The sequence below is a fragment of the Acinetobacter sp. neg1 genome (assembly GCF_000788125.1).
GTDB lineage: Bacteria > Pseudomonadota > Gammaproteobacteria > Pseudomonadales > Moraxellaceae > Acinetobacter > Acinetobacter vivianii.
The window spans coordinates 115,343-230,685 of record NZ_JSZD01000020.1 but is presented as its reverse complement, the minus strand read 5'-3'; the positions used below and the strand labels follow the sequence as shown (position 1 = coordinate 230,685).

The 115,343-nt window shown below is 41.9% G+C and carries 95 protein-coding genes and 1 pseudogene (2 of these 96 running past the window's edge); 31 read left to right on the top strand and 65 right to left on the bottom strand.

Going from position 1 to position 115,343, the window contains the following annotated elements; all coding sequences use genetic code 11:
- Positions 1–752: the start of an inorganic phosphate transporter gene (locus PJ15_RS15325; RefSeq protein WP_004771272.1), read on the bottom strand. The gene continues 877 nt to the left of window position 1, outside the view; the window shows 752 of its 1,629 coding nt (coding positions 1–752); the start codon lies at positions 750–752; its stop codon lies beyond the left edge, outside the window.
- A 437-nt stretch (positions 753–1,189) separates the two neighbouring features.
- On the opposite strand from PJ15_RS15325, the gene metH reads away from it, so the two are divergent.
- Positions 1,190–4,876: a methionine synthase gene (gene metH, locus PJ15_RS15320; protein WP_047432285.1), complete on the top strand. Its 3,687-nt coding sequence runs from the start codon at positions 1,190–1,192 to the stop codon at positions 4,874–4,876.
- 81 nt (positions 4,877–4,957) lie between these two features.
- Here the strand turns inward: metH and PJ15_RS15315 are convergent, their stop codons facing one another.
- From PJ15_RS15315 to PJ15_RS15300, 4 genes are all read right to left on the bottom strand, one after another.
- Positions 4,958–5,962: a transketolase family protein gene (locus PJ15_RS15315; RefSeq protein ID WP_047432282.1), complete on the bottom strand. Its 1,005-nt coding sequence runs from the start codon at positions 5,960–5,962 to the stop codon at positions 4,958–4,960.
- A 10-nt stretch (positions 5,963–5,972) separates the two neighbouring features.
- Positions 5,973–6,818 (bottom strand): transketolase, encoded by an 846-nt coding sequence (locus PJ15_RS15310; RefSeq protein WP_155766467.1) that lies wholly within the window; start codon positions 6,816–6,818, stop codon positions 5,973–5,975.
- A gap of 19 nt (positions 6,819–6,837) precedes the next feature.
- Complete coding sequence (locus PJ15_RS15305) at positions 6,838–8,139, bottom strand: MFS transporter (RefSeq protein WP_047432278.1); 1,302 nt, start codon at positions 8,137–8,139, stop codon at positions 6,838–6,840.
- Between the two features lie 78 nt (positions 8,140–8,217).
- Positions 8,218–8,967, bottom strand: coding sequence for an SDR family NAD(P)-dependent oxidoreductase (locus tag PJ15_RS15300; RefSeq protein ID WP_047432275.1), 750 nt, complete (start codon positions 8,965–8,967; stop codon positions 8,218–8,220).
- A gap of 185 nt (positions 8,968–9,152) precedes the next feature.
- On the opposite strand from PJ15_RS15300, the gene PJ15_RS15295 reads away from it, so the two are divergent.
- Positions 9,153–10,028 carry a LysR substrate-binding domain-containing protein gene (locus PJ15_RS15295; protein WP_155766466.1) on the top strand — a complete coding sequence of 292 codons (876 nt, stop codon included), beginning with the start codon at positions 9,153–9,155 and terminating at the stop codon, positions 10,026–10,028.
- 151 nt (positions 10,029–10,179) lie between these two features.
- Here PJ15_RS15295 and PJ15_RS15290 read toward each other — a convergent pair whose 3' ends face one another.
- Both PJ15_RS15290 and def read right to left on the bottom strand, forming a co-directional pair.
- The gene (locus tag PJ15_RS15290) at positions 10,180–11,457 is read right to left on the bottom strand and encodes a glutaminase (protein ID WP_047432269.1); all 1,278 of its coding nucleotides are present in this window, start codon (positions 11,455–11,457) and stop codon (positions 10,180–10,182) included.
- Positions 11,458–11,604: 147 nt separating this feature from the next.
- Positions 11,605–12,087, bottom strand: coding sequence for a peptide deformylase (gene def / locus PJ15_RS15285; RefSeq protein ID WP_004771264.1), 483 nt, complete (start codon positions 12,085–12,087; stop codon positions 11,605–11,607).
- Between the two features lie 132 nt (positions 12,088–12,219).
- Between def and PJ15_RS15280 the strand changes: the two genes are divergently transcribed.
- Positions 12,220–12,423, top strand: coding sequence for a hypothetical protein (locus tag PJ15_RS15280; protein WP_047432266.1), 204 nt, complete (start codon positions 12,220–12,222; stop codon positions 12,421–12,423).
- Positions 12,424–12,469: 46 nt separating this feature from the next.
- On the opposite strand, the gene PJ15_RS15275 is transcribed toward PJ15_RS15280, so the two are convergent.
- Positions 12,470–12,961: a DUF2505 domain-containing protein gene (locus PJ15_RS15275; RefSeq protein ID WP_047432263.1), complete on the bottom strand. Its 492-nt coding sequence runs from the start codon at positions 12,959–12,961 to the stop codon at positions 12,470–12,472.
- Between the two features lie 107 nt (positions 12,962–13,068).
- A complete protein-coding gene (locus PJ15_RS15270) occupies positions 13,069–13,359 on the bottom strand; it encodes a hypothetical protein (protein ID WP_047432261.1) in 291 nt (96 codons plus the stop codon).
- A 247-nt stretch (positions 13,360–13,606) separates the two neighbouring features.
- On the opposite strand from PJ15_RS15270, the gene PJ15_RS15265 reads away from it, so the two are divergent.
- Both PJ15_RS15265 and PJ15_RS15260 read left to right on the top strand, forming a co-directional pair.
- The gene (locus tag PJ15_RS15265; protein ID WP_004771257.1) at positions 13,607–14,047 is read left to right on the top strand and encodes a universal stress protein; all 441 of its coding nucleotides are present in this window, start codon (positions 13,607–13,609) and stop codon (positions 14,045–14,047) included.
- Positions 14,048–14,309: 262 nt separating this feature from the next.
- The gene (locus PJ15_RS15260) at positions 14,310–15,551 is read left to right on the top strand and encodes an OmpP1/FadL family transporter (RefSeq protein WP_047432258.1); all 1,242 of its coding nucleotides are present in this window, start codon (positions 14,310–14,312) and stop codon (positions 15,549–15,551) included.
- Positions 15,552–15,851: 300 nt separating this feature from the next.
- Here the strand turns inward: PJ15_RS15260 and PJ15_RS15255 are convergent, their stop codons facing one another.
- The 3 genes from PJ15_RS15255 to PJ15_RS15245 form a co-directional block, all read right to left on the bottom strand.
- Positions 15,852–17,012, bottom strand: coding sequence for an alanine racemase (locus PJ15_RS15255; protein ID WP_047432256.1), 1,161 nt, complete (start codon positions 17,010–17,012; stop codon positions 15,852–15,854).
- 153 nt (positions 17,013–17,165) lie between these two features.
- Positions 17,166–18,452, bottom strand: a complete 1,287-nt coding sequence (locus PJ15_RS15250; protein ID WP_047432253.1) for a D-arabinono-1,4-lactone oxidase — start codon at positions 18,450–18,452, stop codon at positions 17,166–17,168.
- Positions 18,449–20,197: a neutral/alkaline non-lysosomal ceramidase N-terminal domain-containing protein gene (locus tag PJ15_RS15245; RefSeq protein WP_047432250.1), complete on the bottom strand. Its 1,749-nt coding sequence runs from the start codon at positions 20,195–20,197 to the stop codon at positions 18,449–18,451. The genes PJ15_RS15250 and PJ15_RS15245 overlap by 4 nt, the downstream gene beginning before the upstream one ends.
- A gap of 64 nt (positions 20,198–20,261) precedes the next feature.
- On the opposite strand from PJ15_RS15245, the pseudogene PJ15_RS15240 reads away from it, so the two are divergent.
- Positions 20,262–21,349: pseudogene (locus PJ15_RS15240) on the top strand (AraC family transcriptional regulator).
- 320 nt (positions 21,350–21,669) lie between these two features.
- On the opposite strand, the gene tauD reads toward PJ15_RS15240, so the two are convergent.
- Genes tauD through tauA form a run of 4 tightly spaced genes read right to left on the bottom strand, consistent with a single transcriptional unit; the run spans position 21,670 to position 25,262 of the window.
- Positions 21,670–22,515, bottom strand: a complete 846-nt coding sequence (gene tauD / locus PJ15_RS15235; protein WP_047432246.1) for a taurine dioxygenase — start codon at positions 22,513–22,515, stop codon at positions 21,670–21,672.
- 30 nt (positions 22,516–22,545) lie between these two features.
- Complete coding sequence (gene tauC / locus PJ15_RS15230; protein WP_047432244.1) at positions 22,546–23,424, bottom strand: taurine ABC transporter permease TauC; 879 nt, start codon at positions 23,422–23,424, stop codon at positions 22,546–22,548.
- On the bottom strand, positions 23,421–24,212 hold the full coding sequence (locus tag PJ15_RS15225; protein ID WP_047432242.1) for a taurine ABC transporter ATP-binding protein: 792 nt from the start codon (positions 24,210–24,212) through the stop codon (positions 23,421–23,423). Before PJ15_RS15225 ends, tauC begins: the two co-directional genes overlap by 4 nt.
- A 9-nt stretch (positions 24,213–24,221) precedes the next feature.
- Positions 24,222–25,262 (bottom strand): taurine ABC transporter substrate-binding protein, encoded by a 1,041-nt coding sequence (tauA, locus tag PJ15_RS15220; RefSeq protein WP_171248608.1) that lies wholly within the window; start codon positions 25,260–25,262, stop codon positions 24,222–24,224.
- 406 nt (positions 25,263–25,668) lie between these two features.
- On the opposite strand from tauA, the gene PJ15_RS15215 reads away from it, so the two are divergent.
- From PJ15_RS15215 to PJ15_RS15200, 4 genes are all read left to right on the top strand, one after another.
- Positions 25,669–26,178 carry a rhodanese-like domain-containing protein gene (locus PJ15_RS15215; RefSeq protein WP_047432236.1) on the top strand — a complete coding sequence of 170 codons (510 nt, stop codon included), beginning with the start codon at positions 25,669–25,671 and terminating at the stop codon, positions 26,176–26,178.
- A 55-nt stretch (positions 26,179–26,233) separates the two neighbouring features.
- Positions 26,234–27,172 carry a serine O-acetyltransferase EpsC gene (gene epsC, locus PJ15_RS15210; protein WP_047432234.1) on the top strand — a complete coding sequence of 313 codons (939 nt, stop codon included), beginning with the start codon at positions 26,234–26,236 and terminating at the stop codon, positions 27,170–27,172.
- A 200-nt stretch (positions 27,173–27,372) separates the two neighbouring features.
- Positions 27,373–28,305, top strand: a complete 933-nt coding sequence (locus tag PJ15_RS15205; RefSeq protein ID WP_005256665.1) for a family 2A encapsulin nanocompartment shell protein — start codon at positions 27,373–27,375, stop codon at positions 28,303–28,305.
- Positions 28,280–30,232, top strand: coding sequence for a family 2A encapsulin nanocompartment cargo protein cysteine desulfurase (locus tag PJ15_RS15200; protein ID WP_047432231.1), 1,953 nt, complete (start codon positions 28,280–28,282; stop codon positions 30,230–30,232). The genes PJ15_RS15205 and PJ15_RS15200 overlap by 26 nt, the downstream gene beginning before the upstream one ends.
- Positions 30,233–30,276: 44 nt before the next feature.
- Here PJ15_RS15200 and PJ15_RS15195 read toward each other — a convergent pair whose 3' ends face one another.
- A complete protein-coding gene (locus PJ15_RS15195; protein WP_047432228.1) occupies positions 30,277–30,918 on the bottom strand; it encodes a LysE family translocator in 642 nt (213 codons plus the stop codon).
- Between the two features lie 94 nt (positions 30,919–31,012).
- Between PJ15_RS15195 and PJ15_RS15190 the strand changes: the two genes are divergently transcribed.
- The 7 genes from PJ15_RS15190 to chrA all read left to right on the top strand — a co-directional run bounded on the left by PJ15_RS15190 (position 31,013) and on the right by chrA (position 37,816).
- Positions 31,013–31,957, top strand: a complete 945-nt coding sequence (locus tag PJ15_RS15190) for a LysR family transcriptional regulator (protein ID WP_047432225.1) — start codon at positions 31,013–31,015, stop codon at positions 31,955–31,957.
- A gap of 256 nt (positions 31,958–32,213) precedes the next feature.
- Positions 32,214–32,966 carry a GntR family transcriptional regulator gene (locus PJ15_RS15185; RefSeq protein ID WP_047432222.1) on the top strand — a complete coding sequence of 251 codons (753 nt, stop codon included), beginning with the start codon at positions 32,214–32,216 and terminating at the stop codon, positions 32,964–32,966.
- A 44-nt stretch (positions 32,967–33,010) separates the two neighbouring features.
- Positions 33,011–34,750: a fumarate reductase/succinate dehydrogenase flavoprotein subunit gene (locus tag PJ15_RS15180; protein WP_047432219.1), complete on the top strand. Its 1,740-nt coding sequence runs from the start codon at positions 33,011–33,013 to the stop codon at positions 34,748–34,750.
- A gap of 10 nt (positions 34,751–34,760) precedes the next feature.
- A complete protein-coding gene (locus tag PJ15_RS15175) occupies positions 34,761–35,006 on the top strand; it encodes a ferredoxin family protein (protein ID WP_004771227.1) in 246 nt (81 codons plus the stop codon).
- A 57-nt stretch (positions 35,007–35,063) separates the two neighbouring features.
- Positions 35,064–36,056, top strand: a complete 993-nt coding sequence (locus PJ15_RS15170) for a HEAT repeat domain-containing protein (protein ID WP_047432217.1) — start codon at positions 35,064–35,066, stop codon at positions 36,054–36,056.
- The gene (locus PJ15_RS15165) at positions 36,046–36,330 is read left to right on the top strand and encodes a DUF971 domain-containing protein (RefSeq protein ID WP_004771223.1); all 285 of its coding nucleotides are present in this window, start codon (positions 36,046–36,048) and stop codon (positions 36,328–36,330) included. The genes PJ15_RS15170 and PJ15_RS15165 overlap by 11 nt, the downstream gene beginning before the upstream one ends.
- Before the next feature lie 142 nt (positions 36,331–36,472).
- Complete coding sequence (gene chrA, locus PJ15_RS15160; protein ID WP_047432215.1) at positions 36,473–37,816, top strand: chromate efflux transporter; 1,344 nt, start codon at positions 36,473–36,475, stop codon at positions 37,814–37,816.
- Between the two features lie 42 nt (positions 37,817–37,858).
- Here the strand turns inward: chrA and dmeF are convergent, their stop codons facing one another.
- A complete protein-coding gene (gene dmeF, locus PJ15_RS15155; protein ID WP_047432213.1) occupies positions 37,859–38,812 on the bottom strand; it encodes a CDF family Co(II)/Ni(II) efflux transporter DmeF in 954 nt (317 codons plus the stop codon).
- A 56-nt stretch (positions 38,813–38,868) separates the two neighbouring features.
- On the opposite strand from dmeF, the gene PJ15_RS15150 reads away from it, so the two are divergent.
- On the top strand, positions 38,869–39,135 hold the full coding sequence (locus PJ15_RS15150; protein WP_005256644.1) for a metal/formaldehyde-sensitive transcriptional repressor: 267 nt from the start codon (positions 38,869–38,871) through the stop codon (positions 39,133–39,135).
- Here PJ15_RS15150 and PJ15_RS15145 read toward each other — a convergent pair.
- From PJ15_RS15145 to PJ15_RS15065, 17 genes are all read right to left on the bottom strand, one after another.
- Positions 39,130–39,747: an ATP-binding cassette domain-containing protein gene (locus tag PJ15_RS15145; RefSeq protein ID WP_047432211.1), complete on the bottom strand. Its 618-nt coding sequence runs from the start codon at positions 39,745–39,747 to the stop codon at positions 39,130–39,132. The genes PJ15_RS15150 and PJ15_RS15145 overlap by 6 nt on opposite strands.
- The gene (gene modB, locus PJ15_RS15140) at positions 39,744–40,439 is read right to left on the bottom strand and encodes a molybdate ABC transporter permease subunit (RefSeq protein ID WP_047432209.1); all 696 of its coding nucleotides are present in this window, start codon (positions 40,437–40,439) and stop codon (positions 39,744–39,746) included. Before modB ends, PJ15_RS15145 begins: the two co-directional genes overlap by 4 nt.
- A 4-nt stretch (positions 40,440–40,443) precedes the next feature.
- Entirely contained in the window at positions 40,444–41,214 is a 771-nt protein-coding gene (gene modA, locus PJ15_RS15135; RefSeq protein WP_047432207.1) for a molybdate ABC transporter substrate-binding protein, read from the bottom strand.
- A gap of 1,193 nt (positions 41,215–42,407) precedes the next feature.
- Positions 42,408–42,812, bottom strand: a complete 405-nt coding sequence (locus tag PJ15_RS15130) for an NF045616 family extracytoplasmic (lipo)protein (RefSeq protein ID WP_047432204.1) — start codon at positions 42,810–42,812, stop codon at positions 42,408–42,410.
- A gap of 54 nt (positions 42,813–42,866) precedes the next feature.
- Positions 42,867–43,232, bottom strand: coding sequence for a hypothetical protein (locus tag PJ15_RS15125; protein WP_227504701.1), 366 nt, complete (start codon positions 43,230–43,232; stop codon positions 42,867–42,869).
- A gap of 228 nt (positions 43,233–43,460) precedes the next feature.
- Positions 43,461–43,724, bottom strand: a complete 264-nt coding sequence (locus PJ15_RS15120) for a PAAR domain-containing protein (protein ID WP_004771208.1) — start codon at positions 43,722–43,724, stop codon at positions 43,461–43,463.
- Positions 43,725–43,757: 33 nt separating this feature from the next.
- On the bottom strand, positions 43,758–44,525 hold the full coding sequence (locus PJ15_RS15115; RefSeq protein ID WP_047432199.1) for an OmpA family protein: 768 nt from the start codon (positions 44,523–44,525) through the stop codon (positions 43,758–43,760).
- A gap of 2 nt (positions 44,526–44,527) precedes the next feature.
- The gene (gene tagF, locus PJ15_RS15110) at positions 44,528–45,487 is read right to left on the bottom strand and encodes a type VI secretion system-associated protein TagF (protein WP_005256630.1); all 960 of its coding nucleotides are present in this window, start codon (positions 45,485–45,487) and stop codon (positions 44,528–44,530) included.
- Positions 45,488–45,524: 37 nt separating this feature from the next.
- On the bottom strand, positions 45,525–49,334 hold the full coding sequence (tssM, locus tag PJ15_RS15105) for a type VI secretion system membrane subunit TssM (protein ID WP_047432195.1): 3,810 nt from the start codon (positions 49,332–49,334) through the stop codon (positions 45,525–45,527).
- 28 nt (positions 49,335–49,362) lie between these two features.
- Positions 49,363–50,787 (bottom strand): hypothetical protein, encoded by a 1,425-nt coding sequence (locus PJ15_RS15100; RefSeq protein WP_005256627.1) that lies wholly within the window; start codon positions 50,785–50,787, stop codon positions 49,363–49,365.
- On the bottom strand, positions 50,787–51,782 hold the full coding sequence (tssG, locus tag PJ15_RS15095) for a type VI secretion system baseplate subunit TssG (RefSeq protein WP_047432192.1): 996 nt from the start codon (positions 51,780–51,782) through the stop codon (positions 50,787–50,789). The genes PJ15_RS15100 and tssG overlap by 1 nt, the downstream gene beginning before the upstream one ends.
- The gene (gene tssF / locus PJ15_RS15090) at positions 51,746–53,554 is read right to left on the bottom strand and encodes a type VI secretion system baseplate subunit TssF (protein ID WP_047432189.1); all 1,809 of its coding nucleotides are present in this window, start codon (positions 53,552–53,554) and stop codon (positions 51,746–51,748) included. The genes tssG and tssF overlap by 37 nt, the downstream gene beginning before the upstream one ends.
- A gap of 12 nt (positions 53,555–53,566) precedes the next feature.
- Positions 53,567–54,043, bottom strand: coding sequence for a type VI secretion system baseplate subunit TssE (gene tssE / locus PJ15_RS15085; protein ID WP_004771197.1), 477 nt, complete (start codon positions 54,041–54,043; stop codon positions 53,567–53,569).
- A 76-nt stretch (positions 54,044–54,119) separates the two neighbouring features.
- Complete coding sequence (locus PJ15_RS15080) at positions 54,120–54,623, bottom strand: Hcp family type VI secretion system effector (RefSeq protein ID WP_004654761.1); 504 nt, start codon at positions 54,621–54,623, stop codon at positions 54,120–54,122.
- Between the two features lie 51 nt (positions 54,624–54,674).
- A complete protein-coding gene (gene tssC, locus PJ15_RS15075) occupies positions 54,675–56,159 on the bottom strand; it encodes a type VI secretion system contractile sheath large subunit (RefSeq protein ID WP_005256620.1) in 1,485 nt (494 codons plus the stop codon).
- The gene (gene tssB / locus PJ15_RS15070) at positions 56,152–56,655 is read right to left on the bottom strand and encodes a type VI secretion system contractile sheath small subunit (RefSeq protein ID WP_004771195.1); all 504 of its coding nucleotides are present in this window, start codon (positions 56,653–56,655) and stop codon (positions 56,152–56,154) included. Before tssB ends, tssC begins: the two co-directional genes overlap by 8 nt.
- Before the next feature lie 19 nt (positions 56,656–56,674).
- Positions 56,675–57,379 carry a hypothetical protein gene (locus PJ15_RS15065; RefSeq protein WP_005256612.1) on the bottom strand — a complete coding sequence of 235 codons (705 nt, stop codon included), beginning with the start codon at positions 57,377–57,379 and terminating at the stop codon, positions 56,675–56,677.
- Positions 57,380–57,756: 377 nt separating this feature from the next.
- Here PJ15_RS15065 and tssH point away from each other — a divergent pair, with 377 nt between their 5' ends.
- The 6 genes from tssH to PJ15_RS15035 are packed head-to-tail and all read left to right on the top strand — an operon-like array spanning position 57,757 to position 65,326.
- Positions 57,757–60,429: a type VI secretion system ATPase TssH gene (tssH, locus tag PJ15_RS15060; protein ID WP_047432185.1), complete on the top strand. Its 2,673-nt coding sequence runs from the start codon at positions 57,757–57,759 to the stop codon at positions 60,427–60,429.
- Between the two features lie 24 nt (positions 60,430–60,453).
- Positions 60,454–61,545 carry a type VI secretion system protein TssA gene (gene tssA / locus PJ15_RS15055; RefSeq protein ID WP_227610438.1) on the top strand — a complete coding sequence of 364 codons (1,092 nt, stop codon included), beginning with the start codon at positions 60,454–60,456 and terminating at the stop codon, positions 61,543–61,545.
- A 16-nt stretch (positions 61,546–61,561) separates the two neighbouring features.
- Positions 61,562–62,926, top strand: a complete 1,365-nt coding sequence (gene tssK, locus PJ15_RS15050; RefSeq protein WP_047432182.1) for a type VI secretion system baseplate subunit TssK — start codon at positions 61,562–61,564, stop codon at positions 62,924–62,926.
- 10 nt (positions 62,927–62,936) lie between these two features.
- A complete protein-coding gene (gene icmH / locus PJ15_RS15045) occupies positions 62,937–63,746 on the top strand; it encodes a type IVB secretion system protein IcmH/DotU (protein WP_004771190.1) in 810 nt (269 codons plus the stop codon).
- A gap of 11 nt (positions 63,747–63,757) precedes the next feature.
- On the top strand, positions 63,758–64,354 hold the full coding sequence (locus PJ15_RS15040) for a hypothetical protein (RefSeq protein ID WP_047432180.1): 597 nt from the start codon (positions 63,758–63,760) through the stop codon (positions 64,352–64,354).
- A gap of 3 nt (positions 64,355–64,357) precedes the next feature.
- Entirely contained in the window at positions 64,358–65,326 is a 969-nt protein-coding gene (locus tag PJ15_RS15035) for a M15 family metallopeptidase (protein ID WP_171248607.1), read from the top strand.
- An 87-nt stretch (positions 65,327–65,413) separates the two neighbouring features.
- On the opposite strand, the gene PJ15_RS15030 is transcribed toward PJ15_RS15035, so the two are convergent.
- The 12 genes from PJ15_RS15030 to PJ15_RS14975 all read right to left on the bottom strand — a co-directional run bounded on the left by PJ15_RS15030 (position 65,414) and on the right by PJ15_RS14975 (position 79,384).
- On the bottom strand, positions 65,414–65,986 hold the full coding sequence (locus PJ15_RS15030) for an undecaprenyl-diphosphatase (protein WP_047432177.1): 573 nt from the start codon (positions 65,984–65,986) through the stop codon (positions 65,414–65,416).
- A gap of 174 nt (positions 65,987–66,160) precedes the next feature.
- Entirely contained in the window at positions 66,161–66,859 is a 699-nt protein-coding gene (locus tag PJ15_RS15025; protein ID WP_047432175.1) for a membrane integrity-associated transporter subunit PqiC, read from the bottom strand.
- Positions 66,856–68,508 (bottom strand): intermembrane transport protein PqiB, encoded by a 1,653-nt coding sequence (locus PJ15_RS15020; protein ID WP_047432172.1) that lies wholly within the window; start codon positions 68,506–68,508, stop codon positions 66,856–66,858. The genes PJ15_RS15025 and PJ15_RS15020 overlap by 4 nt, the downstream gene beginning before the upstream one ends.
- A gap of 42 nt (positions 68,509–68,550) precedes the next feature.
- Positions 68,551–69,324 carry a paraquat-inducible protein A gene (locus PJ15_RS15015; protein ID WP_047432169.1) on the bottom strand — a complete coding sequence of 258 codons (774 nt, stop codon included), beginning with the start codon at positions 69,322–69,324 and terminating at the stop codon, positions 68,551–68,553.
- Positions 69,321–69,971, bottom strand: a complete 651-nt coding sequence (locus PJ15_RS15010; RefSeq protein WP_047432166.1) for a paraquat-inducible protein A — start codon at positions 69,969–69,971, stop codon at positions 69,321–69,323. The genes PJ15_RS15015 and PJ15_RS15010 overlap by 4 nt, the downstream gene beginning before the upstream one ends.
- Positions 69,972–70,243: 272 nt before the next feature.
- The gene (locus tag PJ15_RS15005; protein WP_004771177.1) at positions 70,244–71,734 is read right to left on the bottom strand and encodes an amino acid permease; all 1,491 of its coding nucleotides are present in this window, start codon (positions 71,732–71,734) and stop codon (positions 70,244–70,246) included.
- A gap of 172 nt (positions 71,735–71,906) precedes the next feature.
- Positions 71,907–72,881, bottom strand: coding sequence for a succinylglutamate desuccinylase (gene astE / locus PJ15_RS15000; RefSeq protein ID WP_047432161.1), 975 nt, complete (start codon positions 72,879–72,881; stop codon positions 71,907–71,909).
- Positions 72,882–72,914: 33 nt separating this feature from the next.
- Positions 72,915–74,255 carry an N-succinylarginine dihydrolase gene (astB, locus tag PJ15_RS14995; RefSeq protein WP_047432157.1) on the bottom strand — a complete coding sequence of 447 codons (1,341 nt, stop codon included), beginning with the start codon at positions 74,253–74,255 and terminating at the stop codon, positions 72,915–72,917.
- A gap of 32 nt (positions 74,256–74,287) precedes the next feature.
- Positions 74,288–75,757, bottom strand: a complete 1,470-nt coding sequence (astD, locus tag PJ15_RS14990) for a succinylglutamate-semialdehyde dehydrogenase (RefSeq protein ID WP_047432154.1) — start codon at positions 75,755–75,757, stop codon at positions 74,288–74,290.
- Positions 75,757–76,800 (bottom strand): arginine N-succinyltransferase, encoded by a 1,044-nt coding sequence (gene astA, locus PJ15_RS14985; protein WP_047432151.1) that lies wholly within the window; start codon positions 76,798–76,800, stop codon positions 75,757–75,759. Before astA ends, astD begins: the two co-directional genes overlap by 1 nt.
- Before the next feature lie 21 nt (positions 76,801–76,821).
- Positions 76,822–78,027, bottom strand: coding sequence for an aspartate aminotransferase family protein (locus PJ15_RS14980; RefSeq protein WP_005256580.1), 1,206 nt, complete (start codon positions 78,025–78,027; stop codon positions 76,822–76,824).
- An 82-nt stretch (positions 78,028–78,109) separates the two neighbouring features.
- A complete protein-coding gene (locus PJ15_RS14975) occupies positions 78,110–79,384 on the bottom strand; it encodes a Glu/Leu/Phe/Val family dehydrogenase (protein WP_123775033.1) in 1,275 nt (424 codons plus the stop codon).
- Between the two features lie 223 nt (positions 79,385–79,607).
- On the opposite strand from PJ15_RS14975, the gene PJ15_RS14970 reads away from it, so the two are divergent.
- Positions 79,608–80,030 carry an Lrp/AsnC family transcriptional regulator gene (locus PJ15_RS14970; protein WP_004771166.1) on the top strand — a complete coding sequence of 141 codons (423 nt, stop codon included), beginning with the start codon at positions 79,608–79,610 and terminating at the stop codon, positions 80,028–80,030.
- Positions 80,031–80,114: 84 nt separating this feature from the next.
- On the opposite strand, the gene PJ15_RS14965 is transcribed toward PJ15_RS14970, so the two are convergent.
- The 3 genes from PJ15_RS14965 to PJ15_RS14955 form a co-directional block, all read right to left on the bottom strand.
- Entirely contained in the window at positions 80,115–81,815 is a 1,701-nt protein-coding gene (locus PJ15_RS14965) for an NAD-dependent malic enzyme (protein WP_047432147.1), read from the bottom strand.
- Between the two features lie 384 nt (positions 81,816–82,199).
- Positions 82,200–83,042: an SDR family NAD(P)-dependent oxidoreductase gene (locus PJ15_RS14960; protein WP_047432145.1), complete on the bottom strand. Its 843-nt coding sequence runs from the start codon at positions 83,040–83,042 to the stop codon at positions 82,200–82,202.
- The gene (locus PJ15_RS14955) at positions 83,029–84,120 is read right to left on the bottom strand and encodes an amidohydrolase family protein (protein ID WP_047432143.1); all 1,092 of its coding nucleotides are present in this window, start codon (positions 84,118–84,120) and stop codon (positions 83,029–83,031) included. Before PJ15_RS14955 ends, PJ15_RS14960 begins: the two co-directional genes overlap by 14 nt.
- Positions 84,121–84,553: 433 nt before the next feature.
- Here PJ15_RS14955 and PJ15_RS14950 point away from each other — a divergent pair, with 433 nt between their 5' ends.
- Positions 84,554–86,722, top strand: coding sequence for a TonB-dependent siderophore receptor (locus tag PJ15_RS14950; protein ID WP_047432140.1), 2,169 nt, complete (start codon positions 84,554–84,556; stop codon positions 86,720–86,722).
- Positions 86,723–86,770: 48 nt separating this feature from the next.
- Positions 86,771–87,451, top strand: a complete 681-nt coding sequence (locus tag PJ15_RS14945; RefSeq protein ID WP_047432137.1) for a hypothetical protein — start codon at positions 86,771–86,773, stop codon at positions 87,449–87,451.
- A gap of 108 nt (positions 87,452–87,559) precedes the next feature.
- Here the strand turns inward: PJ15_RS14945 and PJ15_RS18670 are convergent, their stop codons facing one another.
- A complete protein-coding gene (locus PJ15_RS18670) occupies positions 87,560–87,670 on the bottom strand; it encodes a hypothetical protein (RefSeq protein ID WP_005229212.1) in 111 nt (36 codons plus the stop codon).
- Positions 87,671–87,887: 217 nt separating this feature from the next.
- Positions 87,888–90,347 (bottom strand): acyl-CoA dehydrogenase, encoded by a 2,460-nt coding sequence (locus PJ15_RS14940; RefSeq protein ID WP_047432134.1) that lies wholly within the window; start codon positions 90,345–90,347, stop codon positions 87,888–87,890.
- Positions 90,348–90,836: 489 nt separating this feature from the next.
- Here PJ15_RS14940 and PJ15_RS14935 point away from each other — a divergent pair, with 489 nt between their 5' ends.
- A complete protein-coding gene (locus tag PJ15_RS14935) occupies positions 90,837–91,862 on the top strand; it encodes an AraC family transcriptional regulator (RefSeq protein ID WP_047432131.1) in 1,026 nt (341 codons plus the stop codon).
- Positions 91,863–91,874: 12 nt separating this feature from the next.
- Here the strand turns inward: PJ15_RS14935 and PJ15_RS14930 are convergent, their stop codons facing one another.
- The 9 genes from PJ15_RS14930 to PJ15_RS14890 form a co-directional block, all read right to left on the bottom strand.
- Positions 91,875–92,621, bottom strand: a complete 747-nt coding sequence (locus PJ15_RS14930) for a molecular chaperone (RefSeq protein WP_047432129.1) — start codon at positions 92,619–92,621, stop codon at positions 91,875–91,877.
- Positions 92,618–94,189 carry a fimbrial protein gene (locus PJ15_RS14925; protein ID WP_227504700.1) on the bottom strand — a complete coding sequence of 524 codons (1,572 nt, stop codon included), beginning with the start codon at positions 94,187–94,189 and terminating at the stop codon, positions 92,618–92,620. The genes PJ15_RS14930 and PJ15_RS14925 overlap by 4 nt, the downstream gene beginning before the upstream one ends.
- 2 nt (positions 94,190–94,191) lie before the next feature.
- Positions 94,192–96,813: a fimbria/pilus outer membrane usher protein gene (locus tag PJ15_RS14920; protein ID WP_047432127.1), complete on the bottom strand. Its 2,622-nt coding sequence runs from the start codon at positions 96,811–96,813 to the stop codon at positions 94,192–94,194.
- 17 nt (positions 96,814–96,830) lie between these two features.
- Positions 96,831–97,589, bottom strand: coding sequence for a molecular chaperone (locus PJ15_RS14915; RefSeq protein WP_047432125.1), 759 nt, complete (start codon positions 97,587–97,589; stop codon positions 96,831–96,833).
- Between the two features lie 84 nt (positions 97,590–97,673).
- Positions 97,674–98,192, bottom strand: coding sequence for a fimbrial protein (locus tag PJ15_RS14910; RefSeq protein WP_047432122.1), 519 nt, complete (start codon positions 98,190–98,192; stop codon positions 97,674–97,676).
- A 468-nt stretch (positions 98,193–98,660) separates the two neighbouring features.
- Entirely contained in the window at positions 98,661–100,052 is a 1,392-nt protein-coding gene (locus tag PJ15_RS14905; RefSeq protein ID WP_047432119.1) for an efflux transporter outer membrane subunit, read from the bottom strand.
- Between the two features lie 9 nt (positions 100,053–100,061).
- The gene (locus tag PJ15_RS14900) at positions 100,062–103,169 is read right to left on the bottom strand and encodes an efflux RND transporter permease subunit (protein ID WP_047432116.1); all 3,108 of its coding nucleotides are present in this window, start codon (positions 103,167–103,169) and stop codon (positions 100,062–100,064) included.
- On the bottom strand, positions 103,166–106,255 hold the full coding sequence (locus tag PJ15_RS14895) for a multidrug efflux RND transporter permease subunit (RefSeq protein WP_047432113.1): 3,090 nt from the start codon (positions 106,253–106,255) through the stop codon (positions 103,166–103,168). Before PJ15_RS14895 ends, PJ15_RS14900 begins: the two co-directional genes overlap by 4 nt.
- A gap of 4 nt (positions 106,256–106,259) precedes the next feature.
- On the bottom strand, positions 106,260–107,471 hold the full coding sequence (locus tag PJ15_RS14890) for an efflux RND transporter periplasmic adaptor subunit (protein WP_047432110.1): 1,212 nt from the start codon (positions 107,469–107,471) through the stop codon (positions 106,260–106,262).
- Between the two features lie 231 nt (positions 107,472–107,702).
- Between PJ15_RS14890 and PJ15_RS14885 the strand changes: the two genes are divergently transcribed.
- From PJ15_RS14885 to PJ15_RS14875, 3 genes are all read left to right on the top strand, one after another.
- Positions 107,703–108,218: a sigma-70 family RNA polymerase sigma factor gene (locus PJ15_RS14885; RefSeq protein WP_047432107.1), complete on the top strand. Its 516-nt coding sequence runs from the start codon at positions 107,703–107,705 to the stop codon at positions 108,216–108,218.
- A gap of 23 nt (positions 108,219–108,241) precedes the next feature.
- Positions 108,242–109,198 carry a FecR family protein gene (locus PJ15_RS14880; protein WP_047432104.1) on the top strand — a complete coding sequence of 319 codons (957 nt, stop codon included), beginning with the start codon at positions 108,242–108,244 and terminating at the stop codon, positions 109,196–109,198.
- A 66-nt stretch (positions 109,199–109,264) separates the two neighbouring features.
- Positions 109,265–111,790, top strand: coding sequence for a TonB-dependent siderophore receptor (locus tag PJ15_RS14875; RefSeq protein WP_047432102.1), 2,526 nt, complete (start codon positions 109,265–109,267; stop codon positions 111,788–111,790).
- 85 nt (positions 111,791–111,875) lie between these two features.
- On the opposite strand, the gene PJ15_RS14870 is transcribed toward PJ15_RS14875, so the two are convergent.
- From PJ15_RS14870 to PJ15_RS14855, 4 genes are all read right to left on the bottom strand, one after another.
- Complete coding sequence (locus tag PJ15_RS14870; protein WP_047432099.1) at positions 111,876–112,211, bottom strand: DUF3325 domain-containing protein; 336 nt, start codon at positions 112,209–112,211, stop codon at positions 111,876–111,878.
- Positions 112,211–113,905: a PepSY-associated TM helix domain-containing protein gene (locus tag PJ15_RS14865; RefSeq protein ID WP_047432096.1), complete on the bottom strand. Its 1,695-nt coding sequence runs from the start codon at positions 113,903–113,905 to the stop codon at positions 112,211–112,213. The genes PJ15_RS14870 and PJ15_RS14865 overlap by 1 nt, the downstream gene beginning before the upstream one ends.
- A gap of 4 nt (positions 113,906–113,909) precedes the next feature.
- On the bottom strand, positions 113,910–114,257 hold the full coding sequence (locus PJ15_RS14860; protein ID WP_005256541.1) for a DUF3649 domain-containing protein: 348 nt from the start codon (positions 114,255–114,257) through the stop codon (positions 113,910–113,912).
- A 521-nt stretch (positions 114,258–114,778) separates the two neighbouring features.
- Positions 114,779–115,343, bottom strand: the 3' portion of a protein-coding gene (locus PJ15_RS14855) for a LysR family transcriptional regulator (protein WP_047432094.1). 323 nt of this gene lie beyond the right edge of the window; the window shows 565 of its 888 coding nt (coding positions 324–888); its start codon lies off the right edge, out of view; its stop codon occupies positions 114,779–114,781.

Genomic DNA, 115,343 nt, shown 5'->3' with positions numbered 1-115,343 from the left:
GGTGGCTTATTGCCTTCTGGTGGCTGAAACAGCTCCATTTGACGTTTAAAGACTTTCTTCACCAACAAGAATAGAACGGCTGCAAACGCAAAACCAATCAATGGCGAGAAGAGTAAAGCCTTACCAACCTTAATCACCTGATCAATATCGATGCCACTACTGGTCGCACCAGCAGACGCATTCAAGATATGATTCATGATGCCCACACCTAAAATCGAACCGATTAAAGTGTGTGAACTTGATGCAGGAATTCCTAAGAACCACGTGCCTAGATTCCAGAGAATCGCCGCGATTAACAATGCAAAAACCATCGCGAAGCCAGCGCCGCTGCCGACATTCATGATCATTTCTACAGGAAGTAATGCAATAATACCGTATGCAACCGCACCGCTCGCAACCATAACTCCAAGGAAGTTACAGAAGCCAGCCCACATGACTGCTGCTGGCGCAGGTAATGCATTGGTATAAATAACCGTCGCTACAGCATTTGCCGTATCGTGAAAACCATTTACAAATTCAAAGCCTAAAGCGATGAAAAGTGCCGTCGATAAAAGAATAACTGAATATAAACTTAACGGCGGTACATGTGCCAGATCAGCACTTAACTGAAAACCGATATAAATCAGTGTTGCAACAATAATTGTCAAAAACACCGGCATAAAAAATTTCGGTGTTGGTACATGTACATTCGTCGATTTTGCCTGAGAACTGGCAAGCGGTGAATCCGAAACAGGAGGAAGATTAGAATTCATGTAGACGGTGAGAGGATAATAAAATCCTCTGTATTGTTTAATTAAATTATGACAATTATATGACAAAGGACTGTCACATAAAGCCAAAATTTCATATTTTTACCCTGTTTTTTTGTGTTTTTTTACGATAATTTCACCACATTTTTAATTTTAATCAAGAAAAAACAATGCATTACAAACCTTAAAAGTACAACAAAACTGTTTGTCTGATTTTGCAACAAATGCTACGAAAGATGACATATTTTTGTCATATTTCGAATAAGTTGTTGGCTTTTTAAGCATTATTCCGTTCAATTATGACAACTTAATGAAGCTTTTATGACATTTTTCATGTGACCCCATAAATCATACTCTAGCTTGCTGAAAATAAGCGCATTAGCATCTCTTCTGTTACAATGCCCCTGCTTTTTATCTTCATCAGCTACTGGGGTTCCTTCATGTCCACGCTTGCCACCCTACAATCACTTCTTGCCCAACGTATCCTGATTATTGATGGTGCGATGGGAACGATGATTCAACGCCATAAATTAGAAGAAGAAGATTATCGTGGTGAACGTTTTGCAGATTGGGCATCAGACCTGAAAGGCAATAATGACCTATTGGTATTAACACAGCCGCAAATCATTCAAGGCATTCATGAAGCCTATCTCGATGCAGGCGCAGATATTATCGAAACCAACAGCTTTAACGGCACACGCGTTTCGATGTCAGACTATCACATGGAAGACCTCGTGCCAGAGATCAACCGTGAAGCAGCGCGTTTAGCTCGCGCCGCATGTGACAAGTATTCAACCCCAGATAAACCTCGTTTTGTTGCAGGTGTCCTTGGCCCAACATCGCGTACCTGTTCAATCTCGCCAAATGTCAACGATCCAGCATTCCGTAATATTACCTTTGATGAATTAAAAGAAAACTATATTGAGGCAGCGCATGCCCTGATCGAAGGTGGTGCAGACATTCTGTTGATCGAAACCGTATTCGATACCTTAAACTGTAAAGCAGCGATTTTTGCAGTGAAAGAAGTCTTCAAGCACATCGGTCATGAACTGCCATTGATGATTTCGGGCACTATTACCGATGCATCAGGCCGTACTTTAACGGGTCAAACCGCAGAAGCGTTCTGGAACTCGGTTCGTCACGGTGATTTACTGTCAATTGGTTTTAACTGTGCCCTTGGTGCAGATGCCATGCGTCCACACATCAAAACCATTGCTGATGTTGCAGATACCTTTATTTCAGCCCATCCGAACGCGGGCTTGCCGAACGCCTTCGGTGAATATGATGAAACTCCAGAACAAACCGCAGCATTCATTAAAGAATTTGCTGAAAGCGGTTTGATCAACATTACTGGTGGCTGCTGTGGTACTACACCCGACCACATCCGTGCGATTTATAATGCAGTCAAAGACATTCAGCCACGCCAAGTGCCTGAAACTATTCCTGCTTGCCGCTTAAGCGGTTTAGAACCCTTTAATATTGATGAAAATTCCTTATTCGTGAATGTTGGTGAACGTACCAACGTGACGGGTTCAAAAAAGTTCCTGCGTCTCATTCGTGAAGAAAACTTTGCTGAAGCTTTGGAAGTAGCTCAGCAACAAGTTGAAGCGGGTGCGCAAATTATCGACATTAACATGGATGAAGGGATGCTCGATTCGCAAAATGCGATGGTGCATTTCCTCAATCTGGTTGCTTCTGAACCTGATATCTCTCGCGTACCGATCATGATTGACTCATCAAAATGGGAAATCATTGAAGCAGGCTTAAAGTGTGTACAAGGTAAACCTGTCGTCAACTCGATTTCCTTAAAAGAAGGATATGACGAGTTTGTCGAAAAAGCACGCCTATGCCGCCAGTATGGTGCTGCGATTATTGTCATGGCTTTTGATGAAGCAGGTCAGGCCGATACCGCTGCACGTAAGCGTGAAATTTGTAAACGCTCTTATGATGTTTTAGTCAATGATGTCGGCTTCCCTGCTGAAGATATTATTTTTGACCCGAACGTATTTGCTGTCGCAACAGGGATCGAAGAACACAACAACTATGGCGTCGACTTTATTGAAGCTACGGGCTGGATCAAACAGAACTTGCCACATGCCATGATTTCAGGCGGTGTATCGAACGTTTCCTTCTCCTTCCGTGGTAATGAGCCTGTCCGTGAGGCGATTCACTCAGTATTCCTATACCATGCCATCAAGCAAGGCATGACTATGGGGATCGTGAACGCAGGTCAAATGGCGATTTATGATGATATTCCAAAAGAACTGAAAGAAGCGGTTGAAGATGTTGTTCTGAACCAGAACCAAGGTGAATCAGGTCAAAATGCCACAGAAAAACTGCTTGAAGTGGCTGAAAAATACCGTGGTCATAGTGGCGCACAACGCGAAGCTGAAAACCTTGAATGGCGTAATGAATCTGTTGAAAAGCGTCTTGAATATGCCCTAGTCAAAGGTATCACTACTTATATTGATGAAGATACCGAAGAAGCCCGTTTAAAGGCCAAGCGTCCACTCGATGTAATTGAAGGTGCATTGATGGATGGCATGAACGTAGTCGGTGACTTGTTCGGCTCAGGTAAAATGTTCTTGCCGCAAGTGGTGAAATCTGCGCGTGTGATGAAGCAAGCTGTCGCTTGGCTGAATCCGTACATCGAAGCTGAAAAAACAGGTAGCCAGTCCAAAGGTAAAGTGTTGATGGCAACTGTTAAAGGTGACGTACACGATATTGGTAAAAATATCGTGGGTGTGGTCTTGGGTTGTAATGGTTATGACATCGTTGACCTTGGCGTGATGGTACCTGCGGAAAAAATCCTGCAAACCGCGATTGATGAGAAATGTGACATCATCGGTTTATCTGGTTTGATCACCCCATCTTTAGATGAAATGGTGTTTGTTGCCAAAGAAATGCAACGTAAAGGCTTTGACATTCCACTGTTGATTGGTGGCGCAACCACATCGAAAGCACACACAGCAGTAAAAATTGATCCTCAGTATCAAAACGATGCGGTGATTTATGTGGCCGATGCTTCGCGTGCAGTCGGTGTGGCAACGACCCTGCTCTCTAAAGAAATGCGTGGCAACTTTATTGCAGAACATCGCGCTGAATATGCCAAGATTCGTGAACGCTTAGCCAATAAGCAACCGAAAGCAGCCAAACTCAGCTATGCCGAATCAATTGAAAATGGTTTCAAGGTGGATGACAACTATGTGCCACCAATTCCAAATACTTTAGGCACGCAAGTCATTACCAATTATCCATTGGCGACCTTGGTTGAGTACTTTGACTGGACACCATTCTTTATCTCTTGGAGCTTGGCAGGTAAATTCCCGAAAATCCTGACAGATGAAGTTGTGGGTGAAGCAGCCACTGATTTGTATAACCAAGCGCAAGCGATGTTGAAAGACATTATCGAGAATAACCGTTTCGATGCGCGTGCTGTATTTGGTTTATACCCTGCACAACGTACAGGTGCGGATACAGTGAGTGTGTTTGATGAAGCTGGTCAAAAGGTTACGCATACCTTTGAGCATATTCGTCAACAGTCAGACAAAGTCACAGGCAAACCAAATTTATCTTTAGCGGACTTTATTAGTACTTCTAAAGACAATACCGATTATCTTGGTGGTTTCACTGTATCGATCTTTGGTGCTGAAGAATTGGCAAATGAATATAAAGCCAAAGGTGATGATTACTCAGCGATTCTGGTTCAGTCTTTGGCCGACCGTTTTGCCGAAGCTTTTGCAGAACATTTGCATGAGCGTATCCGTAAAGAATTCTGGGGCTATAAGGCCGATGAGACTTTGGGCAATGAAGAATTGATCAAAGAGAAATATGTCGGTATTCGTCCTGCACCAGGTTACCCTGCTTGCCCAGAGCATTCTGAAAAAGCAGTATTATTTGACTGGTTAGGTTCGGAAGCGAAGATCGGCACCAAGTTAACTGAACACTTTGCGATGATGCCACCTTCTTCTGTCAGTGGTTTCTATTATTCGCATCCTGAAAGTGAATACTTTAATGTGGGCAAGATTTCTCAAGATCAGCTTGAGGATTATGCAAAGCGTAAAGGCTGGACACTGGATGAAGCGAAGCGTTGGTTAGCACCGAATTTAGATGATTCGATTGGTTAAGTTGATATAAATAAACCTGATTAAAAAATAGGGCGTGAAGGAAATCCATCACGCCCTTTTCAATTTGAAAATTTAATCTTTTTACTTCAAATGTGCCTTAATCTTCTCTTTAACTGCTTCAGTTGAAATACCATAGCGATCATGCAAAGTGGGTAATGCCCCTGCATCTAAAAATGCATCTGGCAAACCAATCATATCGAAGCGAGGATGTTGTCCATTTCTTAGAAGTAGTGAACCAACTGCTTCGCCTAACCCGCCAATGACTGAGTGATTTTCAGCAGTTAAGACAGGTCGGCTACCTTTTGAAACTTCATCCCAAATAGTTTGTTCATCTAAAGGTTTAATCGTAGGTACATGCAACACTGAAACCTCAATGCCCTCTTTTTCAAGCTCTTCGGCTGCCTCAAGTGCACGCATGGTCAATAAGCCAGTCGAAATGATGAGTAAGTCTTTACCCGGCTTAATCACCTGTGCCTTACCCAATTTAAACTGGTAATTGTATTTATCGAGTACTAATGGAACCTGCCCACGCAATAGACGCATATATACAGGACCATTATGAGCGGCAATTTGAGAAATCGCTTGTTCGATTTCCAAGGCATCACAAGGGTCAATGATCATGAGGTTCGGCATTGCACGAAAAATCGCAATATCATCCGTTGCCTGATGACTTGGGCCGTAACCTGTGGTTAATCCCGGAAGAGCTGCTACAATTTTGACATTCAGGTTATCTTCCGCAATTGCCATACAAATAAAATCGTAGGCACGGCGTGATGCAAATACGGCATAAGTTGTTGCAAAAGGAACAAATCCTTCACGAGCAAGTCCTGCTGCTGCACTCATCAAAAGTTGTTCTGCCATGCCCATTTGGAAAAACTTGTCTGGGTTTTCTTTAGCAAAAATATGCAGGTCAGTGTATTTAGATAAATCTGCTGACAAACCTACGATATCGTCACGTTCTTTTGCCAAGGCATTCAGTGCATGTCCAAATGGTGCGGGTTTGGTCGGTTGGCCCTCGGCAGCAATAGAAGCAATCATTGCCGAAGTGGTTAGTTTTTTCTTAGGAGGATTGGCTAACTGGCTCATGGTATATTCCTTACTGTCCGTAGTGGGTCAAAATATTTAAAGCGTCATCCCACTCATGTTCATCAACACGAATGAAGTGTGTTTTTTCGCGGCTTTCCAAGAACGACACGCCCTTACCCATCTTGGTGTCACAAATAATGACACGTGGGCATGTTCCCTCATGGTTTCGTGCTTGGTCGAATGCCGTAAGTAAAGCTTCCACGTCATTGCCATCTACGCGTTGGGTGTACCAACCAAATGACTGCCAACGGTCTACAATGGGCTCAAACGCTAAAATTTCGCTTGAGTGCCCATCTGCCTGCTGATTATTCACATCAATAATGGCAATCAAGTTATCTAGTTTCCAATGAGAAGCAGACATTACGGCTTCCCATGTTGAACCTTCATTTAGCTCTCCATCGGACAGTAAGTTATAGACAAAAGCATCCGTCTTTTTCTGTTTCAGTCCTAAACATGCGCCGACTGCAATTCCAAGACCATGACCCAATGAGCCACCTGTAATTTCCATGCCCGGTGTATATGAGGCCATGCCCGACATTGGTAACCGACTGTCATCGGCTCCGTAGGTTTCAAGTTCTTCAAACGGAATAATTTTTGCTTCAATTAAAGCTGCATAGAGTGCAATTGCATAGTGCCCAATAGAAAGATAAAAACGATCACGGCCTTCCCATTCTGGGTTTTCTGGCTGATATTTCATGGCATGGAAATAAGATACTGCAAGTAGATCTGCTGCACCTAATGCTTGTCCAACATAGCCTTGGCCTTGTACTTGCCCCATGCGTAAAGCATGTTGGCGAATGTGGTAGGCACGTTGTTGCAACTCGGCAATTTGGCCTGCTTTATCAACATTTAATATTGTCATTTTCTATTCCTTATTAACGATTGACCAGTTTTGCTGGAACACGCAGAACCAGACTGGCACCGAAAATTAATACTGCTGTGATTAAGAACATGCCGATTGCATTTGAACCTGTGTTGGTGGTGATCCAACCAATTAGATAAGGTGAGCAGAAGCCTGCGAGGTTGGCGAAGCTATTCACTGCTGCAATACCTGCCGCTGCGGAAACACCACCCAAAAAGTTGGTCGGTAACATCCAGAATAAAGAGGATGCCGTCAGCACACCTGAGGCTGCGATGCAAAGGCAAATTAAAGAGAGCGTTAGATTTGAAGCGAATAAAGTTGCAAATGTGAGTGCTATAGCGCCTGCACACATCGGGATAATTAAGTGCCAGCGGCGTTCTTGGAAATGGTCACCGCTACGCCCTGCCAAAATCATGACCACAATGGCACATATATAAGGCAGGCTTGTGAGCAAACCGATATGCCAGTTATCACTAATGCCCGAGTTACGAATGAGAGTTGGTAGCCAAAATGTAATGGCGTATTGCCCCATCACGACACAAAAATAAATACCTGCCAGTAGCCATAAGCGTTTATCTGCGATGAACTCTTTGACGCTAGAATGACCTTCTTTGTGCTGGTTATCCTGAGCAAGCTCTTGCTTCACCAAGTTTTTTTCGTCTTGGGTCAACCAGTTGGCGTCTTGAACTGAATCTTTTAAAACAGCGAGTACCAATAGGCCAACAAGCACAGTAGGAATAGCTTCGATCACAAACATCCACTGCCAACCAAACCAGCCATGTACACCGCTCATTCGGTCCATGATTAAGCCTGAAAGTGGTCCACCAATCATTCCCGAAATTGGAATCGCGATAAACCAAAGAACTGTCATCCGTGCACGGCGGTAAGACGGGAACCAGTAAGTGAGATAGAGCAACAACCCTGGGGCCAAACCTGCTTCGGCGACACCTAGTAAAAAACGTAAGGTGTAAAATTGCCATTCGGTTTGAACAAAGGCAAAACAACCTGACAAAATACCCCATGTAATCATGATACGGGCAATCCAACGTCTTGCACCTACCTTGTGTAGTACGATGTTACTTGGCACTTCACAAAGAAAATAACCAATAAAGAAAATCCCTGCGCCTAGCCCATATACAGCTTCACTAAACTGTAAGTCGCTCATCATCTGGAGCTTGGCAAAACCCACATTTACTCGATCTAAATAGGCACAAAAATAACAAAGCATTAAAAATGGCATGAGCCGAAATGCAATTTTTCGATACGCCGATTTACGAACCGTTGTATCTACTTCAGATGAAAATACTGTATCCATCATGCGAATCCCTTTACATTTAGCCACAGTATCCTCTTGTGACTATCATTCTATTTTTAGTTTTTAAATGGCGAGCGATTAATGAATCAGCATGCCACCATTTACATCGAGTGTTACACCAGTTAGGTAAGCTGACAGATCACTTGCCAAGAATAATGCCGCATTTGCAACATCTTGCGCTTTACCTAAGCGGCCGAGAGGAATACCTGCCAAAATGTCATGACGACGGTCATCATTCATTAAACCACCAGTAATATCAGTCTGGATTAGACCGGGAGTAAGAGAATTTACACGGATCTGGTCACCACCAAACTCACGTGCCATCGCTTTTGCCAGACCTAATACACCTGCTTTGGCAGCACTATAGTGTGGCCCGCCAAAAATACCACCACCGCGCTGCGCTGAAACTGAGGATAGGCATACAATGCTTCCACCACCATTTGCTTTCATGGATGGAATAACCGCTTGCGACATAATCAGTGTTCCGCGTAGGCTAACATCTAAAATGCGGTCATAGTCATTGCGCTGGATTTCGAGTGTTTTAACTGGCTGAGTAATACCAGCATTGTTAATTAAAATATCAATCTTGCCATAGTATTGTAGCGCTTGTTCAACAGCTGCTTTGACCTGCTCTTCATTCGCAACGTTTGCGGCAAGCCCCAAGTGCCCTTCGCCAAGTGCCTTTGCAGCGTTTTGGCTTTGAGCAAGATCTAGATCAACAATAATGACTTTAGCACCTTGTTGTGCAAAGATTTCTGCGGTTGCTCGCCCAATTCCACGTTCTGATGCTGCGCCAGTAATTAATGCCACTTTTCCTTGTAGTAACATGTTCAATCCTCTTTTTACGCTATATGTCCTGAGTTCTGACTTAGAATCTCTTTTTTCACAAAACCCAGCAATTAGCTCGAATTCAACAAGGCATGAAAAAAATTCATGCCTATGCTATTTTGAAATAAGTTTTAGGGATTAAAACGGATCATTTCATGGATAGTAGTGAAAACAATTTCAATCAGATGCCTTCAATTAAAACATTACAGGCTTTTGAACAAACCGCCCGTTTCGGCAATGTTGCCAAGGCAGCCGAGAATTTAAATCTCACGCCATCAGCAGTGAGTCATCAAATTGCTAAGCTTGAAGAAATGATTGGGCAGAGTTTATTTATTCGTGGTGCTCGTGGTGTGACGCTGACTCCTTCTGGCGAACGCTATTTTCAAGATGTCACCACCATTTTGCATAACCTAATGTTAGCGACTGAAAAAGCTGCCGATAAAAGCCCGAAAGACAGTTTATATATTCATTCATCACCAAGTTTTGGTTTGCTCTGGTTACTCCCCCGCCTTGAGTCATTTAAAGAAAAATTTCCAATGATTCAGGTCAACTTGTCATGTTCATATGAAAATTTGCACTTCACCCGTGACAAGATTGACATTGATATCCGTCATGGTTTGCCCAACTGGACAGGCGTAGAAATCAGAACCATTCGTAATGAAAAGCTAGAAGTGCTTGCATCTCCTAAGTTACTTGAACGTAGTCCTGTGCATAAACCTCAAGATTTATTAAAGAAAGAACTGATTTTATCGCGTTCAACCTTAGTTACTTGGCCCCAATGGTTTGCCCATCAGGGTTTAAGCATTCCTGAGTTTCCCTACACTTTGAGTTTTGACCGCTCTTATATGTCACTTGAGGCAGCCACACACGGACTAGGTTTTGTTTTAGAAAGTAATTTACTTACTCAAAATTATTTGGAATCTGGAAAGTTGGTTAGAGTTTTTGCCGATGAGCTATCGATTCCTATCTCTGCTCATCATTTGGTTTATCCACGAACCCACCAGTTTATTCCTAAAATTGAGCTGTTTTTAACCTGGATTCATGATGAGTTGGCAGATTAGGAACATAATTTCTTAATTGAGATTTTTATTATAAGGCTTCATCAATACCTACTTTTAAAACAGACAAATGCTCAATCTGATCCAAACATCTCTAGCACAATATATCAACTTGATTTAGAACCTACATCATTTCAATATAGGTTCTCTACTCCTACAGCTCTTTATGCTTCTCAATCAAATCCTCAAGATTCTGATAAACATGTAAGACACGATCTTTATGCGTTCGCGCGTTATCCAAACGCTGCTCAGGGTCAACCAACAGCAAACTATGACCATCATCAATCAAGCGATCAATGCCTTCCAAAAACATTCGTTTTCCAACATCATGAATTAAGGAAATCTGCGATAAATCAATCACGATGCTACTGTTATCGTCTGGCTCACATTGCAAGGTCCGTAACAACATTTCGGCTTCAGTAAATTTCAAAACGCCACGAAGCACATACACACTCAAAGATGCATCTTTTCCAGTGCGATAATGACTCTGTACAATGGTTTGTGCAGAAGGTGTGCCTTCCATCAAATGCAAGCCCATATCACGAGAGAGTCTTTCCATGATATCGATGCCGCGTACACTATTGCCATGTTCATCGAGTCGAGGAGAAAAAGCCGCTATGCTGACCTGACCCGGTAATACACCCAAGATTCCACCTGCCACGCCACTTTTAGCAGGAATGCCCACCGTTGTGAGCCAATCTCCCGCTGCATCGTACATACCACAGCTCATCATCACGCTCAGGACTTGACGTACCACCGCACGATTCAATAAGCGTTTTCCAGTTTTAGGATCAATCCCGCCATTGGCAAAAACACTGCCCATCCGTACCAGATCTTTAACCGTCACTAATATCGCGCATTGACGAATATAGCCATTCACAATATCGACAGGATCAGATTCTAAAATCCCTACGGTTCGCAACATATAACCAATCGAGAGATTGCGGTAAGCAGTTTTCACCTCAGATTCATATACCGCATCATCAAATTGCAGTTCACGACCAGCCAACTCGCTCATAAACTGACGTAAAATTTCTGCGCCAGATACATCTTCTTTTGGTGGGATCAAAGAATGTGTAGTGATGGCACCCGAATTAATCATCGGATTTTTAGGACGGCGATCTTTTCCCAATGAAATTTCATTAAATGCTTCGCCCGAAGGTTCAACGCCGACTTTTTCTAATACGGCATCAATACCAAGCTGTTGAAGCACATAGGCATACGTGAAGGGTTTAGACATCGACTGAATGGTGAATTCAATTTCATCATCGCCAACGGAATAGATTTCACCATCAACAGTAGACAATGCCAGCGCTAATCGGTTGGGATTGGCGTTGGCTAACTCAGGAATATAATCGGCGAGATTTCCTCTGTTATCAGTATCACAGGCATCGATCACATGTGCCAAATAATCAGGAAGAGGAGTTTTCATGGTCATCTAGCCTTTAAGCATTTCAAGTTTTATTCAGATAAATCTATAGTACAGAGTACCGATCATATAAAAATTATAGCTTTTGTAATGATTTAAGATCGCAATGCATGGCTGGAACTGAAACCAATTTGCCATTGGTTAGAGAAATTAATTCAATCGTTCGACAAATAGAATCCCATCCAGATGATCAACCTCATGCTGCACAATACGTGCAGGAAAGCCTTCAAAAGTGGTTTCAATGACTTCACCCTGTAAGGTGTAATAACGGACTTTAATCGCTTGCGCGCGTTCAACTTGTCCACGTTCATTTGGCACGCTGAGACAGCCTTCCTCACCCAAACAGGTCGTTTGAGAAAATTCTAAAATCTCAGGATTGACCATCACCACAGCATCCATTTCAGGTGCATCGGGATAACGTGGATTCGGTCGAGAGGCCACAATAATTAAGCGCTTTGAAATATAGACTTGTGGCGCTGCAATCCCGACGCCATTGCGCTCAAGCATGGTCGCATGCATGGCAGACGCCAGTTGCAATAACCATTCACTGTTAAATTCCCCGTTCGCGACCGCCGCCGCTTTAATTTTTAAAATCTCTTCACCACGTTGTGCTACAGGTAGAATTACACTCATCCCACGCCCTTATAATTGTTTTGACCAAATAGTGAAGAATATCGTATTGGATATTTTATCGAGTTACCATAATTTTCATTTAAGAATATTGTCATAATATATTTGCGAAAAAAATAACGATGGCAAATGACAATGAATGCAACCCAACTATTTCTAGGTGTCATCTTTAGCTCGATTGGCTTAGGCTATTTTCTATATGGAAAGAAGCAGAAAATGACGGTGCCGTTGGTCTGTGGCTTAGTCTTGATGCTGTTTACCTATTTTATTGATAGCACGGCGATGATCAGTGTGATTGGTATTATCCTTTCAATCCTTCCCTATTTCTTACGTTTCTAAAAACAAAAAAACTCCCCAATTGGAGAGTTTTCTAACTATTGAAAAATTAAAGATGTTTCTTTAATTCATCTGCAACAATTTCGATTTCAAGATTGCTGAATTTACGAATTTCACCTTCAGCATGCTTCTCTAACATCCCGCCAATCAACGGTACTTTTACTTTAACCGTCCACGTTAAAGAGATATTCACTTTTTCGCTGTCGCCTGTCACGCTACGCTCACCTTTCGCTTCCAAAGGCAAGTTCGCACCCAACTCAACCGTAGAAGTTAAATTTTTCAAATGTGTAATGTCAGAACGTTTTAAGCGAAATGCATTCTTTAATAATTTTTTTGCCACCTCTGGAATATTCACATCCAGATTGTATTCACGGCGTAAAGTATAAATATCACCATTGACCGCAGATTCAATAATTTCCAGATTTTCCCCAGGAATACGTTTGCACACTGCTTCATGCAATGAAGTATCCGCCACCAGCCGTGAAAAGTCCTCAATTGAAACACCATGAATTGTTTCATTCACCGTAAATTGATGTGCCATTTTTAAATTTCCATTTCGTTTTATTAGGATTTCATCATTGCGTAAAAGTATAGCATTCTCATTTACATCTCAAAATCTGATCTGGCAAAAATGGATGACTGCTCGGATTAGTTATTTTTATTGTAATGATGACGCATGCCTAATTTGACCGTAACGCGTTCTGTTCGGCTGATATACAGATAGTGATCTCCATATTCAATCACCGCATAAAATTGTTCAGCACCATCATCCAGTCCAGTGGCTGACCATATCGTGCCTTGCGGAAACTCATCTAACCACGCCGCTTTATAAAAATCTGAAACCGAATCAAAATCCAGATACATGTCTGGATCAGCCATGATTTTGGCTGCCATCTGGTCAAATTTTTGTTGCTTAAAGGCATCTAGATTGAGTAACACAACACTTCCTTATTCATTTAAATAACGCTCAAATTTTCTCGTTGAATCTCAAGTTCATCTTAAGCTGAATTACAAAAATACAGTGATTTTCTTATCGCTCTATTTTGCGGGGGGAATCCCCTGTTTTTCTAGATTATTTTCAGTTTTATCATCACTTTTCAAACGATGCTGATTTGCTCACCTAGACTCAATATGTTATCAACATCTTATGCTTTCATTTTTTATAACCATAAAGGAGTAATATAAGATGTCATATCAAAATATATTAGTACCTGTTGACGATTCTCCAATTTCCTATGCAGCGGTTGAGCATGCACTTTCTTTAGCAAAATTATCAGGAGCAAAGGTGACCATCCTCAGCGTGGTTGTGGTTGATCCTTTTGTTGGTGTTGATTTTTATCAATTTGCACCTGCGGTTACCGATTATTTTATGCAGGCCGAAGCGCATGCCAAAACCCAACTACAGGATATTTCCCAATCTTTTGTCCGTGATGGTATTGAGGTTAACACTAAAATTCATCATGGTTCAGCCAGTGAAGGCATTCTTTTCGTTGCCGATGAAGTCGGTGCAGATTTAATTGTGATGGGTTCACATGGACGTACTGGCGTGAAACGTCTATTGCTAGGAAGCGTAGCACGTGCCGTTTTGACTGAATCGCATATTCCAGTACTGATCATCAAACAATAAGCTGTAAATTTCCCAAAAAACCTTGTGTACTATCACAAGGTTTTTTTCTTGTCTGGATCAAAACCTTTTGACCGTTAATCCCCCCATCCTGAACATTTACAACCCTATTCGATGCCTTGAAAAGATGCTTCACTACCTGTATGGACATTGACTTTCTATTTAAAAATATTGAGTGAAATCAATTTACTGCTAATAGAAAAAATGATCGTTAATAAAAATATCAGCGCTAAAAATAAGACACGGTTTTCCAAGGATGATCAATATGAAACGCAATCCAATTTTAATCGGCCTGTATGCCCTTTTTGCCAGCACAGTGAATCATGCTGCTGCACTGGATCAGTCAGGCCAATCCATTCTAGCTTTTCTGGAAAATGGCAATTATGTTGAAGTGAGTGCGACCGCGGTAGATCCAGATATTTCAGGGAAAATCCGTAATCGCCCAGAGCTGGTCAATGATCCGCAGAATCTGAACTCAGGCAATATGGGCAATAGCTTTCAATATTATGCTGCCGCGCTCAAGCTACAACTCACCGACCGAATCAGCTTTGGCCTGCTCTATGACCAGCCTTTTGGCGCAGACATTACTTATCCGATGCAATCCAATAACACCTTTTCGGATAATGAATTTACCCAGCAAGGCACCTCAGTCAATGTCGACACCGAAAGCATCAGCATGATTTTTGGGGTTAGCCCGTTTAGCAATTTTCAACTGTATGGTGGGGCTGTTTATCAATCCGTCAAAGGCGATGTGGCACTACGGGGGAATTCTTATAGCGAAGCCTTTAATGGTTATGATGCCAAGTTTAAACAGGATCATGCTGTCGGCTGGTTGGCGGGTCTGAGTTATCAAATACCTGATATTGCTTTAAAAGCGGCAGTCACCTATCGCGCCAAGATCGACCACGACATGCAAGTCACCGAAACCATGTTTGGTCAGCCTTTAGAAGTGACAACACCAAGTAAAACCAAAATCAGTACGCCACAATCGGTGAGTCTTGATTTTCAAACAGGTGTGTATAAAGACACGCTCGCCTATGCCAATGTCCGCTGGGTCAACTGGAAAGATTTCCATATTCGCCCAACCCAGTTTGGCGCAGTGACAGAATATCTGACAGGCCTAATCAGTGAAGGTACATACACAGGTGGTTTTGATTTGGACAGCTATCAAAAAGATCAGTGGATGGCGAATGTGGGTATTGGACATCAGTTTAGCGAAAAATGGAGTGCATCTACGGAAGTGAGTTGGGACTCTGGCACAGGCGATCCTGCCTCCACTCTGAATCCAACGCAAGGATCATGGGGCTTGGGTGTTGGTGTTCAGTTTAATCCCGCACCCAACTACTTTATTGCAGGCGGGATTAAGTACTTCTGGCTTGGTGATGTCGTTGCCGAAGATGGCACTTATTACATTCCTGTAGCTGGCATTAAACCCATTGCTGAACAAGCCGACTTTAAAGATAACAGCGCGATCGGTTATGGTTTGAAAATTGGTTATCGCTTTTAATAATGGGGTAAATAAAAAATAAGATTTACTCCTAATCTTTGATACTCGGAGAAGTCATTCGCAACTGTTTGAGGCAGAACTACATCAATTATATAAGGTTTCTGCGATGTTTTTGATACTTGCTGGTAGCTGGCGAGTTTTGCGAATGACAATGGTTTTGCCTACTTTTCCCGAAAGAAAAGTAGGTCGAACCGAAGGTTTATCTAGGAACAGGATAAAGATCTGGTATGACTCCGTTAAGAAATTCTTTTTCTAAAGCGCTTTCAAGCTTAAAAAGTCTATACATCTCAATAAGTTTTCCTAATGAAAAGTTCGATAAGAGAAGAAGTTATGACTTTTATAGAGCATTAGTTCAGAAAACTGGGAAATAATTGCTTCACTCTGCGTCGGTCTTAAAAACACAAAATCATCGACCTGAATATCACAATTCTTCGGCACATTGACCAATTCCTGATTACTGCTTCGCCCATACAACGCATGCGTATGCGCTTGTGCAGGATAGACATAATCAGCCAACCAATAACCACCATAAATAAACAGCGCTTTGCATTTATGTGGCAATTTATCCAGTAAAGACATCGAAGGAAGCTTGGTAAATGGCAGGACTTTTAACACAGGTGCTGCGATCCATAAAGCAGGTTGTAATGCTCTTAAAAAATCACTGTCAAAATCACTAGGCTTGAGCAACATTGAACCAAAAGACAAATCATTGCAGACACTTTCAGTCGTATGAAAGCTAAAAGTCGGACTGCCGCCGCCATTAAAACAAAGCTCATCATTCCAGAGCATCGGAAAATGATTTTGGATTAACTTTTGGTAAGTGTCATAGGTCTGTTGCGAACTTTGATAAGCCAGTTCAGGTTTTTTAATGATGGCAGGGATTTTGCTGACATGCGCATCATAGCCCATCAAACCAGAAAGCTTTAAATACTGGGGATATTGTTGAATCAACTTTAATATTTCAGCCAGTTGCGCTGTCGATTGCACCCCACCACGATGCAAACCAACATCAATCTCAATATTCACATGCAAACATAGAGAATAGAGCTGGGCAATCTCAAGATATTGCTGTAAGCGTTGTTTAGTATCAATCAGCCACTGAATATTGGCATTCGACCATTCTGCATGCTGTTCAAAAAATTGACGAACGGCTTGGGCAGGCATTGGTTTACCCAACAGAATATCGGCCTCAGCAAAATTTTCTAAAATTGAAATGATATGCGGTTGATGGAACACCATAAAGCGTTGTGTATTCATCTGTTCAGATAACAATTTGAGTAAGTCTAGACTCGCTAAAGACTTCACCACCAAGCGTGCTTTTAAGTGTTTGGCGTGAGCCAGACGAATTTGAACATGCTGGATATTTTGTTTTAAAGCCGCTTCATCGACAATCAGTTGCGGTGTAGCAATCCCCTGTTTTTTTAAGTCGAGATTGAGTTGCTTAAAATAATGATCCAACATGGCGATACCTTTTTTCAATCCAAGAAAATTTATATACAATTTGATACGATTCTCAGGGCGGAACCAAAGTCAGTCCAGTTGAAAGCTTTACTCTTAATTGGATGAGAACTCGATATGACTCCGTTAAGCACTTTCAACGCATAAAAAATTCTTTTAACCTAAAAATAACCTTTCCAGATAGGGATTTAAAAACTTGGCTTCTGGGTCAAGCTGCTGACGTAAAGCCATAAAATCATCCCACTTTGGATATAAAGCACGAAGCTGTGTCGTGGTCATATGATGCATTTTACCCCAATGCGGACGACCCTGATATTTCTGCAATATCGGTTCAACCACATCAAAAATCAAACGCGGATCTTGTTTATGGTATTGATGCACCGAGATCGAAATCGAATCCTGCTGATAAAAAGGACTGAGCCAAATATCATCCCCCTTCACAAAGCGAAATTCGAGCGGAAAAAAAGTTGCAACCTTATTAACCCTTAATGCATGCAATACTTCATCCAAACATTCAATTCCACGATCAACAGGAATCTGATATTCCATTTCATTGAACTTGGTATTACGAGGCGTTGGGAAAATTGTGCTCGACCAATCCACATAGGTCGTCGGTTTAACAAAGATTCCCAACAGCTTCTGTAAATACGGATTTAATGAAGGAAAGTTTTTGGTCAGCTCAGAACATAAAGTGAGCAAGGTATCATCAGAAGGGAAATTCTCCTTGCGTGGCAAAATCTCTTCATCAGTCTCATCCAGAGTTTTCAGCATCAACTGCTTTTCATAGGAAAATACAAAACATTCAATATGCCGATGCTGATGCTTCCATTGCTGAATATGCCGCATCATGTCCTCTACAGGACAAAGTTCAATATGTTCTTTTAATTTATAACGCGGACGATTTTGCATGGTGATTTGAGTCAATATCCCCAAACTCCCCAAAGACACTCGTCCAGCCGCAAAAATTTCAGGATGTTCAGTACGACTGCATTTTAGGATTTCACCTGAAGCTGTCAGTAGCTCGAAAGCTTCAACATAGGCCGAAATACAATGCAAATCTGCCCCTGTACCATGAGTCCCCGTAGACACTGCACCCGCCAGACTTTGCTGATCAATATCGCCCTGATTCATCAGGGCTTGGTCAATTTGCTGCTGTTTTAAATGTTGATCTAAATCATACAATCGTGTGCCTGCATAGATACTGCTTTGACATCGATCAATATTAGTCGATGCAATCCCTGTAATATGATCTAGAGACAATAAGGTGGCATCGGTACAAACCAACGGCGTAAAAGAATGTCCTGCACCTACCACCCGTATTTTTTGATGTGCTTGAACGATGGTCTGTAGTTCTTGAATATGGGCAGGTCGAAGAATCTGTTGCGGCTTGGCTTTTTGAAAGCCAGACCAATTTGACCAAATCCCTTGTTTTAGATCACTCATACTGCCTCTCCTTGGCTAACGGCAGTTTTTAAGTTGCCATGATTCGTGCGTTTTGCGAGTTCTTGTTTTGGAATGGGTTGTGGACGTGTCATTTCATCGTAATGACGTTTATGTTTTTCTAATAATAATTGTTCTGCTAAATCTTTGAATTTGCTTTGACAGACAGCTAAAGTCCATTGCCCGAATAAGGTATGTCCGCCCTCATAGGCCTGTTCTTGATATTCCTCATAGGTGGTGACATAACCCATATAATCATTGCAGTATGAAGCGAACCAAACTTTTTCAATTGAAGTCTGTGCAGCAACCGTCTGTTTCACTGTAGCGATAACACGTTGCCCTGCAATCGTAGTAAATTCTCCCGGACAACATATCAGTGCCAAAGACCCTAATCGCACAATTTGTAAGGGAACAACGCTCGGCACTAAAGGACTGTCTTGAATCGCACCCGCTTTGACTTGTCGATTCATCTCGGCAATCAATGGATCAAGAATACTGGGTGGAAAACCAATCGGCTGGCCTAAAATCTTTTTAGCCCCTGCTTCTAATACAATCAGCTTTGGTCCTTGTGAAGCATACAGCTGCTGATTGGCAATAAAATCTGCTGAATCAGGATTTTTAAGTCTGTGTTTACGCAGTTGATTTGCCAAAAATTGCATGCCTTTAATCAACGGTTTTGGCGCCCCTAAACCATCGACAGGTGTGCCTGCAAAAAATGCCGTGCCATGACAAGGCTGACTGGTTTTTGCATTATGCTGCCCATTTGCTAGATCTACAGGGATTTCAATATTACTCAGATCGACATAGGACAAAACGGCATCAATCTTGCCTTCAACTTTTTCCAGATTTTTAGAAATATCCTGCTGTAAAGCTGTCAAAGCCAATTCACTTTGATAACGTCCATTTTGTTGTGCGTATTGATACTCCTGCTCACCTTTAATCTGACGACGAATCTTAAGCTGGTCTTTACCATGAAAATGCGGCGATACATCCCCAGCGGTGGCTTGGGCAAAAATTGCTACAGGATTTTGAATGCCTTGTTGGATTAAAGACTGCTCTGAAAATGCAGCCGCATAACCTTTATTATCGCCATCATACGCTTTTAAGGTGTTTCCCAAACAGGTGGCATGTACACCAAACAAAGAAATAAAGGACTGCAATTTCTGTTCACGATAAAAACCAATCAGTTGCATTTCCCGATTTAAAGCCAAATGCGTTTCAGCTTCGGAATGTAGTCTCACCTCTGGATTTCGATTATACGCTTTGATTGAACGATTCCATGCGACAGGTATCTGTTCGGGAAAATGCTGTGTGCTGGTAAAAATTTCCGTGGGTTGTTCTACCGCAATCGCATGTTCAATGCTCAGTACAATCGCGTCAACAATGGCATTTAAATGTTCAGGTACAAAACCTGGTGTCGGCATATTATACAAAGCTTCATGCGCACAACCGCCTGGCCCTGAATGGGTATGCGTTGCTGTTAACACCAATTGATTTTCATTAAACTTCGAGCCTATTCGTTCAGTTAATTGCACGACTGTTTGGCTACGCATGGCGTGGGTAATACAGCCTAAATCTAGACAACAGATCAGCAGTCGATTGCCTTGTTGATCGACAATACTCACACTACGGGCATATAAAGCCGTACGCTGTTCATAAGCACGATGAGACCATTGCCCATAACCAAACATGGCATAACCTTTCGGCGTTATTTTAATTTCCTTTTTATCCCAACCCACCTGATACATTGGTGCTTTCCTTTTAAAATTCTTTTTCTAGCTGTCTTAAGCCTGTTGAAAGTTAATCAAAATTATGCGATACCCAACAGGGTTAAAGGAACTTTTCTTGGGGGGCAAAACGGACTTATGCCTAAACACAACATCTATAAAAATGACCAGCAACAGTTTATTCCACCCACGATTTTAGCTAGCCTGATCCACTATGCAGAGCAACAGCAGTGGGAATATGCAGTCTGGTTTCAAGACTCTGGTCTGGATATCGCTCAAATTCAGCAAACCCAAGGAGTGGTTCGTTTTCCCCAGCTTTGTGAGGTTGTGCGTCAGGCCATTGCAGCGTATCAACAACCCGACCTCGGCTTAAAACTTGGCAGTAGTGAAGGTTTGATTTCAATGGGGATTTTGGGTTTTGCCATGCAATCATGCAAAACCGTAGCTGATGCGTTAGATATTGCGCTGCGTTACCATCGTATTTCTGGCAGCGTGCTCAATCTCAACTTTAGCCTCCAAGCGAATGTCTGTGAGCTGGAAGTGATTGAGTCTCATCCTTGTGATGATCTGAAAGCTTTTTTCCATGATGAATTATTGAGTAGCATCATCACCTGTTTAAACGCGATGCTGGGCGATCATAATGATGTGATTAGTCTTGAACTCAGCTATTTCCCCAACCAATACCAAGAACAATATAAAAATATCTTTGGCTGCCCGATTCAATTTAACAGCCCTAAAAATATCATCCGCTTTAATAGCAGCATGTTGCAACGTGGATTAAAGAATTACAGCCCAGCCAACTATGCAACTGCCATCCAAATCTGTGAGCAGGCCCTAAAAGAAATTGATCAGCTCAATCAAGTCGGTTATGTGCATTTACTCGATCATTTAATTGAACAGCAATTACCTGAACGTTTCGAGATGCAGCAAGCTGCTGAGCATTTACGCATCAGTGAGCGCCATCTAAGACGGCAATTATTATTGGAAGGTCTGAGTTTTCAACAAATTCGACAAAATGTGTTGGAACGTAAGGCCAAACAACTTATTGAACAGAACCTGTCGATGAGTGAGATCAGCATGCAATTGGGTTTTAGTGAATTACGTGAATTCCGACGTGCCTTTAAACGTTGGACGGGACAAGCGCCTTCGGTTTATAAACAATATTTAGATTAAAGAAAAATAGAATCCCCCCTGAAATTAGCTACGCGGAAAGGTCATCTGCAACCTGCGTGTTATCGACAAGATTTAAGAAATTTGTATCTCAATCAAAAATTATATGAGATGAAAGAATTGAACAGGTTTTGCAGATCTTACGCAGCTTCAATCGCAGCTCAGGTTTTGGTTACTTTTGCCGAAACAAAAGTAACTCCAGCTGAAAGCTTATCCAAAAATAAGATGAGATCTCTATAAGATTCCACCGAAAGGATCAAACTATAAAATAAAAAAGCTCAGGATTTTACCCAAGCTTTTTATCAAATTATCAAAACTAAATATTAACTTGCTGCTTGATAAAACGGCACATCACCATTAATCGTGGCACGATGCATAATTCGATGCGCATCACCATAATCAAATAAAGCCTTATGCTGCGTACAACGATTATCCCAAATCGCCACATCACCCGCTTGCCACTGCCAACGCAAATGGAACTGCTCATTGGTGGCATGGGCAAATAGATACTGCAACAACTCAGCACTTTCCGTTTCATCCAGCTCATTAATGCGCGTGGTAAATCCTTCGCTCACGAACAAAATGGGCTGGCCTGTAACTGGATGCGTTCTCACCACAGGATGAACAACAGGCGGATTACGCTTAAAGGTTTCTTCCAGCTTTTGACGCTCAACATCATTATGCGCAAAACGCTCAATCGGGAAAGATTGACGGATATCATGCGTTGCAGTTAAGCCTTTTAACTTCTGCTGCAAATCTTGATCAAGTGCAGCAAATGCAGCTGCCCCACTCGACCACAACGTATCTCCTCCTACAGGCGGAATCTTAATCGCTTGCAATACACAGCCCAATGGTGGTTTTTGGCTAAAGGTCACATCGGTATGCCAAAGTTCATTGTCACGTAAATCCTGTTTCCAGCTGTCCAGTACAATGATTTCAGGTACATTTTCGACTGATGGATAGATCGGATGAATATGCAAAGAACCAAAGCCACGTGCCAGTTCAGCTTGCGCGTGTGGCGCTAGCTGCTGATTGCGAAAGAAAATGACATGATGATCAAGCAATGCTTGTTGAATTTGTTGGGTGGTATGTTCATCAACCGTGTTTAAATCAACATCGTGAATAATTGCACCGATTGTTGGTTTAATCATTTCAATATTTAACGTCATCTCTAACTCTCTCATCTTTACCATTTGCACTTACAGCTGTTGACCATACCAAGGAGATAATTGCTTCTGTAACCAACGCAAGAATAATTCAAAACTGACTGCGACAATCGCAATCACAATAATGCCAAGCACGACGGTATCCGTAATCAGGAACTGCGCCGCCGACTGCACCATAAAACCAATACCACGATCTGCCGCGACTAATTCTGAAGCCACTAAGGTTGACCAACCAACACCTAAACCAATACGAATACCCGTTAAAATATGCGGTAATGCAGTCGGTAAAATCACATGCCAAAATACTTGTGACTGACTTGCGCCCAATGATAAGGCTGCACGTTCACGATTGAGCTGATGGCTGAGCACCCCATGCGTACTACTGATAATCACTGGTGCAAGAATGGAGAAGAAAATCAAAAGCACTTTGGTGGTTTCACCAATCCCAAACCAGATCACCAATAATGGCAAATACGCTAACGGTGGAATCGGACGCAACAACTCAACCAAAGGATCAAGCACTGCACGAACCCATTTATTCAGCCCCATCCACAAACCTAAAGGCACGCCAATCGCAATCGCTGCAACAAGTGCCAGCAAGACGCGCGAAATACTCGCTGCCAAGTGCTGCCATAAAGTCGCTTTCATAAAGCCTTGCTGGCTGACTTCAAGGAACTTTTGCCATACCGCTTGTGGACTCGGCAGAAATAAACTTGGAACAATTTTTAATGCAGTGATCAGGTACCAAATGATCAAGACACTCAATACGCTCGATAAACTCAATACCAAGCTACGATGGCGAGCAATAAATGCACCTAATGCATTCAAAACCGAACCTGATTGTTTATCCGAGGCTTGAAGTGCAACTGACTTGGTCACTTCATAGGCTGTATTTTTAGCTTGACCCGTCATACAGCCACCTCATGCCCTGCCTGTTTCTGCACACGTAAACGTTCAAACAGTTGTTCACGCAATTGAATAAATTTTGGATCTGATTTAATTGCTCGAATCGATTCGCCCTGCTTATAACGATCTGCAAAATCCAGCTTTAACGTTTCCACGATCTTGCCCGGTCGAGCTGTCATCAACACCAGTTGATTACTCAACAACAAAGCTTCTTCAATGTCATGGGTAATTAGGAAGAACGATTTATTTTGCTCAATCCACAAATCCAGAACCAACTGCTGCATGGTTTCACGAGTAAAAGCATCTAAAGCGGCAAAAGGCTCATCTAATAAAATAAAGGCTGCGTGGCTAATCAAAGCACGCGCAATACCGACACGTTGTTTCATGCCACCCGATAATTCCCAAATATTGGCTTGAGCAACATGGCTTAAACCCACAATTTTCAGAATAGCATCGACTTGTTGTTGAATCTCTTGCGCTTTTAAGCCCTTAAGCTGCAAAGCAAAACCAATATTTTCCGAGACATTTAACCACGGCAATAATGCATGATCTTGAAAGACCACCGCACGACGTGCGTCAGGTGCAGTCACGACTTCATGATCCAGTTTAATCTGGCCTGAACTCGGTGCTTGGAAACCTGCCAAAATATTTAACAATGTGGTTTTACCACAGCCAGACTCGCCCAAAATCACAGTCAAAGTGCCTTCTTCAATCTTCAGATTAATATCTTGAAGCACAGGTACCGTCTGCTTTGGAAAAGTTAAATGAAGATGCTCAGCAGCTAATATGCTCATTTCGATCTCCTATGGCTGTAAGAATTGAGTCGTGACATTGCCCTGATAATCAGGCTTCACCTGATCGACCTTGCCCTGACTTTTTAAGAAAGTCGCTGTATCAAAAATATTCTTGGCAAATTCACCTGCTAAAGTCGCTTGTTGCTGCTGACCATCCAGATAAATATTTCCTGAAAGTAATAATGGAATGTCTTTGGCATCAGAACCCGTCAATTGAGCAATTTTCTGGATATGATCGGCATTCTGCTCAAATGCTTTTGGATCTTGGTTATAGGCTTCGATCTGTTGCAAACTGGTCTTCACGAATGCTTTCAAGAACTCAGGATTTTTCTCGGCAAAGTCTTTACGAACCACCCAAAGATCATAAGTTGGCGCGCCCCATTCACCGACCTGTTTCGAGTCAGTTAAAACATGGCCACTGGCTTTGACTTTGCTTAAAGCAGGTTCCCAAACATAAGTCGCATCGATATCACCACGTTCCCATGCTGCTGTAATTTCAGGTGGACGCAAATTGATGATCTTGACCTGATTGTCTGCAATATTCCAATGCTTTAAAGCGGACAATAAGCTGTAATGTGTGGTTGAAACGAATGGCACAGCGATGGTTTTTCCAATCAAATCCTGCGGCGTTTTAATGCCTGATTTGTTGCTGACCACCAATGCCTCAGAACCACCTAATTTTGCTGTCACCAAAAACACTTCAATCGGTAAATCACGGCTAGCTGCAGCCGCCAATGGACTTGAGCCAATATTGCCAATCACGACATCGCCCGAAGCTAATGCATTGACCACATCTGAACCCGCATCAAATTTACGCCATTGAATCGCCTGTCCACTCTCTCGCTCATAGTCACCGTTGGCTTGTGCGACTTTGGTTGGATCAATACCAGTCTGATAGGCAATCACCACCGCTTTATTATTTCTAGACTGTGCGGGTGTGGCATCTTTTTGATTTTGATAGACAATAAAAGCAACAATCGCCACAAGGACGATCGCTGTAACGATTAACGGCTTGGTGTTCTTGATGCCCATAATTAGATGATCTTTCAACAATATCTGCTTATGGTATGCGCGAGACTATATGATTAAAAATAAGAAAAAGTGAGTTACTTATTCTTTTTAAAGATAAGAATAAGCTTTAAACAATTTTTGCTGTTTTTATCGTCTTCTCATATTTTTTAATGCTGTTTCATTTTATTTTCTCATGACATCTTGCTGATAGTTAAAAGGGTCTTTAATTGAAAAGTAAAATATTTATTTTTAATAAACTCAGCATTAAAACTCATAACAATAATTTCAACATAGATATGTAATAAAAATCATATTAATAATCCCTATAAAAAAATGATCATTGATCAAAAGTAGATATATAAATAAATTTTGATTATTTTCCTGAATATAAAAACATGCCTAAGATAAAAACATCATCCCGCTGATGAATATAAAGGTTATAAAAATGAATGCTCAATTTGATTCTGCTCAAACAGTAGAATCTTCCGCCAGTTCTCACGGTTTTTCGACAGATCCACAAGACATCTTGCAGCGTGCACAACAATATGCGGAAGAAAATGAACTCGATTTTACAGGGAGTATTCCCCCTGCTGAAGCGTGGTTTTTGGTTCAAAACGGCCATGCGGTTTTAGTCGATGTACGCACGGCAGAAGAACGTAAGTTCGTCGGTTATGTTCCTGAAAGTCTTCATGTTGCATGGGCAACAGGCACGTCATTTAATCGTAATCCCCGCTTTGTCAAAGAACTCGATAGCAAAGTCGGAAAAGACCAAACCATCTTATTGCTCTGCCGTAGTGGGAAACGTTCCGCTTTGGCTGCAACCGCCGCGTTTAGCGCTGGTTTTGCTCAGGTTTATAACGTGCTGGAAGGCTTTGAAGGCGATTTAAATGATCAGCAGCAACGTAATCAAAGTAATGGCTGGCGTATCCATCAGCTTCCTTGGCTACAAGATTAAGACGGCTATTTAAATACATATTGATGATTTGTAAGATTTATTTTAAGGAATTCTCGTGAGCCAATGGAAAATAAAGCCCGTCATCGAGGGCTTACAGCAAGCACGCCATGAATGGCGCGAACGCCAGCACAGGATTAAAGAATTCGGTGGCCGCGAGCTTCCCTCCAAGGAGGCACTTAAATCTATTCTGGATGATTTATGTGGCATCCTGTTTCCAATGCGACTGGGGCCAAGCGATCTGCGTCAGGAAACCGAAGATTACTATATTGCTTATACCCTTGATCGTGTCCTGAATGAACTGTTTGTACAAGTCAAACTGGCCTTAAATTATGAAGCTAAAAGTCGGGTCAAACAGATTCCCGTTTCCAGCAATGACAGACTGCTCTATGAACAACAAGTGGTTTTGGCACAAACCATCGTACAAGACTTTGCCAATACGCTACCTACTATTCGTCGCTTACTGGATGCAGATGTCTGTGCGGCCTATGAAGGTGATCCTGCAGCGCACAGCGTCGACGAGGTGCTGCTCTGTTACCCAGGAATCTTGGCAATTATTCATCACCGCGTAGCCCATCAGCTCTATCACAGCGTACCGTTACTTTCGCGAATTATTTCTGAACTGGCACACTCAGAGACTGGAATTGATATCCATCCGGGAGCGCAAATTGGCCAAGGTTTCTTTATCGATCATGGCACAGGTGTGGTGATCGGAGAAACTTCCGTGATTGGTGAATATGTTCGTATTTATCAGGCTGTCACACTCGGAGCAAAACGGTTTGAACTGAATGATGATGGTGCTTTAAAGAAAGATTATGCCCGTCATCCGATTGTTGAAGACCATGTGGTGATTTATGCAGGCGCAACAATTTTGGGTCGAATCACCATCGGCAAAGGTTCAATTATTGGTGGGAATGTATGGCTTACCCATAACGTTGCAGCAGGCAGTCAGATTCTACAGTCACCAAGTGAGTCTTTACAGAATATTAATGTCTAATTAAATGAAATAAATAAGTGAAATGATTTTGAAAATATGAAACGCGATAAAATTTTATATTGATATTTTAACTGGATAAAAATAACCAATTATTTCCCTATTAAAATATGTATTCAAAAAACCCTTTTGTTTCATTAAATAAATGCGTCATTAAAAATTAATTATTTTTAACAAAGCCAAAACAACAGGAAAAATGATTCATGGCAAAAACCACAGACAAAGTCCAACTTGCGCTTGGGGACCATGCAGCCAGACAGCTTGCAAATGCCACCAAGACCGTTCCACAACTTTCAACCATTACACCGCGTTGGCTCACGCATTTATTGCAATGGATTCCTGTCGAAGCAGGCATTTATCGCGTTAACCGTGTCAATAATACAGATGACATCCAAGTGGCTTGTACACAACGTGATGAAGCGACTTTGCCACAAACTTTTGTGGATTATGATCCGCAACCCCGTGAATATTTCTTGAATGGAGTTTCAACCGTTTTAGATATTCATACCCGTGTTGCTGATCTGTATAGCAGTCCGCATGACCAGATTAAAGAACAATTACGCTTAACCATTGAAACCATTAAAGAACGTCAGGAAAGCGAATTGATCAATAATCCTGAATACGGTCTATTGGCAAGTGTCGCAGATGAACAACGGATCTCCACATTAAATGGACCACCAACACCCGATGACTTTGATGATTTACTCCGTAAAGTCTGGAAAGAACCGGGCTTCTTTCTCGCTCATCCAGATGCGATTGGGGCCTTCGGTCGTGAATGTACCCGTCGAGGAGTTCCACCACCAACCGTCAGTTTATTTGGCTCGCAGTTCATTACATGGCGCGGTGTTCCCCTGATTCCATCGAATAAGATTCCTGTGGAAGATGGTAAAACCAAAATATTATTATTGCGTGTAGGTGAAAAACGTCAAGGTGTAGTGGGCTTATTTCAGCCAGGCTTGGCAGGTGAACAATCCCCAGGCCTATCGGTACGCTTCATGGGCATCAACCGCAATGCGATTGCATCTTATCTGATCTCTCTGTACTGCTCATTGGCAGTATTGACCGAGGATGCATTGGCTGTGCTCGAAGATGTGGAGGTGGACAAATATCATGACTACCCTGTTAACTACAAGTAATTTAAACAGTCGTCCATCAGGGTCTGAAGTGGATGGTGTTCACCCACCGTCCAACTTCCCAGATGAAGCAACACTTTCACGGCTTGCCTCTGAATTTTTTGCTGCCCGACCAAGTGCTGGTAATGGACATTCTTCTGGTTTGAATCTGGACTTACCCAATGTAGGTACGCCGCCACATCAACCCCAGCCCGCTGAACCTTTAGCGGCGCTGAGTGGTCGTGCGCCCAATATTGCTTTCGAAAAAAGTTTAAACCCTGAATACCCGGAGCATATTCCGAATTATCCCGACTATCCTGAACGCCGTGCGATCGCCTCTGCGCCAGTCGTGGGCGGAGCCAATTTACCACGTCCACCCATTGAACCTAATTTTCCACAGGCCATTCATAGTGCGCCGAATGTCCCTGTGGTTGAATCATCTCGTCCTTCAAGCAGTGAAACTTCACCCTTTTATTTTTTAAATGATTTTACAGCACCAACTTCGTCAAGTTCTGAATTTGATGCTGCCAATTTTCCCGCGGCGCAATCCTTTCAATTGCCTCATGGAAATGCACTGAAAAGCTTGTTGCAGCAAGATGCTCAAACCTCAGCTCAAGCAAAAAATAACGCCTCTTCAGGCTTTTATTTCTTGGATCTGCCACAACACAATGCGGGTTATGGCAATTATCAACCTTCTCAACCACAGTTTGTTGCCAATGCCGCTCAACCCTTAGATATTCAAGCGATCCGTCGTGACTTTCCCATTCTGCAAGAACGCGTCAATGGTCGTCCTTTGGTCTGGTTTGACAATGCAGCAACGACACAAAAACCACAAAGCGTGATTGATCGTATTGCCTATTTTTATCAGCACGAAAATTCCAATATTCACCGTGCTGCACATGAACTAGCAGCACGTGCAACTGATGCTTATGAACACGCTCGTAATGTGGTGGCACGTTTTATTGGGGCAAAATCATCAAAAGAAATCATTTTTGTTCGGGGTACGACTGAAGGCATTAACCTGATTGCCAAGACATGGGGGGAACAAAATATTGGTGAGGGTGATGAGATTATTGTGTCGCATCTTGAACATCACGCCAATATCGTCCCGTGGTTCCAGTTGACTAAAAAAGTCGGTGCCAAGCTCCGTGTCATTCCAGTGGATGATACCGGTCAAATCATTCTGGAAGAACTACCCAAACTGATCAATGAACGGACTAAACTGATCTCGATTACCCAAGTGTCTAACGCCTTAGGTACAGTCACCCCTGTGGCTGAAGTAATCAAAATCGCGCATGCCAAAGGTGTCCGCGTCTTGGTCGATGGTGCTCAATCTGTTTCGCATATGCCAACTGATGTCCAAGCGATTGATGCTGACTTCTTTGTATTCTCAGGACATAAAGTGTTTGGGCCAACAGGTATTGGTGCAGTGTATGCCAAGCCTGAAATCCTAGAGACTATGCCTGTGTGGGAAGGCGGCGGTAATATGATTCAGGATGTGAGTTTTGAACAAGTGGTCTACCAACCCGCCCCCAATAAGTTTGAAGCAGGGACAGGTAATATTGCCGATGCCGTAGGTTTAGGCGCAGCACTGGAATATGTGGAACTCCTAGGCATTCATAATATTGCCCGTTATGAACATGACTTGCTGGAATATGGTCAGCATGCATTGAGTACGGTTGCAGGCTTAAGACCGATTGGTACGGCGAAAAACAAAGCCAGTGTAATGTCCTTTACCCTTGCAGGTTATTCGACAGAGCAAGTGGGGAAAGCACTCAATCAGCATGGCATTGCAGTGCGTTCTGGACATCATTGCGCTCAGCCAATCTTGCGTCATTTTGGTGTGGAACAGACCGTACGTCCCTCTTTGGCTTTTTATAACACCGCAGAAGAAATTGATTTGCTAGTGTCAGTCTTGCATCAATTGACCAGAAACAAACGCAGTGCTTAACCACTCTCCAATAAAAAGACTGCCTTAGTGCAGTCTTTTTATATTCAGGAAAATGCAACGCTCCAGATTAATCGTATTGCAACGACCCCAAGAATAACTCCCATCACGCGTTCAAAATACACCCCAAACTCTAAAAAGCGTTTCCGTACAATCGGTTGTGAAAACATGATACTCACCAAGATAAACCATAGTGCATTGACTAAACACATCCAGATGCCATAACCAATTTGAACCTTCAACGGTGTCGCGGGATTCACAATGGTGGTAAAAATCGCCAAAAAGAAAACGGTCGCTTTCGGATTTAACGCATTGGTTAAGAAACCCATGTTAAAGGCTTGGATTAAGCTCGGTTTACCCATTACCTCACCTGCCAGAATATCCAGATTGGTATTTGGTTGACTACGTAAACATTGCCAGCCCAAGTAAATCAAATAAGCGGCACCCACTACGCGTAGTAACGACATTAACCAGACACTTTGCTGGATCAGCACGCCAACCCCCACCAAGGTGTAAAACACATGTACCGAGATGCCGACACCAATACCAATCGCGGTGATACAACCAATTAAATAGCCATATCGAACACTCTGTCGTACCGTAATAATAAAATCAGGTCCCGGTAAAACAACTGCCATAAAATGGATCAATGCCAAGGCCAGAAACTCATGTCCATACAACTGCCACATTTCATTTAACTCCACATCATGACTACAGGAAAAAGATTGTATTGCGATTTTTAAAGCGCGATAATCCAATCAAAATCCAAATAACTTTTGCGTCATGAGCACAAATCAAAGTCTGGTTCTGTTAAATGAAATGGCAACCTTTGTCAAAGTTGTCGAAACGGAAAGCTTTTCTGAAACGGCGCGTCAGCTCGGTTCCACCCCTTCTGCGGTCAGTCGTGCCATTGCACGTTTAGAGCGTGCTCTGGGTACACGCTTATTGCATCGCACCACACGGAAACTACGCTTGAGTGAAAGTGGTCAGCAGGTCTATGAGCGCTGTGTGGATCTGGTCAATGCAGCACAAGCGGTCATGGAAAGTTCAGGACAATTTCATATCGAACCACAAGGCGTGATTCGGATCAGTGTGCCCAAGGCGGTTGGGCATTTTATGCTGCATCCTCACTTACCTGAATTCTTGGCCTTATATCCAAAAATTGATATTCAGTTGCTATTGGAAGACCGTTATATTGACTTGATTGATGACGGTGTAGATCTGGCAATTCGTATTACCGAACAACCGCCCGGTGGATTGATGGGACGTAAACTGATTGATATTGATCATTTGATTTGTGCCACACCTGAATATTTGCAGAAAAATGGCATTCCCCAGCATCCCCACGATTTAAAGCAGCATCAATGTATCTATTTGGGCGAACAACCCAATGATTCGAAATGGAAATTCCAGCAGGAACAGAAATCTATTACCGTTGCGGTGCGTGGTCGTTATGCTGCCAATCATACTGGGGTGCGCCTCAGTGCCGCTTTACAACACTTAGGCATTGCCAGTTTGCCGTACTTCGTGGCACGTCATGCTTTGGAACAAGGCACACTGGTTCAGGTCTTACCTGATTGGCATTTTAAAACCCATTACAGCGGTGGCGCATGGTTACTCTATCCACCTACCCGCCACGTTCCACCGAAATTGAGTGTTTTCATTCAATATTTAGCTGAAAAATTAGCCGCTGAACCCGTCCTTTTTCAGCAAAGTACCCCAAGCTAAAACGATCACTTTCATTTATAAATGAAGCAAAAATAGCAAATAAACCAGCAGTCCATAAAACAACAATAGTTTTATTTTTTTAATTACTTAACCATAAACTCCAGAGATATATAAAACAATAAAAAGCATCTTTATTTCTGATTCGACCAATCAGGTAATGCACAAAAACAGATATTTTTTGCTGCATAAGTTATTTTTCTTCATTTTGGATAATCGCTAATCTAACAACCAAGTTGTTATAACAAGTTTAAGTTCAATGAACCAAGCGATTGTAAATAAAGTGAACGGCGAACGCCCATTGTATGATCAAGTCTATCAAGCCCTGCTCCAGCAGATTGTCGATGGAACTTACCAGATTCATCAGCAGTTACCGTCGGAAAAAGAACTGAGCGAATTATTTAATGTCAGTCGTATCACCATTCGTCAGGCACTCAATCAACTTCAACTCGAACACTTGATTTACAAAATTCAAGGCAAAGGCACTTTCGTTAGCGCACCGAAAAGCTTTCAGAATATTTCCGAGTTACAAGGCTTTGCCGAAGCTATGACCGATCTGGGACACGAGGTCTTTAACGTAGTCAAAGAATTCCGCTTTATTCCAGCCACACCGCACATTGCCTCGAAATTAAAAATTTCAGTCAACAGCACGGTGGTGGAAATCAAACGGATTCGTTTGCTCAATCGTAAGCCCGTTTCATTTGAACTGACTTATTTACCCGAAGCGATTGGAACAGCTTTGCAACAGATCAATCTCTCCACTCGCGATGTGTTTTTAGCGATTGAAGAGGATTTATCGATTGCCTTAGGACATGCCGATTTAAATATTGATGCCACACTTGCTGACGAAGAACTCAGTGAACTTTTGCAAGTCGATCTCCATGCACCGCTATTAAGAGTGGAGCGGCTGACTCACGATCATGCAGGACATCCTATTGATTTCGAATATCTCTATTTTTCAGGAGAGCGCTTCCAATACCGTTTAAGAGTAGATCGAAAGCGAAATACCTAAGCACCATTACTTTGTGAATTAAAACGCACTCAAAAAGGCACAACATGAATACGATTACACTGGACTATGACATTGTCGTCATCGGTGGGGGGACGGCTGGCCCAATGGCAGCCATTAAAGCCAAAACAGCCAACCCCAACCTGAGAGTTTTATTAATTGAAAAAGCCAATGTGAAACGCAGCGGCGCAATCTCAATGGGCATGGATGGCTTGAATAATGCCGTGATTCCGGGCTATGCCACGCCTGAGCAATATACTAAGGAAATTACCATTGCCAATGATGGCATCGTCAATCAGGCCACGGTTTATGCCTATGCCAAACATAGTTTCACCACCATTCAACAGCTGGATCAATGGGGGGTGAAATTTGAAAAGGATGAAACGGGTGAATATGCGGTCAAAAAAGTCCATCACATGGGCGCTTATGTGCTGCCAATGCCTGAAGGCCATGACATTAAAAAAGTTCTGTATCGCCAACTGAAACGCGCTCAGGTCAAAATTAATAACCGTATCGTCACCACTCGCCTGCTGAAAAATGCAGAAGGCGCCATCAACGGGGTACTGGGTTTTGACTGTCGTAATGGTGATTTCTATGTAATCAAAACCAAGGCTGCGATTTTATGTTGTGGAGCCGCTGGACGTTTGGGCTTGCCTGCATCTGGCTATCTCATGGGAACTTATGAAAACCCAACCAATGCGGGTGATGGTTATGCCATGGCTTACCATGCGGGGGCTGAACTTTCCAATCTGGAATGTTTCCAGATCAATCCACTGATCAAAGATTATAACGGCCCTGCCTGCGCCTATGTGACGGGGCCTTTGGGTGGTTATACCGCCAATAGCAAAGGTGAGCGCTTTATCGAATGTGACTACTGGTCAGGCCAAATGATGTGGGAATTTTATCAGGAACTGCAAAGTGGCAATGGCCCTGTGTTCCTAAAAATGGATCATCTGGCGGAAGAAACCATTCAAACCATTGAAGAGATTCTACATACCAATGAACGTCCAAGCCGTGGTCGTTTTCATGAAGGACGTAGCACAGATTACCGTCAGGATATGGTGGAAATGCAGATTTCAGAAATTGGCTTCTGTAGTGGGCACAGTGCATCTGGGGTTTGGGTCAATGAAAAAGCGGAAACCTCGGTGAAAGGTTTATATAGCGCAGGCGATATGGCGGCCGTTCCGCATAACTATATGCTTGGCGCCTTTACCTATGGCTGGTTTGCTGGGGTCAATGCCGCTGAATATGTTGCAGAACAGACAGATTCAGAACTGAATACGGATGAAATTGAAGCCGAAAAAGCCCGTATTTTTGCCCCATTACACCGTCCAGAAGGGTTGTCATCGGAACAAGTGGAATACAAGTTACGCCGTATGGTGAATGATTATTTACAGCCACCGAAAACCCGACAAAAAATTGAGATTGCGTTAAAACGCTTTGAAGAAATTAAAACTGATATTGGGCAAATCAATGCCAACCACCCACATGAATTGATGCGTGCTGCCGAAGTTGCCGTAATTCGCGACTGTGCCGAAATGGCGGCACGTGCTTCGCTATTCCGCGAAGAAAGCCGTTGGGGCCTATATCACTATCGCGCAGATTGCCCAGAAAAGAATGATCGGGAATGGTTCTGTCATGCCCATCTCAAAAAAGATCAGCACGGCGCTATGGTCAGCTTTAAAAAAGCGGTTGAGCCCTACCTGATTCCAATTGATGAAGATGAGGCTAATTCATACAACCTGTTGCGGATTAATAAAAAATTAGTGGCTGAAACAACCAAATAAGGAATATCACATGGCATTTATTTTTAAAGAAATTTCACATCGTACGGCCGCACCCGTATTGGTAGATGAAGACAAATGTATTGCGGATAAAGGCTGTACCGTCTGTGTGGATGTTTGCCCGATGGACTTATTGGCGATTCATCCAGACAGCAACAAAGCCTATATGCAGTTTGATGAATGTTGGTATTGCATGCCATGCGAGAAGGACTGCCCGACCGATGCCATTCAGGTCAACATTCCATATTTACTTAAATAAGGGGAACAGCATGAGATTTAATAACTTGGCAAATAGTCTGATTTGGGGAGAATAAAGATGAGTCTAAATTATCCAAACCTTGCAGATCTTGATGAAGATTATGCGGATTATCTCTTTCAACTGAATCAGGACGATGAAAATATCCGCTTTGTCGCACTGATGAATATTGCCGATGAAGAACAAACGGCATTATTACCTTGGTTACAGCATGCCGTTTTACATGACCCCGCCAGTAAAGTACGTGAATTGGCAGCCACCCGTTTAGAGGGTTGGGAAGATGCAACCTCTTTACATACTTTGGCTCAAGCGTTGAGTGATCAACATGAAAATGTACGTACCGCAGCAGCGCAAAGTCTTAGTGAAATCAAACATGCTGAATCTGCCCATCATCTGGCTACCTATTTGCAGCATCCTGATGACTTTGTGATTGCTTCTATCTTGAGAGCGCTTAAAGAGTTGCGCGCTGAATCGTTATTTGATGCCATTCTTAAACATGCTGAGCATGCCAATCCTTTAGTCCGTAAAGAAGCGGTCAGCACCTTGAGCTGGTTGCAGAAACAGGATAGCTTGGCAACACTGGCACAGATCGCACAGCATGATGTGGATATCGAAATTCGTCGTATTGCGACAGGTGCTTTGGCAGCCAGCCAAATGCTCACGCCCGAAATTGTATCTGCCTTACACAGTTCTCTGATCGCTGAGGCATGGCAACTTCGAGTTGAGGCCGCCTTGACCATCGGAAAATTAAAAGTGGTTGAATTAGAACAAGCACTTTTACAGCAACTCGACGATACTTATTGGCAAGTCCGCATTGCTGTGAGCCGTAGTTTGGGTTTACTCAAATCCAAAGCAGCGATTACCAAATTACAAGAAAATTTCCAGCATGACATCAGCAATTTACGTAAAGAAGTCGCGATTGCCTTAGGGGAAATAGGCGGAGAATCAGCTCAGCATATTTTATTACAGCATGCCGAAGATCCTGATCCCGAAGTCCGTAAATCGATTCGTATTGGACTGGCACTCATTCAGGAGAAATTTAATGCCGCTTGAACCTAGTCAACTTAAAGTGGATATCGAACAACAACGTCTGTTTCTCTTTTGGGAAGATGGTACAGCAAAGGATTTTAGCCATGCTCATCTCAGAGCCAGTTGCCCTTGTGGTTTTTGCCGAGCCAAGCGCCTACAGCAACGAGAGATTGAATATCCAGATCGTGTTGCCATCTCAGCTATCTATTCTCAAGGGTATGGGATTCAAATTTGCTTTGATGATGGACATGATAAAGGGATTTTCCCTTGGGCTTTTTTAAAGGAATTGAGTAGCTGAGATCCATATTGAAAGTGAAGAAATCGATCTATAGACCGCGTGTTTTCATTATTTTGAATTATTAAGCCACTAAAATAGCTAAGCTCAATTGTAATAATCCTTTATCATACAAGGATAAAAATAAAACACTTTGGAAATTCCCATGCCACCACTGGATGCTGTACCCCCAACTCAATCAGTCCCTTTCTGGCAAGCTTTTCTGTTCTGGTTAAAATTAGGATTTATTAGCTTTGGTGGCCCTGCTGGGCAAATTGCAGTGATGCATCAGGAACTGGTGGAACAAAAACGCTGGATTTCTGAAAAAAGATTCTTACATGCGTTGAATTACTGCATGTTACTCCCCGGCCCCGAAGCCCAACAACTCGCGACTTATATCGGCTGGCTCATGCATCGAACCACAGGCGGTTTGATTGCAGGAATTCTATTTGTGCTGCCCTCTTTATTCATCCTGATTGCACTGTCATGGATTTACGTACAATTTGGAGACGTGCCCATCATTGCAGGACTGTTTTATGGGATCAAACCTGCGGTTACTGCCATTGTATTTCATGCAACTTACCGCATAGGCAGCCGAACGCTCAAAAATTCATTTCTTTGGTTAATTGCAGCCGCGGCCTTTGTTGCCATTTTTGTTTTTAATATTCCTTTTCCTTTGATCGTATTGGCTGCCGCGCTTGCAGGCTATGTGCTGAGTAAGAAAAAACCAGATTTATTTACCCATCAAACCTCTCATCAAAATAGCCAAAAAAACTATGGCACAGCACTGATTGATGATGATACGCCGACACCAGCACATGCCATTTTTCGCTGGTCAAACCTGATAAAAATCGTGGTCATCGCAGCCTTGCTCTGGCTGATTCCAATCACGCTTTTAACCCTAAGTCTTGGTTGGCAACATGGCTATACGCAAATGGCATGGTTCTTCACCAAAGCAGCCTTACTTACTTTTGGCGGTGCTTATGCGGTTCTGCCCTATGTCTATCAAGGTGCAGTCAATCATTATGGATGGCTCAGCCCGACCCAAATGATTGATGGTTTGGCACTCGGCGAAAGTACCCCGGGTCCACTAATTATGGTGGTGGCTTTCGTAGGTTTCTTGGGGGCTTATAATCATGCATTATTGGGCAATCATCAGCTATTTTTAGCAGGTGCAATAGGTGCTGTGATTGTCACTTGGTTTACCTTTTTATTTTCCTTTGTCTTTATTCTAGCGGGCGCGCCCATTATTGAATCGACCCATAATGAACTGAAATTTACTGCTCCGCTCACTGCGATTACGGCGGCCGTAGTTGGCGTTATTTTAAATCTGGCCTTGTTCTTTAGCTATCATGTGTTATGGCCAAAGGGTTTTGATCATGCTTTTAATTACGAAGCAGCCTTGATTACAGTAGGTGCACTGATTGCCTTATTTAAATTTCAGCTCAATGTCCTGTATGTGATTTTTGCCTCAGCCTTTTGCGGCCTCATTTTATATATCGGAGCTTAATTCAAAGCATCGAGTAGAGTTATCTACTCGATGCTTGCAGTATTAAATATGATGGATTTCGATAGAGGCATGCACGATTTCCTCATGAATCGCTAATCCAGCTTTAACCTGATCAGGAGTCAGATCAGCCAGTGCGGTTTCCAATCCTAGAATACAAGAGAATTTCCCTTTCCCAACCTTCCATACATGTAAATCCGTGATTTCGACCTGTGGAAACTGTGCAATAACTTCTTTAATTTCTTCGACAACGGGATGCCCCATTTCTGCATCCAGTAAAGTTTTTCCAGTTTCCTGCATCAATCCCCAAGACCATTTTGCAACCAGCAATGCCCCAACGATTCCGAGCAAAGCATCCAGAAAATTCCAGCCAAAATACTTGGCCGCAAATAAAGCAATAATCGCCAGAACTGAAGTCACCGCATCAGCGACCACATGCAGGAATGCTGCTTTTTGGTTTAAATCATGATGGTCATGTCCATGATGATGCACTTCATGATCATGGTTATGCGAATGGTGATGGTGATGGTGATGGTGATCATCGTGACCGCCATCATGTAATAACCATGCACAAATTAAGTTGACAACGAGACCCACTATTGCAATTGGAATCGCTTCATTAAAATGAATAGTCACTGGGTTAAATAAACGTTCTAGAGACTGTATGCCCATCAAAAAGGCCACGACCATCAATAAAATGGCACTGCTATAACCTGCCAGAATTTCAATTTTCCATGTGCCAAAACTAAAGCGCTGATCCTGTGCATAATGTCGCGCCATACGATAAGCAAAATAGGCCAGTCCCAGCGCCAGCATGTGTGAACTCATATGCCAGCCATCGGCAAGTAAAGCCATGGAATTAAAAAACCAGCCGCCTAGAATTTCCAGTACCATCATTATGGCGGTCAAAATCGTTGCGATTAAAATTCTTTTTTGTGCTAATGGATTTCCTTGATCAAACTGATGAGAATGACGTCGTTCTAGGTTAGTATGCTGCATTTATTCTAGGCTTCCAATATACTCCACCCCAGTATATATTTTTTAGGAAAAAAAGTATGGCTCATCTGCATCATGATAAAAAAATTTTAAATCGGGTTAAACGGATTCAAGGACAGCTCAATGCCGTTGAAAAGTCACTTTCAAGTCCTGAAAGTTCCTGTATCGAAGTTTTGCAACAAGTCGCTGCAGTTAAAGGTGCCGTGAATGGCCTAATGAATCAACTGATTGAACAGCATTTAAAAGAGCATGTACTTAAAGATGCTGATCACGTTAATGATGAGGAAGTTCAGCAGTTTCTTGCATTGTTACAACGCTATTTATAAGTGCCAGATTTCATCGGTAAGTTGTTCGATTTCAGACCGATCATGACTGACATAGAGCATCGGTATTTTCACTTCCTCTTTCACACGTTGAAAAAAAGGAATGATCTCTGCTTTATGTGCCGTGTCCAGCGCAGAAAGTGGTTCATCTAAAAGCAGTAATTGTGGTGAGTACAACAAGGCACGTCCCAAAGCCACCCGTTGTTTTTCTCCCCCTGACAGCTTAATTGGCATACGTTCAGTCAAATGTCCCAATTTGAGCAGCTCAATCATATAGTCCAGTTCAAACTGACGTTGCTGTGGTGCAATGTGTTTGAAACCAAATAACAGGTTTTGTTTAACATTTTTATGCGGAAATAACTGTGCATCCTGAAAGACGAGCCCGACCCGACGCTGTTGTGTGCTGAGATTAACTTTCTGAACTTGATCAAACCATGTCTGATCCTGAACTCGAATCCAGCCAGAATGCGGCCGAATTAAACCCGCAATGCTGTGTAAAATCGTAGTTTTTCCTGAGCCAGAAGCTCCAAATAAGCCGATTACAGGCTGATCAGATTGAAAGCGTTGATCCAGACAAAATTGCCCTTGTTGCAGTTGGATATGACAATCAATCATGCTGAATGACCCCGCTTATTTTTCTGGTAACGGTTAAACCACTGGGCAAACCACAAGGCGAAGAACGCTACCGACAATGACAAAATAATTAATCGCCACAATGCTGCTTCAGTATCAGGTTGTTGCATCAGACTATACATTGCCAAAGGTAAAGTACGGGTTTCACCCGCAATATTCCCCACAAAAGTAATCGTTGCTCCAAACTCACCTAAACTTCGGCAAAAACATAAAATCCCGCCCACCAAAATCCCGCTACTGGCCAGCGGTAATGTCACCTGTACAAATGCGCCAAAGGAAGAAGCACCCAAAGTCTTCGCAGCCATTTCCAAGCGCTGATCGACCAGTTCAATTGCTAGTCGGATCGATTGCACTAACAATGGAAAACCCATCACTGCGGAGGCCAATACCGCGCCCTTCCAATTAAAGGCAAACTCCAAACCAAGTGGCGCAAGATATTGTCCAAGCAATCCTCGATTACCAAACAATTGCAGTAATAAATAACCCGGAACGACAGGTGGTAAAACCAAAGGTAAATACACCAGCGTTTCGAACAGTGATTTACCCCAAAATTCTTTACGAGCCAAAACCCAAGCAACCAGCGTTGCCGGAATAAGGCTAAACAGCAAACACGCTGCCGCCACTTTGCATGACAGCTTTAACACTTCGATTTCTTCAGGACTCAAGATCATCATTCAGTTACTGCAACACACTAAAACCATATTTTTTAAATACTGCCTTTGCCTGCCCACTTTGCAAAAACTTATAGAATTTGACTGAATCCGCATTTTTCTTGATCAGACCCACAGGATAGATAATCGGTGGATGGGTATTCTCAGGAAAAATTCCTGCAACTACGACATCTTTGCTGATCGCAGCATCTGTCGCGTAAACGATCCCAACCTGACATTCACCACGTGCGACAAAGTTCAACGCAGCACGCACATCTTCGGTTTCAACCAGTCGTGGTTCAAGTTTCCCCCACCAACCGAGAGAGGTTAAAGCCTGTTTTGTATATTTCCCTACAGGCACACTTTTGGTATCACCTGTACAAAGCTTGCCTTGAATGGCTTTGGTAGGATCAACACTTTTATCCATTTTTAATTTAATCGGGCGATCCTTGGGCGTAATCACCACTAAACGATTGCCTAATAAATTGATGCGATCTGTTGGCACAACCAACTGTTTATTCTGTAAATAATCCATCCATTGTACATCAGCCGAGATAAATACATCTGCTGGCGCGCCTGCTTCAATCTGTTTGGCTAAGGTTGAGGAACCTGCATATGAGGTTTTGACTTCAGTTTTATTCTTCTGCTCATACAGGGTCTCAAGTTCATTCACTGCATTGGTCAAACTGGCCGCTGCGTAAACAGTGAGGGTATTCCCCGCAAACGCATGCGTTTGGATGAATAAACTGGTGGCTAAAACTGCACAGTATTGATAGGTCTTTTTCATCGTTATTGACATTATTCTGTCCTCAAATTTCGATATGTTTTCAAAAATATATCGCTTAATAAAGATACACTAAAAATAACAATTCGCCAGTCTTGTTCTTCTTATTCATTCATCTGTTTGTAACGTCATCAAGCATCGAACGGTATGTGTTGTGATCAGTATTTTTAGATGCAAAAACAAAAAAACGTCTATTCAAACATCAAGTTAATGATGCTGAATAGACGTCGTCTATCTTGAGTGGATAACAGGAGTTGTTATCTTAGGAATGATGCCGAAAAAGATATAGATTTTTTCATTATATATTTCTAACATCCTTCTAACAAAAATAAAGCCGAGTAGGCTATTACTCTGCATCTAAATAAATGATACCTATATCAAATTTATTATAGCAATGAAAACTAGACTCACCATTTATCCAACTTTATTGAGAAAAACATTCAAATACTCCAATCAGAAACAGAATCTACCCCTTACTGTAAACAAATTATTAAATTAACCCAATAGAGAAAACCCAAAATAAATTACAATTCATTTTGGATTAAGATAAACTTTCCCAATATTAACTGTAGTTTCCTTATTTGGATTGATCGCATTTTGGTCTTGTACAAATTCATCAATCTGAAATATAACTGGTTCATAATTTGGAAAATCAATAAATATACTTAACGATTGATTCCAATTTCTATAATCAGGCTTACTTATACGATAAGTATATATAATAGGTTTAGTTTTAAATTTCCCAACATTATTTGTTTTACAAAATTATAAGTATCATTTCCAGAAGCATAGCTTGCATATCCTTCAAGATTTCGCAAAGGTTCTTTTGTGATAGCATTATATAAATATCCTTCAGCACTTGGTACTAAATATATTGTCTGCCTAGTACAAGCTGACAATAAAAAAACAATTGAAAATATAAAAAACTTCAAATAACTCATAATAGTCCTTTTAAATTTTAACTCTTGATAAATTAATTAAGCCTCTTATATCTTTATCAATTACGCTTATATATTACTTAATGCGTGTTTCATTAAATTAATCAGTAAATAAATAATTTGCTACTATTAAAAAAACACCCACAAATTTCTTTAGCTGAGTCAATATATTTTATATCTATCCGGCCATTATCCTCCAGAAAAATACTTTTATGATAAATTCTATTTATTTAACAAACCAATTAAAAAATTAGTTAGATACATTATAAATTAATTACAAGTGGATTTCCCTTGCTCAAGATATTTAACCTCTAGCTTATTACCTTTATCCATAACACAAATACTTGTATGAACGCTTTTATTTGTATCTAAAACAATTTCATAAGCAATATTACGTTCAATTTCGTTTAATGGTATTGCAATGCAATTTTTTTCGTCTATAGGCAGAAGGGTATTGCTGTATAGCTTTTCATAAGTACTTTTAAAATCTTTAGAGTAATCTATCCTTCCTAAGTAAATAAGGAAGGTATTATCGATACCATAATCGGTTTTAGGATTATTCGTAAATACGCATAAATCACCCTGATTAAGTTTTACCTCAAGACCCTTACTTTGAGGATTACATCCAGTTAAATATGCAAGAAAAATAAAAATAAATAAAGGATATTTATTCATATTTAAAATCTAAAAGACAATCAATATTTACTACCACTCATAACCCTTCCCACTTTATTTACATTTAACAATTTCATTTTTCGACAAATTCAACTTAGAATCACGTCCAAACAAGCATGAATAATTTATAAATTCATACTGTCTCAAATATTTACCTTTTTTAATCTCTAGTCTAATTTGTGTTTCTAAACCATTATATTTTACTTTCAATGGGTCAAAACAGAAAAAATACTTACTTTGTTTATTAGATAAATTTTTTAAACTTTCGCCATATATATAAACTGATAGTTTTTCATCAAAAATATTTTCTTTATACTTAAATGAACTATTTAATAGCCCAAACTCATTAGCGGCTCTCATATCACTTGTTTTTAAAGCACAAATCTTACTACCATAAAATTCATACTTAAAATCTTCCACTTACTTTTCTTTGCAACCCCAAAGAAAAGTCAATAACAAGATCATAGAAGCCCGTTTCAAAACAATATAAGTCTCATTCGAAAAAATAAAAAATTCAAGCAACTAACTACTTTCTCGGAAACCCCAATAGAGGCTTTTACCTGTTATATCAATGTTAATGATTCAACCAATTTCTTAAGTTATAGTAGAAATTAAAGCCCGTTGTGAAATCAAAGAGCTTTAAAACTTTTAGCCTCTAACCGCCAAACTCTGCTTCGGCAACAACTTGCAACCACATGATAAAGGATCATTCACGCGTGCTGCTGCTTTGCCCATCACCTGCATATTTGGGTCACCCGCCACAATCGTAGCAACCGTTTTATGCTTTGGACAGGTCGCCTTGTCGCCCACACAGGCAATCGGAATACCCTCAATCAAAAAGCTACTGTTTCCACTAATGACTTGTCCACCGCCCGTGGTTGGACAACCAACAACAATATAGGGTGTTGCCATAATCACATCCCTCGCATGTAGGTATTTAAACGGTTAAAGCACTTCAAATTCAATTCGACGGTTTTTACGACGTCCATCTGCTGTTGTATTATCAGCAACGGGTTGGCTAGAACCCTTACCTTCCGTACTCAAACGGTCGGCAGCAATACTTTTACCGACCAGATAACTTTGTACCGCTGCAGCACGCTGCTGACTTAACACCGTATTTTTATTGGCATCACCAGAGCTATCGGTATGTCCAATAATTTTGACTTTCTTGCCGCCAACCTTGTTTAAAGCTACCGCCATTTCATCGAGAATCTGTTGCCCTGCCGCGGTCAGGATTGCACTGCCTGATTCAAATTCAATGATTCGATTCTTAAGTGCATCATCGATAATTTTTTGCTCAGCCTGATTCACAGAAAGCTGTGCATTAAAACGATAAGGTTGCTGGACTAAAGCCTGAAAATTATTGGTAGTCGGCTGAATATCATTAGGATCGGTCATTTTTCCCGTTAATTCAACCTGTGTTCCTCTCACGCGCAATTGCCCCTGTTTGACCTTTTTCAAGTCAGGTGTAATTACACGAGTTACGGAATCACTCCATCCATTTGGCGCTGAAACTGGACGAACTTGTATTTTATCGACCACTTGATCTGCACCATAAACAGACTGCATCTTGACCAGTATTGCCTGTTTGCTGGCATCATTCGGCACCACACCTTCCACGACGATTGGAGCCGCATTCAGCACTGCACTCTGGCCGAAGATGGTTAAACCAAAGACCAAACCAGCCCATAAAGATTTCGAATTATTTCTCATATTTATTCATCTAAAAAAGTTTGTCGAAATAGCTTTAAGCCTTGGTTAAGGCTCATCTGACGCTGACAAAGTGATTGTTCGAGTGTAGCAAGGCCAGCATTTTGCTCCAGATAAGCATCGATCCATTGCGCCTGAATCAATGAAACCCAGTGTTCACTCTGCATATTCTGGGTAAAGATATCGCTCAATGCCATGATGTCTGCGCCCTGAAAACCAATAAATAGAATTGGTTCCTCACGATGCAAGATACCAATCAGGATTTCGGTGTTGTTAATTCCTAAGAATCGTCCAATCATACCCACCCAAAAGGCAGCAATTTCATAGCAATACATATGATTATTGATCGGCAGGATCAATACCTTGTTTAAGCGACTGGTGCCATTCTTTAAAATCGGTTGCAGTAATAGCCCCAGACCAATCATGCTTTGCGCAAGTTCATAGACATTGATCTTCATCAATTGCGCAAATGAGTGCATGGTGTGGTTTTCATAGAAACCATTACATTCGGTCGGCGTAAATAACTGAACCGTGTTTGGCAGATTATTCAGCTTTTCCAGCATGATATTGGTATCACGGATACTGCGTAATACCCGATTACGCTGAAACAGATCAACCAATACCGACTTGTAATAATACGGCGCCAGCAAAAGATTCTGATACGGTTGTTCGACTTCCAGTAGCTGGCTTAACACCATCGGAAATGCTCGCCCTGAGCTGTCCTGACTGGCAATCAGGTTGGCGGCCAGAAACATCGGCTCAGCAGGATTGGCGATAAAGAAATCCAAGGCAGGCAAAGACTCATAACGTTGTTTGAAGTCAGGCGCACGCATGGCATGTTCAAGTGCTTCTGTGATCCATTGATCAAGCACCTGAATCAACGCATATTGTCCTTTGGATTTTAGAAAGTCACCACGCGCGGGTGTCTTTCCGTAATACAAAGGTGTCGTCTTTACTTGTTGCATCCCAGCACCTCCTGATGTTCCGTGATTGTCCCTAACATTACGGTGTTACCCCTGGCTGAGCAGGTGCAGCTGGTTGTGGTTTAGGTGCAGCACCCGCAGGTGTTGCCTGCGCAGAAACCACACGTACCGCTTTCTCTGTCACCACTTTATCTACCAGTTGCAGGCCAGCATAACCACGGCTTGAGCCGATATTGCCTGAGCTATTACCACTAATCAGGCGGAAGTTCACTTTTAAGGTTAACGATGGTTCAGCTTTGCTGGTCCATGTCATTTCAAAGCTACCATTTTGCTCTTTACGCTGTGCTGCATCGATCAAACGGTTAATCCCATATTCACCTGGTTCTTCGAAAATGGTATGGGTCTTGCCTTCAAGATCCACTGCTGTAATGCGTGCACCTGGAATCGCCCCCTGATTTGGCCATACGAAGTTCACCCATTGCTGAATGCCATTTTCAAACACCATACGCTGACCATCGATATCAATGGTGTACGACAAGTACTGTGGATTTGGTAATGGATAGAACTGGAAGTTCGACTGATTTGACACAGGTGCAGCGGCTGGCTGATCCAGACTACCAGTTGCCATACCATTAATTGGTGCGACATATTGCTGGAACGCCATCACAAATTGCGGGTTCAGACTAATGCCCAAGTCTTTCCAGGTTTTAGAAGTCAACACATAGCCACGGCGAATCACAAATGGATCTAAGGCTTCTTTGACAAAGCGTGCAATGCTACCTGTTTCACCAAAGATCTGACCAATTTCATTACTGGTTGCTTGCAAAGTCACACTTGAGTTAAATGGATACTTCTGGCTCAAATTGGTTTTGAATGGTTGATACGCCTGAATGCCCCACAATTTGTTTAACTCATCTTGTGTCGGTGCAATCAAGCTGGCAAATGATTGTGTCAACGGTCCCATCAACAGCTTTTGCAATAACTGCTGATCGGTATCTTTAAGACCTACCATCATTTTCTCATCCACATATTTTTGGGTGATGTTGAAAACTGAAGTTTGGTCATTGATGGTTTGTTTCACCAAGGCCATCGCGCTTGGGCCAATCTCGCCTGCTGTTTTCAGATCATTGAACTTGCTGCGTACTTGCGCAAGATTATTCATGTATTCATCAAACAGAGATTTATCTTGTAAATCATCGCGCTTACGCACCAGTTGATAGAACATCTGGTACTCTTGAGAAATCGCACCCTGCGCTTTATTCACCGCTTGGGCAGCCGCTTTGTCATCCGAGTTGTTCAATACTTTTCGCTTGAACCAAGCCACAAAACCTTTTTCAGGTACAGCAAGCTCAGCCTGTACAATCGGATTATCCCAGTTGGTCTCGATAGCAATACGCTGCAATAACGTACGGATTGGTGAGTTCTGTGGTTCACCCAAGATATCAATGGTTTTGACTTGCTGGCTAAACTGATCGGCTTTGGCATAATAAATACCGCTCAGAAACTTCTTCCATTCCGTCACATATTCCTGCTTATACAATGCAACCAGTTGTTTACGAATCTGCTCTGGGCTACCAGAGAAGGTTAAATCATCAGATTGACGGCTATTCAACACCCAGTCTTTACTGTCTGTTGGTTTATTCGCAGCTTCATCAATCGCTTTTTCAACATATTCATCCCATGCTTTTTGTGTAAACACACCTGGTAATGCATAGCTGCCCAATACAATTGAACGGTTTTGCTCACCGACGATCTGTCCCACTGTCACCGCAGGGAAACGGACTGCTGCACGCATCTTGATTTCGTTATAAACACGATCACGTGCTGGCATGCCGCGAATGACTGACAAGAGTACCTGACGTGTTTGATCAACCACTTGCGCGTCTGTTTCAAGCACAGGGAAACCTTCCTGATTTGCCAATGTCATGGCATAAGAAAGAATTTTTTCCGCATCCTGAATCATTTCACCACGCGGCATCTGACCACGGTTGGCATCTAGCCAAGAACGCCAGAAACGCGATACTTGATCACTTAAATGACTGCTATCCATATATTCTGGATTGCTCATCATTAAGTAGGCTTTTAATGCATTATAAGCATCTTGCGGATTACTGTCCGAAGGCTCCAGATATTGTTGAGTCTTGGCAACCTGTTTGATTTCCACATTAACGTGGTTGGCTTTCAGGGTTGCTTCATTATTTTTTACACGTTGCAGATACTGAGCAATATTTTGTTGGGTCGGCGTCAGAACAATCTGCTTGATCCCTTTTAAGTATTCTGCTTTTAAGCTCTCACGCAACTGATTGCCTTGGTACAAACCAAAGCTGAATTTGAGTGGACGATGATCGTTGAACTCATCCAGCTGTTGCAAGCGTTCCTGCAAGATCAGTAAAGCTTCAAGCTGGGTTGAAAGCTGTTGACCTGAGGCTTTTTCCAAATGCACCACTTTATCTAAATCGGCCTGCACATCTGCAATCAATTGCTGGTTATTGCGATATGACCACACCCATACACCCAAGACCAGTGAAACGCCCACCAGTGCTGCAATAAACCCAATATAGCGCTGACGCTTTTTCGCAGGATTAATATGCTGTTTGACCAAGTCCTTATCTCGCAAAATAACATTGGAGAATAGACCTTGTAAGAAATAGCCGTGATTTGGTGCAAGAGATGGACTCACGCCCTCCTGACCATTGGCCTGAATCTGCTGAAGCTGGAACTCTTGTGCAATATTTTCCGTCATTGGACTTTCAATAATGCCTTCCTGCAAAGCACTAGTGAAATAAAAACCACGGAACACAGGTTGGAACTGATACGGGTTATCTTCAAACAAAGTGCCGATAAAGCTTTTTAATGCAGGTTTTAAGGTTTTAAATTCCAGTGGGAATGTCATCACACTTGGAGAAATATTTTGCGAATGACGACGACTTAAATGCGTGGTGCTGACGCTTTTGAGACCATCGTAAAGAATGCTGTAATGTTTTTCGAATAATTCGACGGCATTCTGAGATGAGTTTTGCTCATACGGCAGCGTTGCGCCCCAAGCCTGATTGTATTCCTGTGATTCATAACAATCGAAGAACTCCGTAAAACCTGCAATCAAGTCCATTTTAGAGAACACTAGATAAACAGGAACAACAACTTCAAGTCGCTCGGTTAAATCCTGAATACGGGCACGTAAATTCTTGGCTAGTTTCAATGAGTTTTCAGGACTTTGGCTGATCAATTCAGCAATACTGACAATCACGATCAGACCATTCACAGGTGCCTTAGAACGGTTCTTCTTCAAGATATTTAAGAAACCCAACCATTCAGAATGATCTTCCGAGTACACCGAATAACGGCCTGCGGTATCGAGCAAGATCCCTTCTGTTGAGAAGAACCAGTCACAGTTACGTGTACCGCTCAACCCAGCTGACACCATCTTTTGATGGGTTTCTTCAAATGGGAACTTTAATCCAGAATTATAAATTGCCGAACTCTTACCTGCGGCTGGGTTACCAATCACCATATACCAAGGCAATTCGTATAAAGCGGCATTGCCCTTTTTATCGCCCAGTTTAGATTTGCGAATCAACTGGATCGATTCTTTCATCTGCTGCTGGATTAGCTGTAGTTCGGCTTTATCTTTTTGTTGTCCGTATTCAGCCTTGCTGTCCTGCTCAATCGCATTGGCAAGTTCCTCACCTTGTTCCGCATGGCGTTTTCGCTGGATCAACCAGTAAATTCCATACACAATCAGGCCAAAAGCATAAGTCGCCGCCAGCGCCCAGAAGATATGACGCGGAATCGACGAATATGAAGAAATAAGCGCCACAAATAAGGACAAAGCAATGATTGCCTTAGGATTAGTGATGTACTGCCACAGATAACCTAAAATGGTATACATTGAGTTCTCAAATTCTTAATAAAGTTAATCAATCAGCAATTGCTACACTTTCCTGATCTGGTGAGATCTCTGGGAAAGTTTGAATAAATGCTTTTAAATTTTGTCCATAAACAAAGGCAACCTGTTGATCTGGAAGATGTGCCCCCAACATCAATCCAAAAACTTTTGCCACGTTCTGGGTATTCCCAGCAGCAGGTTTACAATATAAATAATGATGCTGCTCTACTGGGCTTTGTGCAAAAAACTGATCCAGCTTTTTGACCACCTTGATATCGGTGCCATCCTCGACCACCAGTACAAAAGGTTCTTCATCTTGGTATTGTGGTAAATCATGTATTTCTAGCTCTTTGAATATTTGGTCTAAATTATTTTGATGAGAGACCAGCTTTAACGTTTTTAAAGGCTGTTGCTGTAGCAGCTGTACATCTGGATGCGCCACACAACTACTACCGACAAATTCAGCAGGCGTATAGGCACTCAAGCCCCATACCTTTTCATCTACGATTTCCTGATCAATTTCCGAGTCTGCAGTAATGATCAATGAAATTTCATTGGGCTGCTTTTGAATCCGTTCGATTAACTCGACCACATTCTGATCCGTCGATGCTGCACTGATAAAATGATATTCAATATGGAATTTTTGTGGAATGATGCCCAGATCATAGAAAATCGTCTGGATCATTTCATTACTACTTTGGTCATTCCATGTATGAACAACATCCTCAGACAGCAAAATATGTAAATTTAACTTATCTAAGCGGTAAACCTGTTCGATCTGAATCTCTTCACTGTGCTCTTCTCCTGAAAAACTCGGGTCAATCCATGCAGGATGCATACGATATTCATGCAAATTCTGGCTTTCATAAAACAGACTAGACCGTTTTAAATGGTCTGAAATAGAAACTAGAATATCACTGTGCTGTTCAATCTGATGCTGAATCAGCGCCATGATCCGCTGTTGCCGAATAGATAAAAACTGCGATTCATCCTCTTCATCCTGACGGACTTGCTGATCCAGCTCTTCAATACGATAGGATAAAATCGGCAATCCCTGAAAGCTCAATAAATGTGGATCGAGCTGTGGACTGGCAAATTCTTTAATCCCTGTCAGGATGGCATCATTTTCACCCAATGCACTATAAGCGGCAGCGGAATACAAATTAACATTCAACCACTTACTTTCTTGCGCGACAGGTGCTTGCTCATCTTCTGCTGTATTGTTATTTTGCTCAGCGGCCAAAGCTTGTTGCTTTTTCTCTTTATATTTTTGGTAGCCTTTATAAATCAACCAAGGCGAAAGCAATACAAATGTAATGACAATAGGCAGAATCAGGAAGTAATTGATAAGATCGGCTGATTCAGGTAAATATTGCGTATCTCTCCAATAGAAGATCACAATCAGTGCAACCAGAATAAAACAGGTGATTAAAGTCGCGAGTATTTTCTTGATCATTATGCAGCTCCTAAAAGCGCATAACGCGTTTCACTGTTATGTTGTAACTGTACCGATGGCATTAAAAATGCACCCTGCCCCAAGCCCATTTCATGGGATGAATCCAGACAAATCGGACTGATTTCATTTTTATCAAGAATTAACCGCACATCAATAAAAAGTGTCGGACTGCACCAGGTCTGAATCAGATCTTTTAATTTTTTATTTAGCGGCTGATTCGGTAAAAAAGCCAGATATTGTTCGCGGCTTAGTGGGCCAATTTGAATTTCAATTTTCCCGTCAATTTGCTCAACGGTATCCCCGCAGAAAGTATTAATGCCCAGTAAACTTGGATGACTACCGCCCAAAGTGGTTTTCTGTTCATCGCCCAACTGGAATTTTTCTTTGATAAATTCCTGAATCTGCACTTGGGTATCAAAGACACGTCCCAAAATGGTTTTCAAAGCATGCGCAGTATTATTCTGTCCCTGCATCAAGCCAGAAAATTCAGCAAAATATTCATCCAGATCATGCTGTTCGTGCTGGGAACGAATATAACCATTTAAGGCATGTAAAATATCGAGATAATGATTTTTTTGCTCAATCTCATAGCGAACAGGGAGATTATAGGCAATGCTGGCATCAACATATTTTGTCGTGAGTTTATGGTTAAACAAGCCTAAAAATGCTTTGATTTCCTGACGTTGCTGACGCGAACTCTGCTTTAATTTATTGGTATAGGTATAAGGTAGTGCGCCCTGTGTACCAGTGAGGCCGACCACCAGATTGGTTAAATGAATACGCTCATCCTGATAGCTCAGCTCTTCAATTTCGGTCGCAGGGAAACTTAGGCTGAATGACGTTCCAAACTTAAAGTCATCAGACCAGTCCTGCTGACGAGATGGTACAGGTAAATGACGTAATAAACGCGTCGACTGAATAAACTCAAATGAGCCTGCTTTTTTAAAAATCTGGTCGACTACAGAAGAGTCTTGCCACCAACGTTCTGCACGCATTGGTATATCTCCTGCTGATTAAGACTGTCTTTCACGACCACATCGACAAAACTGTTAATCTGAACTTTCAGATTAAAAATATGGCTAAGCAATTGACTGAAAATATATAAACTATGGCCTCTAAATACGCTCTTGTTGACGGCAAGTTCGGCTTTAACCCCGCGAATAAACATCGGGAAAGGTTTAGAGTTCACCAGTTTATTGGTGGTTGAAAAGCTGAGCTGCTTGAGCGCATCAATGAGTAAAATATTTTCTTTTGAATGCGGTAAATTATATAAGGCCAACAGCTCTTTAACATGACTCAAGGCATCCCCTTTCATCAATGCTAAAGTATTGAGTGAAAGATGGGAAATAATACGCCACTGTTCATTTTTATTTTTGTCAAAATGGAAAGGCGATGTCGGACGCTTTAAAATCAATGCGCGTCGCGCCAGACTGCTGTCATTCAGATTCAGGATATTATTACTTTGGCTTAAAGCCTCATGCGGCAAATCACCGTTTGAGCAAAGTAAGCGAGTACTAATAAAATCTGATTTAATTTCATAAGGTTTCAAATGTTTTGAAACGATTGAATAGCCCATTTGTGTAGTTTTATTTTGTGCAGGCACGTAATTCAGTGAATAAAAGAACTGTACTTTATCGTTTTGGTAATGACTCATCGCAAAAAATGGCAATACAGGAAGATGAGTTTGTTCCTGATTGGTTTTCTCACGCACCATATTCATTTCAATCACAGAATAGACCTGATAAAGCTCAGGATGATGCGCATCGGTGATCAATGGATATTGTAATTGGGTATGGGAAATTTTCTGCGGCTCAGCCTGTTTTTCAAAAAGATTGATGGCAGGTGTGGTAAATAACTTAAAGTTTGCGATATTCAGTTCAGAGTAATTCCGTACCACCGCCTGATCATTTAAATTCAGTTTGAGATGAATCAGGATTTCAAACTGATTTTGCTGGTTAAGCAATCCTTTTAAGCGGCTTAAATCCAGATTCAGATAATTGAATTTTTCAGGGAAGCAAAAATATTCCATCAGTAAACGATAAGCATGATGGGTATGCTGATCAATCGGTAACAGGCTTTCCTGTTCAGTAAAACCCATCACTTCAAATGGATTACTGATTTCTACCACGCGCTGCCCAACACGTAGGGCAAAGCCAGTATCCTTACGGAAAATACTGTCCAGAACCTGCAACGGAAAGTTCGAAATTGCATCCAGATAAATCGGCAATTTCTCATCCAGTATCCACTTTTGTGCATCATTAAAAATTTCAAATTTCAGGCTCAAGGTAGCATTCTGGTTCAAATGCATGTGAGTACTTGGCGAGGTTTGAAACTCTAACTGCGTCAATGAAATCGGCAATAAGCGAACATCATTGGTGGTATTAAACTCGCATTGAACCCCTTTAAAGCTACGCGATTTCAAAGCTGTTTTTTGCGGAATAATATGGGCAGCCGTAAGCTGTTTTAGTTTATTAATATCTTCAAAACTAACAACCGTACACGCGGGAAAATGACGTAAATATTGAGGAAACATCACCTCAAACAAAGAATGGGTAAATACGTCGTAACTGTCTTCTAATTTTTTATCAATACGTGCAGCGATCAGGGAAAAAGCTTGAATTAACCGTTCAATATGCGGGTCATCAATCTGTTCCTGATTTAAGGAAAGTCGCTGCGCAATTTTTGGATACTTCTGCGCAAACTCTCTGGATTGTTGACCGAATTCTTGTAGTTGTTTTTCATAATACGGTAAAAGTTGCTCTATCACAGTTCGCTCACACTAAGTTCTGGCAGAAATAACATATTGTTGTGTTGTGGGTTTGAGTAAAGCGTCAAAGAACACCGGCTCATATAAAGGATGTATGTTTAAGTAAGCTTGAATGCTTAAACAAAGTGAACCCATATTGTGACCATCTAATAACATTTCTACTTTTATCTGTCTCAATCTTGGCTCATGTGCTGCAATTGACTGCTCAATTGACTGGCAAATTTTATCCCGATCTAGGGGATTGGCTGTTGATAGGCCAACGAAGTCGATAATTCCAAACTGCAAGATCGATTTCTTGGCGAGTGGATATTCATCCATATCACGATCAAATTGTGCAATTCGACTATTGAGCAAGTCTTCCAGATCACGAGCGACAGACTCTCGTAATTGCTGAATCGACATTCCTCTTAAATAATCTTCCTGCTCAGGCACCAGACGATCAAACAAAGTTGACCGAAAACCGTAAGGATATAAATGATCTAAATTCATTTTTTAAGAACAATATCTTGGAAAAATAGAGGCTAATAGGCAACTATTAACCTCTACTAGAACATCACGATTTCTATTACGCAGCGTATGAAGCTGTGTTGTTAGAAAGTGACCATTTCTTAGTAACAGCACCTTTCGCAGTACCGTTAATGTCTTGTTGGTTATATGTCCACTCAACAGCAGCATATTTCAAACCAAATGTTTCAGTAGGAACGCCTTCCTCATTCACAGTTGGAGTTACACTTGAAACAAGAACGTGTTTCAATTTGATTTGTAAGTACTTGATACGCTTGTCACCATTTGCACGGTAGTAATCGATTTGTACTTCATCAAATGTATAACCAGCTGAACAAGCTTCCCAAAGTTTTGGACTAGTTGCATCCAAATCTTTAACGAAGATCATGTCTGAGTGTTCAACACGTTCAGCAGTATGACCACCAACGCTACTTGAAGTTGCAGATTTTGGTTGACGAATGTTATGAGACCAAGAGTTAACTTCAAGCCAACCTTTGTGTTCAGAATCGCGAGATTCTCCGTCTACCTTGTACTTGCCACGAAACTCAACATATATATCTTTCATTTAAAAATTACCTCTATTTTATTTAAAGTTATTATCTAGCTGATCTCATTGTTAATTTGAGGACTGAGGTAGTTCAGTCACGAGTCGTAAAGAAACAGACAACTCATCCAGCTGGAAATGTGGTCTTAAGAAAACCACAGACTTGTAGTGACCCGGTTGAGCTGGATCTTCTACAACTTTTACAGATGCCTCACGAAGCGGATATTGTGCTTTTGCTTCTTGAGATGCACCATCATCTAGCAAGACATATTGAGATAACCATTCATTTAAGAAGGCTTCAACATTGCCCGCAGATGCAAAACTTCCGACTTTGTCACGCATCATTGCTTTTAAGTAATGTGCAATACGTGAAACTGCCATGATGTACTGGATCTGGCTCGAAAGTGCAGAGTTGGCATTGGCCGTATCGCTGTCATATTTCTTCGGTTTCTGCGTCGATTGCGCGCCAAAGAAAGCAGCGTAGTCTGTATTTTTACAGTGAACGAGAGGGATAAAACCAAGATCACTCAGTTCTTTCTCACGACGGTCTGTAATTGCAATTTCAGTTGGACATTTAAATACCACTTCGCCATCTGAGGTCTTGAAGGTATGTACTGGCAAGCCTTCAACTAGACCACCACCCTCTACACCACGAATCGCAGCACACCAGCCATGCATATCAAATGCATTGGTTAAACGTGTACCAAAGGCATATGCCGCATTCATCCATAAATAATCATCATGGTTTTCACCAGAGACATCTTCGATGAAGTTGAAACCTTCAGTCGCAGTCCCTTCTTTTGGATGGTATGGCAGACGACCCAAGACATGTGGCATGGTCAATGCAACGTAACGTGAATCTTCACTGTCACGGAAAGAACGCCATTGAACATATTCCGCTGTTTCAAAGATTTTTGAAACATCACGTGGACGATCAATATCAGTAAATGATTCAAGGCCTAAAATACTTGGGCTTGCAGCTGAAACAAATGGTGCATGTGCCGCAGCAGCAACATGAGAGATTTGTTCCAGTAAATACATATCTGATGGCGTACGATCGAACTCGAAATCACCAATCAGGGCCGCATACGGTGCACCACCGAATGAGCCATACTCTTCTTCATAAATCTTTTTGAATAGTGTGCTTTGATCGAAATCAGTAGCACCCTGAAAGTCTTTCACCAACTCTTTTTTCGTCGTATTTAACATACGAATCTTGATCATTGAGTTAGAAGGTGTTTCTTGGCAGAAGTAGTAAAGACCACGCCATGTCGATTCAATTTTCTGGAATTGCTCATGGTGCATGATCTCGCTAAGCTGATTCGAAATTAATGCATCAATTTCAGCAATACGCTTATCAATCGATAGGGTCATGTTCTCAGAAACCGTAATGGTTCCCGCCATCACTTCTTTCGCGAGCTCGCCAATCAGACTTTTTGCACGAACATGCTCATCATCATTACGTGCAATACGGCTTTGCTCAACGATTGAGTCAAGTAGATTCGCTGATTCAGCTTCTACATTATTTGCCGCAGCAGCAGCTTGTAAATTACTCATTGTCAGCCTCCGCACTCAATTGACGGATTTGATCAGTATTTTTCAATACTTCATCTAACAAGTCTTCTAAACGTTCACTGTTTGAAATCTTGTTGCGCAAATCAGTTAAACGCTCACGCGCAGCAACCAGTTTACGTAATGGATCGACTTGTTGTACAACTTGCTCTGGGCGGAAGTCTTCCATTGAATTAAACGTTAAATCAACAGACATGCGACCACCCTCTTCAGTCAAGGTATTCTCAACTTGAAAAGCTGCGCGTGGCGCGAGTGATTCCATAACTTCATCAATGTTATCGAGGTCGACATTGATAAATTTCTTATCTTTTAATTTGGTTTTCTCTAACTCAGATGCTGCTGAGAAGTCACCCATAACGCCGACAACAAAAGGGAGTTCTTTTGACTCTTTGCCATCACCAACTTCAACATCATATGTCAGCTGAACACGAGGAGGACGTATGCGTTGCAGTTTCTTCTGTACGCTTTCTCTCTTTGCCATAACTTTCTACCCTTGCTTATTATTTCAACGAATCAAAAGGATTCGAACCTGTCTTTTGAACAGTATTTGGTTGTTTAGTAACTGCTGGTGTCGCAGGCGCCTGTCGTTTAGGCGCAGCTGTACGAGTTACATTATTACGTGCTGGTTGGGTTGTAGGTGCTTTTCTGTTTGTTGTACGTCGAGTATTTGTATTCGACGACGTATTTCGAACCTCTTTTTTCAAAGATTCGTCAGTAATTGCTTTACTGGTTGAGGTATCAGGTGCTGGTACCGCCGCACGGATATTGTCACTCAACTGTTTTGCAGGTGGGTAAGTCAATTCATTACTTAAGTAACGCATTTCACTTGAGCGCATATGCTGAAGTGCTTCATTGGCAAGTTCAACACTCGCTAGAAAAGCAACATCGGTTAACGCCGCGCCACGTACATTTTGCTCTTGTAATTGTGTTGCCAGTTTCAAAGCATTCATTGGCTGCTTGATTTCATACATGCGCATTGCTGCTTGAGCTAACAGGTCATTGACGCGTGAAGCATTATCTTTATCACAAACTTGTTGATAAATTCCCAATAGCGTTTGATCCGTTTGGTTCGCCACCAACGGATTCTGTTTAATACATTTGCTTTTTAATTTAATTGGTTTCGCCGCCTGCTCTTCAGCATAAACTGAATTGCCGATTAAACCAGTCGCTATACAAAGAATTGATATTACAATACCTTTTTTCAAAATATGCCTCGTCATTATTTAACTTATAATTGAAGAGCTGACAATTATTGTTAAAAAACCCTCTTACTCGTCAATTTTTGTACATTTACATCATTTCCGCGAATTTAACAAAAAAAACACACATAAAGTCAATACCAGTTACGTTTATTAACATTATTAAAGTTTCATGACAGACATTCTTGTAAAAAAAAACTTAAATAGCGTGCATTTTTTGTTTAAAAGTGACATTTTTTGTTGTAGAATAATCTGTATACTCGTGTAGAGTTTAGCTAAGTTTTTGATTTTATTCAAAAAATATTTTTTTAAGAGAAAACAACCATATCAAGTTAATACGTACCGAATAGAACTTGGTATTTAAAAATTACTGTGAGTATTAAATGAGTAACTTAAAGGTTTTAATTACAAAACTATCACCTCCTACTCGTACTGCATTAGAAAAGTCAGCAAATTACTGTATTAACCAATTAAACTATGAGATTGAGATTGAACACTTACTGGTTGAGTTATTAAATCAAACTCCTGCCAATGATTTACACATTTTATTAAAAAAAAATAATATCTCTGCTGAAGCCTTAATTAATGATTTAAAAGAAACCATTGGTTCTTTACCAAAAGGCAATACCCGTACCCCTATTTTTGCTAAATCAATTGTAAGATTATTTGAACAAGCATGGTTGTTAGCATCGGCTGAACAAACACCCGTGATTCGTAGCAGTCATTTATTGATCGCCCTACTCACTGCGCCAGATTTACAACAGATCGCTTTCCGAGCATCTAGTCTATTTGAGCTTTTCCCAATTGATACCATGAAACATAAGTTTCTGGATATTTGCGGAAAAAGTACGGAACAGCCTGCAACTGAACCCTCTGCTGCGTCTGACCTATCGTCAGATGACACTCAAACTACGACAACAACGACGGTAAAAACACCTGCGCTGGATCAATATACGATTAACCTGACAGAGAAAGCAAAACAAGGTGGAATTGATCCTGTTATTGGTCGAGAGTTTGAAATTCGATTAATGCTCGATATCCTGATGCGTCGTCGCCAGAACAACCCGATTCTGACAGGTGAACCTGGTGTAGGTAAAACAGCGGTTGTAGAAGGTCTTGCATTAAAGATTGCACAAGGTCTGGTGCCAGAAGCACTTAAAAACGTTCACTTGCATGTTTTAGACATGGGCTTATTACAGGCAGGTGCCAGTGTTAAAGGTGAATTCGAGAATCGTTTGAAACAAGTGATTCAGGAAGTTCAATCTTCAACTCATCCGATTATACTATTTATCGATGAAGCACATACGCTGATCGGTGCTGGTGGTCAGGCGGGTCAAAATGATGCTGCCAACTTGCTTAAACCAGCTTTGGCTCGTGGTGAACTCAGAACAATTGCTGCAACCACTTGGGCTGAATACAAGCAATACTTCGAAAAAGATGCGGCTTTAAGTCGTCGTTTTCAGGTGGTTAAGATTGAAGAACCGACTGAAGAAGTCGCCATTGATATGTTACGTGCCATGATTCCTGTCATGCAGAATCATTTCAATCTGCATATTGAAGATCAGGCGATTATTACGGCCGTTCAAGCGTCGCATCGTTATATCAGTGGTCGCCAGCTCCCAGACAAAGCCGTTAGTGTGCTAGATACTGCGGCCGCTCGTGTTGCCTTGACGCAAAATGCGCAACCTGTCGTTTTAGATCAGTTAAAGGCACAACAGCACAACCTGAAATTAGAACAGCAAATTTTGACCAATGAGCATCAACACTTCCCGATTCATCACGAACGTTTAGAAGATCTCAATCAGCAATTGGCCTCTTTAGATAAAGAAATTAAGGATATTGAGCTTAAGTGGCAGCAAGAGCTGGCATTGGTCAAACAGATTCAGCAGCTCAGCACGCAAGATAATAATGATGAAAATAATGCACAAATTGCAGCATTAAGAGCTGAACTCACTCAGTTACAAGGTCAGGCACCACTGGTCTTTGAGCGTGTCAACGCACGCATCATCAATGAGATTATTTCAGACTGGACCGGTATTCCAGTTGGCAATATGGTAAATGATGAAATTAAACAGATTCTAACCCTCGAAGATAAGCTGGGCGAGCGTGTCATGGGGCAGGATTATGCATTAAATCAACTGGTAAAAGGCATCAAGACCTCTAAAGCCAAGCTTGAGGATCCCAATAAACCGCAAGGTGTATTTATGCTGATCGGCCCAAGTGGTGTGGGTAAAACTGAAACCGCCCTTGCCTTGGCTAATGAGTTATATGGCGGCGAACAACATCTCATCACCATTAATATGTCTGAATATCAGGAAGCACATACGGTTTCATCATTAAAAGGCGCACCTCCGGGTTATGTCGGCTATGGTCAAGGCGGTGTTTTAACTGAGGCGGTACGTCGTAATCCTTATAGTGTTGTGCTTCTGGACGAAATTGAAAAAGCGCATAGCGACGTTCAGGAACTGTTTTATCAGGTCTTCGACAAAGGAACTTTAGAAGATGGTGAAGGTCGTGTAATCGATTTTAAAAATACCACCATCATCCTGACCTCGAATACAGGTTCAAGTGCCATCATGCAGGCCTGCTTAAATCAGCCTGTAGAAGAATGGCCAAATGCGGATGACTTGATCGAGCATTTAAAGCCAAGCTTATATAAACAGTTTAAGCCAGCTTTTATTGGTCGTATGCGTATTGTGCCTTACTTCCCTTTACATGATGATTTGCTGGTTCGTATCATCAAACACAAGCTTGGGAAGATTGTTGCGCGTATTGAAAAACAATATGCAACTCAGGTTCAATATTCAGAAGATTTAATTGAACTGATTTTAAGTCGTTGTACTGAAGTCGATAGTGGTGCGCGAAATGTGGACAATATTTTAAATTCGACCGTTTTACCAGCGCTGGCAACAGAAATTCTGGTGGCGCTGGCAGATCATAAACTGCCGAAACTGATCAATATTGATACCAAAGATGATGAAATCATCTATCAGCTTGATCCTGTTGTAAAAACCACGAAAAAGCGTACCAGCAAAAAAGCGAAAGCTGAAATTTAAGATTGAGCCAACACTGTGATACATATGGATATTAACCCATTACTGACACCGATTAATGAGCAATCACCTTGTGGTGAAGATTACTCTTTTTCAAATGAGTTCCATGCCATTAAAAAGGCCCGAACTCAAGATGATCTTTTGCTTGATCAAGGCGATTGGGTCACGGAACCGAAACAGGCAGATTGGGATTTTGTTGCAGCAACATCGATTGATTTGCTGCAAACCAAAAGTAAAGATATCCGTATCCTCACTTGGCTTTCTGAAGCCTGGGCAAATCTATATGGCTTCGAAGGTATCGCGAAGAGCCTTGAGCTCAGTCACCGCTTACTTGAACAGTATTGGCTGACACTTCATCCAGAAGTAGAAGATGATGATCTGGATCAACGTATTGGGCTGTTACAGGGTTTAATTAACCAGTTACCATTGCTGATTAAAAAAGTTCCTCTGATCAATCACTCACCTTTTTATCATCTACTCGACTATGATAATTTTCTTTACCATGAAAATATCCGTCGTAAACAAAGTGATGATTATGAAAGTGCGAGCAGTACAAGCGAGCTAGAACAGTTTGAGCAAGCTTTACTCAGTACCGATAAAGCTTTCCAGCGCCAAAACTATCAACATTTTACCGAAATTTTTCAACAGTGGTCGACACTGAAAAATGTGCTGGATGGTTTACTTGGCTTAGATTCACCAAGCTTTGCTGCAATTGACTCTAGCATCGATAATATTCATATTAGTCTTAAGAAAATTTATAAAACAGAACAGTTTGAGCAAGTGACTCAAACCGTGGCGACTGACAGTGAACCCGCTATGACCACGACAACACAAAATGTGACGACTCAACCGACTGCGGTTCAGGCGCAACCAACCTTCCAGCCGCAAGTTCAATCGCATGTTGAAAATCGTGAGCAAGCGATGCGCGTTTTACAGGAAATCGCGACCTATTTCCAAAAGAATGAACCGCATAGTCCTGTGAGCTATATGTTGCAAAAAACCATTAAGTGGAGCCAAATGCCGCTGCATGAATGGTTAACCCAAGTGATTAAAGACGAGCATCCATTACAAATGCTGCAAGATACGCTCGGCGTGCAACCAAAGAATGAATACGAATAATTGTTGGTAAATCGATATGTTTAAAGCAGAGAAAATTCTTTGGGGTGAGGGCCTGTTTTTACGTCCTCAGCATTTCCAGATTCAGGACACGTACCACGAGCAACGCTTGAATCATACGGTTCGGGCGTTAATTCCGCATGCTTATGGCGTACAAAAGCTCAAATTTGATGAAGTACAGCTTTCAACCCATATTCTGGCTTTAGAAGAAGCTGAAATCATCTGGCAAGATGGTGAAATTTATCATGCACCAGCACAAGATTTATTACCAGAACCGCTATTGCTGGATGATTTAAATCTGCAAGGTGAAATGACTGTTTACCTTGCCCTGCCAATTTTACAGGCAAATAAGAAAAATATTGCCGATGAGACACGCTCCCTGTCGAGCCGTTATCACAACTATCTGTCAGAAACACACGACCTGTTTACAGATGCTAGCCCTGCTGAGCTAAGTTTGTTGCGTCGTCGTGCAGAATTTAAATTGCTTGATCCGCATATTCAACCGACCCAGAATCTTGATGGCTTCTTGTATTTGGCTGTAGGAAGATTAAAACGCCAAAGTTCAGGTACATTTGAGCTGGATAGCAAATTCATTCCACCAATTTTACATGTGGCTGCGTCAGAGTCTTTAATCAACAACTTAAAACGTACCTTGAATGTGATTAAAGCCAAGATTAAAACCATTCAAAGCAATAACCGTGAAAACGAGCAAAAACTGATTGAGTTCCGTTCAGGAGATATCGTTTCATTCTGGTTAATCAATGCATTGAATACGGCCTATGCGGGATTGAATCATTTACTGCATTATCCGCAAATTCATCCAGAACGTTTATTCTCTGAGTTGTTACGTCTGACTGGTTCCCTACTCACCTTCTCAACCGCCTATGATGTCGATCATTTACCGCATTATAAGCACCATCAGTTACAGGACAGTTTCCAGCAACTCGATGTTATTCTGAGAGATTTGCTAGATACCATTATTTCGAGCCGCTATTTCAGCATTGCCTTGAAAGAAACACGCCCATCTTACTGGGTCGGCAGCCTTGAGTCTGACAAGATTACCCGTGATACGCGTCTTTATATCGCAGTCTCAAGCAGCATGATGCAAACGCATGAACTCATCCAGATTGTGCCGTTACGCTTTAAAGTCGGTAGCACCATTGATGTAGAGCAACGCGTGATTGCAGCATTGCCTGCGGTTCCACTGCATCATTTGATGCAAGTCCCAACAGCAATTCCAGTGCGTTCAGGTGTGAGTTACTTTGAAATTGAACCGCATCACGAACTCTATCAACGTATGCTTGAGTCAGAATCCATCTGTGTCTATGTGCCAGCAGGTTTCCAAGATATTAGTATTGAACTCATTGCTGTAATGAATAGTTAAGAGAATAACAATGACTCAACATCCAGCTGGTATTCCTTCTTTATTTGATGATGGAAAAATTGGTTCAGGCTTACCCAGCTCTGACCAACCACAAAATAAAGCACAAGCAACGAATCTGATTGATCTGTTACATGATGGATTTTATTTAGTTTTCTTGCTGCGTAATCGCTATATCCCCTCAAATCCAAGTGATTTTCGTGAAAAAATTCTGGATTTACTCAACCGTTTTGAGCAACAGGCGAAACGACTGCAATTTTCAGCAGATGATATTCATGATGCGAAATATGCGTTTTGTGCATTGATTGATGAAACCATTGCAACGCAACAAGATGCTGCCTACTTTAACTTGCAAAATAGCTGGCTCATCAGTCCACTACAGTTAAGTTTATTTGGCTCTCAACTTGCCGGTTATCGCTTTTTTGAGATTCTAGAGCAACTGCGTAGCCGCGGCAAAGATCGTCTGGCATCGCTTGAAGTATTTCATTACTGTTTATTGCTTGGTTTTCAAGGCAAATATCGTCTTGAGTCCGTTGAAAGCCTCAATCATCTGGTTGCACGTGTGGGTGATGAAATTGATTATCTCAAAGGTAAAAAAGCAGCATTCTCTCCGTTCGCCGCGATTCCAGATCAGATCAAACATATTATTCATCATGAATTGCCATTTTTCTGGATCCTGATTTTCTTATTGTTATTCGCAGCGCTGACCTTCGCAGGTTTAAAGTTTATGCTGAACAAACAAAATCATAATGCTTTAACACCCTATCAAAATGTGATTTCAGCGCCAGCAGAAGAAGCACATATTACTATCCATTTGCCTTAGTTGATTGAAGTATGAGTCAGGAAAGAACTACCTCTTTACGCATCTTACAGACAAATAAGAAAAAAACATTATCTCCTGTGATCTATTTACTGATTGGATTTATTTCAGGGATTATTTTGACCACATTATTTTTCTTTATGTTGTCCACAGGAACAGGATCATCCAGTGAATATGTCGAACCGACTCAGGTTGTAGAAGAAAATACCACGGTACTTCCGGGTGCCAAACAAACGACACAGACAACAGAAGTGCCGGCTCCTGTTCAATATGAATCAACTGAGTCAGAAGAAGACAGTAACTTTACTCAACCAGGTAGTAATGACCTGAATAAGTTCTTCCAACGCACTCCGCCACCTGCTGCTGCGCCTGCTCAAACGGCACAACATGCATCGCCATTTGCCAATGAACCCAATGCCAAAGCAGCTCAGCCTGTTGCTCCAGCAAAAGCAGCACATCCAAAAAGCGAGGCTGTGCCAGCAAAAGTGGTAAAACCCGCAGCTCAACCTGCTAAAGTGGTCGCACCCAAAGAGCCAGAAGCGGAAGCACCTGATGCAACCGTACAAATTAAAGTTACCCAGAAGCCTTTTGCTGTAAATGAACTCAAGTAACACATGATCTGGTTTATTTTTCTCTGCTTTGTCGGGGTTGCAATTGGGCTTACTTTATTGATGTCCTATGAGCTGCGTTACAAATGTACGCAGCTTTTACAATCCTTACTTCCGAGCGGGAAAAAGAAAATCGCCAATGCCATGCAATTTGCAGAGCATATGCATCAGGCAGCATCTCCAGAAAAATTACAATCACATTGGCATTTGCAACAATGGTGGATCCTGATCGCAGGTTTCTTTTTATTTGCCAGTATTCTGATCTTTGCGTTTACGCGCCCTATTAGTTCAACACGGATTGAAGCTGAATACTTAAAAGAAACTGATCCGCAGGTCTATGCCCTACTCAATGGAGAAATGCTCAGTCCTCCGCCTGATGTCGATGAAACACTTATTCAAGATGCGATTGTGGAAGCAACGCGCTTAGAAGAGGCGTATCAGGCTCAACATACGGCCGATCCGAGCATTGATGCTTCACAAATTGAAGTTCCACTGACACATTCTCATGGCAGTCTGGATTCATCAATGGTGGATCGTAAATGGGATAAAATTAACCCACGTTACAAACAGCGTCTGCTCATGGTCTTTAAAATCATGAAAGAACAGCATGGCTATGAACTGGTACTACTTGAAGGTTATCGTAGTCCAAATCGCCAAAACATGCTGGCGGGCAACCCGAATACCACGCGCGCCAAAGGCTATCAAAGTTATCACCAATTTGGTCTGGCAGCCGATGTCGCCTTTAAACGTAATGGTAAAGTCGTGATTAGTGAACGAGATCCGTGGGCAATGCGGGGTTATGAACTTTACGGCCAAGTCGCCGAATCGGTTGGCTTGACTTGGGGTGGTCGCTGGAAATCAATTAAAGATTATGGTCACACCGAATATCGAATGCCTGGTTTAAAGAAAACCAAAGAAATGGCGGATCAATTGATTGCTGAAGGACAATTAACAGCAAAATCAGGTGATTCATAGTTTTTAAAATACATAGACAGATAATATTGATGATTATCTGTCTTTATTGCAAATAAAAGTGACCACAAGCGTTTTAATAAAAATGATTTAAAGTATATTTTCCTCGATCACAGGAACAGCAATCATTTTCATTAATTTTATTCTATATTCTTCATATATATAATTCGTTCCCCAAACGATCATAAATGCAAAAACAAATGAACCGATCACATCAAAAGGAAAATGTACACCGACATAAATTCTTGACCAGCCTACAATAACGCTCAGTAATAATCCGATACTTCCTATTTTTCTAAATCCTGACAGCAAATAAGAAAAAGCAATCGTGGCAACGGTCAACGTATGCATGCTAGGAAATGATGAAGTTGAACCATGCCCGACCAGCGTATGTCCTAGCCCCATCACAAATGGACGCGGATGATAATAGAATGCATGGATAACATTGGTAAATAACAATGCGACCAGCACAAAGATTAGAGTTTTAATAAATTGTGTTCTGTATTTTTTATTCTTAAAAAATACAGAAATGATTAAGAATCCTAATAAACCGCCAATTAAATTATGTGAAGCGAATATAGCGATTTTATCCAAAAATGTATTTTGCGTCGCAGCGGCATTAATCCACTGAAATATATTAATATTTACATCTTCAATTGACATTGCCAATCGATCCATGATGATTTGATGTCAGCACGATAAAAAAAATAGCTTAAAGAAAAATTAAATTTATCATAAGGATAAAAATAGTTTTTAGCCTGATTTAAGCTATTTTTAATTTTGATGATTTAGTCGTATTTATTCACTAAGAATCTATAGACCCTGATTTATAAAGATTTAAGAACAAACTGTTCCTTCCACTCGAACGGGCACTTTTGAATCTAAAGCAGCAATCGAAACTGCCATTGCATCAATCACGCGACCCAGTGAAGCACTTGCACTGCTCACAATCGTTGGAATCTGATTATTATTGGCGATGACAGGCTGAGTGAATGTCATCCGACAAGCCAACTGCTGATTCTGGGTAGAATCTTGATTGATCGTGATACTCGGATCATTACGTTTAATGATCCATGCCACAGAAACTTCAACATTCTTATTATTGGCAGAAGTAGTATTCACAATATCAAAATGGGAAAAGTCCGTCGCAACCCGATAAGACACCTTTCCACCGATCATGCCACTGTTATAGCGATCGACGGCACCAAGCTTTTGTTGCAAGCCAGCAGATAAATTATCTCTTAACTCTGCCCCTAAGGTTGAAGTCCAGCGTTCATTATCCAGAATGTTTGATCGGCCATTGATTTCCTGTATCACCAGAGGCGCGCGATTGATTCGATCAGGTAAACCCACAGGTAATACCTCGATCACCTTCACTTTAGAGCTCGGCAAAGGCATGACTTTATTTGCCAAAGTATAGTAATTCGGTGTAGGCGAACTGGAACATGCGGCAATTAATAAAGTTGTCGCGCAAATTCCAGCACAACGTATCGCGTCCTGAGCAGTAAATGCTTTTTTCAATGTTGTAATGATCATTTATTCTTCTCTGCTTTTTTCCCGCGAATCAACGATTCAGGATGTTGTTCAATATAATCTGCCATCAATTGTAATGATGCCGCTGCCCGAGTCATTTGCTGTAAGGCTTTACGCACGTCCTGTTGCATTGGCGCATCACTGGATAAAATTGATTCACTCGATTGCATGGTTTTACGGACATCATTCAGAGTCGCTTGTAAACCAGGTGCCACTTTGCCATCTAACTGTTTCACCAATTTGTCGGTTGATTCAATGGTGGTATTCATATTATTCAAGGTTTTACGAACATCTTGACCAATCTCTTCAAGCGGGAACTTACTTACCTTATCCGCAATCTGTGACACTTGCGCTTGCAATCCACTCAGTTCAGTTGCTGTGGTTGGCACCTCAGCCCGCCCATCTGGACGCATTTTTAAAGCAGCAGGTTTGGCTTTCGGAAATTTATCAAATGCAATGTAATTCTGCCCTGTTAACAGATTACCTGTGCGCATTTGAGCACGCCATCCTTTTGCAATGAAGTTTCTGAAGATTTCACCATCTGGATCAAGTTCTTTACCATGTGCTAAACGTGATGGATAAATCACAGCATCGACGCGCATCCGTAACTGAGTATAATTCTGGTCAAACTCCACATTGATGGCTTTAACATTTCCAATTTCAATGCCCATAAAGTCAATTGGTGCACCTGCCGTCAGACCACGTAAAGAATGATCAAAATACATAATAATCGGGCGAGGTTTACCATCAGGCTCTTTCATGGCCTCTTTCCGAGAATCTGACAAGGTAAAATAACTGTGATTAGGTGCAATACCTGCCGACGAATTTTCTGGATAACCAAATGCAATCCCACCCGCAACAATACTGGCAAGTGATTGGGTATCCAGATTAAATCCTGAAGCATTCAAGGTCACATCCACCCCGCTAGCCTGCCAGAAGCGTGCATCTGTGGTCACGAATTTATCATAAGGCGATTGAATAAATGTTTGGAGCTCTACACTTTTGCCATCATTTGCCAGTTTATACGCCGTAATTTGCCCAACATTAATTCTACGGTAGTAAATAGGCACGCCAATATCCAGTGAACCTAAATCCTGTGCCTTTAAGAAAAACACTTTACCCGGTATATCCGAGGAAACAACAGGTGGAACCTCAAGTCCAACAAAATCTTCCTGTTTTTCTTCTGCCTTGCCCCCATCCACTTCGATATAAGCGCCCGATAATAAAGTATCAATTCCGGAAATCCCACCTGTACCGATACGAGGTCGCACCACCCAGAAGCGTGAATCTTTGGCTGCAAAATTACTGGCATCTTTGCGCAGCTCAATTTTGGCAATGATATGAGAACGATCATCAGACAAATCAATCTGGCGAACCAGACCAATATCCACCTGTTTATAGCGAACCGTGGTTTTCCCTGCAACTAAGCCTTCAGCGGTACGAAAAGACACCTCAATGGTTGGGCCCGTATCCAGCACAGCTTTTGCAGCAAGTGAAAGCGCGATTAACAAGGCAATAAAAGGAACCAGCCAAATCAGCGCAGGTCTCCAGCGCCCTTTCTTTTTTTCGGGTTCCGCGAAAACCGTATCCTGCTGAGTTAACTCGGTCAGGTTCTCTTCAGAATCTTGGCTATTGTGTGTATTTTCTGACATAGTGATCGTTCTTTTATGGGTCAAAAACAGGGTTTTACAGTTTTAACTTTTCAGTTGATGAATCGTGGTTGTTTTTAAATGTTCAGCGTGTGGATCATGCACTGAATTTGCCTTGAAATAATTATCCCAAATAATCCGTGGATCAAAACTCATGGAAGCAAACATGGTTAAGACCACCACAGCACCAAAAGCTACAGCGCCTGGCCCTGCCAGAATTGTGGCAAGCGACTGGATCTGAATCAATGCGGTCAATAATGCCACTACAAATACATCAATCATTGACCAGCGTCCAATAAACTCAACAATCCGATACAGCAAGGCACAATGTTCAGGTGAAAAATGCAATTTTGAAGAAGACTGCATGGAGACGGCAACGAGTAAAAATACCAGAATCAGTAATTTTAAAATCGGGATAAAGATACTGGCCATAAAAATGACCACAGACACCAGATAATCCCCATTTTGCCAGAAATAAATGACTCCACTGATAATCGTATCTTGCTGACGTCCCAATAATGAATCTGTAACCGTCATCGGTAATACATTGGCTGGAATATATAAAATAGCAGCCGCAACCACTAAAGCGAAGGTACGATTTAAACTTTGAGGTTTACGTACATGCAAACCGCTCTTACATCTGGAACATTGCAGATGCTCGTCTTCCGCCTCTTTATTTGCGACAGCATTGAGTAATCCGCAGCAATGACACTGGATCAAGCCGACATCTTTTGCCCTGAGATAGTTTTTAACCTTTAAATCAGCGGCAGGAAGATGAGGCGCTATTATTCCGATTTCGTCTTCTTTGTTGTTATTCATCCAAGACTCCGATCAACTTCGTCCCAGAGATCCTTGATCTTTACCGAAGCAATATAGACCAACAGTACACTTAATAAGGTAAATGCCCAAAGTGCCACACCGGGAATCACGGTCACCATTCCGACCAGTTTGACCAAGGTAACCAGCACCCCGATGAGAAAGACTTCAACCATGCCCCAAGTACGGAATAAAAACAGCATTCGGAGCGCTGGGGTTAAACATTTTGGTCGGCGCCCAAATAGACTGATACAGGACAACACATAACTGAGTAATAACAACTCAACCAAAGGCACAATAAATGTCGTAATCAGGATCAATACCCCGACCAGTGCCCGATCAATATGAAACATGGTCCATGCAGCACCAATCAAAGTGGTTTGTGAGGTATTTCCTTGGAGTTCAACGATCACGATTGGAAAACTATTGGCAATCACAAACACAATTAATGCAGTGATGACTAAAGCAAGCAAGGACGAAAAGGAATGACCTCGACGATACAATTCTGCACCGCAACAGGTACAGTAAGCCCGTTCACCCGATACAAGCTCTACCCTACGGTAAATCGCATCACATTCTTCACAACCTGCCAGTTCAGTGAGTCTGACTTGCTGACCGATTGCTAAGGGCTGATTATTTTTATTCGCCATAAAGCCCTGCCCATTACATAGATTCTTTCATATTTAAAAGTGACTTGTCCCAGTTATACCTTTTATTTTTGCATTCACAATCTCAGGCTATCATTCTTACACAATATGTAAACACATCGAGGGTTAAATTGTTGATTGAATAAAAGCAGTTTATCGAAGTGTTACTGATATAATATCTGTTAAAAAGTTATCCCATAAAAAAGGCGAATAGGCTACAGAAAATATCTGTAACCTATTCGCCGATTATATGATTTTTATATGAAATTTATGACTTAATTTACTTTGTCTTTATAGAAAATATTGTAGCTCGCATAACAGGCAATAATGAACAGGATACAGCAGACAAAACCGACCTGCATTGAAGGATCCGTCACCATACTGATACAGGTAATCACACAGAATAAGCCACCTAAAATCGGGGTTAACGGGAATAACGGCGCAGCAAATTTAAGATCTTTGACTGTTTTACCTGATTTGATCCATTGTCTGCGGAAGTTAAATTGGCAAACACAAATCGAAATCCACACCACCACCATAGTAAAGGCAGCAACGCCCAGTAAGTTCTTAAAAATCGTTTCAGGAGCAAAATGTTCTGACAATAAACCCGGAATTGCACCAAACATGGTGACAATAATGGCAATAATCGGTGTACCTGAACGAGTCAGTTTTGAAAATACTTTAGGTAACTGGTTCTTAGCAGACAATGACCACATCATGCGTGAAGCGGCAAATAAACCTGAGTTTGCAGCAGATAAAAGCGCAGTAATGATCACAAAGCGAATAATGTCTTCGGCGTATGGAATGCCAATATAGTTAAATACCGTAACGAATGGGCTATTGCTGACGCTGTTGGCATTTAAACCTGCCATTTCATAAGGCAGTAATGCACAGATCACTACAATGGTACCCACAAAGAAAATCAACAAGCGCCAGATGGCCGCATTGATAGCTTTTGGTACGGTCTTCGCTGGCTCTTCCGCCTCACCTGCCGCAACACCAATCAACTCTGTCCCAGAGAATGCAAAGTTTACAATCAACATGGTCGCAAAAATCGGGAAAATACCATTTGGGAACCAGCCATGTTCTGTCAATTTACTAAACAATGGCGCTGACTCATGCCCATGATAGGAAATCAGGCCAAAAATGGCGGCTAAACCCAATCCAATAAAACAGATAATGGTCAAGACCTTGACCAAAGACAACCAGAATTCAGACTCTGCAAATAGCCGCGTAGAACTGACATTCAGGGTAAAAACCAGCCCTGCAAATAATAATGTCCATGTCCACATGGAAATAGAAGGAAACCATTCCTGCATCAATAAAGCTGCAGCAGTAAATTCGGTGCCTAGCGTTGCCGTCCATGTGAGCCAGTACAACCATGTGATCATATAACCCGTACCCGGGCCAATATAAGTTCTGGCATATTCACCAAAAGAACCTGACACTGGCATTTGTACTGCAAGTTCACCTAAACACAGCATCACCATGTAAGCAATCACGCCACCCAGCAGGTAAGAGAGAATCGCACCGACTGGGCCAGCCTGAGAAATGACATCACCCGAGCCTAAAAATAGCCCTGTACCAATTGCACCACCCAATGAAATCATCACCAGATGACGCTTGGTCATGGCACGTTTCAATGGTTTACCCACTTCAATCTCTGCGCTTGAAGTACCCGATAAACTGGCGACATCCTGCTGTGGTACATATTGCCCACTCAGGGCTTGGCCTGATGGAAATGTCTTTTCGTTATTGTTACTCATACACGGTCACTCCAACTGTATTCTTATGACAACCTGTCCTTGCTGTTTTTGATTCATAAAAACGGATATCTAGACGATATTCCTTGACGCGTTTTGTTTTATTGAACATCCATATTCAAACTCCATGTATTACCATTCCATAACGACATCTCGCCGCTTCATTGGCGATGTCTTATTTCATTTCTTTTAATATCAATCCAGCTCGAAGCCCTGTTTTTACATTGGGATTCGGGAATAAAATCCAGACTTGCTGATCGTGCGCGACATAATTTCCTGCTTGCTGCGTCGCAATTTCCTCACCTTGCTGAAAGGTAGAAAAGTTAGGTGCATCGGCGCTTAGATTCAGTTGAAAATCGTCACTTTGCTTTAAAATAGAATCCACCACCTTAAACTGGCGAATGTCAGATTTCTGTCTGCGAGGTAAAGCCTGATCTGAAAGTACGGCACGCAACATCTGGTCAGTACTGGCGAACTCGGCCAAATCATTTTCACCAAAAGGTTTGGCCTTGCCTAATTCCAGCGTACTGCTCGCTGCATGAAAACGTTCAGTGGTGAAATGGGTAAAGGTTTTTCCAGCCGCATTGTGATAAACCAAAGCATCCAGATTGGCAGCATTTAAACTTTGGATCAGGAAATCATCATAAGCTCGTGTCTGATACGGGAATAAGGCAAAGACAGGCAATAGCGAAGCACGAATGGCAGTATGTAAATCATAGTGATAACGTTGCGCATCAACATGATCTTGTTCAAAGAAATCTGCAACCACCTGCTCTAATTGTGCAGCACGTCCAGTTTCCTGATCCTGAGTTAAATTTTGATAAGCACCGCAGAACATGCGATTCATATCATTTTCAAGATAACGAACCCCTTGTCGAATCGCAGCGGGATTTCCCAATACAAAAATCACACGAACTGCTAAACCCAGCTGTCCAGCAAACAAATCCTGAATGAGATGGGCCAACAATTCGATGGGCGCAGTTTCATTGCCATGAATACCCGCAGAAAGCACAATGGTTTTTCTATAAGCCGTTTTTGGCGTACATTGCAATAGCCCTTCACCCAGCCACTGCCATGTAAATCCAGCCGTTTCACCTTGTGTTTGCTCAGGTGTCTGTTGCGCCAAAGTCAATGCGAGTAGATCAACCATGTACTTTCATCCTTAAAAGCCGTTATTGAATGTTTATCTCTGGAAGTGATAAACCGAACCTAAGCCCAAAATTTTCGTAAGTTCATCCAGCGCGGTACGACTCTCGATCAATAAGTTTGGATCGGCCAAATCGTCCTGCGTTAATTCATCACGATAATGCTGATCCACCCACTGATTTAAGGTTTTGAACAATGCATCATTCATAAACAGGTTTTGATTGACCGCAGCCAGTTCAGCTTCATTCACCGCCACACGTAAACGTAAACATGCAGGGCCACCGCCATTACGCATGCTTTCACGCAGATCAAATACCTTGATGTCATCAATTGGCGTGCCCATTTGAATCATGTCACTCAAATAGTCCCACACCGCTTTGTTCTGACGTGATTCTTCTGGTACCACAATGCTCATGCCCCCATCCGCGCGGGTCAGAATCTGGCTATTGAACAAGTAAGTCGATACCGCATCATCCACACTGACACGACTTTCAGGCACTTCAATCGATACAAACTCTTGCCCGATTCCCGCCATTTTTTGACGGATTTCATGCAATCCATCGGCCTGATTTAAAAAGGCCTGCTGATGATGGAACAAGACCTGTTGATTACTCACGGCGATCACATCGTTATGGAATACGCCCTGATCAATCACATCTGGATTTTGCTGAATGAACACCGTGCGTTTCGCATCTAGACGATGTAAACGTGCAATCGCTTCACTCGCTTCACGGGTTTGACGTGCAGGAAATTTTTGCGGTGCGACAGTTCCACCGAGCTGTTGCTGACCATAAACAAAGACCTGTACACCAGCCTGATCATAAGCACCACCGAGTCGGTTATGATTGGCTGCACCTTCATCACCGAACAGTGCCGCTTCAGGCAATGCTTCATGGTGCGCGAAATATACATCATTCTTGAACATGGCTTGAAGAATACGTGTGGTCGTATGATGCTCAATTGATCGATGGAATTTATTATTCAGGTTTGCCGCAGTAAAATGCATGCGACCATCCGCGCTATCTGCCGATGGCGACACCGTACATGAGTTCGCAGTCCACATTGATGATGCTGAACTCAATGATGACAATAATGCGGGTGCCGTACGCATGGCTTGGGTAATGACATCAATATCACTGCCCGTAAAACCCAAACGACGCAACGTTGGCACATGCGGACGTTCTTGTGGTGCAAAGACACCTTGCTTGAGTCCTAAATCTGCAAGCGCTTTCATTTTCTTCAAGCCTTGCTTTGCAGCTAATTTAGGATTTGACGCATTATTGCGGTTCTTGGTTGATGCAACATTACCAAAGGATAAACCTGCATAATGATGGGTCGGCCCCACTAAACCATCAAAATTAATTTCATAACCTGACATTTTTTTCTCCCTGTGTCCCTATACGAGCCGACTTACAGCACAATGCCCGGTGATAATTTTGAAGGTAAAGTAACGCTGTCACTTTCTAGTGAAGCCATTGGCCATGCGCTATAATCCGCTGCATAGAACGCGCTGGCACGGTGATTACCTGATGCCCCAACCCCACCGAATGGTGCCGCACTTGATGCACCTGTTAATGGTTTATTCCAGTTCACAATGCCTGCTCGCGCTTCAATCAATACACGATCAAATAAATTACGTTCAGGAGACACCAGACCCACCGCCAAACCAAAGCGGGTGTTGTTGGCAATGTTTAAGGCTTCATCGAAGCTGTTATGGCGATAAATCGTGGTCAATGGACCAAAGTATTCATCATCAGGAATATCGGTCACCTGAGTGACATCTAAAATACCCGCAGTAAGCAATGAACTATCCGCTTGTGGACGCGTCATTTCTAATAGTGGTTTTGCACCTAAAGCAATGAGTTTACTTTGTGCTGCCAACATCTGTTCCGCGGCATGTGCCGAGATGACACCGCCCATAAACGGTTGCGGTTCAGCATTCCAGCTTCCTACGACTAAGTTCTTCGCGACTTCAACAAAACGTTGAATGAAAGCATCACCATTGGCACCCTGTTTAACAATAATACGGCGTGCACAAGTACAACGTTGTCCCGCAGAAACAAAGGCCGACTGGATAGCTAAATTCACCACCGCATCAATATCGGTTGCTTCATCAATGATCAGGGCATTATTGCCGCCCATTTCCAAAGCAAGGATTTTTTCAGGTGCACCTGCCATTTGTTTATGCAAGTGATAACCCGTATTGGCACTGCCCGTGAACAGCAAACCGTCAATTTGTTCAGCCGCAGCGAGTGCTTCACCTGTGCTGCGTCCACCTTGTACGATATTCAGCACACCCTTTGGTAGACCCGCCTGTTGCCATAATTTTGCAGTTTCTTCCGCTGTCCAAGGGGTAAGTTCACTTGGCTTAAATACCACGGTATTACCTGCAATCAGTGCAGGAACAATATGACCATTCGGTAAATGACCAGGGAAGTTATAGGGACCAAATACAGCGAGAACACCATGTGGACGATGACGTAAAGAAGCCACCCCATCTGGCATTTCAGTTTCGCTAAACCCTGTACGTTGATGATAAGCACGAATTGAAATCGCTACTTTACCGATCATCGACTGTACTTCAGTCAAGGTTTCCCACAGTGGTTTACTGGTTTCCTGACTAATCACTTCAGCCAATTGGGTTTTATTTTGTTCCAATAAGCCAGCAAAACGCTCAATAATTGCAATACGCTCTTCTAAAGCTAAGCGTGCCCATGCTGGAAATGCCTGACGCGCTGCATGGCATGCCTGTTCGACATCGGCTTGGCTTGCTTCATGCCCTGCCCAAATTTGTGCATTGCTCACTGGATTTGTTTTAGCGAACGCAGTCCCTTGTCCTTGAATCCAAGCACCATCAATTAATAATGCACCTTGTGACATTAGTTCTTCTCCATTTTTTCTAATGCTAAAACGCGTACTTCATCGTGTTCAGCAATATTCAGTGCCTGTGCTTGTGCTGCTGTTAAATGTAAAGTCTCACTTTCATCGACTTTGTTATTGATCAGCAACACGGCGTAATCTTTATATTGGTCATTGGCAACCAAAAAATGCGTCTCGGTACTTTCGACCTGCTCAGTAAGTTTGACTTTGAGCAAACGGCTCTCTGTTACCGCCCGTAATTCGGCAGTATTGGCTTCCAGTGTTGGTCCCGCATCAAAAATATCGACATGACCCTGATATTTAAGACCTTCAGACATCAACACTTTTGCCGCTGGCAGCGTATGTGGATGCACTTCTGCAATCACCTCACGCGCCTCTGAAGACAACAAGTCAACATAGACTGGAAATCTCGGCATCAACTCTGCAATAAAAGCTTTTTGCCCGACACCACTGAGATAATCCGCTGCGGCAAAATCCATATTGAAAAATAGATAACCGAGTGAATCCCAAAAGGGTGACCGTCCATTCTGGTCAGAGAAACCACGCATTTCTGCAATCAGTCGTTCTTCAAAAAAAGAACGGAAGGCAGCAATAAACAGAAAACGAACTTTGGATAAAAATTTGCCGTTCTGGTTTTTACGATATTCAGGATCAAGGAATAAGGTACAGAGTTCACTGCAACCAGTATGATCATTACTTAAAAACAAAGTGTCTAAAGTCTTATACACATTTAAGGCTTTAGAGGCGTGCACCTGTTTTGCCACCCGAAAGTTGTAGAACGGTTCATTCAGTCCGACTGCAACTTCAATTGCACTCACACCCACAATTTTGTGCGTGCTGGTGTCTTCCAGTACAAACAGATAACTTGCCTCACACTTTTCGGTCATACCCGCTAAAGTGCGTGTGGTGCGTGTAATACGTTCAGCCAGAATGTCTCTATTTTGTGGTAAGGAAGTCAGGCCAATGCCAGACTCCCCCGCTCGTTGCGCTAAACGATAAATATCATCTAAGTCCCGATGCGCTGCATGTCTAACAATCATCATGGTTAGATGCTCACAGCAGACTTAGAGGCGTGCTAATGCACGAACAAAACGATTTAGACCTTCATCAATATCCTGTTGAGGAATGATCAATGATGGTGTGAAGCGAACCACATCTGTACCCGCAACTAAAGCCAGTAAACCTTCTTCACCCGCTAAGGTCACAATATTTTTGGCTTTACCTGCATATTCATCTTTAAGCACACAGCCGATTAATAAACCTTGTCCGCGAATTTCTTTGAATAAGCCATATTCCGCATTGATTTTATTTAAAGCATCAATGAAATATTGATGACGCTGTTTTACGCCATCTAACACTTCAGGTGTATTAATAAATTCAAATACCGCGCCAGCAACCGCACAAGCCAATGGATTACCACCATAAGTTGTACCGTGATCACCTACAGCATACATGTTGGCATAATGATCTGTAGTGATCATTGCACCAATCGGGAAGCCACCACCCAATGCTTTTGCAGTGGTCAAAATGTCAGGTGTTACGCCCGTATTCATATAAGCATAAAGCGAACCTGTACGGCCGACACCTGTTTGTACTTCATCAAAAATTAGTACTGCACCTTTTTCATCACACAGTGCGCGTAAGCCTTTCAGGAATTCGATATCTGCTGGCAGAACACCGCCTTCACCTTGGATCGGCTCAACAATTACCGCACAGGTATTTTCCGTGATCGCGGCTTTTGCTGCTTCAAGGTCATTAAATGCCGTATGTTCAATACCACCTGGTAATGGTGCAAAATCTTGAGAATATTTTGGCTGACCACCCGCTGTTACAGTAAATAAAGTACGACCGTGGAAGGCGTTTTTAAAAGCAACAATCTGGTTCTTGTTTGCATTGCCACTGAGCAAACCAACTTTACGTGCCAGTTTCAACGCCGCTTCATTGGCTTCTGCACCTGAGTTACAGAAAAAGACTTTATCCGCAAAAGTGCTGTCGACCAATTGTTTTGCAAGGCGTAATACTGGCTCGTTGGTATAACCATTACCAATATGCCACAGCTTTTGAGCTTGTTCAGTTAAGGCTTTTACTGCCACAGGATGTGCATGACCTAAAGCGTTTACCGCGATCCCACCAGCGAAATCAATATATTCTTTATCGTTTTGATCCCACAGACGAGAACCTTCACCACGTACTAAAATGAAATTTGCTGGGGCAAAAACTGGAACCATCCAATCATTAAAATTGCTACGTGTAATTGCGACTTCGCTCATTTTATTTACTCACTTCCTGTTTTTAATCTTCAGGCCTGTTGAATGCACAACAAGCCCTTTACTCTAATTTTTAAGGGATGGATTAGCCCGGGAAAATACCGCGTTCTTTACGCGCTTTCAGGATACGTTCACATGCCAGAATATAAGCTGCGGTACGCAAGCTGCATTCTTTCTGTGCGGCGGTATTCCAGACATCACCAATCGCTTGAATCATTAATTTATCCAGACGTTCATTGATCTCGTCTTCGCTCCAGAAGTAACTCGCCATATCTTGAACCCATTCAAAATAACTGACGGTTACACCACCCGCATTACAGATCACATCTGGTACAACGGTAATATCACGACTAACAAAGACATCATCCGCTTCTGGATAAGTTGGACCATTCGCACCTTCAAGTACGATTTTGGCTTTTAGTTTTTGTGCACGTTCAACAGTGATCTGACCTTCCAGTGCTGCTGGAATCAGAATATCCATATCCACCGTCCAGAACTCTTCATCTGAAATTACGGTTGAATCGGCGAAGCCCTTCACACCGCCAGTTTCCACCACATGTTTTTGCAGTGCTTTAACATCCAAGCCTTCTGCATTGAAGATGGTGCCCGTATGGTCTTGTACCGTAACAATTTTTGCGCCTGCATGGCTGAACAGATAGGCCGCTTCATTACCCACATTACCAAAGCCCTGTACAGCCACTTTACTGCCTTCGACTGGTAATTTGATACGCTCTGCAACCTGCATGCCTGTTACGAATACACCGCGACCTGTGGCACGGACACGGCCGAGTGAACCACCTAAATGAACTGGTTTACCCGTTACCACACCTGTGACCGTATGACCTTTGATACTTGAGTATGTGTCCATCATCCAACCCATAATATTGGCATTGGTGCCGACATCTGGTGCAGGAATATCAATTTGTGGGCCGATAATTGGACTGATTTCACTGGTAAAACGGCGAGTTAAACGCTCTAGTTCACGTGGTGACAATTCTTTTGGATTTACACGGATACCGCCCTTAGCGCCACCGAACGGCAGATTCAATACAGCCGTCTTAATGGTCATCCATGCAGACAGTGCCATGACTTCATTTAATTCAACATCTTGGTGATAACGAATACCGCCTTTACCTGGGCCACGTGATAAGTTGTGTTGTACACGATAGCCTTCAAAATGACGGATTGAACCATCGTCCATCACGATTGGAACATCAACAATCAAGGTACGTTTTGGGGTTTTCAATGTGTTGACAAAGTTGCTGAGGTCGGCATCCAGATAAGGTGCTACCCGATCAACTTGAGTAAGAAAAGTTTGCCAAGCACTACCGTTTTGAGCCGCATATGATAAAGACATCATCTATTCCTTAATTAATCAATTGTCCCTGTTATTCACAGATTCCCTTTTTTTTCAGGGTGTCCTACCCCATCCTCCCTAATACGCACTGTGTTTCTTTTCACTGAATCAAAAATGCTTGGGGTTTTGTATAAGATTATTATTAAGAATCAAATTGATTCACAAAATTCGTTATAATGATTAAAATGAATTATTTTTTATCAATTTGCTAATAGTAAATATCAAAATGAACAATATCGATCATATTATATTAGGATTACTCAAAGACAATGCACGGATGTCCATTACCGATCTGGCGGCCAAAACGCGTGTTTCTCGCGCAACGGTACAGAAGCGAATTGAATATATGGAATCGACTGGTGTTATTACAGGTTACACAGTGCGCTTCCGCCCCAGTGCAGAGAAAAATATCATTCGGGCATGGATGAATATTATGGTTGAGGGCACCAAAGCCCAAGCCGTCATCCGCGAATTGCGTCTCGAATCTGCGGTAGAGCGTCTGCATACCACCAATGGAAAATGGGATATTCTGGTCGAGCTACAATCAGACAGTCTGGAAAATTTTGATAAGGCTTTGGAGCGAATCCGAAATATTTCAGGCATTTACAATAGTGAAACCAGTATTCTATTGTCGACCTATAAAACCTGATCAGGTCCAAAGTCAAAGATTGCAGACATAAATAAGGGCGCATGATCTGAATGATCATGCGCCCTTTAAAAAATCACTTATCGCTTAAGCAGTGACACGACGGTAACTACGATATTCTGGTGTCCAGAAATTATCATCAATTACTGTTTTCAACACATCATTACTCATCGGAACAGCCAAGCCATCAGCCATTGCCGCTTTTGCCACTTTAAAAGCAATAAACTTGGACACTTGCTGAATATCATTAATATTCGGTAATAAATCCGCTGCTGGATTTTTCAGGCGTGGCGAACAATCGGCCAAAGCCGTGCTAGCAGCCATCAGCATAGAGTCACTGATATGGGTTGCGCCACATGCAATGACACCAAGGCCAATTCCCGGGAAGATATATGAGTTATTACACTGCGCAATGCTATAGGCCTTGCCCTGATAATAAACTGGTGCAAATGGACTACCTGTAGCAACAATCGCCGCGCCATCTGTCCATTCGATAATATCTTTAGGTTGTGCTTCCACTTGTGAAGTCGGGTTCGACAGTGGTAGAACAATCGGATGCTTATAATATTTCGCTAAGGTTTTGATCACTTCTTCGCTGAACAAGCCAGCCTGACCAGAAACACCAATCAGAATACTTGGTTTGGCATTTTTCACCACATCCAGTAAACCGACATATTCACCCGTATACTCCCAGTCACTGATGGCACTGGTTGGTGTCGCTAGCTTCTGCTGGAAATCGAGTAAATTCGGCTGTTGATCGGTCATGAGACCAAAACGATCCACCATAAAAATACGTGACCGTGCTTCATGATCACTTAGCCCTTCATCCATCATTTGACGAACGATCTGCTCTGCGATACCACAACCTGCTGAACCAGCACCAACAAACGTAATGGTTTGGTCTTTAAGCTGCTTGCCTTGTGAACGAGATGCAGCAATCAGGGTTGCCGCTGTTACAGCCGCCGTGCCTTGAATATCGTCATTAAAACAGCAGATCTTGTCTCGATACTGAGTTAATAATGGCATAGCATTCATTTGCGCAAAGTCTTCAAACTGGATTAGCACATCAGGCCAACGCTGACGCACCGCAGTAATAATTTGCTCAACGAATTCATAATATTGCTCGCCACGGATACGCGGTTGTTTCCAACCCATATAGATTGGATCATTCAGCAATTCTTCGTTGTTGGTTCCGACATCAATGGTAATCGGTAAGGTATAGGCAGGACTGATACCACCACACGCGGTATACAATGATAATTTGCCAATCGGGATACCCATCCCTCCAATCCCTTGATCGCCTAGACCTAAGATACGTTCGCCGTCTGTAATCACGATGACTTTGACATTTTTCTTATTCACGTTGTGAATAATTTGGTCAATGTATTTACTTTCTGGATAAGAAATGAAGATACCACGGTGACGACGGTAAATGTCAGAGAAACGCTGGCAGGCTTCGCCTACCGTCGGGGTGTAGATAATCGGTAGCATTTCATCCAAATGCTGACTCAATAGGCTATAGAACAGGGTTTCATTGGTATCTTGGATATTTCTTAAATAAATATGCTTATTCAGGTCACTGTCAAATGAAAGGTACTGTTGATAAGAGCGCTGTGTTTGCTCTTCGATGTTTTCAATATTGTATGGAACGAGACCATGTAAATTAAAATTTTCTCTTTCTTCTTCAGAGAAAGCAGAGCCTTTATTTAACAGCGGAAGTTCTAAAAGAGCATTCCCAGCATAGGGAATATATAAAGGTTTTTTGATTTTACTAGGGGTCGCAGGCATACCTTACTCTTGAGATTATCCGTCAAATATATAAAATTTCGTTGCTTAAATTCTTATGCAAAAAGAATTCTGGCGAAGTGAATAATTTACACTAATCCGCCCTCGAAACCGAATAATCTGACGGTATGTAAAGTGATTCAACATTTAGGAAATAAATAGTACTCGCTAATAATGCACATTTGTAGTCCATCTGTGGCGATATTTTGTAGGTTTTTTATACACAAGACCTAATCTGTATAATTATTCAACACAAATAGATTTTAGATCTCATCGTTAATCAAACACAGCAATTTTATTTTCTATTCATTGCCCACGGAACCATAAAGGAAGCCTTATTCACTCGCTGATCGAAAATCGTTCTTCCTTTATGCCTGAATGTATAGGTTAAGCCCGCTTTTTCTTGGATTTCTTGGTAAAGAAACTCAATGCATGTGAATAATGAGTCGGTGTAATACGCTGAATCAGATCAATGATTTTTGCGTCATTTCCAATCAGAACACGTGCTTTATCTGCTTTCACAGCTTCAAGAATAATTTTGGCAGCTTGTTCAGGTGGTGTTTTCAACACTTTATTAAAGGCCTGACTGGCTTTAGCTGGATTCATCCCCAAAGCCCGAATGCTGTCACTCATACGTGCACTATTGGCAATGTTGGTTCGAATCCCGCCAGGATGTACACAGGTTGAGCTCACCCCATTCTGTTGCAGCTTTAATTCTTGGCGCAATGATTCAGTAAAACCACGAACCGCAAATTTAGTTGCATTATAGGCACTTTGGGTCGGTTGAGCCGTTAAGCCAAACAGACTGGAAATATTCACAATGTGCCCTTCGCCACTTTGCTTTAAATAAGGCAAAAACTCTTTGGTGCCATAGACCACACCCCAAAAGTTAATCTTTAAGATCCAGTCCAGTTCCTCATAATCCATCCCTTCTACGGTACTTGCCAGCGCCACACCTGCATTATTAAAAATCAGGTTAATCTTGCCATGTGCTTTAAAACTCTGTTCTGCCCATTCACGGACTGCGTTCTGATCAGAAACATCCAGTTGTGTCAGGGTAACATTGACAGGATATTGCTGTAACAAGGCCTTCGTCTCCGCCAGTCCCTGTTCATTGACATCGCTCAAAGCTAAATGTGCTCCTTGCTGGGCCAGCAAAAGTGCAAGCTGTCGGCCAATCCCTGAACCAGCACCTGTAATTGCAGCGACTTTCTGATTAAAATTTTTCATGGGTAGACTCTAGATGAAGTTGATAAAAATGGGCTGCATTTTGTCTAAAAACGGCGTGCATCGCCTGCTCACCATAAGGACGAAGCATCTGGATATAAGCCTGCACAAGGTCATTTAATGTCGCATTAGCTTTATCCATAGGAAAATTAGACGCATACATAATGCGGTTGATGCCAAAGACCTGAACGGCATGTTCAAGCAATGGGCTGAGTAGATTCACGATTTCAGAAGGCGTTGCTGTTCGTTTTTGTTGATAAAAACGATGTCCTAATACTGGCATCATCAAGCCTGAAATTTTGGCATAGACATTTTTCTGTTCAGCCAAAACTGCAATATCCTGCTGCCATTGTCTAAAAATGGACTCACGCTGCGATGCGGTAATTCCCGTTTTCTTACCCACGGCTCCAAACAGGCCAGCGGGTGTCACCAGATGATCAACGACGATACGGGTTTGAGGAAATTGTTTCGCCAAACCAGTGATTTCTGCTAACTGAGTGGAATATCCCCATGCATCAAAAGATAAATCCATTTTTGCAAGTTGTTCAAAACCTTTTAAGAATTTCTTGTCACGATAAAGATGAGGCCGATCACACCATCGATAAATGCCACTATCCTCATGCCAGGCCGCCATTTTACGAATGCCACAAAAGAGTGGGCTCGCCTGCTGATGGGCTTTAAGAATGTCTTTGAATTTTCGGTCTCTTGGGTCAGCCGCAGCAACGATGGCACCCAGCTTTAAACCGTGACGATTAAAATCTAATTGCTTAATCCAATTGGTTTCTTCCACCACACCAAAGCCTTTGTGATGATGCCAGTTTGCTTCGACATGCACCACGCTTTCTACAGGAAATAAGCTGCTATCCTTTTGATAATGCGCTGGTAAATAGGGATTCAATGCGTATTGAGTTGTACCTAATGTCTCTAATAAAGGCTTAGGTTTGACTAAACGAACAACACGATCCATAACCGTGGGATATTTCCCTAAAGCTTTTACCAATACAGCAGCAGAATGCGGTGTGTGATAAGGATCCCATTGATGGATATGTGAATCAATGATCGAAAAGCCTAATTCTTCCATGTGTTAACTCAATATAATTATTTTAAAATGGCGATAATTTATCTAACTTTAACCATAATTCATCACTGTAGCCTACCGAACAAGGCTGTATGAATAAAATGATTTATTTCAATATGACATTATGAATACGATTCATTTATTTTTGCTTTGATCTTTTTAAAATTAGAAATTCATCAATAATTTCAATTAATTGAAAGGTATTTATCTCAAATAAAGTAATTCGTCAAGGAACAAATAAAAAACTCAAAATAATTTACGTATTATCAAACTCTTATTTTTTCAAGCTTCCTACTTTCCAGCAAGTTCTTGTAAATGATTCCTATTTAAATATACTGAGCACGCTTTTATCGCTGTATTGACCCAAATTGTCATCAGATTGATTGCCTCTTTTCTCCAGTATCTACCCTATTTTTGGTATCGCTCAGGTATTCCTATGTCTGCATTCTCTCCGCGTAAAAATCTCATCACGATTGAAATTTTAAAATATAGCGGTTCATTGCTTCTGTCTTGTATTCCTGTGCTGACTTGGGCAGAAACTGCTGCACCAGAAATCACACAGCTCGACACCATCAAAGTACAAGCTGAATCCAGCTCAGGCTATATCGGAACGCAAACAGCATCGACCTTAAGAGGTAATCAAAAAAATCTGGAGAGCTCTCAAACGGTCAACGTCGTTTCCAAACAATATGTGAAAGATTATGTGCCCGCGAATCTGGATAATGCACTCACACAAGTCAGCGGCATTACTCAAGGCAACACCTTAGGCGGCACTCAAGATACAGTCATGAAACGCGGTTTTGGAGACAACCGTGATGGTTCAATTACCGTGAATGGCATGCCAATTGTGCAAGGTCGAACCATGAATGCGGCAGTTGAACAGGTTGAAGTATTAAAAGGCCCTGCTTCTCTCCTTTATGGCATTATGGATCCAGGCGGTGTGGTCAATGTGGTGACTAAAAAACCTGAAATGACCCAGAAAACCGAAATGGCCATCTATGGTTCAAGCTTTGCTGCGGGTAAAAATGGTTTAGGTGCAAGTCTGGATACTACGGGCGCAATTAATGAAAGTAACTTTGCCTATCGTTTTATTGTCGATCATTCTGACACAGACTATTGGCGTAATTTTGGCAATCTCAAACAGACTTTAATCGCTCCGTCTGTGGCATGGGACAATGGTCAGACCAAAGTCAATCTCAGCTATCAATATCGTCATTTTGATGTCCCTTTTGATCGCTCAACCATTTTTGATCTCAACACAAAAAAAGCTTTACCGATCTCAAAATACCAACGTCTGGATGAAGCTTTTAATCAAATGAAAGGTGAAGATCATCTGGCACAACTGTTGGTTGATCATCAAATTAATGACACCTGGTCAGCGCATTTCGGCTATACCTATAACTACGAAACCTATGATGCTAACCAGTTACGCGTCACCTCGTTAGATACAAAGAATCATACTGTGAAGCGTCGTACCGATGCGACCTTAAATGCAGAAAGCATAGATAGTAATGCCCAAGCCTATCTCAATGGCTCGATCAATCTGCTCGGTTTAAAGCATGACATTCAGATCGGTTCGGATATCGAATACCGTAAATATTTCCGTCCCGATATGGTTCGTGGAGACACTTCTACCCTAGACTATCTCAACCCAGATTTTGGCACTGTCGAAGCTTCCCGCAATATCGTCGCGTCGGATAGTGACCAAACCGATAAATTGCATACCTATGGTTTTTATCTGCAAGATGCGATCCATTTAAATGAAAAATGGATTGCGGTGCTTGGTGGGCGTTACTTACATTATCAACAGACTGCTGGGCGCGGCAGACCATTTAAAGAAAATACCAATACCAATGATGATGCTTGGCTTCCACATGCAGGTTTAGTCTATCAATGGAATGACCAATTTTCATTGTATGGGAGCTATACCGAATCACTCAAACCGAACTCTACAATTGCTCCTTTAGGTGGCAATGCTGTTATTGACTCGGATGTCCGACCTGAACAGGCAAAATCTTATGAACTCGGTGCAAAATATGAATTTAATGATCGTATTAAGGCCAACTTTGCACTCTACGATATTAAAAAGCGTAATGTTTTAGTGGCAATCACTAAACCGGGACAGGACACAGAATTACACACCACAGGTGCGGTTCGCTCTAAAGGGGCTGAACTCGACCTTACAGGCCGTCTAACCGATCAACTCGACGCCACCCTGACCTATGCCTATACCGATGCCAAAGTCACTAAAGATGAAACTGGTCTACAAGGCAATCGTTTAAATAATGTCGCACGAGATACCGCCTCACTCGCATTGGCCTATAACTATGGCGAACTTTATAATGGCAATTTACGTTTAGGACTCAGTGGTAATTATGTAGGGAAACGTGCAGGAGATTCGAAAAATCAATTTGATCTGCCAGAGTATGCATTGGCCAATGCCTTTATCAGCTATGACACCACCATTGCTAAACAGGCAGTTAACTTTCAGTTTAATTTAAATAATATCTTCGATAAAACCTACTATACCGCCAGCGTTAATAATCTGGCGGTATCACAAGGTGACTCTCGCCAAGCGGTGTTGCGAGCAACGTTTAAATTCTAAAATAGAGGATCAGAGCAGTGCTTCAATCACTGCTCTGTTGAGATCAATATGAAAAAGCTTCTTTCTATCACGCTGATCGCAGCACTGCTCACATTAACATCTTCTGTTTATGCGAAGACAAAAATTGCGCTCATTTCACAGCTCAATGGCGCTTCTGCTTTTGTCGATGTAACTATTCAGAAGTATTTACAGGCTCAAGGTTATCAAGTTGAACTCCTTGATCAGTCTGTTGCACCGAACAACTTAAATCATCCTGATCTGGTAATCCTTTCTTCAACAGTTGCGTCCAAAAATTTAAAATCAGGCTGGCGTCAACTCCCGATTCCAGTGATGACTTGGGAAAATGATTATCTCGATGATCTAGCGATGACAGGTAAACGGATCGATACTGATTTTGGTGAAGTTGAGAAAGAACGTTACTTGTGGCTGGTCAATGCACCGCATCCCCTATCGGCGCATCTTCCTGCGGGAACGCGCAACGTCTATAAAGCACAGGCACCGATGAGTTGGGGCAAGCCAGGATTAGGCGCTACCATTATTGCGACGATTTATGGTCAACCAGAAAAAGTGGCCATCTGGGGTTATGAAAAAGGTGCAACCATGGATTATGAATCTTTGGCCCCAGCAAAACGGCTGATGTTCTTTCTTAATAATGAGACCTTTCCCAATCTTTCAGAAGATGGTCTCAAACTGTTTGATGCCTCAGTGCAATGGTTATTAAAGAAATAGACTTAAAAATCGGCTTGCACTTTCTTAAGGATGCATCAAATTTCAGCCCGTATTCCAGCAAAGGCTTAGGATTTTTGAACATAAACCCTAAGCATCTGGGCAACGCTGTTATAAAAGATATTCCCAGATCACGTAGCCAATGCCAAAGCCTAAAAAGGCATATAGCGTAATAATGAAGAACACAAAACTGGCATTATTCTTTTTTTTCAAAAAACTCATATCGGCACCTTTCGCTTTGCTCAATTCATGTTGTTATAGTGCAGGAAGGTACAGAACAAGAAAAGACACAGAATTTTGCAAAAAAAATATAACAGATTGATATAAAACTTGAGAACTGTTATGAAAACAGCCCTGAATATATATAGGAGACATGAAAAACGTCTTTCTCATATATTCAGGACTGCTTCAAGCTGTTATTAAGCGACTCAATTCAAGTTCAAAGATGAGGATTTTCAAGCGGCAGATCATCGACTAAGTGCTCATCAAAAATATCCGTCAGCATACTGTCATAACGTTTGGCATTGTATTGTAAAAGCGACTCTGCCTCAGCAGTGCTAATAAAACCTGTTTCAATCGCATTGGCAATGTGTTCTTCAAAGCTTAGGCCTGTAAACTGGTCTTTTGACTCCGCTTTTTTAAATTTATTCCACAACGGTTGCAACTGTAACAGGCTTTGGAAAGTGGACTCCATCCGTCCCATTACATCATTTGCATCGGTTGTATAATAAACATGTTGTTTGAGCTGATCTCGGAACGCATGCTCTTGCATCATCAATTGCGCCACTTCCTGTTTCAATTGATCCGATGGCGCTGCAATTGGACGACCAAATGGGAAGCAAATTAATTTCACCATACATGCTGCAAGTTTCATTGGGAAATTATCATAGAAGCTAAAGAAGGCTTCTTGCACCTGATACAAAGCTTTATTCAACGCTAATTCGGCATGTTTCTGTTCTGCCTCGGTTCTTTGTCCATGCTCATAATATTTCAAGATCGCTGTGGCAATAAATAAATGCGCATGAATATCAGCCAAACGCCCAGATAGCATTTCTTTACGTTTTAAATCACCTGCCAAAATCCCAAGCGCCATATCTGCCGTTAATGCAAAATCAGCGCTGAAACGGTTAATCGTATTGTAATAGCCTTTAGAAAAATCATCGGCTTGTTTAGAGCCCTCATCCGAACCGCCTGTAATCGAAAATGCAACAGCTTTAGCAGCACGATTGAAGGTATAGGCTAAATGTTTAAACAATAATGGTGAAAATTCCTTAAACGCTGCGGCTTTATCTTCCGCTTGTAACAATTGCAATTCTTCAAACAGATAAGGATGGCAACGCATCGAACCTTGACCAAAAATCATCAACGAACGGGTCAGAATATTTGCCCCTTCTACCGTAATAGCCACTGGAATCGATTGATAAGTCAATGCAAGGAAGTTACGTGGACCTAACTGAATCGCTCGACCACCCACCACATCCATACCGTGATTGACCACCTTACGCATGGTTTCAGTCGCATAGTATTTTGCCATTGCCGTCATCACCGCAGGCGTTCCACCTTGGTTCAAACCACAGGTCACTAGATAACGGAATGATTCCAGCATGTAGGCATCACTGGCGATATCACTGGTCGCCTCTTGCACCCCTTCAAAATGCCCAACCGAGATTTTGAATTGTTGGCGAACACTAGCAAATGCACCCACCAGCAGATAGCTCATTTCCCCTGCCGCGGTTGCCAAAGCAGGCAGTGAAATACCACGCCCTACGCCTAGACATTCCATCAACATACGCCAACCTTTACCAGCATTTTGCTGCCCGCCAATAATCCAGTCCAAAGGAATAAATACATCACTTCCCTCAACCGTACCATTCATAAACGGCGCCCCTGGATTATGTCGCGGACCGATGTGAATGCCTTCATGATCGGCTGGAATCAAGGCGCAGGTAATGCCATATTCCACTTTACTTTTGTCGCCCAATAAACCCTCTGGGTCATAAAGTTTAAAAGCCAAACCAATCACGGTTGCAATCGGAGCCAGTGTGATCCAACGCTTAGAGAAATTCATTTTTAAGCCAAGGACTTCCTGACCTTGGTATTGCCCATAACAGACCACACCCGTATCTGGGATCGCCCCTGCATCCGAACCCGCTTCAGGGCTGGTCAAGCCAAAACAAGGCACTTCTGTACCATTTGCAAGGCCGGGTAAATAACGTTGTTTTTGCTCTTCTGTACCATAGTGCAGCAACAACTCACCCGGCCCAAGCGAATTCGGCACCATACAACTCACCGCAGCAGTCAATGAGCGAGAAGCAATCTTGCTCATAATTCGACTTTGCGCAAAAGGCGTAAATTGCTTACCACCAAATGTTTTTGGAATAATCAAACCAAGAAAACCATTGTCTTTAATGAATTGCCAAACCTCAGGCGGCAGGTCTTTTTCCTGATGATGGATCTGCCATTCATCCAACATCGAACAGAGCTGTTGTACTTCATTATCTAAAAATGCCTGTTCTTCTGTAGATAAGACTGGATAAGGATATTGATCAAACTTTTCCCAATCAGGTGCCCCCATAAAAAGTTCTTTTTCCCACCAGCTTGTACCTGCGTCCAACGCCTCTCTTTCTGTCGTGCTCATACTTGGCATGGCATTTGAAAGCACTTTAAAAGCTGGTCGACTGATCAACGCATCACGTAACGGCGTAATCAGGAGAATAATACTCGCGATGATGATGGGCACACCCAGTAACAAACTCCAAGGCGTAATCAAAACGCTACACAGAATGGCAGCTACAATCGCCACCACACAGCCAATGGTTCGCGTAGCTTCAAAATAAAAGAGAGCCCAAATAACAAAAAGCTGAATCAGTAGGCCAAGCAATATGAATAATACAATCATGTTTACTCCTTTGGCTCAGATCGGCATACAGCAGAAATGAGAAACGTTGAGTGAATTTATAGTTGAGATAATTCTTTAATAAAATGATTGTTTTTTATTCTACATATCGGGTCAGTATTTGCTCGCTTAACTACTAAAATTTACATAAATTCATCGAGATGACACTAAACAGTTTTCTCATTCATAATCTAAACATTAAAAACTATTTCCAAAAAAATTATGAAAATAACTTATAAAAATTAGCACTAATCATAAGAAATATTATTTTTGTATTTTTAGAATATATAACGCTTACTTCGATAAGAAAATTTAAAAAACAAAAAAAATAAACAATATATGCCAGCAATTCAAAAAACAATAACTTATAATCATTAAAAAGCAAACTTAATCACATTAATTACCCCATAAATTAAGATACAAAAAATATACTATTGATAACAAAAACCACTCACATTAAAATATAAATGCAATCACTTTAATCTCCAAACCATGAATAGAAATAATAAAGATTTTTTAAACAGGGGTTCTGTATGTGCATCGCTTTCATTGATGATCATCGATTATTGCGAATTCCACCAGCTAAATATTCCTTCTGAATGCAACCTGTATCATTTAGAGGATAGAATCCCATTTAATATATGGTGCAATATCTTAAATAAGGTTCAAGATCAAAACAAAATAAATGCACTTGGTTTAAAGATTGCAGATTTTATTAAACCTTCTTACGCAGGCATTATTTCGTATATGGTCTTCTCAAAACCGACGTTACTTGATGCGATTCCAGATTTTATTAAATATATCCGTTTAGCGTATGACCTTAATTTTTTATATTTTCAGGTTAAAAATGCCGAAATAGAATTTTCATGGGACGACCATCTGGGCCAGCCGGGATTAATCGTTGATGAATGTGCTATTGCACTACTCATTAACATTGTCAAACGTTCAATTGCGCCTTATCAAGCACCGCTCAAGTGTATTAACTTTCTATATGAACCTCCTAAAAATATTGAGTTTTATCGGCAGTACTTTGGTTGTCCAGTCAACTTCAACTCTCCAACGACATCTATCGTTATTTCACTAGAAAATTTGGAAAATATCCCCTTATCTCAACCAGATCCTTATCTTTATCAGATATTAAAGACACATGCTGACCTCCTCGTAGATAAATTAGGCACTTATAACGAATTTGAAAATAAAATCAGATTATGTATAACCACAAATATTAGAAATAAAAAAATCAGTCTTGAAATTATTGCTGAACAAATGAGTATTTCGCCTAAAAAGCTTAGGGAAAGACTATCAGAATATGGTTATAGCTTTAATTCACTACTCGCAGATATCCGCTTTGACCTTGCAAAAAAACACTTGCTTGATAGCACATTAAATATTAATCAAATTACTTATTTACTTGGGTATTCAGAACAAAGTGTATTTCAAAGAGCTTTTAAAAGTTGGAGTGGATTAACACCACTAAAATGGAGAGAGGAAAATAAAAACCTCTCAAAAACTTCCTAATTTTTGGTTACATTAAAATCCGTCTATAACAACTCCATTTCGATCAACTTTACCATGATATATATGACCATCATCGCCAATTAATGAAAAATCAATATATTCAAAACCATCGATGGAACTTTCAAGCATATATCTTCTTTTACTCAATGGACTACTCATCATATCCATTTCCTGAATGATATTCGTTTTTTCACCCTGATAAACCAAGCTTATTCGAGCAAAAGAAAAGTGATAAGCAGAAGAATTTTCACAAACTAATACAGCTTTTTCATCCTGCCTTTCAATAGAGAACTTTAGTTTTTTTATAAGATCCTGCAACTTCATTTTCTGAAGTCCCTTCGCCCTATAAAAAACCTTAAGTTGTGTATTCATCGCAAAATCAAGTTTGGCATGCGCGTCTGCCCCTTCTTTTTTTACGCCAGGGATTTCATATAAGTTTAGCCAGATGACTGATTCTTTATTGGGTGGTAACGCCGCGCCATTGTAAAAAACTCTTAATGATTGAATGCCTGCTGGCTGCATACGAAAGACAGCTGGTAATATCACAAAAGGACTTTTTTCATATTCTGGATTACCACTTCCATCATCAAACCATGCTTGTACCACAATTGGATAATCATTTATGTTTGCGATGATTAAGGGTTTTTCTCGAGTACCTTCTTCGTAAATAATTCGGCTGGAAGACGTCGCCAACCCAGCTGTCGCGTCTGTACTGATAAAAAATAAGAAAATACTGAAGATAAAAGCTAAAGATCTCATTGTATTTTCACGACCACATAAGCTGTAGAGTAAATTGTTCCACTTGTAACGGGTTCTGCACCATCAATCCGTTTTAGATCAGCAGTAAGAGGAATACGATAGGTCGTATAGTCTCCAGCAGTACTCATCGATTGAGCATGATCTAGTACAGGATACCAGCCCGCTGTATTCCCTTGCGGGTAGGTGACTGATGGGTAACAAAGCTGATTATTATCGGGACCACAAGTCCTGTTATAAATATCACGGTTAGAATCAGGTAAAGTACCAGTTGCACCCGGTTGTCCTAATAAAGTCAAATAATCATCTGTTCCCTGATATTTAATATAAATACCAGCATTTTTTGCCCGTGTAGGGTTACTCAGATAATCATCTGACAACAATGCAGTTACCCCGTTATTGGAATTCACCAAGGCAGGCGAAAAGTTCTTTGCTGCCTCATAAGCCCCATGAGATGCCTGAATGGCGATCGCGACTTGTCCTGTACTCACGCCAGACTTTGAAGTCGTTTCAACATGATTATGACAATCCACCAGGACTTCAAAATCTTGACTAACATGATTTCCGTTATTTAACTCATTGATGGTAGTAGTGCCAAAATTTACATAAGGGCTAACATTATTGACTTTGCAAGCTACACCATCATTTATCAGGTGAACCGCATCATATAATGTGTATCCAAATCCATTATCCGCTCCCCAAAACCGATAGGTTGAAATATCCGTGCTATGGGTTACACCTACGGTATCGTGTGGGAAACTTACATATTCATCTCCAATTTCACTCCCTCCAGAATGTGCAGTGCCTGTGTGGCCCAAAGTAATATAAGACGAAGGCTGGGCACAATTGTAATTTCCAGATTGCCCCATTCCCCGATCATTTCCACTCGCATTGGAAGGCGTCGTCGTAAGATTACAATAAGCATTGGCAGCACTAATATAAGGAGGCTGACCATTTACACGAATCAGTTCAAACTGTAAAACAGGCACATGCTTTAAACGGACACAATGCCAGCCCGCTTGGCATTTATCTTTTGCTGCACCTGAAGGAGTATTCAAATCAGCTGTTTCAAATGCTATAGGCAGTTCAGTCCACTGGGGTGCAAGAGCCTCACCATTCATAATTTGACGGATGCCAACGCCTTTAAACCAGGTGTAAAAAACATTTTCTTGTCCGCCAGCATCATCGGGATTCACCTTAAAGTAACCTCCAATTCGATCATCTCCATTGACCGAAGTTAGAAATCGAATTTTGCTCATATCTGTATCTGGGGAGCATGCCCATAACAGACTTTCCGCATGCGCATTTCGAATTTTATATTCCGTTGGAGGAACCGCCGCTTGAGCCAATACACTACCAGCAGGTTGAATCGCAATATCCATCAAATGAATATTGCCAATACGAATCTTTGCAGCGTGACCATCTTCTGTCTGGGTGATAGGCCGTGTATTCGAATAGCCCGTATAATAGGCACCACTTTGCCAATCAACCTGTTGGCAAGCAGCCCAACCTATACGACTCATGCCCAGAATCAACACCAATAAAATAAAATCTATAATTTGCTTTTTCATCTTTAAAATACCATCTCGCATTGAGCACGCTGTTTGATCAATGGTTGTTTTAACTGCTCATCATCAAGTTGATAATTCAAACGGCATTGTTGATTCTCTAACTCCCCCCATTTCAATATCAGCCTACCTTGTGGTTGCTCTGCGCGAAAATAAACTTGTCCAGACTGCCCTACCATGCCAATAAGATTGTCCTGCTCATCAAGAACATCTGCCCCCATAGGGACATTTTCCCCTGTAGCTGTTTTAGCCTGGAGCAACACGCTATATCCATAACGTGTTTTAAAATTGAGTTTTACCGCTGCGCCAGCATAAGGTGCGACTCGCTGTTCCCCACCTTCTAATTCAACATGTTCAGCCATTCCATGAGGATCAAGCGCAATGGTGTTGTAATGGTAAGGATTAATACTTGGAATTAAGGCATAACCAAAACGATCAACTTTACTGTAAGGCGAACTTACAATATTGGCTCCTTTTGCCCCTTTGGCTTCAATTAAAGCAAAGGTATCACCCAGATAAGGCCCCAATGTAACTCCACCAGAATGGGCAGCCAAAGCACCACTAAAATTGATTGAAGCTTGTCTATAGTCATCACTGATTGCAGTATTCAGTCCGACCTGCATGACTGGCAATCGCTTATATAAACCAGCCGTATAGGCTTTCTGCTCGCCCCAGTCTGTCAACGTCGCCCCTAGACTGTAGCTGAGGCTATAATCTTTATCTAAAGCCCCTGTAATTCCAATTTGGTGGTTATCACTGTTATTGCTGCGGTTATAATTTGTATTTAATTGCGGTGTACTTGCTGAACGTTCACGCCCTAGCGGCATACTAATGCTAATTCCTCCAAAATTATCAAAGCGTTCTTCTTTGATGGTTTTACCCGTTAAAGTATGCGTACGCTGTCGGGTATAGTTCACATTCAAGCTGACAATACCAAAAGTTTTCATATAGCCCGCCTGATATAAGGTATCTCTTTCACGACCGTCACGATAATCCTGTGTTGAGCCAGAAAGATAAAACGAACCATAGTCTCCAAAGCTTTGGCTTAAACCGACTTGAAAACGGGAACGTTGCAAATAACCATATGAACTCCATCTGTCGTTATTTTCCCATGCATTACGAATACCCAGCACATCATTTAAATCGCGGAAACCAGAAGTGGAATAACGATAACCAGCAATCGAAATCACCGTATCCGTAGGTTGAAAGGTTTTACTGTAATTGAGATTTGCCATCCAGCCATCTAGATATTGATGAGTCTCCATATTCGGTAGTTTTGCTCGCGAATAAGTAATATTTGAACCAAAAGCACCATATGAACCCCCAAATACTCCACCCAATGCGCCTGCCTGATATCCACTGGCAACACGCAATCCCCCATTTAATGTCATTAAATTATTTAAACCATATTCATAAGTCAGGTCAGCAAAGCCCACGTCTTTTGTATTCGCCAAGTCTGTTCGTCCAACAATAAAATTATAATTGGATGTACCTTCACGCAAAGAAAGTGGAACGGCGGCATAAGGAACTTCACTACTATGGGTGCTACCATCTGCCTCAGTGACTACAACAGTCAGATTTCCGCTATAACTGGTGGGATATAGATCCTTAATTTCAAAAGGCCCTGGTGCAACTGTAATTTGATAAATTTCTTTATTGTCTTGTCGTATTGAAACCTTGGCATTACTTTGGGCTGTTCCCCGAATCACAGGCGCGTAACCACGTAATGAGCTAGGTCTCATTCGTTCATCTGTTGCCAGACTTAAACCTTGGAATGCCAAGCCAGAAAAGAAACGTCCAGAGCTATATAGCTGCCCTAGAGAAAGTTGGGAATGCAACTGATCAATTGGTCTTTGTACATAGCTACGTAAATGGTTCCATTCACGCTCATGTTCATTATCAATACTTAAACTGGATTGCTGACGATACTGCCATTTCCCCAAATTTATTCCGCCACTTAGATTTAAGAAACCCGAATCCCGATCAAGATGCTTGCCATATATATTCTTGGTATTTGTATAGTAATAATTTCCAGTATAGTTAATAAAACCAATACTTTCCCCAGCGTTCAACTCGCTTGGTTTTACATATCCTCTTGGCATATTTTTCATTAAGCTTTGCGGGACAGTGAGATTTAAGCGAAGTAAAGAAAAATCAAAATACACGGTACTTTCAGGTGCCACAGCTTTAAGAGACAAACATTCCTGATCTGTCTCTTGTGTTCCCCCACTCACATTTTTTTTGCGCTGTTCTTGTTGCTGACGATAATCCAAACTTCCAAGAATGCCTGCATTTTCTAATAACTCAGGCATGAAGCAAGGCTCCACGCCCTGTGTATTTTCTTTCAAAGGTCTGAATTCAATCGCACGGCGCTCAATAAAACGGTTATTGACATACAGATCAACTTTATAAGTTCCAGCCTCAACCTTCTCTGCTTCGTTAAAGCGCTCAATCATGTTCCGGCTTAATGTATTTCCCTTAAATAAACCAGGAGCAAATTGATAGTCATTTAAATCATTCGAGTTTTCAATTTCACTTGCTTGCGCCAAAGGTGTATACAATAAAAATGCCGATAAAAAACAAACAAAATAATTTGAGTTGCTTGTCCAGAATTGATACTTTTTCATCAAATATCCCTTCAACTCTAACGAGATATTTGTGGTGAAATATCATAGGGATCCGTTGCACCATAGTCATTTACCATCCGGACACTGACACTCGCCAACTGATGGGCAGGAAGTCTTTTTTCCAGTAACCATTTTCCCTTAGACTTCGGTTCAATCATTTGAACAGATTGAGCTTGTATGATGTGTGTTCCTATCTTGACGCTGGCTTGGGTCAAATTCGCATAATAGCTACTTGGATTGTCTATTTGTAACCAGCTTCCTTTGGCATCATTTAATAATTGGAAACGAAGATTACGGGCAACATCCTCGATTTTATCTGGCAAGTTTTTAGGGCGATAAAAGACTTTCAAACGGTTTTTGACGATCAGAACCAGTTTATTTTCATTAATTAAATCTTTTGATAATGCCGGCGTTTGTTTAAAGTTTAAATAAAAAATTGATTCACGATCTTGAGGTAAAACATCTTCAGGTAAATAAACCAAACGCGCCATTTGTCCCTGATGGGCATTGACACGAAAAGCTTGAGGACTCACTAAGAAAGGTGCATCTGCACTTTCAGGTGTAGACTTATCATTACCTTGATCAAGCCAGACCTGAACCAGATATGGGATTTCACTTTTATTACTAAATTGAAGCGTTTTTTCTTTACTCTCCGCATTAAAAATAACTCGTGTACCTGTCATGATCACATTTGCAAAACAGGAATGAATCGATAGCCCCAAGACAAAAAATACTGAAAAAAAATGTCGAAATAAAATATAAAAATGCTCAGACATTAGTCCACACCTTCAATTAAAGGATCAAAGAAAGGACCTGACATATGACTAACTGTCCGTACGCATATGTCTGGATTTTTTTAGTTATGGATAAACGACTTCATAATCCGCAACCGCTGTAACAGTTCCCGCAGTCGTAGCGCCAGTTGCATAATATTGAGCTGTTAATGGAACAGTTGCTGTACCCCCTGAAGTTGTTGTTTGTTCAGAAACACCAATACCCCCACTAAATACAATTGGGTTTCCTCCAGCATTACCATTCAGTAGCTGAACAGCAACATTAGATGCTGTACTTGATGTATTAATGCCTAAATTAGCACCTTCAGGATTATGCGCAGCAAAACGTACTGCCACGTCATCAGCAATCCCATTACAACCTGAAAGATTTACGGTAAAAGATGTTGCTCCAGCAGTATCACCAGAAGCATTTAGATCACCTATTCCTACTGTAGGTAATGTCACTGTAGGGCTCGCTGTTCCGCCAACATCAACAGTACAAGTGTTCGCCTCAATCGTTCCTACAAACGTAATTGTCTCTGCTGCTACAGTTAAGTTTGCTGTCCCCAATGTAATTAAAGCCATTGTTAAAAACTTAATTTTCATAACAACTTCCTTCAAAAATAATTAAAATTAATGAATAAAAAGAATATATTATGTGCTTAGATCCGCCCTTTACAGATTTTCAGCACACGATATATCCATAAAAAAATATTACCCAAAATTACAAAAGTTACATTGATAGTTTAGAACTAAAAATTGACATTTTTTATGAGAAGAGTTTTGTATTAAGTTTCTTAAATTGTATTTATAGGCTTTTTTCTTATCGTTTTTTATTTCATTGCTTTATCACCGAGCAATACAACGCTTTTTTATATTTTTAGTTTAAAAGCTATATCTCTCTTAGATTTTAATGACTAAAATTTAGACTTAAGCTCCTTAAAGAAAAACGTCTAAACGAAGCTCAGCACTAATTTAAGTTATTCTTTCTGTTTTTAAATCCGACTTAACTCAACAGCAAACAAACTGCTAAATACTGTTTTTTGAGGAAGCAAAGTCGGCTAATGACTATTTTCAAATCTTGCCTCCCAAAGCCGCCACCAACTGTGCCGAGTTTTTAAGATGCAATTGTTGTAGCTCCAATAAGCGTTCTTTCGTACTTAAACGTAGATTTTGCGCTGTGGCAACCTCAAGATAGCTCACCAAACCCGCTTGATAACGCTGTGTGGCGACCCGTTCATTTTCAGTAGAAAGCTTGAGAAGATGTTGTTGTTCTATCATCTGTTTTTGGAACAGTGACGCTTGCAATAAACCATCCTCAACTTCTTTCCAACCCGTCAAAACTGAATGCTTATAGGCAGCAAGTTTTTCATCATAATTGGCTTGCGCCCGTTGAATATCAGCACGCCGCTTTCCACCATCAAACACTGTGCCTAGGACTTTTGCCCCAACTGACCATGCTGTATTCGGGGATTGCAATAGCGTATGGAACACTGGGCTATTCACACTGCTATCCACGCTAATGGTAAGATCCGGCAGCCATGCGGTTTGCGCTAAACCCAGTTGTGCATGCGTGGTCGCAAGTTCTCGCTCACGACGAATCACATCAGGGCGTTGTGCTAAAAGGCGGCTTGGAATTTGGGTCGGAATCTGGGGAGTACTAAATTGATAAGGACTTTTGTTTAAATTAAAGTCAGCAACATTCTGCCCGACTAAGAGCGCTAAAATATTTTCCTGTAAATCTCGGCTGCGTTGCAGTTCTAACAATTGCACAGCGACTTGTTTCAGTTGGGTTTCGGCCTGAATCACATCTGCGCGGGCAATCATTCCCGCTTGATATTGCTGTTGTAAAATACCCACTGAGCGTTGATAACTGTGTTGCGTTTGCTGAAGAACGTCCAGTTTGGCATCAAATAAACGAATGCTCCAATATGCCTCTGCCGCCATCAATTGTTGACTTAGTTTAATTGCAGCAAGATCTGCCACAGAAGCCTGTACATTGGCCTGTTGACCTTCAACCGCTTTTGCAACTCTCCCCCAAAGATCAGGAATCCAGCTCACCGCCACATTGGCACCAAATTGCCGATTCTTAGCAGCGTTTTTAGTCTCGGTCTGATTGGCATTACCGCCTATGGTGATGTTTGGAAGCGCATTGGCACGTTGCCCATCTAACAGTGCAATCGCCTGACGATACTTGGCTTGTGCTTGTTGAATGCTCAAATTGTCCTGATCCAGTTGTTGAATCAGTGTGGACAAAATCGGATCATGATACATCTCCCACCATTGCTGTGGTTTGGTACTGATTTGAGAAGTTTCAATCCATGCTATACCTGCATACTTATACTGTGCAGGACTCTGAATCTCAGGTTGCTGATAGCTTGCAGGCTTGAACGTGGGAGATTGGCAAGCCATCAAAGACATTGCAGCAGCAACACTGATAGAAAGTGTGAAGACTGTTTTTTTCATAGCGACTTCCTATTTATTCCAACGGAGCACATTCAACTGCAACCTAAATTTATTTAAGCCTTGAGCGATTTTTTCAAACATGAGATACATCACAGGAGTCGTGTACAATGTTAATAATTGACCTAAAACCAATCCACCTACAATGGCAATCCCCAAAGGTTGACGCATTTCCGAGCCTTCCCCCCAACTCAATGCCAGTGGAATCGCACCCAATAAAGCAGCAGTATTGGTCATTAAAATCGGTCTAAAACGCAATGTCGCTGCGGTAATAACCGACTTGAAAGCGGTGTGACCTTGACGCCTTTGCTGTAAGGTAAAATCGATCAGCAAGATGGCATTCTTCACCACAATTCCAATCAGCAAAAATACGCCCAACAAGGCAATCAAACTAAAGGGAATCTGAAATAGCCACAAACTGAGTAAAGCCCCCAAAGCTGCCGTAGGAATAGTGGATAAAATGGTAAACGGATGCACGATACTTTCATACGTGATTCCCAGTACAATAAAAATCAGCACAATCACCGCCGCAATCAAAGCAGGTGTACTCATTCCCGCCTGTAAACTTTCACTTTCAACATCGCGATCTGTCATGACAAAAATTTCTTTTGGCAGCATGATCTCTGGCAAAACCTGACGAATGGCAGCATCCGCTTGTTCATAGCTATAACCTTTCTTGACCACGTAGCCCACACCCATCGCTGCATATTGATTACGGCGATGCACCCGATCATTGCTGATTCCATAGGTCCATGTGGCGAAATTGCTTAAAGGCACATAGGCCCCTTGTTGATTCGGTATTTTGACATCTGCCAAAGCTTCAGGATGCTCGGTAAAGCGTTGATCAACCTCCATCACTACATAGAATTGGTCATTTCGATCATGAATTGTTGAAATCTGGCGTTGTGAAAATGAGTTATTTAAAACACTGGAAATATTTTCAATATCAACACCTAAACGCTTTGCTGCTTCGCGGTCAATATCTAAAGTGACGTGTTGAGCGCCTTCATCTCCTTGCGTTTCTACCTCTTCAAACTCAGGCAGTTTGCGCATGGCCTCAGCAACTTTGGGTGCCCATTCACGTAACAGACTCACATTGTCAGATTGCAATAACAATAAATATTCTTGGGCATTGCCACTGGAAAAAGGATCGTCCAATTCCAAATCTTGTTCGACATCTGCTGAGAACACAGCCCCCGCCTGCCAAGGTGCATTTTTCTTTAAACGCTCGACCACCTCTTTGGAAGTTAAACCGTCACGTTCAGCCTTTGGCTTTAAACTCACCATCAAAAATGAATTGGTCATGCCGCCACCACCACCAGAAGTACCGACCACATCTTGTACCGCAGGATCCTTAAGTAAGGCTTGATTAAACGCGGCAATCTTTGGTTGCATGATTTGAAAAGAAAAACCATCATCGCCACGGATAAAAGCACCGACCCGTCCAGTGTCTTGTTCAGGTAAAACGCGTTTGGGCAATAAATTGTAGATATAGACAGATGCCATTATTGCAGCCAACCAAACTACCACAATCAAATAAGCATGTTTTAATACCCAATGGAGAGACCGAATATAAGACTGGGTCAGCCCCTGAATCAAACGATGACTATAACTATACAATCGCGGGGGGTGAGTCAAGGATAAAGGTTTTAAACAACGTGCCGATAAACTTGGCGTTAAGATTAATGAAACAAAAACCGATAACAGCACCACAAAAACCAGCGTGAGCGAAAATTCTCTAAACAAGCGTTCAATTACTCCACCCATAAACAGGACCGAGAGAAAAATCACGATTAAAGCCAAATTCATGGCAATCAAGGTAAAACCAACTTCCTGAATCTCTTTCACGGCCGCTTGCACAGGTGAATCGCCTTGTTCAATATAACGCTCAATATTTTCCAGTACGACGATGGCATCATCAACCACTAAGCCAATCGCAACAATGATCGCCATAATTGACAGGTTATTCAGCGAAAAGCCAGCCAAATAAATCAGACTACATACACCAATTAAAGTGACCAGCAGTGCCATTGCGGGAATCACCGCACTCTGCAAGCGCCCCAACATCAGCACCACCACAATCACCACCAGTAACATGGATAAAAACAAGGTATCCCGTGCTTCCTCTAAACTGTTACGGACGATGTTTGAACCGTCCATCACCACAGTTAACTGTGCATCACGTGGCATTAGCTCACGCAAAGCAGGCAATTTTGCTTTGATCAGATCAATGGTCGCTACGGTATTGGCATTGGGCTGTCGGCTAATCTTTAATATCACCGCAGGTTGCCCGTTATGAAAACCACTGACATAACGGTTTTCAACCGAATCACTGACCGTGGCAATATCTTTTAAGCGAATCACCCCTTGATCAGTGTGTCGGATAATCAGATCCTCAAAATCTTGGGCAGTTTTTAGTTCTGTTGATAAGGTCACTTGCCAACGTAATTGCTGTTGCTCAACCATACCCAATGCCTGTACCACATTACTTTTCGCGACCGCCTGCCGCACTTGCTCTAGTGACATCCCCGTTGAAACTAAAGCACTTGGATTGATAGTGATACGTACAGCTGGCATGGAAGCCCCATCAATCGCAACTTCACCCACCCCATTGATCTGGGCCAAATTGGGTTGTAATTGTTGAGATGCAATTTCGTATAGCTTTGCAGCAGAAAGCTGTTTAGAGCTGAGTGCCAAATAGAAAATCGGACTTTGGCTTGGGTTGATTTTGAAATATTCGGGTGGACTCGGCATACCTGCGGGTAATTGCGACATCGCAGCATTGATAGCAGCCTGAACCTCACGCGCAGCTTCATTGATATCAGTGTTCAAATCAAAGTGTAAAACCACCTGCGTTGAACTTTGATTACTGGACGAGTTAATCGCTTTAACACCCGATACACCCATCATGGCGCGTTCTAAAGGTGTTGCTACAGTTGCAGACATACTTTCTGGACTGGCACCAGGCAAATTCGCCCTGACGACAATGGTAGGAATATCCGCTTGCGGCAATGCGGCAACAGGCAGACGTAAATAGGCCAATATACCGAGCAGAACGATGGCTACACCCAACAACACGCTGGCAACAGGTCGTTGCACAAACACAGACAACAACGTCATTCAGTTGCCCCTGTTTGTTCAGAGAGTGTCAACTGCGTACTTGGCTTTGATTGAAGTCGATCAAAAAATAAATACACCACAGGTGTGGTGAATAAGGTGAGTATCTGACTGACTAATAAACCGCCTACCATCACAAAACCTAAAGGTTGTCGCAATTCGGCTCCAGAACCAGAGGCCAGCATAAGAGGAATGGCACCGACCACCGCAGCCAGTGTAGTCATCAGAATCGGGCGGAAGCGTAATAAAGCAGCCTGATAAATGGCCTGCTCAGCCGATAAGCCTTGATGACGTTGAGCGGCAAGCGCAAAATCAACCATCATGATGCCGTTTTTCTTGACCAAACCAATCAATAAAATAATCCCGATCAGCGCAATCATGTCCAATGGCCTCCCCACCATAAACAAGGCCAATAAAGCCCCAATTGCAGCAGAAGGTAAGGTTGAAAGAATAGTAACTGGATGAATAAAACTCTCGTACAACATGCCCAGCACAATATACATGGTCACAATCGCAGCAATAACCAACCAAAAGGTATGTTGCTGTGAATTTTCAAAAGCGGCCGCGGCCCCTTGCAGTTGTACCTGTAGCTCTAGCGGTAAATCGAGGCTCTGCTTAACCTGCTCAATCGCAGCAATGGCTTCTCCTAAAGAGACACCCTTGGCTAAATTAAAGGAAATCCCAACTGCAGGAAATTGCGACTGTTGCTGTAAAAGAATCGGTGCATGTTTTTCGACAATGGTGGCGACGGAACTCAATAAAATCGGTTGTCCCTGATTATTATGAATATAGGTTTGGTTTAAAGCCTCAATACCCTGCGTCAGTTTGGGATCTAACTCTAAAACAATGCGGTACTGATTGGATTGAGTATATAAAGTTGCAATTTGCCGCTGCGCAAATAGATTTTGCAAAGCCAAACTAATGTCTTCAACACTCAAACCTAAACGCGCTGCCGCATCACGATTGACATCGATATAGGCCTGTAAGCCCTGTCCTGCATCTTCACTGGTTACTGCCGCAAATGCAGGCTGCTGACGCAATGCCTGAACCAGTTGAGGTGTCCACTGCTCTATCAATTGATTTTTCGGTGCAGTCACACTCAGTTGGTATTGAGTCCTGCTAATTTTGTCTTCAATACTCAACTCCTGCATGGGTTGCATCCAGCCTTTAATACCATGTACCTGTGCAAAACTTTCATTTAGTCGCGCCATGACTTCCGCAGCAGATTCACGTTCAGCATGGGGTTTTAAATTGACCAGAATACGTCCATTGCTTAACTTGGGATTATTGGCATCCACACCAATAAAAGAAGATAGGCTGGTAACCGCTGGATCTTTTGCAATCACTGCTGCCAAAGCTTGTTGACGTTCACTCATAGCCTGAAATGAAATTTGGTCAGGGGCTTCAGTGACCACCTGAATGACACCATTGTCCTGTACAGGGAAAAAGCCTTTCGGAATCGACCAATACAACAGTCCCGCCAGTACGACTGTTGCCAACATCACCATCAAAGTCAGTACTTGGTGCCGAAGTACCCATTGCAGTAAGGTCGCATAATGCTGAATCACTCGATCCAGACTCCAACGACTTGGTTGCTCTGCATGCTTCGGTGCATCTTTTAGCAAATAGGCACACATCATTGGGGTCAAGGTCAGAGACACCACCAAAGACAGTGCAATGGCTGCTGCCAGTGTCACGGCAAACTCATGGAACAGCCGTCCAACAACATCGCCCATGAAGAGTAAAGGAATCAAAACTGCAATCAGGGAAATCGTCAAAGAAATGAGGGTAAAGCCAATTTCTTTTGATCCTTTCAGTGCTGCTTGCAACATGCTTTCACCTGACTCGCGGTGTCGTGCAATATTTTCAAGCATCACGATGGCATCATCTACGACGAAGCCTGTGGCAATGGTTAATGCCATTAAAGTCAGGTTATTGACCGAGAAACCAAGGAAATACATCAGTACAAAAGTACCGATAATCGACAGCGGTACGGCAATACTTGGAATCAGGGTCGCAGCAAAATTACGTAGAAACAGGAAGGTGACCAACACCACCAGACACACGGCGAAGACCAATTCTTTTTGCACATCTTTAATTGAGCTGCGAATACTTTCGGTTCGATCAGTTAATACGCGAATGTGAACATTTTCAGGTAGATTCTGTTGTAACTCAGGTAGGATTCTTTTGATTTGATCTGCCACCTCAATCACATTGGCATTGGGTTGTCGCTGAATATTCACCAAAATAGCAGATTGGCTATCCGCCCACGCTGCCATATAACGATCTTCACTGCCCTCAAGCACTTGTGCGACATCTTTTAGACGAATCGGTGCACCATTGTTCCAACGTAAAATCAGGTTTTCATAATCAGAAATCGAACGCATCTGATCGTTGGCATCGAGCATGGTTGATCGAAAAGGCCCATCAAAGCTCCCTTTCGGTTGATTGGCATTGGCCGCAGCAATAGCCGCGCGCACATCTTCAGCACTGAGCTTAAACGCTGCCAAGGCAGCTGGGTTCATCTGTACACGAATGGCGGGACGTTGTCCCCCTGCCAGACTCACCATTCCAACACCAGCAAGCTGCGAAAGTTTTTGTGCCACACGCGTATCGACCATGTCATAGACCGTGGTCAGTGACAAACTTTCAGAACTAATCGCAAGGGTAATCACGGGCACATCGGCAGGATTCACTTTGCGATAGATGGGTGGCGTGGGTAAATCATTCGGCAATTTACTGCTGGCGGTACTTAATGCCGACTGCACTTCTTGCTCGACAATGCCCAGTTCAGCAGATAATTCAAATTGCAGGGTGATCACTGATGCGCCCACTGAACTGTGCGAAGACATTTGCTTCAAACCAGCAATCTTACCCATCTCCCGCTCTAAAGGTGAACTGATGGTTCGCTGCACCGTATCTGGATTTGCACCCGGCTGAAAGGTGTAAATCTGAATAATCGGATAATCGACCTGCGGTAATGCCGATACAGGTAATAAACGCCACACCAACAGGCCGCTAAAAAATAGCGCCAACATCAACAAAGTGGTGGCGACGGGTCGTATAATAAAGAACCTAGAAATATTCATGCGCTTATCCAGCTACTGTTTTTGCTGGTATTGGCTTAGAAACATCATCTTGAATGACTTGTACTTCTTGCCCTTCTGAAAGTCGATCAATCCCCTCTAAAACAACACGTTCATTGCCCTGAAGACCTTCAATAATCTCAGTCTGTCCTTGTGAAACCACACCCAGTTTTAACAGACGTACTTCGGCTTTATGTTCTTTATTGACAATATAAACATAAGTTCCTTTTGCGCCATGTTGGATGGCGTCACTCGGTAGATGCACTGCATTTTGCAAGGTCTTGGCATTTAAACGCACATTGACAAATTGATTCGGAAATAAAGCATCATCCAGATTGGCAAAAACAGCTTTAACTTTAAGTGTGCCTGTATTCAGATCAATCTGGTTATCCAGTGCTTGAACTGAGCCTGTTGCCAATTGTTTTTGTTCTGCACGATCCCATGCACTCACCTGAATGCTTTGTTCATTTTTTGTGGCTTGGCGTACGATGTCTAAATAGTTTTCCGCAACGGCAAACTGTATATACACTGGATGGATTTGGGTAATACTCAATAGACCCGTTGCTTCATTGGCCTGAATTAAATTGCCTGCATCTTTGAGGCGAAAACCAACACGCCCATCAATCGGTGCATATATTTTGGTATAAGACAGTTGTAACTTTGCCACATCAACCTGTGCTTGATTGGCTTGCATCTGTCCCTTGAATTGATTGACTAAGGCCTGCTGCTGATCGACCTGTTGCTTGGCAATCGAGTCTTGCTTATACAGCAACTGATAGCGATTCAGTTCAGTTTGTGCATTTTGCAACTGCGCTAAATTTTGTTGCTGTGTCCCTTGTGCCTGTGCCAATGCGACTTGAAATGGTGTCGGATCAATTTGTGCTAACAATTGCCCTTTCTTGATGTATTGCCCCTCTTGGAAATACAGCTTTTGCAGCACGCCAGACACCTGACTTTGAACATTCACAGTATTGGCTGGCACCACCGTACCAATCGCCTTAATTTGTAATTGCAAGTCTCCACGTTGTACCCCCACCACACGAACAGGCACGGGTTTGCTCCATTGGCTAAATGACTCTTGCTTATTGGCTTGTGACTTTTTCCAATAATTCCAGCCCCATATCATCAATAGCAAAAGCACAATAAAGCCAATCAACCATTTGATTTTATTTGATCGAGAATGCTGTTGTGGTTTTAAATCAATCTGTTGTTCACTCATGACATACTCTACTTATTCAAATAAAATTCATTAAAAATATGGGAGAAGAAGAAAACAAAAAATGTTCCCCTGCATTGGTTTAGTCGAACGAAATTCAAAATCAGCTCAATTTTTTCTGTAAAAGTATGTATACAATTTTATTGATATTAAGAACTATTATCATTACTATTTAAAAATATTTTTAACCCTTCTTTAATGCGCATCTCCCCGCACATTTGTGGACTCCTTGCTATGAACCTGAATGTAGAAAAACAGTTATGGTTTAGCCATGTTTACCAATCGCAACAAAGCACACTGTTGTCATGGTTCAAGCACAAACTACAGCATCACCATCAATCGGAAGATTTAAGTCAGGAAGTGTTCTACCGTGCTTTAAAAAGTGACTATTGCTTTGAAAAGATTAAAGAACCTCAAGCATGGTTAATGGGCATTGCCAAACATGTGATTATTGATCATTGGCGTCGCCAACATGTGGAACACCTGTATTTAGACGCACTTGCACAGCTTCCTGAAGAATACTATCCACCGGCCGAATACGAAGTCTGTATTCGAGAAACGCTCTATCAAGTCCATTTAATGTTAGAAAAACTGCCCCAACGTACTGCACAGGTGTTTTTATTATCACAACTGGATGGACTAACTTATCGTGCTATTAGTGAAAAACTGGATATTTCTGAAGCAACGGTCAAAAGAGATATGAAACAGGCTTTCTTGGCCTGTATTAGTCTTTATAATCAGACCGATTAATTTGCTGAATTTGCGTTTCTGCCATGTCTCAAGTCTCTAAAATCCCTGATCATGTATTAGATGAAGCCACCGATTGGCTCGTGCTATTGCATTCAGGTGAAATGACCGAGCTACAACAGCAGCAATTTGAACATTGGCAAGCAGAAAAAAAAGAACATGCCTTAGCTATTCAGCACATCAATAAATTTACACACGGCTTAACAGGGTTATCCAACCACTTCCCTTCAGAATCTTTAGTGCAGTCCAAGCAAAAATTTAATCTGACAGCAAAACGAAATATGCTGTTCAGCCTTTCAGGATTGCTGGTTCTCGGCTGTGCGACTTATATAATGCCTTGGGCAAAATGGCAATCGGATTATCATACTCAGGTGGGTGAAATTAAAACCGTTTCACTGAAAGATGGTTCAAGCTTGATATTGGCCAGTGATAGTTATATCAACGTGGATTTTTCTGAACAGACCCGACAAATTAAACTGATCGAAGGTGAAATATATATCCAGACGGCAAAAGATCCACAGCATCGTCCATTTATGGTGAAGACCAAAGATGGTGCAATTGAAGCCTTAGGTACGCAGTTTACGGTACGACAAGAACATCATGATCAAACTCGAGTCAAAGTCTATCAACATGCGGTCGCACTACAGCCACAGGATTCTGGGCAACGTCAGATTTTACAGCAAGGCCAACGTGCATTTTTCGATACCCAACAGATCTCAAAACCACTTGCACTAGAAAATGATCGACCTTATTGGACACAACAATTGTTGGTGGTAGACCAATGGCCTTTACAAAAAGTACTGGATGAATTGTATCGTTATAAAAAAGGGACATATCTTATCGATACTGAATTGAAAAAGATCCCGATTTCTGGGGTATTTTCATTGCAAAATCCTCAACAGAGTCTCGATACACTGGCCTATACCCACCAACTTGAGCTCAGCTATTACAGTCCGTACCTATTAAAAATAAAAAAAAGATAAAAATTTGACACTTTTTTTGATCTGATCCGACTTATAGAGAAATACACTCCCAGTCGAGAAGACCACATGAAGGATTATCAGGCGAAAAATACCTTGGCGTTGGCTGTACGCGCAATATTATGGGGCATGCCGCTTAGCGTTGTCAGTATGGCAACAACCTCTGCTTATGCTGCAAATGTTTATCAGATTTCAATTAGCTCAACTACACTCGATCAAGCACTTAAACAGCTCGCGATTCAAACAGGCACCACCATCAGCTATGATTCGACCACACTCTCTAAAATAAAAAGCGCTTCACTAAAAGGAAATTATTCAGTAGAAACTGCTTTAGACGTTTTGCTCAAACCGCATGCATTTGAAGCAGTCAAAGTTGCCAATGCGGGATATAGCATTCAAGCCAAAACAACTGTAGCAGCGGTTGAACCTAAAGTCGTTCAATTAGAAGCAATTCGTACCAAAGCAAATGCGAATGATATGAATCAAACTAGGGGCGAAACTGGTGCGGTGCAATTAGCAACGATTCACTTGAGTGCGGATAAAGGTCAGAATCTCACCACTGAAGGTTCTGGGTCATATACAGCCAAGGCAACAACAGCCTCGACGGGTTTGGCTCTGACACTCAAAGAAACACCCCAATTGGTTAGTGTGATTACTAACCAGCAAATGAAAGATCAGAACCTGACCCAGCTGACGGATGTAGTCAGTCAGGCAGCAGGCCTTTCGATTAAACAAGGTGGAAGTATCGGCAGTGATAACTCCCCGATTTATGCGCGCGGTCAACAAGTGGATAACTATCTTCTGGATGGTGTCAAACTCATGAGTTCTTATCAGGCTATTTTCCAGAGTCAGGATATGGCGCTGTTTGATCGGGTTGAAGTAGTTCGTGGTGCCAACGGCTTGATGACAGGCTCAGGTACCGCAAGTGCCAGTATTAACATGGTTCGTAAAAAGCCTTTGCAGGATTTTAAAGCCTCTGTCAGTGTAGATTTAGGTTCTTGGGATTATTACCGTACCGATATTGATGTATCCAGCCCTTTAAATGCTTCTGGTAGTGTCCGTGGACGTACCCTATTTGCCTACCAAAATTCAGACTCTTATATTGACCGTTATAATGAAGAACGCAAAGTTGCCTATGCAGTCGTAGAAGCAGACCTCAATGAAAAAACCAAAGGTAGCCTTGGTGTTAGTTACCAACAAATGAATCTTTCTGGAGTGGCACGTGGGGGTTTACCAAGTTTTTATACCGATGGTTCTCTGATTGACTGGTCGCGCTCAGATTCAGCAGCAGCAAGCTGGACAGGCTCTGACCGCACTACAACTGCTTTCTTTGCAGATCTAGAGCATCAACTGAATGACCGCTGGAAATTAAAAGGCGTGGTATCACGCACCATTACCGATTCAGATGAAATTGTTGGCTATACCTTTTCAAATACAGGAATTGATAAAGCGACAGGTAGTGGTGCCATGCTCTATGCAACCCGCTGGGACTATCGGCCAACTCAGGATTTGTTTAATTTAACCTTGAATGGTTCATTTGATTTGTTTAACCAAACTCATGATGTGGTTCTTGGTACAACCTATACTCAAAGTAAAAACAAACGCCCAACCTATTCTGGCTGGAACAATGGCATGTCATGGGAAGGCAAGCTTGATAATATTTTTACATGGGATGGTCATACTCCAAGCCGTCCACCCACTCAAATCGATGGTTGGTATAGCGGAGATGATCGTAGCAAATCCATTTTTGGTGCAGTACGTTTAAAAGCAAGTGATGATCTGGCAGTCATTTTGGGGACACGTGTTGAAGACTGGGAACGTGTTACGGGTGATCATAATAATGAAAAGAATTCTACGGAATACACCAAGCAGGAAGAAAAAGGAAAAGTTATTCCTTATATTGGCCTAACCTATGATTTCACAGAGCATTGGACAGGTTACGCCAGCTATACCAATATTTTCTCACCCCAAGATAAGAAAACCATGACTGGCAGTTATATTGAACCCGTCATCGGTAATAGTACCGAATTGGGAATTAAAGGTGAATTCTTCGATAACCAGTTAAATATTGGCGCAGCCATTTATCAGGTTAAGGAAGATAATAAAGCTGTAGAAATCACGGGTGCAAAAGCACCTGATGGTTCTCAAGCCTATAGAGCTGAATCGGGAACCGAAAGTCGTGGTTTTGAACTTGAAGCCACAGGTAAGATCACTGATGTCTGGCAAATCTCAACCAGTTTTACCCGTAACCTGTCTAAAAATAATCAAGGCAATAACCTAGATACCACTATTCCGAATAATACTGCCAAACTGTTTAGCACCTATACCCTGCCTTATCTGGATGAAGCAATCACTGTGGGCGGTGGTGTGCGCTGGCAAAGTGAAATTTATCAAACTGGTGGACCAAATGGTGCTCGTTTTACCCAAGATAGCTATGCTTTAGTTGATTTGATGGCACGTTATAAAGTCAATGATCAGCTTGTGGTGAATTTCAATTTGAATAACCTATTTAATGAAAAATACCACTTGGCGACCACCAATAGCTATTATGGTGCACCGACCAATTTCCGTGTGGGCTTGAAATATGACTGGTAAGCCAAGCTAGCCCTATATCTCATGCACAAATAAAAAGAGGAAACTTTAGTTTCCTCTTTTTATTTAACTACAATGCAGCCAAATCTTAAATCAAACTCAAAATCAGCAGCAGTCCGAATAAAGCAGCAACGATCACATTGGCCTGCAATAATTTTTTAGGGTGATAAGTCAATAACAGCCCTACCGCCAAAGCAGCAAAGCTGATACAACCCAACCATTCTGACAAACCGATCGAAGCACCTTTTAAATATATTGCAGCGACAGCAGAGAGCAACAAAATACTCCACCCTACAATTTCAAAACGTCTGCTATTTTGAGCCGAGATTGGGGATGTAAAAATATCGCGTTGATGCTTACTCATTCCACACGCCAGACTCGATAGCGCCACCACGGTAACGCACCACAACATCCATGCTGCCATTATGCTTGCTCCTGTGCCGACTGAGCCTTAGGCTGTTTTTTCTGCTTAACTGGTAGGCCTTGATAACGCTTTAATTTGTAATAAGAATAGATAAAGATCAGCCCTAAAATAATGCAAACCAGATCAAAACTGGCGATCATCCATTGTCCATGATAGATACTCATCCATAAGGCTTGCCCACCTGTAACCAAGTTCAGAATTGGGATAAACAGGAACATCGCGGCAGCCAAAGCCAGTTGCTCTAGCCAAGCTGGACGATGTGCCCGAACAGCCGCATGAATCAAGCACAATAACCAGACAATAAAGAACACATTAATTTCTAAGGGTGAGCGCTCTGCCAGTTGTGCAGGTATAACACGATTAGCAAAGAAATAAGCTGCACAGGCAATTGGTAAACCTGTAATCGCTGTAATATTTAGAACTTCAACCACACGATGGCCAAAAGGTTTATAACCTAGCTTTTGTACATCTGGAATGCGTTTCACAACCCATAAAATCAAACCGGAAGCGATCATCATCGTGCCTAAGACACCTGATAAAAATAATAACCAGCGCAAGACAGAATCCACACCACGTGCCATATGCAACCATGTCACCAACGTATAAATAGCTTTTGATGCTGAATTTACGGGCTTGGCTTCATCAATGGGTTGCCCAGTTACCGCATTAAACTTGAGTGAAGGAACACTGTCCCGATCCAGCAATGTGGTTGTACGCGTTGCATTAAATTGCACATCAGCTTCAATAGTATTCGGTTTATTCACTCGAATAGAGGAAATCGGATTATCGCCCCAACTCTGCTGCACGCTTTGACTCAGTGTTGTCAAATTCACCATCGGTGCAGCTGCAATCACAGACCTTTCTTGTCCGGACTCACGGCGGTCACCACCTCGATTGCCGCGTCCTTCTTCAGCTGCTTCTTTGTGTTTTTGCTCTGCCAGTAAACGTGCTTGTTCAGGTGTTTGGGCAACGGGTTCATTTAAAATCTGATAAAAGTTTCGAACATTGCCATAGTGCGTATTCATTGCCCACGGCATAAATAAATGCATCAAGAGCAACAAACCACTAAAGGTAATCATGATATGAAATGGCAAGGCAAACACAGCTGTTGCATTGTGAGCATCCAGCCATGAACGCTGGCCTTTGGCAGGACGGAAAGTAAAGAAATCCTTGAAGATTTTTTTATGGGTAATAATGCCACTGATAATCGCAACAAACATCAACAGTGTCGCAATACCCACAATCCAGCGTCCCCAAATTCGCGGCATACCATAAAGTTCAAAATGAAAGCGATAAAGGAAACCACCGCCACGCGTTTCTCTGGCTTTAATTTCATGACCAGTTTGTGCATCCAGATAAATTTCACCACCACGACGTCGCCCTTCACCTGGCTGACGGACATTCAGCATAATGGCTGGCTGTCTTTCATTGGCAAAACGGATATTCCAGCTCTCGGCACTTTGTCCTTTTTGATGTAAATATTGCAGTGCATAAGTTAATTGTTGTTGCTGTGAAGTGGTATTCACGGATTGATGCAGTTCTGGCTTCATCCAGACTGTAATTTCATTTTGGAAGAAACTCAGTGTTCCCGTGAGAAAAACGGCATAGAGCAACCATCCCAGTAAAAGACTGGTCCAGGTATGTAACCATGACATTGATTGGCGTGGGCCTTCATTTTTACCATCTACACGCATGACCTTACCCTTTTAAAAACCAATACAACACTGTCATCGCCAGACTTGGTATCACTACACCCAACCACACTTTCAAGGTCGAATTGACCATAAACACCCAGATGAATATGGCGCAATGGATCACAAAAGCCAGCATGGTCGCGCTAAATACGGCACTGGCTTTGAGAGGTTCAGATGAAAATAAATAACCACTCAACATCGTTGCAATCGCGGCAAAGTAATATCCCCCAAAAATTGCGAGTACAAAACGTGAAAAAATCATCAATCGATATTGAATCAATGATGATTGTTCAACTTGTTTTTTAGTCGTCCGTTTTGTGGAAACCAAAGGAATCGAGGCTTCAATAGTCATAAGAGATACCAAGAAAACTGCTGATCGTTTGAAATCAACAACACTTCTATATTCAGGAGAGCGGTCTATAAGAAAAATTAAGATTTAAATCATTTGAGAAATCACAGATCCACGCATGGACAATGCCAATGTTGTGTCACCTCTCATCTCATTCTAAATTTCTACCCTTCGTAACTTAAGGTAGGCAATTGCCTGCACATCCTTTTCTCAGGTAAAAATGAGAATAAATTTAGATCAATCTTAATTTAACCTTAAAAAATTCAACGAATAATACACAAAATCAACAAAAAGAACAATAATGATAATAATTATCATTATTTTATAAAAATACTTATTCTAAGCTTTGAACAGTGAGAAAGAATTGTCTAAAACCTATTTTTAAATATATAGTTATTTGTTTTAATTAATAAAATTGAGTGAACCGTATAAAATTTTATTTACCACATGGATCAAGAGGATCTTATTCTGTCAGTTAACAATTGAAGAGCTCATCCATACATCTATTCATGAATAGCCTCCCCTCAATCAAACTTAAATCGCTGCTTAATGATTTCCATTACTTTGCTTAACTTATCTTGCGGTACATTTGGTCTAGCCACTAAAAACACATACATTTCTGACCTGAAATCCTGAATATCCAGTACCGCTAAGGTGTTATTCAGTTCATTGTAATATTCAAAAAATGGCTGTGGAACCAAGCCGATACCTTCATATTTCTCTACAAAATCTAACTGTGATTTGGTGCCAAAAATTTCATGTCTGATATGTAGCTTTTTCCCTTGGCTCATCAGTCGATTATTTAAATCTACTCTGAAACCACATCCTTCTGGATTTAACACCCAGCCCGTACGATTACAGTCATCTAGACTCTTATACTCTCGCACCATTTCTTTACGTCCAATAATCACCAGCGGCACAGTTCCCAACAAAGACCAGTTCTCTTTACTGTCTGACATCTGGCTCGTAGGCAATAAAATGACTGCTGTATCAATTTCATGGTCATTCAATAATAGAATTAAGCTTTTCCCCCATCCATTCACAATTTCAACTTGCTCAAAAGCATCGACAATGTATGGAGATAAACTA

Excerpts from the sequence above, each read along its gene's own strand:
- PJ15_RS15175 (WP_004771227.1), top strand. The coding sequence starts at position 34,761 with ATGGCATTTATTTTTAAAGAAATTTCACATCGTACGGCCGCACCCGTA.
- PJ15_RS15290 (WP_047432269.1), bottom strand. The coding sequence starts at position 11,457 with ATGAAAACTCCTCTTCCTGATTATTTGGCACATGTGATCGATGCCTGT.
- PJ15_RS15145 (WP_047432211.1), bottom strand. The coding sequence starts at position 39,747 with ATGATTGATTGTCATATCCAACTGCAACAAGGGCAATTTTGTCTGGAT.
- PJ15_RS14875 (WP_047432102.1), top strand. The coding sequence starts at position 109,265 with ATGAAGGATTATCAGGCGAAAAATACCTTGGCGTTGGCTGTACGCGCA.
- PJ15_RS15025 (WP_047432175.1), bottom strand. The coding sequence starts at position 66,859 with ATGATCATTACAACATTGAAAAAAGCATTTACTGCTCAGGACGCGATA.
- PJ15_RS15150 (WP_005256644.1), top strand. The coding sequence starts at position 38,869 with ATGGCTCATCTGCATCATGATAAAAAAATTTTAAATCGGGTTAAACGG.
- tssA (WP_227610438.1), top strand. The coding sequence starts at position 60,454 with ATGGATATTAACCCATTACTGACACCGATTAATGAGCAATCACCTTGT.
- PJ15_RS14900 (WP_047432116.1), bottom strand. The coding sequence starts at position 103,169 with ATGACGTTGTTGTCTGTGTTTGTGCAACGACCTGTTGCCAGCGTGTTG.
- astD (WP_047432154.1), bottom strand. The coding sequence starts at position 75,757 with ATGTCACAAGGTGCATTATTAATTGATGGTGCTTGGATTCAAGGACAA.
- PJ15_RS14930 (WP_047432129.1), bottom strand. The coding sequence starts at position 92,621 with ATGAGATCTTTAGCTTTTATCTTCAGTATTTTCTTATTTTTTATCAGT.
- PJ15_RS15305 (WP_047432278.1), bottom strand. The coding sequence starts at position 8,139 with ATGGATACAGTATTTTCATCTGAAGTAGATACAACGGTTCGTAAATCG.
- PJ15_RS14865 (WP_047432096.1), bottom strand. The coding sequence starts at position 113,905 with ATGCGTGTAGATGGTAAAAATGAAGGCCCACGCCAATCAATGTCATGG.
- PJ15_RS14955 (WP_047432143.1), bottom strand. The coding sequence starts at position 84,120 with ATGGAAGAATTAGGCTTTTCGATCATTGATTCACATATCCATCAATGG.
- PJ15_RS15005 (WP_004771177.1), bottom strand. The coding sequence starts at position 71,734 with ATGAGTAACAATAACGAAAAGACATTTCCATCAGGCCAAGCCCTGAGT.
- PJ15_RS15120 (WP_004771208.1), bottom strand. The coding sequence starts at position 43,724 with ATGGCAACACCCTATATTGTTGTTGGTTGTCCAACCACGGGCGGTGGA.
- PJ15_RS15165 (WP_004771223.1), top strand. The coding sequence starts at position 36,046 with ATGCCGCTTGAACCTAGTCAACTTAAAGTGGATATCGAACAACAACGT.
- PJ15_RS15315 (WP_047432282.1), bottom strand. The coding sequence starts at position 5,962 with ATGAGCCAGTTAGCCAATCCTCCTAAGAAAAAACTAACCACTTCGGCA.
- PJ15_RS15250 (WP_047432253.1), bottom strand. The coding sequence starts at position 18,452 with ATGAGTGATCTAAAACAAGGGATTTGGTCAAATTGGTCTGGCTTTCAA.
- astA (WP_047432151.1), bottom strand. The coding sequence starts at position 76,800 with ATGATGATTGTTAGACATGCAGCGCATCGGGACTTAGATGATATTTAT.
- PJ15_RS15130 (WP_047432204.1), bottom strand. The coding sequence starts at position 42,812 with ATGAATAAATATCCTTTATTTATTTTTATTTTTCTTGCATATTTAACT.
- modA (WP_047432207.1), bottom strand. The coding sequence starts at position 41,214 with ATGTCAATAACGATGAAAAAGACCTATCAATACTGTGCAGTTTTAGCC.
- PJ15_RS15200 (WP_047432231.1), top strand. The coding sequence starts at position 28,280 with ATGACTACCCTGTTAACTACAAGTAATTTAAACAGTCGTCCATCAGGG.
- PJ15_RS14895 (WP_047432113.1), bottom strand. The coding sequence starts at position 106,255 with ATGAATATTTCTAGGTTCTTTATTATACGACCCGTCGCCACCACTTTG.
- PJ15_RS15030 (WP_047432177.1), bottom strand. The coding sequence starts at position 65,986 with ATGTCAATTGAAGATGTAAATATTAATATATTTCAGTGGATTAATGCC.
- PJ15_RS15195 (WP_047432228.1), bottom strand. The coding sequence starts at position 30,918 with ATGTGGCAGTTGTATGGACATGAGTTTCTGGCCTTGGCATTGATCCAT.
- tssM (WP_047432195.1), bottom strand. The coding sequence starts at position 49,334 with ATGTATACCATTTTAGGTTATCTGTGGCAGTACATCACTAATCCTAAG.
- PJ15_RS14925 (WP_227504700.1), bottom strand. The coding sequence starts at position 94,189 with ATGAAAAAGCAAATTATAGATTTTATTTTATTGGTGTTGATTCTGGGC.
- PJ15_RS14880 (WP_047432104.1), top strand. The coding sequence starts at position 108,242 with ATGTCTCAAGTCTCTAAAATCCCTGATCATGTATTAGATGAAGCCACC.
- PJ15_RS14935 (WP_047432131.1), top strand. The coding sequence starts at position 90,837 with ATGAATAGAAATAATAAAGATTTTTTAAACAGGGGTTCTGTATGTGCA.
- PJ15_RS15275 (WP_047432263.1), bottom strand. The coding sequence starts at position 12,961 with ATGGCACATCAATTTACGGTGAATGAAACAATTCATGGTGTTTCAATT.
- PJ15_RS15040 (WP_047432180.1), top strand. The coding sequence starts at position 63,758 with ATGAGTCAGGAAAGAACTACCTCTTTACGCATCTTACAGACAAATAAG.
- PJ15_RS14945 (WP_047432137.1), top strand. The coding sequence starts at position 86,771 with ATGAAAAAGCTTCTTTCTATCACGCTGATCGCAGCACTGCTCACATTA.
- tauD (WP_047432246.1), bottom strand. The coding sequence starts at position 22,515 with ATGACGTTAAATATTGAAATGATTAAACCAACAATCGGTGCAATTATT.
- PJ15_RS15015 (WP_047432169.1), bottom strand. The coding sequence starts at position 69,324 with ATGAATAACAACAAAGAAGACGAAATCGGAATAATAGCGCCTCATCTT.
- PJ15_RS14970 (WP_004771166.1), top strand. The coding sequence starts at position 79,608 with ATGAACAATATCGATCATATTATATTAGGATTACTCAAAGACAATGCA.
- tssB (WP_004771195.1), bottom strand. The coding sequence starts at position 56,655 with ATGGCAAAGAGAGAAAGCGTACAGAAGAAACTGCAACGCATACGTCCT.
- modB (WP_047432209.1), bottom strand. The coding sequence starts at position 40,439 with ATGATGATCTTGAGTCCTGAAGAAATCGAAGTGTTAAAGCTGTCATGC.
- dmeF (WP_047432213.1), bottom strand. The coding sequence starts at position 38,812 with ATGCAGCATACTAACCTAGAACGACGTCATTCTCATCAGTTTGATCAA.
- astE (WP_047432161.1), bottom strand. The coding sequence starts at position 72,881 with ATGGTTGATCTACTCGCATTGACTTTGGCGCAACAGACACCTGAGCAA.
- PJ15_RS15300 (WP_047432275.1), bottom strand. The coding sequence starts at position 8,967 with ATGTTACTACAAGGAAAAGTGGCATTAATTACTGGCGCAGCATCAGAA.
- PJ15_RS14950 (WP_047432140.1), top strand. The coding sequence starts at position 84,554 with ATGTCTGCATTCTCTCCGCGTAAAAATCTCATCACGATTGAAATTTTA.
- PJ15_RS15260 (WP_047432258.1), top strand. The coding sequence starts at position 14,310 with ATGAAACGCAATCCAATTTTAATCGGCCTGTATGCCCTTTTTGCCAGC.
- PJ15_RS14860 (WP_005256541.1), bottom strand. The coding sequence starts at position 114,257 with ATGACTATTGAAGCCTCGATTCCTTTGGTTTCCACAAAACGGACGACT.
- PJ15_RS15115 (WP_047432199.1), bottom strand. The coding sequence starts at position 44,525 with ATGAGAAATAATTCGAAATCTTTATGGGCTGGTTTGGTCTTTGGTTTA.
- astB (WP_047432157.1), bottom strand. The coding sequence starts at position 74,255 with ATGTCAGGTTATGAAATTAATTTTGATGGTTTAGTGGGGCCGACCCAT.
- tagF (WP_005256630.1), bottom strand. The coding sequence starts at position 45,487 with ATGCAACAAGTAAAGACGACACCTTTGTATTACGGAAAGACACCCGCG.
- PJ15_RS15265 (WP_004771257.1), top strand. The coding sequence starts at position 13,607 with ATGTCATATCAAAATATATTAGTACCTGTTGACGATTCTCCAATTTCC.
- PJ15_RS15020 (WP_047432172.1), bottom strand. The coding sequence starts at position 68,508 with ATGTCAGAAAATACACACAATAGCCAAGATTCTGAAGAGAACCTGACC.
- tssH (WP_047432185.1), top strand. The coding sequence starts at position 57,757 with ATGAGTAACTTAAAGGTTTTAATTACAAAACTATCACCTCCTACTCGT.
- PJ15_RS14905 (WP_047432119.1), bottom strand. The coding sequence starts at position 100,052 with ATGAAAAAAACAGTCTTCACACTTTCTATCAGTGTTGCTGCTGCAATG.
- PJ15_RS18670 (WP_005229212.1), bottom strand. The coding sequence starts at position 87,670 with ATGAGTTTTTTGAAAAAAAAGAATAATGCCAGTTTTGTGTTCTTCATT.
- PJ15_RS15170 (WP_047432217.1), top strand. The coding sequence starts at position 35,064 with ATGAGTCTAAATTATCCAAACCTTGCAGATCTTGATGAAGATTATGCG.
- PJ15_RS15225 (WP_047432242.1), bottom strand. The coding sequence starts at position 24,212 with ATGAGCATATTAGCTGCTGAGCATCTTCATTTAACTTTTCCAAAGCAG.
- icmH (WP_004771190.1), top strand. The coding sequence starts at position 62,937 with ATGACTCAACATCCAGCTGGTATTCCTTCTTTATTTGATGATGGAAAA.
- tssC (WP_005256620.1), bottom strand. The coding sequence starts at position 56,159 with ATGAGTAATTTACAAGCTGCTGCTGCGGCAAATAATGTAGAAGCTGAA.
- PJ15_RS14890 (WP_047432110.1), bottom strand. The coding sequence starts at position 107,471 with ATGAGTGAACAACAGATTGATTTAAAACCACAACAGCATTCTCGATCA.
- def (WP_004771264.1), bottom strand. The coding sequence starts at position 12,087 with ATGAGTGTAATTCTACCTGTAGCACAACGTGGTGAAGAGATTTTAAAA.
- PJ15_RS14870 (WP_047432099.1), bottom strand. The coding sequence starts at position 112,211 with ATGGCAGCATGGATGTTGTGGTGCGTTACCGTGGTGGCGCTATCGAGT.
- PJ15_RS15010 (WP_047432166.1), bottom strand. The coding sequence starts at position 69,971 with ATGGCGAATAAAAATAATCAGCCCTTAGCAATCGGTCAGCAAGTCAGA.
- PJ15_RS15205 (WP_005256665.1), top strand. The coding sequence starts at position 27,373 with ATGGCAAAAACCACAGACAAAGTCCAACTTGCGCTTGGGGACCATGCA.
- PJ15_RS14965 (WP_047432147.1), bottom strand. The coding sequence starts at position 81,815 with ATGCCTGCGACCCCTAGTAAAATCAAAAAACCTTTATATATTCCCTAT.
- PJ15_RS14920 (WP_047432127.1), bottom strand. The coding sequence starts at position 96,813 with ATGAAAAAGTATCAATTCTGGACAAGCAACTCAAATTATTTTGTTTGT.
- tssG (WP_047432192.1), bottom strand. The coding sequence starts at position 51,782 with ATGCGTGCAGAACGTTGGTGGCAAGACTCTTCTGTAGTCGACCAGATT.
- PJ15_RS14910 (WP_047432122.1), bottom strand. The coding sequence starts at position 98,192 with ATGAAAATTAAGTTTTTAACAATGGCTTTAATTACATTGGGGACAGCA.
- PJ15_RS14980 (WP_005256580.1), bottom strand. The coding sequence starts at position 78,027 with ATGAGCGAAGTCGCAATTACACGTAGCAATTTTAATGATTGGATGGTT.
- PJ15_RS14975 (WP_123775033.1), bottom strand. The coding sequence starts at position 79,384 with ATGATGTCTTTATCATATGCGGCTCAAAACGGTAGTGCTTGGCAAACT.
- PJ15_RS15295 (WP_155766466.1), top strand. The coding sequence starts at position 9,153 with ATGCCTTCAATTAAAACATTACAGGCTTTTGAACAAACCGCCCGTTTC.
- PJ15_RS14960 (WP_047432145.1), bottom strand. The coding sequence starts at position 83,042 with ATGAAAAATTTTAATCAGAAAGTCGCTGCAATTACAGGTGCTGGTTCA.
- PJ15_RS15245 (WP_047432250.1), bottom strand. The coding sequence starts at position 20,197 with ATGTATCAGGTGGGTTGGGATAAAAAGGAAATTAAAATAACGCCGAAA.
- PJ15_RS14885 (WP_047432107.1), top strand. The coding sequence starts at position 107,703 with ATGAACCTGAATGTAGAAAAACAGTTATGGTTTAGCCATGTTTACCAA.
- PJ15_RS15215 (WP_047432236.1), top strand. The coding sequence starts at position 25,669 with ATGAATGCTCAATTTGATTCTGCTCAAACAGTAGAATCTTCCGCCAGT.
- PJ15_RS15185 (WP_047432222.1), top strand. The coding sequence starts at position 32,214 with ATGAACCAAGCGATTGTAAATAAAGTGAACGGCGAACGCCCATTGTAT.
- tauC (WP_047432244.1), bottom strand. The coding sequence starts at position 23,424 with ATGACGGGTCAAGCTAAAAATACAGCCTATGAAGTGACCAAGTCAGTT.
- PJ15_RS15190 (WP_047432225.1), top strand. The coding sequence starts at position 31,013 with ATGAGCACAAATCAAAGTCTGGTTCTGTTAAATGAAATGGCAACCTTT.
- PJ15_RS15080 (WP_004654761.1), bottom strand. The coding sequence starts at position 54,623 with ATGAAAGATATATATGTTGAGTTTCGTGGCAAGTACAAGGTAGACGGA.
- tssK (WP_047432182.1), top strand. The coding sequence starts at position 61,562 with ATGTTTAAAGCAGAGAAAATTCTTTGGGGTGAGGGCCTGTTTTTACGT.
- PJ15_RS14940 (WP_047432134.1), bottom strand. The coding sequence starts at position 90,347 with ATGATTGTATTATTCATATTGCTTGGCCTACTGATTCAGCTTTTTGTT.
- PJ15_RS15180 (WP_047432219.1), top strand. The coding sequence starts at position 33,011 with ATGAATACGATTACACTGGACTATGACATTGTCGTCATCGGTGGGGGG.
- PJ15_RS15035 (WP_171248607.1), top strand. The coding sequence starts at position 64,358 with ATGATCTGGTTTATTTTTCTCTGCTTTGTCGGGGTTGCAATTGGGCTT.
- PJ15_RS15280 (WP_047432266.1), top strand. The coding sequence starts at position 12,220 with ATGAATGCAACCCAACTATTTCTAGGTGTCATCTTTAGCTCGATTGGC.
- PJ15_RS15100 (WP_005256627.1), bottom strand. The coding sequence starts at position 50,787 with ATGATCAAGAAAATACTCGCGACTTTAATCACCTGTTTTATTCTGGTT.
- PJ15_RS15255 (WP_047432256.1), bottom strand. The coding sequence starts at position 17,012 with ATGTTGGATCATTATTTTAAGCAACTCAATCTCGACTTAAAAAAACAG.
- PJ15_RS14915 (WP_047432125.1), bottom strand. The coding sequence starts at position 97,589 with ATGTCTGAGCATTTTTATATTTTATTTCGACATTTTTTTTCAGTATTT.
- tssE (WP_004771197.1), bottom strand. The coding sequence starts at position 54,043 with ATGAATTTAGATCATTTATATCCTTACGGTTTTCGGTCAACTTTGTTT.
- chrA (WP_047432215.1), top strand. The coding sequence starts at position 36,473 with ATGCCACCACTGGATGCTGTACCCCCAACTCAATCAGTCCCTTTCTGG.
- metH (WP_047432285.1), top strand. The coding sequence starts at position 1,190 with ATGTCCACGCTTGCCACCCTACAATCACTTCTTGCCCAACGTATCCTG.